Origin of the sequence: Streptomyces sp. NPDC050743, from assembly GCF_044456925.1 — a bacterium.
In the GTDB taxonomy this organism is placed as follows: Bacteria; Actinomycetota; Actinomycetes; order Streptomycetales; family Streptomycetaceae; genus Streptomyces.
Map to the genome: position 1 here is coordinate 1 of NZ_JBITGJ010000028.1, position 105669 is coordinate 105669.

The following is a 105669-nucleotide window of genomic DNA, read 5'->3' on the forward strand; positions in this document are numbered from 1 at the left end:
TGCAACGCCGACTGGAACGCGGCCCGGAACATCCTGCACCTGTACCGGATCGGCCACGTCATCGTGGAGGTCCCGGCCGCCGGAAGGCGCGGTCGTAGGGCGGGTAAAACCGTCAAGCCTGCCGCAGCGATGTAGGCAGGAATCTCCTTCCCGAGGCTTGCCGAGGGGAGGGGAGAGCTTCAAACCACCGTCGGCTCCTACGGCTGCGTGAATCTGAGGCTCGGCGACGCGCGCACCCTGTGGGGCGTGCTGAAGAAGGGCGACCGCGTCTATGTGTGGGGGCGGCGGCCGGGTACCTGAGACCCGGGAAGCCGAGACTGTGACCGGGGCCCGAACGGCCCTCTGAGACACTGGGGGCGCGATGAGTGAGACTGCGACTGTGCCGACAGCCCCCCTGCGCGCCCGCGCCGAGATCGATCTGGGCGCCCTGCGGGCCAACGTGCGTGCCCTGCGTGCCCGGACGCCGAACGCGGCCCTGATGGCCGTCGTGAAGTCCGACGGCTACGGCCACGGGGCGCTGCCGTGCGCCCGCGAGGCCCTCGCGGCGGGCGCGACCTGGCTCGGCACGGCCACGCCCGAGGAGGCCCTCGCGCTGCGCGCGGCCGGGCTGCCGGGCCGCATCCTGTGCTGGCTGTGGGTGCCGGGCGGCCCCTGGCGGCAGGCGATCGAGGCCGACATCGACGTGTCGGTGAGCGGCATGTGGGCCCTGCGGGAGGCCGTCGCGGCCGCCAAGGGGGCCGGACGCCACGCGCGCGTGCAGCTCAAGGCCGACACCGGGCTCGGCCGCAACGGCTGCCAGCCGGGGGACGACTGGGCCGAACTGGTCCGTGAGGCGCTGCGCGCCGAGGCCGACGGACTCGTCCGCGTCACCGGGCTGTGGTCCCACTTCGCCTGCGCCGACGAGCCCGGTCATCCCTCCGTCGCCGCCCAGCTCGCCCGCTTTCGGGAGATGCTGGCGTACGCCGAGGAGCAGGGCGTGCGCCCCGAGGTGCGGCACATCGCCAACTCGCCCGCCACGCTCACCCTGCCCGAGACCCACTTCGACCTGGTCCGCCCCGGCATCGCCATGTACGGCATCTCGCCCAGCCCGGAGCTGGGCACCCCGGCCGACTTCGGGCTGCGTCCGGTGATGACGCTCAGCGCCTCGCTGGCGCTGGTCAAGCACGTGCCGGGCGGGCACGGGGTCAGCTACGGCCACCATTACGTCACCTCCGGCGAGACCACCCTCGGCCTCATCCCCGTCGGCTACGGCGACGGCATCCCCCGGCACGCCTCCGGCACCGGCCCGGTGCTGGTCGACGGCAAGTGGCGCACGGTCGCCGGCCGGGTGGCCATGGACCAGTTCGTCGTGGACCTCGGCGGCGACGAGCCCGAGGTGGGCAGTGAGGCCCTGCTGTTCGGGCCCGGCGACCGCGGTGAGCCCACCGCCGAGGACTGGGCGCAGGCCTGCGGCACGATCGCGTACGAAATCGTCACGCGGATCGGAACCCGGGTTCCGCGCGTCTATGTAGACGCGTCCATCTGAACGCGCTCAGGCAACGCGTCCATGTGACCGCGTTCATGTGAACGGGAAAGGACTCCGGTAACCCGTTCGACAGACGCGACCCGGGTCACGTGTAACACCGGTCATACCTGTTCCAACGGCAGCACGGGCACCATCGGTCGCACCCACGAAGCGAACTGCAGTACGGCGAAGAGGAGCGGTACGTGAGCGAGAGCAGTGCCGAGGCCATGGCTGACGTCGTCGCCTCGGCGGCCGCCTCCGCCGCGGGGGCGGCCGGGAGCTGGCGCAGGGCGACCGGCATCGCCGGTGCCGCGATAGGCGTGCTCGCCGCGGGCGCGGCGGCCGGCGTCGCCATCGAGCGGATGACGGTGGGCCGCGGGATGCGCAGGAAGGCCCGGCTGGCGCTGGACTCCGCGGGTCCCTACGGCACCCTGCGCGGCACCCCCGGCAAGGCGCTCGCCGACGACGGCACCGAGCTGTACTACGAGGTCGACGAGGTCGAGCCCGACCCGGGTCCGAACGTCTCGCCACGCCGGCGCCGGCTGTTCGGCCGCAAGGCCCCCGCCCCGGTCAGCGTCGTCTTCTGCCACGGCTACTGCCTCAGCCAGGACTCCTGGCACTTCCAGCGCGCGGCCCTGCGCGGCGTCGTACGGACCGTGCACTGGGACCAGCGCAGCCACGGACGCTCCGGGCGGGGCGTGGCCCAGGCACGGGACCGGGTGCCGCTCACCATCGACCAGCTCGGCCGCGATCTGAAGGCCGTCCTGGACGCCGCCGTGCCGGAGGGCCCGATCGTGCTGGTCGGCCATTCGATGGGCGGGATGACGATCATGGCGCTCGCCGCCCACTTCCCCGAGCTGATCCAGGAGCGGGTCGTCGCCACCGCCTTCGTCGGCACCTCGTCCGGACGGCTCGGCGAGGTCAACTTCGGGCTGCCGGTCGCCGGCGTCAACGCGGTGCGCCGGATCCTGCCCGGAGTGCTGAAGGCGCTCGGGCAGCAGGCGGAGCTGGTGGAGAAGGGGCGCCGGGCCACCGCCGACCTGTTCGCCGGGATCATCAAGCGGTACTCGTTCGCGGGGCGGGACGTCGACCCGGCCGTCGAGCGGTTCGCGGAGCGGATGATCGAGTCCACGCCGATCGACGTGGTCGCCGAGTTCTACCCGGCCTTCACCGACCACGACAAGACAGAGGCGCTCGCCTGCTTCCGGGACATGCCGGTGCTGGTCCTGGCCGGCGTCCAGGACCTGGTCACGCCGAGCGGGCACAGCGAGGCCATAGCCGACCTGCTGCCCGAGGCGGAGTTGGTCCTCGTCCCGGACGCCGGGCACCTGGTGATGCTGGAACACCCGGAAGTGGTCACCGACCGCCTCGCCGATCTGCTCACTCGCGCGGGTGCGGTGCCCGCAGGGGCTACGGTTATGGGCTATGGAAGCACCAGCAGCAGCTCAGGACCCCACTGAGACCCGGCTGACGATCACCTCACCCGAGCAGATGCGGGAGCTGGGCCGCAGGCTGGCCAAGCTGCTGCGCGCGGGCGACCTGGTGATGCTCAGCGGTGAGCTCGGCGCGGGCAAGACCACGCTGACCCGGGGGCTCGGCGACGGGCTCGGCGTGCGCGGCGCGGTCACCTCGCCGACCTTCGTGATCGCCCGGGTGCACCCCTCCCTGGGCGACGGCCCGCCCCTCGTCCACGTGGACGCCTACCGGCTCGGCGGCGGACTGGACGAGATGGAGGACCTGGACCTCGACGTCAACCTGCCCGACTCGGTGATCGTCGTGGAATGGGGCGAGGGCAAGGTCGAGGAGCTGACCGAGGACCGGCTCCAGGTCGTCATCCACCGCGCCGTCGGCGACACCACGGACGAGGTACGGCACGTCACCCTGACGGGGCTGGGGGAGCGCTGGGCGGACGCGGGCCTGGAGACACTCACGGCCTGAGCTGCCCGTCAGTGTTCCGACAAGCCGTCGGCAACATGTTGCGCAGGACGTCCCGGGCGTGGTCACATGGTATCCAGCCCGTAGTTAGGCGTACCTAACTACGCCGCCCCCGCACCAAGGAGGCGTCCATGACCGAGCCCGGTCCCACCGTCGTGTCCATGCGCGACCTCCTGGCGTCGTGCGAGGCGGCGAAGGCGGTCTCCCGTCCACCCCGGGCCCCGGAGGATCGCCCCGAAGGGGCGCGCGGCCCGGTCGACCATGCCACCGCCGCGGGGGCGTGCCCGGCCACGACGAACCCGCAGCCGCCCGACGGCACGTCGCGGCACTCACGAGCGGCGGCCTAGCGAGAGACGCGAGCGGCGGCCTAGCGAATCACGACCACCTTCGCCCCGATCGTCGCGAAGACCCACATCGCGGACCCGTCGGCCCGCGTCTCCCGGATACCGCCCGTCCGCATGCCCGGATCGGCGGCAGCCGCCCGCGGGGCCACCGCCGCGCTGAACCCGATCGCCAGCCCGTTCACGCTGGTGAACCGGACCACATGCTTGATGGGAACACCATCCGTTCCGGTGGTCGCACTCGAGCGGGACGTGACCCAGTAGGAGCCCGTCGGAGGGTCGACCGTACCGGGGGTGACCTTGAAGCTGCGCTCCACCCGGTTCCCGGCGGTGACCAGCCAGACCCGGTCGTCGTCCACCGAGTACACGACCCGTTCGCCCCTGCCGGACCCGCTCGGCGCCGCGGTCGGGCTGTGCCGGGGTGCCTTGCCGGCGCTCGGCGAGGAGGAGGCGTTCGCTCCGGGCCTGCCGCTCAGGCTCGCCGGCGCGTTGGCCTGGGCCTGGTAGGCGAGGAAGCCGACGGCGCCGATGGCCGCCGCGGTGAGGCCGGCCACGATCGCCGAGCTGGTCCCTGCCACGTGCGCCCACCTTCGCCCCATGCGATATGTCGTACTTCGTACAGACCGTAGCAGCCGGTGACCATCCGCCCCGGACGGCCGTGTACGCGGCGCGGGCGCCGTAGGCTGTTCGCGTGCTCTTGCTCGCTCTGGATACCGCAACACCCTCCGTCACCGTCGCGCTGCACGACGGCACGGAGGTCATCGCCTCGTCGAGTCAGGTGGACGCGCGCCGGCACGGAGAGCTGCTGCTGCCGGCGGTGGACCGTGTGCTCGCCGAGGCCGGACTCAGGCTGGCCGCCGTCACCGGCATCGTCGTCGGCATCGGCCCCGGCCCCTACACCGGCCTGCGCGTCGGTCTCATGACCGCCGACACCTTCGGTCTGGCGCTCGGCGTCCCCGTCCACGGCCTGTGCACGCTGGACGGTCTCGCCTACGCCTCCGACATGGAGAAGGGCCCCTTCGTCGTGGCGACCGACGCCCGGCGCAAGGAGGTCTACTGGGCGAAGTACGCCGACTCCCGGACCCGGCTGACCGAACCGGCCGTGGACCGTCCCGGCGACATCGCCGAGCAGGTCGCCGGGCTCCCGGCGGTCGGCGCGGGCGCGCTGCTCTACCCGGACACGTTCCCGAGCGCCCACGAGCCCGAGCACGTCTCGGCCGCCGCCCTCGCCTCGCTCGCCGTGGAGAAGCTGGCCGCCGGCGAGGAGCTGCCGGCCCCGCGGCCGCTGTATCTGCGCCGCCCGGACGCCCAAGTCCCCAAGAACTACAAGGTGGTCACCCCGAAGTGACCGTACGACTGCGCGAGATGCGCTGGTGGGACATCGACCCGGTCCTGGAGCTGGAGAAGGACCTGTTCCCCGAGGACGCCTGGTCCCGGGGCATGTTCTGGTCCGAGCTGGCCCACTCCCGGGGCGCCGAGGCGACCCGGCGCTATCTCGTGGCCGAGACCGAGGGCCGTATCGTCGGCTACGCCGGACTGATCGCCGCCGGTGAGCAGGGCGACATCCAGACCATCGCCGTGGCCCGCGAGCAGCAGGGCACCGGCCTCGGCGCCCGTCTGCTGACCGAGTTGCTGCGTGCGGCGACCGCGTTCGAGTGTCACGAGGTGATGCTGGAGTGCCGGGTCGACAACGTCCGCGCGCAGAAGCTCTACGAGCGCTTCGGCTTCGAACCGATCGGCTTCCGGCGTGGCTACTACCAGCCGGGCAACGTGGACGCCCTGGTGATGCGCCTGAGCGACCCCTCCTCATCAGTACAGGAAACCGAGAGCAATGACTGACTCACGCGACGAGCCTCTCGTACTCGGCATCGAGACCTCCTGCGACGAGACCGGCGTCGGCATCGTCCGCGGCACCACCCTGCTGGCGGATGCCGTCGCCTCCAGCGTCGACGAGCACGCCCGCTTCGGCGGTGTCGTCCCCGAGGTGGCGTCCCGCGCGCACCTGGAGGCGATGATCCCGACGATCGACCGGGCGCTGAAGGAAGCGGGGGTGAGCGCCAGGGACCTGGACGGCGTCGCCGTGACCGCGGGGCCCGGTCTCGCGGGCGCCCTGCTCGTCGGAGTCTCGGCGGCCAAGGCGTACGCCTACGCCCTCGGCAAGCCCCTGTACGGCGTCAACCACCTGGCCTCGCACATCTGCGTCGACCAGCTGGAGCACGGCCCGCTGCCCGAGCCGACCATGGCGCTGCTGGTCTCCGGCGGCCACTCCTCGCTGCTGCTGTCCGAGGACATCACCTCCGACGTCCGCCCGATGGGCTCGACCATCGACGACGCGGCGGGCGAGGCCTTCGACAAGATCGCCCGGGTGCTGAACCTGGGCTTCCCCGGCGGCCCGGTCATCGACCGGTACGCGCGCGAGGGCGACCCGGAGGCGATCGCCTTCCCGCGCGGCCTGACCGGCCCCCGCGACCCGGCGTACGACTTCTCCTTCTCCGGCCTGAAGACGGCCGTGGCCCGCTGGATCGAGGCCAGGCGCGCGGCCGGCGAGGAGGTCCCGGTCCGCGACGTGGCCGCCTCCTTCCAGGAGGCCGTCGTGGACGTCTTGACCCGCAAGGCCGTCCGCGCCTGCAAGGACGAGGGCGTCGACCACCTGATGATCGGCGGCGGTGTGGCCGCCAACTCCCGGCTGCGCGCACTCGCCCAGGAGCGCTGCGAGAAGGCCGGCATCCGCCTCCGTGTGCCCCGCCCCAAGCTGTGCACGGACAACGGCGCGATGGTTGCCGCGCTCGGCGCCGAGATGGTCGCCCGGAACCGGGCCGCCTCCAGCTGGGACCTGTCGGCCGACTCCTCCCTGCCGGTCACGGACCCGCACGTCCCGGGCGACCATGACCATGTGCACGAGGTCAGCAAGGAGAACCTGTACTCGTGACCGTGGCGCTGATGTGGGAGGCCCGGGCCGCCGCGGGCCGGGGCGAGGAACTGCTGGCCTGGGTACGGGATCAGCCGCTGGCCCCCGAGCCGCTGCGCCGGGAGACCTTCCGCGCGCCCGAGGACCGGGTGCTGGTCATCACCTGGTGGGACGCGCCGTACGACGCCGGGATTCCGGAACTGCCGGAGCCCGCGCCCGAGTTGGTGACCCGGCCGGTGCACCGGTGGCGGTTCGAGTCGGTGGCCGAGGTCTGAGTTGGCCAGGCCCCCCGACCTGCGCTATGATCATCACACAGCGAACGGCCGGAAGAACGGCTCGGACGCAGTGCGTTGGTGGTCCAAGGAAAGACGCCCCGCTTCCTGCGGGGAGATGCAGGTGCAAGGCCTGCCCGGCGCTCCACGAGAACCCCGCCCCCGGATGTCCGGAGGCGGGGTTTCGCGTTACCGGCGTCCGGCCTCCTCCCGCTGGACCGCCTCCGGGCCGGGGCCCGGGAATTCCGGGGCCGTGGCCCGCCGTTCCTTCAGGTGCGCGTACGCCATCAGGCCGAACAGCACCGCGAGCAGCACCGCCGAGGAACCTGCCGTGCCCAGGTCCAGGCCGCCCTTGGCGACCGGCTTGGTCAGGAGGTCGCCGGCCGTGGCGCCGAGCGGGCGGGTCAGCACGAACGCGATCCAGAAGAGCAGGACGTTCGGCACGGCCGGGACCTTCATCAGGGCGAGCAGGACGAGCAGGACACCGGTCACCAGGGCCGCGCCGCCCAGATAGCCCAGGCCCGAACTGTCGGACAGGAAGTCGCCCATCGAGGTGCCGAGGGTGTTGGAGACCAGGATCGCCGACCAGAACAGGGCCTCGCCCCGGAAGGTGACGATCTCGGTGATCTGGAAGGTCATCCCGCTCAGCTTCCAGCCGAGGAAGATCAGCAGCAGGATCGAGACCAGGATCGCGGCGCCCTCCGGGTAGCCGAGGCCCAGTCCCTGTGGGCCCCAGCCGAGCCTGGTCGCGCCGTTCGCGAGGTACTTGGTGCTGGCGTCCCGGTTCATGAAGTCGGACATGGTGGTGCCGGCCATGGAGGTCGACAGGATCACCGTCCAGTAGAAGAACGGGTTGTAGCGCGCGGAGCGCAGCTGGATCACCAGCGTCACCACGAAGACCAGGAACAGGGCGACGGTGGTGAGGAAGTAGCCGAGCTTGAGGGTCTGGGCGAACAGGTCGCCCGCGGTCTCGCCGAGGGTCGTCGCCGCGATCTTCATGATCCAGAACGCGAGGGTGACCTCGGGCAGTTTCTTCATGACGGATTTCGTCGCCGTCGGTGACGTCGTCAAGGTTGCTCCTGTGAGGGGGTGTCAGGTGATCGACGACCCTTCCAAGCGCAACCTGAACGCATCCTGAACACGCGCCGCACAGGGCTTGCTTTTTGCCAGGATTCGCGCTGGGGGCTCAGTCCGCCTGACCCACACGCCGTACAGCTGGGACGGCCTTCTCCTGAAGGGTCGTCCGGGAGAGCCAGGTCGCTCACGCGGGCGTCGGTCCCGCGAATGTTTCGGATAAGAAGTCGAATGTTCCGGGAACCTCTGGCGTGAGCAGGCCTTCGTCAAGGGGGCCGACGGGGATACGATCGCGGGCATGAAGCCTTCGAAGCCCACAGAAACGCAGACGGCGACCCTCGCCGAGATCGCCCGTGAGGCCGGGGTGTCGGCTCCGACTGTTTCGAAGGTGCTCAACGGCCGCGCCGACGTCGCCCCGGCGACCCGCACCCGGGTGGAGGAACTGCTGCGTGCCCACGGCTACCGTCGCCGCCGCGCCGAGGCGTCCCGCTCCCCGCTGATCGACCTGGTCTTCCACGAGCTGGAGAGCGCCTGGGCGCTGGAGGTCATCCGGGGCGTGGAGAACGCGGCCCGGGACGCCGGGCTGAGCGTGGTGCTGTCCGAGTCGGCCGGCCGGCTCACCCCGGGCCGGACCTGGGCCGACCAGGTGGCCGCGCGTCGGCCGCACGGTGTGGTGCTGGTGCTGTCGGAGCTGGACGAGTCCCAGCGGGCGCTGCTGACCAGCCGTTCCATCCCGTTCGTGGTGATGGACCCGGCTGGCGACCCGGGCCCGGACGTGCCCTCCATCGGCGCCACCAACTGGCAGGGCGGGCTCGCCGCCACCCGCCATCTGGTCGAGCTCGGCCACACCCGGATCGGCGCGATCAGCGGTCCGTCGAGGATGATGTGCAGCCGGGCCCGGGTCGACGGCTACCGCGCCGCCCTGGAGACGGCCGGCCTGCCCGTCGACCCCTCGCTGATCGCGGCCGGCGACTTCCACCACGACGCGGGCTACCGCCTCGGCCTGGAACTGCTGCGCCGCCCCGACCGGCCGACGGCCGTGTTCGCGGGCAACGACCTGCAGGCGCTCGGCCTGTACGAGGCCGCCCGTGAGCTGGGCCTGCGCATCCCGGAGGACCTCAGTGTGGTCGGCTTCGACGATCTGCCGGTGGCCCGCTGGGTCGGCCCGCCGCTGACCACCGTACGGCAGCCGCTGACCGAGATGGCCGAGGCGGCGGCCCGCCTGGTGCTGGAGCTGGGGCGCGCGCCGCAGGAGCGGGCGGCGACCCGGGTGGAGCTGGCGACCAGTCTCGTCGTGCGCAGCAGCACGGCGGCGCCCGCGGCCGTGTGATGCCGCCGGCCGGAAGTTGACGTATCGACGGGTGGGGTGGGCGCGCCCACCGTCCTCCGAAGTCAATCGGTTCTTGCCGAAACTTTCGAGGCCTCCGCGGTGAGAACACTGAGACTCGCGCACCGGAACCCCGGCCCTGCACCCAGTCGGGGACGGCGCTGTTCTGCGGCGACGCCTCCTACAACAGGGCGGTGCCGGAAGGAAGTTCGGTGACGTCCTGCTTCAACGCGTCCTGGAGCGGCGGCGATCCGGTACCCACGGTGACGCTGGGATGAGAATTTCCGAAGAAAACCGATTCTCACGGCTTCCGCTAACAGTCCCCTAATAATTCGGACTTACGTTCCTGCCGTGACCGTACATGACGAGAACGGCGACGAGGGCAGACGGAGAGGCCGGCGGTCGGGTGCGCTGAAGGCCGCCGGTCTCCTCCTTGCGGGCGTCCTGGTGCTGAGCGCGGCCACCACGGCCTGGGCGTACTGGCATCTGAACCACAACATCAGAAGTGTCGACATCAACAGCGCGCTCGGCGACGACCGGCCCGCCCGGGCAGTGGTCACCCCGTCCGCGAGCGCCTCGGCCACGGCCGGCCCGCTGCCGACGGGCTCCCTGAACATCCTGGTCCTCGGCTCGGACTCGCGCAGCGGCAAGGCCAACAAGGAGCTCGGCGGCGGCGACAGCTCCGGCGCCCGCTCGGACACGGCGATGGTGGTGCACATCGACGCGGGCCGCACGAAGGCCACCGTGGTGAGCATCCCGCGCGACACTCTCGTCACCCGCCCGTCCTGCCCGCTGTCCTCCGGCGGCTCGACGGCGCAGGCGTACGGCGCGATGTTCAACACCGCCTACGCGGTGGGCGGGCCGGTGTGCGCGGTGAAGACCGTCGAGTCGATCACGAACGTCCGCATGGACCACTACATCGAGATCGACTTCTCCGGCTTCGCCAAGCTGGTCGACGCGCTCGGCGGGGTCGACGTGACCACCGCGCAGGACATCGACGACGACCAGAGCCATCTGCACCTGAAGGCCGGCCCGCACCACCTCGACGGCAAGCAGGCCCTGGCGCTCGCCCGCACCCGGCACGGCATAGGCGACGGCAGCGACCTCGGCCGCATAGGTCTGCAACAGATGCTGGTCAAGGCCTTGTTGGAGCAGATGGCCGCCACCGACCTGCTCACCGACCCCGCCAAGCTGTACCGGGTCGCCGACGCGGTCACCGCGAGCCTCACCACGGACACCGGCCTGGACTCCCTGGGCGAGCTGATGCGGCTCGGCCAGAGCCTGAAGGGGCTGACCGCCGACCATGTGAAGACCGTGATGATGCCGGTCGTCACCGCACCCTCCGACCACAACCGGGTGATCGCGAAGGAGCCGGCGGCGAGCGACCTGTGGGCGTCCCTGCGCTGACCGTACAACCCTGCCGGGGCGCCGTACACGAAGGCGGGATTCGGGTTCGAGCTGAAGTGATCAGGGGGTGCCGGAAAAGATTTCCGGTGAGTGTGTCGATCCGGGCGTCCGTCGTTCGACGCATGGGTGAGCGGCGGGGAGAGGCCCCGCCGCCCGACCGAAGGAGCCACCATGCCCCGCTACCTGTCTCTCGTGCGCATCGACGAGTCCTCCGCCCCCGCCGAGGGCCCCAGCCCCGAGCTGATGCAGCGGATGGGCGAGCTGATCGAGGAGGTCACCAAGGCCGGCGTCATGCTCGACACCGCCGGGCTCACCCCGACCGCCCAGGGCACCCGGGTGCGCTGGGAGGGCGGCAAGATCTCCGTCACCGACGGGCCGTTCACCGAGACCAAGGAGGCCGTCGGCGGCTACGCCATCATGCAGTGCAAGGACAAGGCCGAGGCCCTGGAGTGGGCCAAGCGGTTCCTGCAGGTCCACGAGGACTACTGGACCGTGACCTGCGAGGTGCGGGAGATCGCCGAGGGCTGAGTGCCTGGCGCCGTGCCGTACGGCGGTGTTGCATGGTGGGCTGTGGAACCACAGCCCACCCCGGCGCCCACCGCGGCGCACGCGATCGAGACCGTCTTCCGCCTGGAGTCGCCCCGGGTCATCGCCGGTGTCGCCCGGATCGTCCGGGACGTCGGCATCGCCGAGGAACTGGCGCAGGACGCGCTGGTCGCCGCCCTGGAGCAATGGCCCCGCGACGGCGTGCCCGACAACCCCGGCGCCTGGCTCATGGCGACCGCCCGGCACCGCGCCGTCGATCTCATCCGGCGCCGCGAGACCTACGCGCGCAAGCTGCGGGAGATCGGCCGGGACCTCTCGCTGTCGGCCCCGCCCCCGTATGACGAGCCCGCCGACCCCGACGACATCGACGACGACCTGCTCCGGCTCGTCTTCACCGCCTGCCACCCGGTGCTGTCCCCGGAGGCCCGCACCGCGCTCACCCTGCGCCTGCTCGGCGGCCTGAGCACGGCCGAGATCGCTCGCGCCTACCTCGTCCCGGAGCCGACGATCGCCCAGCGCATCGTCCGCGCCAAGCGCACCCTGGCGAAGAAGAACGTCGCCTTCGAGGTGCCCTACGGCCCCGACCGCGAGGCCCGCCTCGGCTCCGTCCTGGACGTCATCTACCTGATCTTCAACGAGGGGTACGCGGCGACCGCCGGCGACGACCTGCTCCGCCCCGGCCTGTGCGAGGACGCGCTGCGCCTGGCCCGCGTCCTGTCCGCGCTGATGCCCAAGGAGCCGGAGGTGCACGGCCTGACCGCGCTGCTGGAGTTCCAGGCGTCGCGCACGGCCGCCCGCACCGGTCCGGACGGCGAGCCGGTGCTGCTGAAGGACCAGAACCGCCGCCGCTGGAACCGCATGCTCATCGCCCGCGGCATACGCGCCCTCGACCGGGCCGGCGCCACGGCGAGCGGCGCCCCGGGCCCGTACGCCCTCCAGGCGGCCATCGCCGCGTGCCACGCGCACGCCTACCACTACGAGGAGACCGACTGGCGTGCCATCGCCACCCTGTACGGCCTGCTGGCCGCCCGCGCCCCGTCACCGGTGGTGGAGCTGAACCGCGCGGTCGCGGTGTCGATGGCCGACGGCCCGGCCGAGGGCCTGAAGCTGGTGGACGCCCTGACCGCCGAACCCGCCCTGCGCGACTACCACCTGCTGCCCAGCGTCCGCGGCGACCTGCTGGCCCGCCTCGGCCGTGCGGCGGAGGCACGGGCGGAGTTCGAGCGGGCGTCGGCGCTCACGCGCAACGAACGCGAGCGGCAGCTGTTGCTCTCGAAACTGCATTCCCTTCCTGTTCACTGAGGGTTTACAGTTGCGCGGCTGCCGCGCAACCGGCGTGACACCTTCCGCGGGCGGGGCAGCGGCATCCATCACCTGTGGGGGTACACCCTTTGCCGTATCTCAGATCCTCCGCGCGCCGAAGACTCGTCGCGCTCTGCGCCGCCACGGCCCTGGCCGCCGGCACCGGCGCGGCGCTGGCCCCGGGCGCGTCGGCCGGCACCGCCGGCTGGACCGCCGCCAACGGCATCCTGACCGCCGACATGGACGGCACCGTCTCACAGCTGTACGAGGACGGCACCGCGCCCGTGGTCCGGGTCAAGAACGCCATGAAGCCCGCCTGGTCGCCCGACGGCAGCCGCATGGCCTACGTCAACCAGTCGACCGGCCGCGTCAACGTCGTCGGCCACGACTTCACCGGGCCGGTGGAGCTTCCGGTCAGCACCACCAACTCGATTCTCGCCGACGACCCGACCTTCTGGTGGGGCGGCAGCCAGGTCGTCTTCACGCTCAGCGGGCGGCTGCGGGTCGCCCCGTCCGACGGCAGCCGCGCCCAGCAGCACCTGTTCGCCACCTCCCAGGAGGGCTGCGACAGCCAGCCCAGCGGTGCCGTCGACGGCAAGCTGGCGTTCATCCGCTCGGGCACCACGTGCAGCGGCGACACCCGCTATGGCGCCGTGTGGCTCTACGACGGCGCGGCCGGCACCTTCAAGCAGCTGGTCACCGGGAAGGCGAACGCCCCGGCCATCTCTCCGGACGGCACCAAGGTCGCCTACACCATCGGCAGCAAGCTGTACATGGTGAACGTGGCCGACGGCGCGGTCACCGCGCTGCTGCCCGACGAGACCGGCGCCATCAGCAAGCCCGCCTGGTCGCCCGACGGCACCCGGCTGGCGTACCAGCTGACGACGACCTCCGGCGAGCTGCAGGACCAGGTCCTCGACCTGGCCGCGGGCACCACCAAGGTCCTCTACGACTCGCCGAGCACCGCCAAGTGGGACCTCGCCTGGCAGCCGCTGCGCAAGAACGCCGTCGGCCGGGTCTGGGGCGCCGATGTCTACGGCACCAACATCGCCGCGTCCCGCTGGACCTGGAACACCGTCGGCAAGAGCGAGCCGGGCCTGATGAACGCCTCCTCCGCCGTCCTCGTCTCCAAGGACAGCCAGGCGTACGCGCTGACCGCGCCCGCCCTCGCGGGCAAGAAGCACGGCCCGGTCCTGATGACCTCCGGCAGCGCGCTGGACTCGTCCGCGCAGAGCGAGCTCAAGCGGATCCTCAAGCCGGGCGCGAGTGTCTACCTGATCGGCGGTACGTCGATCCTGAGCGGCGGTGTGGCCTCCAAGGTGAGCTCGCTCGGCTTCACCCCGAAGCGGCTGGCGGGCACCTCCCGCTACTCGACCTCGGTCGCCGTCGCCAAGTCGGTCACCAGCTCCCCGGACTACGTCTTCATCGCCACCGGCACCGACTACCACTCGGCGCTCGCCGCCGCGTCGGCCGCCGGGGCGGACGGCACGAGCGGCAAGGCGGTCGTCGTGCTCAACGACGGCAACTCGCTGACCTCGTCCGTGAAGTCGTACCTCAACGGCCTGGACCCGCGGGACACCCACATGGTCCCGGTCGGCGCCTCGGCGAAGTACGCGCTCACCCACACCTCGTTCTCCAACTGGCCGTCGACGTACACCTACTACCCGGTCACGGCGAGCACCCACGAGGGCACCGCCGCCGCGCTCGCCCGCTTCTGGTGGGCCGGCCCGGCCAACGTGGCCCTCGCCTCCACCGACAGCTGGCGCGGCGGCACCACGGCCGCCTCGGCGATGAACGTCTTCGGCCCGCTGCTGTGGACGTCCGTCGACTCGCTGTCCGCCGACACCAAGTCCTACCTGGTCAAGGGTGCCGCGAGCATCAACGGCCTGGCGGCCTTCGGCGGCACCGGCTCGGTGGCCACGGCGACGCTGAACTCCGCGGGCACCGCGATCAGCGCGAGCAGCGGCCAGTGGACGTACACGCCGTACTACAACGGCCTGGCGCCGGCGACGAGTTCGCCGGCCACCCCGCAGCGGGCGGCCACGGTCGCGCCCCACCTCGGCGCGCTGCGCACTACGGCAGCGCAGTAGCCGCGGGCGGTGTCGCGGGGGCCCCGATCAGCATGGTCGGCGCCCCCGCGACCCGGGTGAGGAACACCGTCGCCGCATTCGGCCCCTGCGGCTTGACCTTCCTGCGCAGTTCCTCGGGCTCGACGGCCGACCCGCGCTTCTTCACGGTCAGCGTGCCGACCCCGCGCTCCCGCAGCAGGGCCTTCAGCCTCTTGACGTTGAAGGGAAGTTGGTCGCTGATCTCGTAGGCGGAGGCGTACGGGGTGGGGCGCAGTTCGTTCGCGGTGACATAGGCGATGGTGGGGTCGATCAGGCCGCCGTCCAGGTGCTCGGCCACCTCGGCGACCAAGTGGGCGCGGATGACGGCGCCGTCGGGCTCGTACAGATAGCGCCCCACCGGCCGGACCTCCGGGTCGGGCAGCCCCTTGCCGAGGAGCGTGCGCGGGCCCGGCAGCAGGGTGGCGCGCACCAGGCCCGGCTCGGTGCCGAACCACACCACCGCCTCCTTGACGTCTCCGCCGTCCGAGATCCATTCGGCCTCGGCGTCGGCGGGCACGGCCTCGTGCGGAATGCCGGGCGCCACCTTCAGCGCCGCGCGGGGTGCCCTGCGGGCGGCCTCGATCGCCCAGGACAGGGGCGGGGAGTAGGCCTCGGGATCGAAGATCCTGCCGCGCCCGCCCCGCCGTGCGGGGTCCACGAACACGGCGTCGTAACCGCCCGTGTCCACCTCGGTGACGTCCGCCTCGCGCACCTCGACCAGCTCGCCCAGCCCCAGCGCCTCGGCGTTCGCCCGCGCCACGGCGGCGGTCACCGGATCCCGGTCCACGGCGAGCACCCGGATCCCCGCCCGGGCGAACGCGACCGCGTCCCCGCCGATCCCACAGCACAGATCGGCGACCGAGGTCACGCCGAGGTGCTTGAACCGCTCGGCCCGGTGGGCGGCGACGCCGGCCCGCGTCGACTGCTCGACCCCGTTCGGCGTGAAGAACATCCGCCCCGCGTCCGCCGCCCCGAACTTCGCCGCCGCCCGCTGCCGCAGCCGGGCCTGGCCGAGCGCGGCCGACACCAGCTCGGCGGGGTGGTCGCGGCGCAGCCGGGTGGCGACGGCGAGTTCGTCGGCCGGGGCGGTGTCGCGGACCTCGTCGAGGAGGGCACGGCCTTCGGGGGTGAGGAGGAGAGCGAGGTCGTTCACCGGGTCATTGTGGGCCAGCCGGTGGATCGTGTGCCTTCCGGCGGCGGTGTCGGCCCGGGCTCAGGGCTCTGGCCTGGGAAGATCCGGCATTATGCGAGCGGTCGTACAAAACGATAAAAATCGGGTCCGAGGTGGACGTCTGGTCCTCGGTTGCGGAGCCGCCGCCCTGGCGTGCTCCGCCGTTCTGTCCGGCTGCGCCGGGACCCAGACGACCCGCACCCCCACCAGCCAGGCCGGCCCCGATGCGACCCGCTCCCCGTCCCGCCACCCCGGCCCCGACGCGACCCGCCCCGTGTCCGGCCAGGGCGGCCCCGCACAGGCCCTGGGCCCGCAGGCCCGCCAGGCCGCCGAACACGCCCGCCTGGCCGCCGCGGCCAGACGCTGGGGGCTGGCGCAGGTCCCGCTGGCACCGCCCCCGCCGCCCGAGCGGAAACCGGAGATCACCACGCGGGCCGGCTTCGAGGTGAGCCACCAGCGGGACTGGGACCTGCCGCCGGTCTTCACCACGATCCCCACCCGGCAGAAGATCGTCTTCCTCACCGTCGACGACGGCTCGGAGAAGGACCCGAGGTTCCTGCGGATGATGGAGGAACTGAAGATCCCCTACACCGCGTTCCTCAGCGACTACCTGGTCAAGGACGACTACGGCTACTTCCGGACGATGCAGTCCTACGGCCACACCCTCGACAACCACACCCTGCACCACCCCTACCTGCCGGGCCTGTCCTACGAGGAGCAGAAGACCGAGATCTGCGAGATGCAGGACATCATGGAGAAGCAGTTCGGCAAGCGCCCGACGGTCTTCCGCCCTCCTTACGGCAACTACAACCAGGACACCCTGCGCGCCGCCAAGTCCTGCGGCATCAAGTACGCGCCGATCTGGAACGAGGAGGTCTACGTCGACCACTGGGAGTACCGCGAGGACGACCAGAGGATGCGCCGCGGCGACATCGTCCTCACCCACTTCCGCGGCCGCTCCGACTGGAACGGCACGATGGTCGACGACATGCGCCGCTTCCTGGACAAGGTCACGCGCGAGGGCTACGCCGTGGCCCGCCTGGAGGACTACCTGTGAGGCCTGGGGCGGGGTACCGGAGAGCGGGGTCCGGGCGGTGCCGCCGGGGCCGGTACTCCGTCGCGCTCCTCGCCTCGGCCCTCCTCCTCACCGGCTGCGCCCAGTCCGTCGACCCCATCGAACGCCTCGGCAGGAAGGCCGCCGAGGGGGTGCACCCGCACGGACCCGGTTCCGGCCAGACCTACCGCCGCTGGGGCCTGACCGAGCCCCTCGCCCGTCCGCCCCTGCACCCCGCCGACGCCCTCGCCCTCTCCCCGCAGACCGGCGGCCGCGGCCTGCCCCGCATCGTGGACCACGTCCCCACCCGCGACCGGGTCGTCTTCCTCACCTACGACGACGGCGCCGAGCAGGACCCCCGCTTCGTCGACATGGTCCGCGACCTCCGGCTGCCGGTCAGCATGTTCCTCACCGACAGCATCGCCGGCCCCGGCTACGGCCACTTCGCGCGCCTGCACCGGCTCGGCGCCGGCATCCAGAACCACACCCTCGACCACCGCGCGCTCGCCGGGCTGCCGTACGCCGGGCAGCGCGCCGAGATCTGCGGCCAGCAGGACCGGCTCCGCTCCCGCCTGGGCGCCCACCCCCGCCTCTTCCGCCCGCCGTATGCCTCGTTCGACACCACCACCCTGCGCGCGGCGGCCCACTGCGGCATCTCCACGGTCGTCCTCTGGCGCGCCGCGATGACCCCGACCGACCTCGTCTACACCCATGGCGAACACCACCTCCGCCCCGGCGACATCATCCTGGTCGGCCCGGACGAGACGACGGGCCCGAGCCTGCGGGAGCGCACTGTGCGGGTGCTGCGAAGGGCACAGCAGCGGGGGCTGACGGTGGGGCGGCTCGAGGACTACCTGCGGTGAACGCGGCCCGTCCGGGGGTGCCCCCTCCGGGGAGCTTGCGGACGAGGGCCGTAAGGCGCAGGCGACACCGGCCCACCGATGACCCGGCGCGCACCGGATTCGGCCGACGCGCCGCACGGCATTGGCACTCCGCTTGACCGAGTGCTAATCGCGGTCATAGTCTCGGCTCTGGCACTCACCCCTGGAGAGTGCCAACAAAGCGACGGGCAGGTCCGGCACCCGCGACGACGGATCCACCTGGTCGCCACCTCAGACAGTTAACCCCGTGAGATCTCCGAAGGGGGAGGTCGGATCGTGACGACCGCCAGCTCCAAGGTTGCCATCAAGCCGCTCGAGGACCGCATCGTGGTCCAGCCGCTGGACGCCGAGCAGACCACGGCCTCTGGCCTGGTCATCCCGGACACCGCGAAGGAGAAGCCCCAGGAGGGCGCCGTCCTCGCCGTGGGCCCGGGCCGGTTCGAGAACGGCGAGCGCCTTCCGCTCGACGTCAAGGTCGGCGACGTCGTCCTCTACAGCAAGTACGGCGGCACCGAGGTGAAGTACAACGGCGAGGAGTACCTCGTCCTCTCGGCTCGCGACGTGCTCGCGATCATCGAGAAGTAATCACCTCGAGCATTCTTTTGCTCCTGAGCTGCGCCCCTGGCCCCGCGACCGATAACGAAGCCGGGCGCCCGGGGCGCAGTTGTCTTACCACCCACATTCCGAGAGGGCTCCCGCTGTCATGGCGAAGATCCTGAAGTTCGACGAGGACGCCCGTCGCGCCCTCGAGCGCGGCGTCAACAAGCTGGCCGACACGGTGAAGGTGACGATCGGCCCCAAGGGCCGCAACGTCGTCATCGACAAGAAGTTCGGCGCCCCCACCATCACCAACGACGGTGTCACGATCGCCCGCGAGGTCGAGATCGAGGACCCGTACGAGAACCTCGGCGCGCAGCTGGTGAAGGAGGTGGCGACCAAGACCAACGACATCGCTGGTGACGGCACCACCACCGCCACCGTGCTCGCCCAGGCGCTGGTGCGCGAGGGCCTGAAGAACGTGGCCGCCGGCGCCTCCCCGGCCGCCCTGAAGAAGGGCATCGACGCGGCCGTCGCCGCCGTCTCCGAGGAGCTCCTGGCTTCGGCCCGCCCGATCGACGAGAAGTCCGACATCGCCGCCGTGGCCGCGCTGTCCGCCCAGGACCAGCAGGTCGGCGAGCTCATCGCCGAGGCGATGGACAAGGTCGGCAAGGACGGCGTCATCACCGTCGAGGAGTCCAACACCTTCGGTCTGGAGCTGGACTTCACCGAGGGCATGGCCTTCGACAAGGGCTACCTGTCGCCGTACTTCGTGACGGACCAGGAGCGCATGGAGGCCGTCCTCGACGACCCGTACATCCTCATCAACCAGGGCAAGATCAGCTCCATCCAGGACCTGCTGCCGCTGCTGGAGAAGGTCATCCAGGCCGGCGCCTCCAAGCCGCTGCTGATCATCGCCGAGGACGTCGAGGGCGAGGCCCTGTCGACCCTGGTCGTCAACAAGATCCGCGGCACCTTCAACGCCGTCGCGGTGAAGGCCCCCGGCTTCGGCGACCGCCGCAAGGCGATGCTGCAGGACATGGCGATCCTCACCGGCGCCACCGTCATCTCCGAGGAGGTCGGCCTCAAGCTCGACCAGGCCGGCCTGGACGTGCTGGGCTCCGCCCGCCGCGTGACGGTCACCAAGGACGACACCACGATCGTCGACGGCGCCGGCAAGTCCGAGGACGTCCACGGCCGCGTCGCCCAGATCAAGGCCGAGATCGAGAACACCGACTCCGACTGGGACCGTGAGAAGCTCCAGGAGCGCCTCGCGAAGCTGGCCGGCGGCGTGTGCGTGATCAAGGTCGGCGCCGCCACCGAGGTGGAGCTGAAGGAGAAGAAGCACCGTCTGGAGGACGCCATCTCCGCGACCCGCGCCGCGGTCGAGGAGGGCATCGTCTCCGGTGGTGGCTCCGCCCTGGTCCACGCCTCCAAGGTCCTCGAGGGCAACCTCGACAAGACCGGCGACGAGGCCACCGGTGTCGCGGTCGTCCGCAACGCCGTGGTCGAGCCGCTGCGCTGGATCGGCGAGAACGCCGGCCAGGAGGGCTACGTCATCGTCTCCAAGGTCAAGGACCTGGAGAAGGGTCAGGGCTACAACGCCGCCACCGGCGAGTACGGCGACCTGGTCAAGGCCGGCGTCATCGACCCGGTCAAGGTCACCCGCTCCGCCCTGGAGAACGCCGCCTCCATCGCCTCTCTGCTGCTCACGACCGAGACCCTGGTCGTCGAGAAGAAGGAAGAGGAAGAGCCGGCCGCCGCGGGCCACGGCCACGGCCACGCCCACTGAGCCCGACACACTCGCACGAAGGCCCGGTTCCCCGCGGGGGAGCCGGGCCTTCGCCCTGTGCGCGCCGGCGTCCCGCTACTGCTCCAACTCGTCCAGTGCGCCCAGCTGTTGCATCAGCCCCAACTGGTCGTGCTGCCACCACGTCTCGGCGATCTTGCCGTCGTCCGTGAGGCGGAACAGCGTCATCCCGGTCATGGTGACCCGCCTGCCGGTGGGGGGGATGCCGAGGAAGTCGCCGTTGTGCGTGGCGTTCCAGGTCCAGCGTGCGCAGGCCCGGTCGCCCTGGATGAGCACGTCCTCGACCGTGAACGTGAAGTCGAAGCCCCCGCGCCACATCCGGTACTCGCTGCGGGCGTTGTCCAGCCCGATGGTGTCCTGGGGGTTCACCGGATCGTGGCTGTGGATGTCCTCGTCCAGCAGGTCGTTGAGCGGCGGCAGTTCACCGGAGGTCTGCAACGCCGTATAGAACCGCCGGACGGTGTCCTCGGCCAGCCGCTCGTCGCGCACGACGTCCAGATCGGTGAACGTCGGGCTCTCGTCGCACAGCGCGGCCATCTCCTGGAAGATCCGGTCGGTCTCCGGGAGCTTCGAGTTCCGCATCGCCTCCTCGTACGACGGGAACTCCACCATTTCGACGATGTGCGACGCGTCCGAACGGTCCTTGCCGACCAACGCGTGCGTCGCCGTCCGCTTCCCCTTGGTCTGCGCGACCCAGTCGTCCATGAGCCGGTTCATCTCGTCCGGCCGGCTGGTCCTGCACTCGATGAGCTGTACGAAGGTCATGCCGCCGCCTCCCGGCCCCCCTGACCCGGTTGTGTCACGCTCATTTTCGCACCGGGACGGCAGCACCACCCGTTCGCTACTGCGGCCCGTACTTCCGCCCCGTCTTCGACGTGATCCCGCCCAGCAGCCCGCGCGGAGCCACCTTCACCAGGCCCATCAGCGCCTTGTAGCGGGGGTCGGGGATCGACAGGGACTTGCCGCGGGCCAGGTCGGACAGGGCTGCCGAGACCAGTTTGTCGGCGTCCAGCCACATCCAGCCGGGGATGTTGTCCGTGCCCATCCCGGCCCGCTCGTGGAACTCGGTGCGCACGAAACCGGGGCACAGGGCCATCAGGCGGACGCCGCTGCCGGCGAGGTCCTTCGCCGCGCCCTGCGTGAACTGCACGACCCACGCCTTGGAGGCGCCGTAGGTGCCCCGCGGGACGAAGGCCGCCACGGAGGCGACGTTGACGACCCCGCCCCGGCCCCGCTCGCGCATCGCCTCGGTCGCCGCCGAGGTCAGCCGGAGCACCGCCTCGCAGTGCACCTTGAGCATCTTGAGCTCGTCGGCCATGGGCACCTCCAGATAGCGGCCCTTGTTGCCGAACCCGGCGTTGTTGACCAGCAGGTCGACCGGGTTCTTCCGGTCGCCGAGGCGGTCGGCCACCGTCTCGATGCCCTTGTCCTCGGACAGGTCGGCGGTCAGCACCTCCACCACGATGCCGTGCCGGTCGTGCAGTTCGGTCGCCTGTTCGCGCAGCCGCTTGGTGTCCCGGGCCACCAGGACGAGGTCGTGCCCGTCAGCCGCCAGCCGCCGCGCGAACGCGGCACCGATACCCGCGGTCGATCCCGTAATCAGAGCCGTTGTCATGGCCCAAGGGTATTGACCCGGAGCGAGCGCGTCCGCTCCGCTCGCACACGGGAGTTGGCGGGCGCGGATCCTGGGCTATGGGCCGTGGGTGGTTTGTGCGGGTCACCCTGGCGGGGGCGGGCCGGCGCGGCGGACGCCCGCCCTGCCGCCCCGGGCCCCCCGGTCGGCGGACGCCCCGCCGTGTCCCGGCCCCCCTGTCGGCTGACTGCCGCTCAGCCCTCCTGCCCCGCCACGTACTTGCGGACCTTCTCCAGCGTCTCCGCGTGCAGCGCCTCGCCCGCCGCGAGCAGCCGCGGCAGCAGCTCCCGCTCGGTGGTGACCGCGCGGAACTGCAGCGCCGCCGTCACCCCGTGGTCCGGCCGGTGCACGATCTCGATCGGATCGCCCGCCCGTATCTCACCCGGTTCGATCACCCGGAGGTAGGCACCCGTTGCGCCCTTCTGTGTGAACCTCTTGACCCAGCCGCGTTCGCCCATATGGCCCTGGAACGTACGGCACGGGATCCGGCCCGAGGTCACCTCCAGGACCACCCCGGAACCGATCCGCCAGCGCTCGCCGATCAGCGCGCCGGAGACGTCCAGGCCGTCCGTCGTCAGGTTCTCCCCGAAGCAGCCGTTGGCCAACGACCGGCCGAGTTCACGCTCCCAGTCGTCGAGGTCCTCGCGCGCGAAGGCGTACACCGCCTGGTCGTCCCCACCGTGATGCCGCAGCTCGCACACCGCGTCCCAGGCCAGCCCGCTCCCGCCGACGCCCTTGGGGCCCGGCGCCGCCACCCGCACCGGCCCGTCGGCCGGCTTCTTGTCGATACCCGTCACGCCCTCCGCCTGGTCCGTGTACGGCACCGGCTGCGGGCGGCCCAGATTGACCGAGAGAAGCTTCATGACCGCACGGTACGGGACCGCATCTCAAAGCGTCGAGCGAATATGGCGCGCCAATCCCAAGCTGCCCTTATGCTCGAAGGGTGATCGAGGCCCGTCATCTCCGCGTCCTGCGCGCCGTCGCCACCACCGGTTCCTTCTCGGCGGCAGGGCGTGAGCTCGGCTGCACCCAGCCCGCCGTCAGCCAGCAGATGAAGGCCCTGGAGACCTCGGTCGGCACCCCGCTGCTTGTCCGCAGCGGCCGCGAGATGCGGCTGACCCAGGCCGGGGAGGCCCTGGTCAGGCACGCCTCCGGCATCCTGGCGGGGCTCACCGCGGCCGAGGAGGAGGTCGCCGCCATCGCGGGTCTGCGCGCCGGCCGGGTCCGGCTGGTCTCCTTCCCCAGCGGCAGCTCCACCCTGGTCCCCACCGCGCTGGCCGCCCTGCGCGCCGCCCACCCCGGCACCCGCGTCTCCCTGGAGGAGGCCGAGCCCCCGAGGTCCGTCGAACTGCTGCGCGAGGGCGACTGCGACCTGGCCCTGGCCTTCCGCTACGAGGGCGCGGCCGTCGCCGAGGACTGGGACGACCTGGTCGTACGACCCCTGCTGATGGACCGCCTGGTGGCGCTGGTGCCCGAGCGGCACCGGCTCGCGCGCGCGGAGAGCGTCGCCATCGGCGAGCTGGCCCAGGAGCCCTGGATCGCGGGCTGCCCGCGCTGCCGCGGCCAGCTGGTCGAGGTGTGCGAGGGGGCCGGTTTCACGCCGCGCATCGACTTCGCCACGGACGACTATCCCGCGGTCGTCGGCCTGGTCGGCGCCGGCCTGGGCGTCGCCGTACTGCCCCAGCTGGCGGTGGAGTCGGTACGGCCCAGGGGCGTGCGCACGGTACGCCTGGAACCGGCGGTACGGCGCGAGATCGTCGCCCTCACCCTGCCCGACCTGGCCCAGGTGCCGGCCGTGGCGGCGACCCTGGAACAGCTGACCCGGGCAACGGGACGTGGCCAGGCGGTCGAGCGCGGTCATACGGGGGAGCGCGGCCAGGCGGTCGAGCGCGGCCAGGCGGGGGAGCGCGGCCAGGCGGTCGAGCGCGGCCAGGCGGGGGAGCGCGGCTAGGGCGGCTACGGCGGCTGGGCGTGGCTTGTGTGGCCCTGGTGGTCGGGTGCGGCTCGGGCGGCGGGGCGCGGTCCAGGCCGGGTGGGCGCGGCTCGGGTGGTGCGGCGCGGTCAGACGGTCGGGCGCGGCTTGGGCGGCGGGGCGCGGCCAAGCGGTGCCGGCGCCAAGCGGCCGGGGTCAGGCGGTCGAGTGCGGCGAGGGCGGCTGGGTGGCCGAGGGGGTGGCCCGGTGGGTCGGGCGCGGCTTGGGCGGTGCGGCGCGGTCAGACGGTCGGGCGCGGCTTGGGCGGCGAGGCGCGGCCAACGGTGCCGGGGTCAGGCGGTCGAGCGCGGCTGGGCGGCCAAGTGGTGCCGGGGGCAGGCGGTCGAGTGCGGCGAGGGCGGCTGGGCTGCCAAGCAGTGCCGGCGCCAAGCGGTGCCGGGGTCAGGCGGTGTCGCGCCGGTGGCCGGCTGCCGGGCGTGGCCGGAGTGCGCGGACGCGACGGGCGCGGGCGTCTCGCCCGGCGGTGTGATGCGACCGGAGATACAGCCCCGGTGCGGGCGGCGCCAGAGTCAAGGGCACGTACGTGGTGACGCGACGTGCCCTGGTGGTTGGAATGAGCGCACCCTTCGGGCTGTAGGTGCTGAAACGTTCCTTCAGTGATTCGGGGCGGTCTCCGCGCCGGCGGCCGAAGCCGTCACCAGGCGGTTGCGCGCGCGCCCCATCAACTCCTCACGCTCGTCCTCGGTCAGGCCGCCCCATACGCCGTACGGCTCGCGCACCGCCAGTGCGTGCGCCGCGCACTCCGCGCGGACCGGGCACCTCATGCAGACCTCCTTGGCCGAGTTCTCGCGAGCGCTCCGAGCCGCCCCGCGCTCGCCCTCGGGGTGGAAGAAGAGCGAGCTGTCCACGCCGCGGCAGGCAGCCAGCAGCTGCCAGTCCCACAGGTCCGCGTTCGGTCCGGGAAGGCGGGAGAAATCTGCCATTACGTGACCCCTTGTAGCCGTTCTGAGCGGATACGGTGCCAACGACCGTACATCTCCGGTCTAAGGAGATGAAAATATGACTCATTGCGAATCTAGCCTCGGACACCTCAAAACGGGAAGAAAATGGGCCAAACGGGGCATAGTTGTGATGAAAACTTGTGGGTCCGTTGTTCATGTCTGCACCGTGTCGAGCCCCTCACGTAGAGTGCCGAAGACGGCACGTAGCCCCGTAACTCTTTCGAGTGACCGTCGTTGAGAGTGCGGAGGCGGTTGAAAACAGAAGCGCTCGGGCAGGCGTCCGAGACGGTCGACCGCACAGGTGACGATTCCGTACCAGCCTGGAGGCTCAAGGTGACGCGCATCAGCTGCGGAGGGCGGTCATGACATCCGTCCTCGTCTGCGACGACTCCCCGCTTGCCCGAGAAGCGCTCCGCCGCGCGGTCGCGACCGTGCCCGGTGTCGAGCGTGTGACGACGGCGGCCAACGGCGAGGAAGTCCTCCGCCGCTGGGGCGCCGACCGCTCCGACCTCATCCTGATGGACGTGCGCATGCCCGGCCTGGGCGGCGTGGAGACCGTGCGCCGCCTGCTGTCGGCCGACCCCGGCGCGCGCATCATCATGCTCACCGTCGCCGAGGACCTGGACGGCGTGGCCCTCGCGGTCGCCGCCGGCGCCCGGGGCTACCTGCACAAGGACGCCTCGCGCGCGGAGCTGCGCGCCACGGTGACGCAGGCTCTCGCCGACCCGACCTGGCGACTGGCCCCGCGCCGGCTCCGCTCGGCCGAGATGGGCGCCGCGCCCACGCTCACCGCGCGCGAGATCCAGGTCCTGGAGGGCATGAGCCACGGCCGCTCCAACGCCGAGATCGGCCGCGAGCTCTTCCTCTCCGAGGACACCGTCAAGACGCACGCGCGGCGCCTGTTCAAGAAGCTCGGCGCCTCGGACCGGGCCCACGCGGTGGCGCTCGGCTTCCGCTGGGGACTGGTCCGGTAGACGGTGCCCAGCCCTGCGGGGCAGGCGGGGCCGGCCCGGCGCCGGGCGCCAGTCCCGGAGCCGGACGGGTGTCCGCCTCCCCTGGCAGCAGCGGGATGTCTCACCGGCCCCCTCGGGAAGCCACCGGGTCGACCGCCGACCCGAACGCGACGCACGTACGGCACCGCGCCGGGCTCAGGTACGGAACCGCCGTGCCTTGGCCCTGCCCGGAGCCGGACGACCGTCCTCTCCGGCGGCGGTGCCGGCGGTCCCCAGGCCATACCGACGCGCCCTGACGGCACGCACGCGTGCGTGCGCGGACGCCCTGCGGCTCCGCTGCAGGGCGTCGGGCACGTTCCGCCCAGCCCTGCGCGCGTGGCGTGGACGACCGCCGGCGCGGTGGCTGGGCGAGAGTGCCCCTCGGTTCAGCTGCCGTACCGGCGCGTCGTGCCCCAGCCCCGCGGTGCGTTGGCGCGGACGATCGCCCATGCGGTCCGGGGCGCCATGCCCGTTCGGTCGCTCGCCCATGCGGTCCGGGGCGCCATGCCCGTTCGGTCGCTCGCCCTTGTGGGGCGCGGCGGCCATGCGCTGCGCGGTCGATCGCCCCTGCGGGGCGCGGCGGCCATGCGCTGTGTGGACGACCACCCTGCGTGGCGAGGCGCCCGTGCCCTGTGTGGACGATTCGCCCTTGCACGGGGTGTGGCGCCCATGCGCTGTGCGGAGGACAGCCCTTCCGCGGCCGCGGCGCCCGATCGCGGCGCGGCGCCCATCCCCGGCGCGGCACCCACGCGCGGTGTGGACGGGTGTGGATGACCGCGCCCCCGACTCCGCCGCCGAATCCCCACGTCCCGTTTCCGCTCCGCTCAAGGAGGTCGGTACCGGTGGAATGCCATGACCGGTGTTCCGGTTGCCCGTGGACACGGTCGTGCGGGGCGTTCGCGGGGTGGACCCCGTCACAGTCGAGGGGCCGTGCGGCAGGCCGTCGGCCGGAGGGTCGGTCGCGCGCGTGAACGGAGATCCATTCCGGCAACACCCGTGGTCGGCGCCACGCGGCGAGGTGTGGGGCGTCCCCGGCGCACGACCGCGCAGGACGGTTCGGCGGGCGAGGCGCAAGGCGGCCCGCCGGACGCGCGCTGCTCGTTTCGCCGCGGATGCCGCATCCTTGAGATGTGGAGTCTCTCGGGGACGAGTCGGTCGAGCGGAAGGGGAGGGCGCAGGAGATGAGTGCCGGCGCACCTGCTCATAACGCTTCGGTGCACAACCACGAGCACAATGCGACGGACCGGACGGCCACAAGGCACCATGGACCGATGCGCGACGACGAGGCGGGCACGGCCCATGGGGCGATCGGTGCGCTCGTCCATCGCGCCGTCGACGGTGACGAGCAGGCCACGCACGATCTGCTCGCCCATGTCCACCCACTGGCGCTGCGCTACTGCCGGACCCGGCTGTCCCGGCTGCCCGGCGACGCGCGTCACTTCGTCGAGGACCTCGCCCAGGAGGTCTGTGTCGCGGTCCTGCTCGCGCTGCCCCGCTATCGCGACACCGGCCGCCCCTTCGAGGCGTTCGTCTTCGCCATCGCCTCCCACAAGGTCGCCGACCTGCAGCGGGCCGCCATGCGCCACCCGGGATCGACCGCGGTGCCGTCCGATGAGATGCCCGAGCGGCCGGACGACTCCCTCGGCCCCGAGGAGCGCGCCCTGCTCAGCAGCGACGCCGAGTGGGCCAAGAAGCTGCTGGCCAACCTGCCCGAGAACCAGCGCGAACTGCTCCTGCTGCGCATCGCCGTAGGCTTGACCGCGGAGGAGACCGGACAGATGTTGGGAATGTCACCCGGCGCGGTCCGGGTCGCCCAGCACCGGGCGCTGAGCCGCCTCCGCGCGCTCGCCGAGCAGTAACGCCCTTGTACGGAGCCTCTGCAGCTCCCTTTGTTGAACAGGCATGCTTCAGCTTCCGTACGAACATACGAAGCCTGAAGTCACCCCGTACCGTGGAATTTGCTAGCGATGCTTCCCGTTAGCATGTAGATCCGCACCGATCAAGGCCATTTGGGGAAGGTGTCATGACTGCCAACGTCGACGGAGTGCCCGGTAAATTCGCGACACTCGGGCTGACCTACGACGACGTGCTGCTGCTGCCGGGTGCCTCTGAAGTGCTCCCCAACGCGGTCGACACCTCGTCCCGCATCTCCCGCAACGTCCGGGTGAACATCCCGCTGCTGTCGGCGGCGATGGACAAGGTGACCGAGTCGCGCATGGCGATCGCGATGGCCCGGCTGGGCGGTGTCGGTGTGCTGCACCGCAACCTCTCCATCGAGGACCAGGTCAACCAGGTCGACCTGGTGAAGCGGTCGGAGTCCGGCATGGTCACCGACCCGATCACGGTGCACCCGGAGGCCACGCTCGCCGAGGCGGACGCCCTGTGCGCCAAGTTCCGCATCAGTGGCGTGCCCGTCACCGACCCGGCCGGCAAGCTGCTCGGCATCGTGACCAACCGCGACATGGCCTTCGAGTCCGACCGCAGCCGTCAGGTGAGCGAGGTCATGACGCCGATGCCGCTGGTGACCGGCAAGGTCGGCATCTCCGGCGTGGACGCGATGGAGCTGCTGCGCAAGCACAAGATCGAGAAGCTTCCCCTCGTCGACGACGCCGGTGTCCTCAAGGGCCTGATCACGGTCAAGGACTTCGTCAAGGCCGAGAAGTATCCGAACGCCGCCAAGGACGCCGAGGGCCGCCTGCTCGTCGGTGCCGCCGTGGGCGCCAGCCCCGAGGCCCTGGAGCGCGCCCAGGCGCTCGCCGCGGCCGGCGTGGACTTCCTGGTCGTCGACACCTCGCACGGCCACAACAGCAACGCCCTCAGCTGGATGTCGAAGATCAAGTCGAGCGTGGACGTCGACGTGATCGGCGGCAACGTCGCCACCCGCGACGGCGCGCAGGCCCTGATCGACGCCGGTGTCGACGGCATCAAGGTGGGCGTGGGCCCCGGCTCCATCTGTACGACCCGTGTGGTCGCCGGCATCGGCGTCCCGCAGGTCACCGCCATCTACGAGGCCTCCCTCGCCGCCCGCCCGGCCGGCATCCCGCTGATCGGCGACGGCGGCCTGCAGTACTCGGGCGACATCGGCAAGGCGCTCGCCGCCGGCGCCGACACGGTGATGCTGGGCTCGCTGCTTGCGGGCTGCGAGGAGTCGCCCGGCGAGCTGCTCTTCATCAACGGCAAGCAGTTCAAGTCGTACCGCGGCATGGGCTCGCTCGGCGCCATGCAGTCGCGCGGCCAGGCCAAGTCGTACTCCAAGGACCGCTACTTCCAGGCCGAGGTGTCCTCCGACGACAAGCTCGTCCCCGAGGGCGTCGAGGGCCAGGTGCCCTACCGCGGCCCGCTGGCCAACGTCCTGCACCAGCTCGTCGGCGGTCTGCGTCAGACCATGGGCTACGTGGGCGCGGCCACCATCGAGGAGATGGAGTCCAAGGGCCGTTTCGTCCGGATCACCTCGGCGGGCCTCAAGGAGAGCCACCCGCACGACATCCAGATGACGGTCGAGGCGCCGAACTACAGCAGCAAGTAGTCGTCAGTCGTCCCGAGGGCGGTCCCGGAGCATCCGGGGCCGCCCTCGTCGTACCCGTCGGCGATACTGGAAGACGCTGCAACGCATCAGGGAAAGGCCACAGACGTGACTGAGATCGAGATCGGGCGCGGCAAGCGCGGCCGCCGGGCGTACGCCTTCGACGACATCGCCGTCGTCCCCAGCCGCCGTACGCGGGACCCGAAGGAGGTCTCGATCGCCTGGCAGATCGACGCCTACCGCTTCGAGCTGCCCTTCCTGGCCGCCCCCATGGACTCCGTCGTCTCCCCTGCCAGCGCGATCCGCATCGGCGAGCTGGGCGGCCTCGGCGTGCTCAACCTCGAGGGCCTGTGGACGCGGTACGAGGACCCGCAGCCGCTGCTGGACGAGATCGCCGAGCTGCCGGCCGAGCAGGCGACCCGCCGCCTGCAGGAGATCTACGCGGCGCCCATCAAGGAGGAGCTGATCGGCGCGCGCATCAAGGAGGTGCGCGACTCCGGCGTGGTCACGGCGGCCGCGCTCTCCCCGCAGCGCACCGCCCAGTTCTCCAAGGCGGTCGTGGACGCGGGCGTGGACATCTTCGTCATCCGCGGTACGACGGTCTCGGCGGAGCACGTCTCGTCCTCGCACGAGCCGCTGAACCTGAAGCAGTTCATCTACGAGCTGGACGTCCCGGTGATCGTCGGCGGCTGCGCCACCTACACCGCGGCCCTGCACCTGATGCGCACGGGTGCCGCGGGCGTGCTCGTGGGCTTCGGCGGCGGCGCCGCCCACACCACGCGCAACGTGCTGGGCATCCAGGTCCCGATGGCCACGGCCGTCGCGGACGTGGCCGCGGCCCGCCGTGACTACATGGACGAGTCCGGCGGCCGGTACGTGCACGTGATCGCGGACGGCGGTGTCGGCTGGTCCGGCGACCTGCCCAAGGCGATCGCCTGCGGCGCCGACGCGGTGATGATGGGCTCCCCGCTGGCCCGTGCCACGGACGCGCCCGGCAAGGGCCACCACTGGGGCATGGAGGCGGTCAACGAGGAGCTGCCCCGCGGCAAGAAGGTCGGCCTCGGCACGGTCGGCACCATCGAGGAGATCCTCACCGGCCCGTCCCACACGCCCGACGGCTCGATGAACTTCTTCGGCGCCCTGCGCCGCGCGATGGCCACCACCGGCTACAGCGAGCTGAAGGAGTTCCAGCGGGTCGAGGTGACGGTCGCGGACAGCCAGCACCGCCGCTGACGCGTACGACGCACAGGGCCCGGCCACCGAGAGGTGGCCGGGCCCTGCCGCTTGCGGGAAGGCGTTACGCGGCGGCCTTCTTGGTGCCGGAGAACGCGGCGAAGCCGGCGATGGCGAAGAAGAGGAAGGTCAGCGGGTCGGAGTCTTCCTTCCAGGTCTTCTGGACGATGTCGAAGTGGTCGAAGAAGACCTGGGTGAAGCTCAGGCCGCTCACCTTGGCGCCGATCATGGCCTCGCCCACCAGCTGGCCGAAGTAGACGGAGGCCAGGGACAGGACGACGGCGGCGATCGGGAGGACGGGGTTGCGGCCACCCGCCTTGCCCGCCGCGACACCGACGACGAAGCCGACGCCGACGGCCGCGTAGCCGATCTCGTGCTTGGTGGCGCCGATGATGACGCCGTAGAGCGCCGCGGCGGCCACGGCGGCGACGACCGCGGCGACCAGGCCGAGGACGAGGTTGTTCCGGGCCGGCGCGGACGGCGCCGACGGGGCGAAGGCGCCCGGCTGGCCGGCAGGGCCGGCCGGCTGCGGCGGGTACGGCGCGCCGGCCGGGGCCTGCTGCGCGTACGGGTTGCCGTCGACCGGACCGGGCTGCGGCGACTGCGGCGGTGGAGCTGACTGGGTCATGACAGAAATCCCCCCGATATGGAGCACGACTGAAGGATGGAAACGGAAAACCCCCGGCACACGCGTGTGCGGCGAGTCCGGGGGAGACTAACAGCCGGGGACGGCAACGCCCTCGGCTGTTTTCCGTTCGTGACCGGGCTCAGAGCCGGTGTGCCGCCCCCGTGGGCGCGGCCCCGCGCGTGTCCAGCAGCAACTGTGCCTTCACCGACAGCCCTTGCAGGTCATAGGTGCGGTGCTGCTGCAGCAGGATCGTCAGGTCGGCGTCGGCGGCGGTCTCGTAGAGCGCGTCCGCGCGCGGCACCGGGCGGTCCAGCACCTTCCAGGAGGCCACCAGGGGGTCGTGGAAGCTCACCGAGGCGCCCAGCTCCATCAGCCGGATCGCGATCTCCTGGGCCGGTGTGCCCTGCAGATCGGCGAGGTCGGGCTTGTAGGTGACGCCGAGCAGCAGCACGCGCGCGCCGCGGGCGGACTTGCCGTGCTCGTTGAGGAGGGTGGCCGCGCGCTGCACGACGTACCGGGGCATCCGGCTGTTGACCTGCTGGGCCAGCTCCACCATCCGCAGGGTGCGGGTGGCGTGGCCGGTCAGGTCCTGCGGTACGCCGTGGCCGCCGACGCCCGGGCCCGGCCGGAACGCCTGGAATCCGAAGGGCTTGGTCTCCGCGCACCGGATGACGTCCCACAGATCGACGCCGAGCTCATGGCACAGCACGGCCATCTCGTTGACGAGCGCGATGTTGACGTGCCGGAAGTTGGTCTCCAGCAGCTGCACGGTCTCCGCCTCGCGCAGCCCACGCGCGCGTACCACCTTGTCGGTGAGCCGGCCGTAGAAGGCGGCGGCCGACTCGGTGCAGGCGGGGGTGAGGCCGCCGATGACCTTGGGGGTGTTGGCGGGGACGTGGTCGCGGTTGCCGGGGTCCACCCGGCTGGGCGAGTAGGCGAGGTGGAAGTCGCGGCCGGCGCGCAGCCCCGAGCCCTCCTCCAGCAGGGGGCGCAGGAACTCCTCGGTGGTGCCGGGGAGCACCGGCGACTCCAGGATGACGGTGGTGTGCGGGCGGAGCTCCTTGGCGAGGGTGCGGGCGGCCGCCTCCACCTGGCCGAGGTCGAGTCCGCCGTCGGCGCCGCGCGGGGTCGGCGCGCAGATCACCGCGGTGCGCACCCGGCCGAGCTGGGCCGGGTCGGTGCCGGGCCGGAAGCCCGCGGAGTGCATCCGGCGCAGCTCGGCGGGGCTGAGCGAACTCCCCTCGGGGCCGGTGGCGTAACCGACGGTGGGGATGCGTGCGGCGACGGCGGCCTGGGCGAGCGGCAAGCCGTAGGGGCCGAGTCCGATGACGGCGAGGTCTGCGGGCATGGCGTGGGCGGTCCTTCCCGATAGCCGAAGCGGGACAGGCGCGCAACCGCTGTGGACAGGATGAGCGCGTGCAATGTCAGACTAGGTACACATATGACTGTTATGTGTGATTCTGTTCGTGTGTCTTCCGAGGGTTGTGCGTGAGTTGTCCACAGGTTGGGAACGCGTGGTGGCTGAAGTCGGGCAACCCGGTCAGAATTTGGGCATGGGGAGGGGATGAACCGGGCTTCGCCCACCGGGGTGCGGCCGACGCGAGCGAGTCTGCGACAGCGGGAGGCAGCGTGAGGACAGCGACTCTGGGGCCGACGCAGCGCGCCGAGGCACTGGCGGAGATGGCGGAGCGTGAGCTGGACGTGCTGGTGATCGGCGGCGGAGTCGTCGGCGCGGGCACCGCGCTGGACGCCGTCACGCGCGGCCTGTCCACCGGTCTGGTCGAGGCCCGCGACTGGGCGTCCGGCACCTCCAGCCGGTCCAGCAAGCTGATCCACGGCGGTCTGCGCTATCTGGAGATGCTCGACTTCGCGCTCGTCCGCGAGGCCCTGAAGGAGCGCGGACTGCTCCTGGAGCGGCTCGCCCCGCACCTGGTCAAACCGGTGCCGTTCCTGTACCCGCTGCAGCACAAGGGCTGGGAGCGCCTCTACGCCGGCTCGGGCGTCGCGCTCTACGACGCGATGTCCATGGCCCGGGGCCACGGCCGGGGCCTGCCCGTGCACCGCCACCTGACCCACCGTCAGGCCCTGCGCGTCGCGCCCTGCCTGAAGAAGGACGCCCTGGTCGGCGCCCTGCAGTACTACGACGCCCAGATGGACGACGCCCGCTTCGTGGCCACCTTGGTGCGCACGGCGGCGTCCTACGGCGCGAAGGCGGCCAACCGCGCGCGCGTGACCGGGTTCCTGCGCGAGGGCGAGCGGGTGGTCGGCGCCCGGGTGCAGGACGTGGAGGGCGGCGGGGAGTACGAGATCCGCGCCAAGCAGATCGTCAACGCGACCGGGGTGTGGACCGACGACACACAGGCCATGGTGGGGGAGCGGGGCCAGTTCCACGTCCGCGCCTCCAAGGGCATCCACCTGGTCGTGCCCAAGGACCGCATCCACTCCACCACCGGCCTGATCCTGCGCACCGAGAAGTCCGTCCTCTTCGTCATCCCCTGGGGCCGGCACTGGATCGTCGGCACCACCGACACCGACTGGAGCCTCGACAAGGCCCACCCGGCCGCGTCCAGCGCCGACATCGACTACCTGCTGGAGCACGTCAACTCGGTGCTCGCGGTGCCGCTCGGCCGCGACGACGTGCAGGGGGTGTACGCCGGTCTGCGCCCGCTGCTCGCCGGCGAGTCCGACGCCACCAGCAAGCTCTCCCGCGAGCACACGGTCGCCCATCCGGTGCCGGGACTCGTGGTCGTGGCGGGCGGCAAGTACACCACCTACCGCGTGATGGCGAAGGACGCGGTCGACGAGGCGGTGCACGGCCTGGACATGCGGGTCGCCGACAGCGTGACGGAGGAGACCCCGCTGCTGGGCGCGGAGGGCTACCAGGCGCTGTGGAACGCGCGCGCCCGGATAGCCGCCCGCACGGGGCTCCACGTGGCCCGCGTGGAACACCTGCTGAACCGGTACGGCTCTCTGGCCGAGGAAGTCCTGGACCTCGTCACCGCCGACCCCGCCCTGGGCGAGCCCCTGCAGGCGGCCGACGACTATCTGCGCGCCGAGGTGGTGTACGCCGCCTCGCACGAGGGCGCCCGGCACCTCGACGACGTCCTCACCCGCCGCACCCGCATCTCCATCGAGACCTTCGACCGGGGCACCCGCAGCGCCCGCGAGGCGGCGGAACTGATGGCACCGGTCCTCGGCTGGGACAAGGACCAGATCGAGCGCGAGGTCGAGCACTACGAGAAGCGGGTGGAGGCCGAGCGGGAGTCCCAGCGCCAGCCCGACGACCTGACGGCGGACGCGGCAAGGCTGGGAGCGCCGGACATCGTGCCGTTGGTATGAGCGAGCGCACGGCCGGAACCGGGCCCGTGAACCGGGTGCCCGGCCGCAGCCGAACACCCGTCACCCCCCGCCGAAACCAGGCGCATTTCCCCGAAACCGGCGCACTGGCCCCCGCCTGAGGCGAAGGGCACCCTGGGCGCTCGGCACTCGTCGGGTGAGAGACAATGGAGGCTCTGTCAGGGCGGGTTGTATGAGGGGACGCATGTCGGAGGCGGAGCGGGCGGGTACATCTCGTCAGGGGACTCGTCAGGACAAGAGCGAGCGTCGTCTCCTCGCCGGGCGGTACCGGCTGGGAGACGTGCTGGGCCGGGGCGGCATGGGCACGGTCTGGCGCGCCGAGGACGAGACCCTGGGCCGGACGGTCGCCGTCAAGGAGCTGCGGTTCCCGTCGAACATCGACGAGGAGGAGAAGCGGCGCCTGATCACGCGCACCCTGCGCGAGGCCAAGGCGATCGCCCGGATCCGCAACAACAGCGCGGTGACGGTCTTCGACGTGGTCGACGAGGACGACCGGCCGTGGATCGTCATGGAGTTGGTGGAGGGCAAGTCCCTCGCCGAGGTCATCCGCGAGGACGGCCTGCTGGAGCCCAAGCGCGCCGCCGAGGTGGGGCTCGCCGTCCTCCACGTGCTGCGCTCCGCGCACCGCGAGGGCATCCTGCACCGGGACGTGAAGCCGTCGAACGTGCTCATCGCCGAGGACGGCCGGGTCGTGCTCACCGACTTCGGCATCGCGCAGGTCGAGGGCGACCCGTCCATCACCTCCACCGGCATGCTCGTCGGCGCCCCCTCCTACATCTCCCCCGAGCGGGCCCGCGGCCACAAGCCGGGGCCGGCGGCCGACCTGTGGTCGCTCGGCGGCCTGCTGTACGCGGCTGTCGAGGGCGTGCCCCCGTACGACAAGGGCTCGGCGATCGCCACGCTCACCGCAGTGATGACCGAGCCGCTGGAGGAGCCCAAGAACGCGGGCCCGCTCAAGGACGTCATCTACGGCCTGCTGACCAAGGACCCGGCCCAGCGGCTCGACGACGCGGGCGCCCGGGCCATGCTCAACGCCGTGATCCACGCGCCCGAGCCGGAGCCGATGGACGCCACGCGGGTGGTTCCGCTGCCGCCGGAGCCGGGTTCGTCCCAGGGCAGGCGGAGCGAGGAGGCCGGGGAGAAGCTGCGCGGCGCGCTGCGCTCGGTCCGCAAGGCGGCCGGGGCGGCCACGGGAGCCGGGTCCGCCCGGACGAAGAGCGGCGGCGACCCGGCCGCTCCGGGTGCCGGTGAGACCGCGGGCGCGGGCGGTGCGACGGCCGGCGGGGCACGCCCTGCCGGCCAGGGCGGGGGACGAGCGGCCTCCTCCGGTGGAGCGCGCCCGGCGTCCTCCGGTGGAGCGCGGCCCGCCTCCTCGGGTGGATCCGCCGCCGGGCGTGCCGGGAGACAGTCGGGTCCTGCCGTCGGCGCCTCGGGTGGCTCGGGTGCCGCCGGTGTGCCGAACTCCAGCGCGAACAAGCCGAGTTCGGGCTGGCCCGTGGTGCCGCCGCCGGACCTGGACCTGCCGCCGCGGCCGGTGCCGCGGGCGCCGCTGACCGACGTGGTGCCCAAGCGCACGCTGGTGATCATCGCGGTGATCGTCGCCCTCGCCGTGCTCGGCACGGTCCTGACCATCGCCCTGAGCGGCGACGACAAGGACGGCAAGAACAGCGGGGCCAAGGCGGTGGCGAGCACCAGTGCGTCCACCAAGCAGGACAAGGGCGACAAGAGCACCGGCAGCGGGGCGCGGACGGACGGGACGAGCCCGTCGTCGTCCGGCACCGGAGCCGCTTCGGGCACCGCCACCGACGCGAGCGCGTCCACCGACGACTCCGGCTCGGCCGACTCCTCCGGCAAGTCCGGTGCCAAGGACGGCGGCAGCGCGCCGGTGGTGTCGACCCGCAAGGGCGGCCAGGGGTACTCGATCGGGCTGCCCAAGGGATGGTCGTTCCAGTCCACCGGCAGCGCGGGCGACCGGTACACCGGTCCGGACGGGCAGAAGCTGCTCATCGGCTGGACCAGCAGCCCCAAGAGCGACCCGGTGGCGGACTGGAGGAACCAGGAGGGCTACATGGTGCGCTCCCAGTACCACAGGATCCGCATAGAGAAGGTCGACTACCGCGACTGGAACACGGCCGACTGGGAGTTCACCTACGTCGACGGCGGCACCAAGTACCGCACCATCGACCGCGGGTTCGTGGTCAACGGCCATCTCGGTTACGGACTGATGTACACGGCGAAGGCCGCGAACTGGGACAGCGGGCTGCGCAAGGACACGTGGAAGACGCTCACCGCCTCCTTCCAGCCCAAGTCATAGGCTTCGGGCGTCGGTTCGGCGCGTGAGAATCCGTCATCCACTCCGTGCGGTTTGCCTCCGGCACGTATCGTGAATGGTTGCGGACCGTACGCAGCCGGAAGCGTGTGCGAAACGGGTCGTGAGGCGAACGGATGTGACCAACCGGGCGGCCGGGGGAGGCAACGTGGACGACTACGCGGGACGGGTGCTCGCCGACCGCTACCGCCTGCCGTTGCCGCCCTCCGACGAGTACGAACTCACCGAGACCCGCGCCTTCGACACCTACAGCGGTCAGGAAGTGCTCGTCCGGCAGGTGCCGTTGCCGGAGGTCGTCGAGGCCGAGGTGCTCGACGCGGAGGGGCTGCCCGCGGGCTTCACCGCGCGTGAGCGCGGGGCTGGGACCCGGCGGACGCCGGGCGCCCGGACCGCCACCCGGCGGCCCGCCGACCCGGCCGTACGGCGTGCCGTCGAGGCCGCGCAGGCCGCGGCCCGCATCCCCGACCATCCGCGCCTCGACCAGGTCTTCGACGTCTTCGCCGAGGGCGGTTCGCTGTGGATCGTCAGCGAGTTGGTGGCCGCGCGCCCGCTCGCCGCGCTGCTCGCCGAGCAGCCGCTCACGCCGTACCGGGCGGCCGAGGTCGCCGCCGACGTGCTCATGGCGCTGCGGGTGCTGCACGGCCATGGCTGGGTGCACCGCAACATCACCGCCCGCACGGTGCTCGTCTGCGACGACGGCCGCGTGATGCTGACCGGCCTCGCCGTCGGCGCCGCGGAGGAGGCGCTGTGCGGGTACGACCCGGTTCCGGCCCGGGAAGGACAGGACGAGGGGGCCGTCGGGGGAGCGGGGACGGAGGCCGAGCCGACCGGTCCGGGCGCCGTTCCAGGGGCCGGTCCCGGGGCGGCGGTTCGGGCTTCCGGCGGCCTGGGCGTTCCTCCGGATCCCGCCGGTTCCGGCGACCGGCCGAGGGGTGAGACCGGAGGTATGCCCTCGGCGGACGTCGACCCCGAGGCCGCGCGCCGGGCCGCGATCCAGGCCAGGGCGGCCGGAGGGCTGCCGGTGCCGGGGGCGAACGGGGTGTCCGGCGGGGCGGGTGTGCCCGGCCCGGCGGGCCAACGGCCCCTGGAGAACGGGGCGGACATCCGTGCCGCCCGCGCCGGCGCCATCGCCGCGTACCGCGCGGGTGCCCGTGCCGCCGCCCGGGTGCAGGAGGCCCGGCAGAGCGGGCGCCCCAGCCTGCCCGGGGCCCGGCCGCCCGCCGAGGGCGACGCCGGCGCCGCCCGGGCCGACGGCACGACGCAGCAGCCGTACCCCAGCGATCCGGGCACCACGACCCCGCCGGGACGCATCGCCGACCCCTATGGAGTGCAGGGCGCCCCCTGGCACGGCGCGGCACCGCGCCCCGCCGCCGGCGGCCCCTCCCCGGCCCTGCCCGGCGGCCCACAGCGCCCGGGGCTGCCCCCGGCGAACCCCCGCCCGTCAGTCCCCGGCCAGCCCCCCGCCCTCGACCCCGCCCACCAGGCCAGCGACCCGTCCCCCTCCGCCACCGGCGCCATCCTCGCCTCCCACCCCCACTGGGACGACCCCGGAGCCGCCGTTGCCCGCCGGGGCCCCGCGACCGCTCTGGCGGCCGAGCGGGCGCGGCAGGTGCGGATGACCGTCGTGGGGCCGGTGACCGAGCGGTGGGCGCCGGAGCAGGCCGGGCCCGTGCACGAGAACTGGCAGCTGGCGGCGCCGATCGGGCCCGCCACCGATCTGTGGGCGCTGGGCGCGCTGCTGTTCCGGGCCGTGCAGGGGCACGCGCCCTACCCGGAGGAGTCGACGGCCGAGCTGGTGCAGCTGGTGTGCGCCGAGCCGCCCGCCTTCGCCGAGGAGTGCGGCCCGCTCCGGCCGGTCGTGGAGTCGCTGCTGCGCCAGGACCCCACCGAGCGTCTGGACGTCGAGGAGCTGAACGGCTGGCTGCGCTCGCTGGTGCGCTCCGCGCCCGAGCCGGACGCCGGCGCCCATGTCGTACCCGTGCCGCCCGCCGACCCGAGCCGGCTGCCGATCGTCCGGCGCCGCGGCGAGCTGGTGCGGACGCGGCGGCGGCGCGCCGGGCTGCCCGAGGTCCATCCCCACGGCCGGCACAAGCGCGCCCGGGCCCGGGAGGAGGCGCGTTCGCCGCGCAGTCTGGGCCGGACCCTGCTTGTGCTGATCCTGCTCCTGCTGGCCGGCGCGATCGCGTACGCGATGCTGTTCATGCCCAAGCAGGGGGACAGCGGTGCCGCGGGGAGCACGGACCGCACGGGCAGCGCGGGGCAGGCCGGTCCCGCGCCCTCGCCCACCCGGCAGTCACCCTCCGAGCAGGGCGGCGGCCCCTCCGCGTCCGCACCCGCCACCGAGCCCCAGACCGGTGGCGACCCGTCCGTCGCCGACGGCTTCACCCTGCGCAAGGATCCGGAAGGGTTCCAGGTCGCCGTCGCCAAGGGCTGGGGCCGCACGCCGAAGAACGGCAGCGGCCAGGTGGTGTACGCGCACGGCGACTTCGAGCTGATCGTCGTACCGGGCAGGGACAGCGCGTCGACGTACGGCAGTGACCCGATGGCCTACCAGCGGGACAAGGAGAGCGAGCTGCAGCCGTACCGCGACTCCAGCTGGGCCACGGCCACCGGTCTGAGAACCATCGAGGTGGGCGGGCGGACCATGGCCGAGGGGCAGTTCACCTGGACCGACGGACAGGGCCGCGACCTGTTCGTGCGCAACATGGCGATCCTGCTGAACGGCCGGTACCACCTCGTCCAGGTCCGTGGCCCGGAAGCCGAACGGGACCAGGTGACACGGCTGTACGAGCAGGCGACGACGACGTACCGCTACACCGGTTGAGCGCCCCGTATACCGGGTGACCGGTACCGGCCGATTCCCGCCGCGACAAGCGTCACAGTGCTGTCACCTTGGAACCCCTCCGGTTCCCAGTTGGTTGACGGGTCCTTAGTCTGACCCTGTCAAGAGCATTGCGGGGCAACGTGAATCAGATGCAGGGCCTGCTCATAGCGGGCCGCTACCGGCTCGCCGATTCCATCGGCAGCGGCGGCATGGGCCGGGTGTGGCGCGCCCACGACGAGGTGCTGCACCGGACGGTCGCCGTCAAGGAACTGACCGCGGCGCTCTACGTCTCCGACAGCGACCGGTCCGTGCTGCTCGCCCGCACCCGGGCCGAGGCCCGCGCCGCCGCGCGCATCAACCACTCCGCCGTCGTCACCGTGCACGACGTCCTCGAACACGACGGCCGCCCGTGGATCGTCATGGAGCTGGTCGAGGGCAACTCGCTGGCCGACGCGGTCAAGGAGCGGGGACGGGTGGAGCCCGGCGAGGCAGCCCGCATCGGGCTGTGGGTGCTGCGGGCGCTGCGCGCCGCGCACTCCGCCGGCGTGCTGCACCGGGACGTCAAGCCCGGCAACGTCCTCCTCGGCCGGGACGGCCGGGTCCTGCTCACCGACTTCGGCATCGCGCAGATCGAGGGCGACTCCACCATCACCCGCACCGGAGAGGTCGTCGGCTCGGTCGACTACCTCGCCCCCGAGCGGGTGCGCGGCCACGACCCGGGCCCGGCCTCGGACCTGTGGGCGCTCGGCGCCACGCTGTACACGGCGGTCGAGGGCCGCTCGCCGTTCCGCCGCACCTCGCCGCTGACCACCATGCAGGCGGTCGTGGAGGAGGAGGCCACCCAACCGCAGTACGCCGGTCCGCTCGGCCCTGTCATCACCGCCCTGCTGCAGAAGGACCCGGCGCAACGGCCCGGCGCGGACGAGACGGAGCAGATGCTCGCCGAAGCGGCGGAGGGGCGGCGGCCGAACGCGGCGCAGGTGTACGTGCCCACGCAGCACGGCCGCTTCCGGCCGGAAGCGCAGACGGGCCCCACGCGCACCGGCGCGGAGGCGGCCACCGGAACGCCGTATCCGCCGGTGACCGGGCCGACGCGGCTCGGCGGTCCGTACGACGCGGGTTCCGGGCCGCACACGCCCGTCCCGCAGGGGCAGCCGGTACAGCCGCCCAAGCGCCGCAGGCTGCGCACGCTCGCCCTGGTGGTCGCCCTCGCCGCGATCGTCGGCGGAGGTGCCGCGGTCGCGCTGCAGCAGTTCGGCACGGGCGGCCGCGGTGACTCCGCCTCCGTATCGCCGCCTCCGAGTGCGAGTGCCAGTGCCACGCCGAGCCATGAGAGCGGTCAGGGGGCGGTTCCCGCCGGTTGGGAGCGGCGCCACGACCCGGTGGGCTTCAGCATCTCCCTGCCCAAGGGGTGGAAGCGGTCCGTCTCCATCGACCAGGACGGCCTCCGGCAGGTCGACTACTCGCCCGACAAGGGCAAGCACCTCGTGCGGGTCGCCGTCGACACCGCGCCGGACTTCAGCTCCTCGTACGAGCACATGAGCTACCTGGAGCAGCAGCGGGTCTCACCGCGACTGCTGGGCTACAAGCGGCTGAGCCTCAAGGAGGAGCTCTTCCGCGACCTGCCGGGCGTCCGCTGGGAGTACACGTGGGACGCGCTGGCCAAGGACCCGCCGCACTACTTCCCGGGGCCCTACCACGCGATCGACGTTGCGTACATGGAGAGTGACGGCGCCGAGTACGCCATCTACGCGGCCTCGCCGGCCGACGACTGGGCCACCACCAGAAAGCAGTTCGACTTCATTCTGCGGGGCTTCCAGGAGCGTTGATCCGAGTGGAACTGAAGATTCCACTGCGGACGACGACTTCACGAAACGCGGTCGCGTATCGGCCCATCCGGAAATCGCGTGGGCCGACACGTCAACGAGGGGCTCAGGCGTAGTCCGTGCAAGAACGGACTATCGTGCTCCCTTCTATGACCGCCACCTGCGCGCCGATGTAGTCGAGAGCATCGCCGGGGGGTGACGCGTAAGTGGTGAAGGAGGTGGTCGCTCCGTTTCCGCCGTATTCGGAATGCCAGGGCCACTCGTTCACCCATCCGGTGCTGCTGTCTATGGAAACGAGTCGAATGGCCACATGGTGACCATCGGCAGCGGTGTCCTTGACCCAACCGCTGATGTCCACATGGTGGGCTGTCCAGTTGGTGAACGTGAGGCTCCCCGAGGCGCCGGTCACCGAGCACGCGGCTCCGCCGCTCGCCGCGCTGGCATTGGTCACTGTGGTCGTGGCGAATATCGCCACCGCCGCGAGGCCCGTGACGGAAAGGCGCTTAAACGTGTTTCCCATAAGGGAAATGTAAGGGTTCCATGATTCACAAGACAGCAAGATTCAAGCCATCCGTTTTGCCCTGTATGGCGTGTGTCTCTTGGTGATTAGCCATGCTTTGTAGCTTTTTCAAGACAGGTTGTGGCCGAAAATGATCATCCGCGTTGACTTGGCCGATCGCCGCCCCGGAAGGCGTCCGTCCGATGCGGCATGATGGGGCGCATGGGGACCGAGGGGGACGTCGTCCGTGTGATCGCGGGCCGGTACCGCCTGGAGGCGAGAATCGGGCGCGGGGGCATGGGCGTCGTGTGGCGGGCCCTCGACCAGGTGCTGGGCCGACGTGTCGCGGTCAAGGAACTCCTCCCGGACGACTCGCTCTCCGAGGGCGACGCGCGACGCCGCCGGGACCGTACGTTCCGTGAGGCACGGGCGGTCGCCCAGCTGCGGCATCCGCACATCATCGTCGTGCACGACGTGGTGGAGCAGGACGAACGGCCCTATCTCGTCATGGAGTTGGTCGACGGCGGCTCGCTCGCCGACCTCGTCTCCCGGCAGGGCCCGGTCGACGCCGCCGAGGCCGCGCGGATCGGCATCGCCCTGCTCAGCGCGGTGCGCACCGCGCACGAGGCAGGGGTGCTGCACCGGGACATCAAGCCCGCGAACGTGCTGATCGAGTCCGGTACCGGCCGGGTCGTGCTGACCGACTTCGGTATCGCGCAGGTCGCGGGCGCCACCACGCTCACCGAGACCGGCTCCTTCGTCGGCTCGCCCGAATACACCGCGCCGGAGCGGATGTCCGGGGTCCGCACCGGGCCGGAGTCCGACCTGTGGTCGGTCGGCGCGCTGCTGTGCACGGTGCTCAGCGGCGAGTCGCTGTTCCGGCGCGACTCGCTCGGCGGCATCCTGCACGCCGTGGTCGCCGCCGAGATCCGGCCCCCCGTCGAGGCCGAGCCGCTGCTGCCGGTCGTACGGGGGCTGCTGGAACGCGACCCCGACCGGCGCCTCGGCGCGGCCGACGCCGAGCGGATGCTGTGGACGTTCCTCGAGACGGGCCGTACCCCGGAGGCGCCGGGCGCGCCGGGCGCGCCGGCCTCCGGGCGAGGCCACTGGATCGGCGGGGGCCGGGCACCGAGGTCGGGACTGGCGGGGGGTTGGACACATAGGTCCCGGGCGGCGCAGGGTCCTGTGCCGGGGTCCGGGGCGGCGGGGAGCCGTCCATCGGAATCCGATCCGGCGCAGGGGCGCACGCCGGGGTCCGACGGGGCCCGGGGCCGTAGCTCGGGCTCCGATGCGGCTCACGGCCGTCCATCGGGGGCCGATGGAGTGCAGGGCGGTACGCCGGGACCCGATGCGGCGCAGGGTGCTACGCCGGGGTTCGATGCGGCCCGGGGGCATACGTCGGGATCCGGTGCGACGCAGGGCCCTGTGCCGGGGTCCGGGCCGGCGGGGAGCCGGCCATCGGAATCCGATGCGGCGCAAGGGTCTGTCTCGGGGGCCGAGGCGGCCCACGGCCGTACGTCGGGGTCCGATGCGGTCCAGGAACGTACGTCGGGGTCCGATGCGGCCAAGGATCGTACGTCCGGGTCCGACGCTGCCGGGCCGCGTATACCGAGGTCGGACGCGGCCTCGGGGTCTGCGCCGTGGGCCGATGCGGCCCAGGGGCGCACGCCGGAGGCCGCCGCGGCCTACTCGCCGACCCGGCAGGACCTTCCGCACGGCGGACCCCAGTCGCCGCCCACCGCATCCGCGGCGGCGGAGCCCCCGGCCCGCACGTCCACGCGCGGAGTGCTGGTCGCGGCCCTGCTCGTCGCCGCGCTGGCGGGGGCCGGTGTGTCGGCGGCGGCACTGCTGCTGCACGGGAGCGGGGACGGCGGCGGTGGCAGCCCCGGCCGGACGGCGACCTCCCCGGCGACCGGGACCGGAACGAGCCCGTCCGCGCTGCCGTCCCCGTCGCCCGGCCGGACCCGCCCGACGGCCTCGGCCGGCTCGCACACCGCGCCCTCCGGTTACCGCACGGCCCGGGACCCGGCCGGCTTCTCCCTCGCCGTACCGGAGGACTTCACCCGCAGTCCGCAGGGCGAGCGCGTCTTCTACCTCTCTCCTGGTGAGACCTTCCGTCTCGGCGTCAAGGTCGCCGATCCCGAACCGGGCGGTCCGCAGGCCGTGATGGAGCGGTCGGCCGCCAAGGGCCCCTCCACCAACCCGGGTTACCACGACGGCCGGGTCACCTCCACCTCGCACGACGGACATCCGGCGGCGCTCTGGGAGTTCACCTGGAACGGCTTCAGCGCGGCGGAGGGGCCGCGCCACACCTACGACCTGTGCTGGGAGGAGGCCGGGCGGCTGTACGACGTGTGGGTGTCGGCGCCGGTCGGCAAGGTGCGGGAGGCGCGGGAGTACTTCGACGTGGCGGTCGACACCTTCCGGGCCGGGTCCTGAACTGCCGCTCGGTCACGGGTCTGTGACCGGTTCGCATTCCCTGTGGCTGTGGGGCGCGACGGCGCGATATGGATGACGCATGAGCAGTGACGGGGGAGTCGGTCACGGCACCGACGACACGACGAGTTTTGTTCTGCAACCGCCGCAGCCGCGCACGCACCCGATCCCGCAACCGGCTTCGGAGCCCCCTGCAACCCAGGACCCCGGCGCCGGGCGGCTCGTCGCCGGCCGGTACCGGCTGCTCGGCAAGCTGGGCCATGGCGGGATGGGGACCGTGTGGCGGGCCCAGGACGAGACGGTGGACCGGGAGGTCGCCGTCAAGGAGCCGCGCGTACCGGACAGCCTTCCCGAACGGGAACGCGCCAACGCCTTCGAGCGGATGCGCCGCGAGGCCCGCGCGGCGGCCCGCCTCGACCACCCGGCGGTGGTGAACGTCCACGACGTCGCGGTGGTCGAGGGCCGGCCCTGGATCGTGATGGAGCTGGTGCGCGGCCGCACCCTCGGCGACGCCTTGCGCGAGGGCACGCTGGACGCGCGCGAGGCCGCCCGGATCGGGCTGCAGGTGCTCGGCGCGCTGGAGGCGGCGCACGCGGCGGGCGTCCTGCACCGGGACGTCAAGCCCGACAACGTCCTGCTCGGCCGGCACGACCGGGTGGTCCTCACGGACTTCGGGATCGCCCAGATCGAGGGCGACACGCGGCTCACGGACACCGGCGGCTTCGTCGGCTCGCCCGAATACATCGCGCCGGAGCGGGTGCTGGGCCGGCGGCCCGGCCCGGCGAGCGACCTGTGGTCCCTGGGCGTGCTGCTCTACACGGCCACCGAGGGCGTCTCGCCGTTCCGCCGCAGCAACACCCCGGCCACCCTCCAGTCGGTCCTCAACTCCACCCCGGCACCGCCCGCCTCCGCTTCCGGCCCGCTGGCCGAGGTCATCAACGGGCTGCTCCACAAGGACCCCGCGCACCGGCCCCAGGCGGACCGGGTGCGGGCGCTGCTTCAGGAGGCGGCCAAGCCCCCGGCGCCGCCGGCACCCACCCAGCCCGTCCAGGTGGTCGCCCCCGCGCCGGTCAGGCGGCTCGGCCGCAAGGCGTGGCTGGGCATGGGCGCGGCGCTGGTGGCGGTTGCGGTGGCGGCGTACCTGGTCCTGGCCGATCCGTTCGCGGGCCCGCTGCCCGACGGCTGGGCGAAGCGCCCGGCCCCGAAGCTGGGCGCCACCCTCGCCGCCCCGGCGAGCTACAAGGTGGTCACGCCCGGCAAGGACGACTCCGACCGGAACTGGGTGACGTACGAGGACTGGAGCGGCGGCGTCTGGATCACGCTGGAGCTGGCGAAGAAGTCGCAGGACTCCCTGGACGAGATCAAGAACAGCGCCCGGTCCCAGATGTACGCCGACGACGAGAAGTTCCGCGGCGACGGCGACTACTCCCTCGACATGCCCAGCGGAGCGAGGACACACCCGGACGACACAGCGACGTACCACGGCAGGGAGGCCGCGAAGAACACCGTCGTCTACAAGTCCAACGACGGCGGCAGCCCCAGCCCGCGGGAACTGCAGATCTTCTACTACCGCACGAGCGGCGGCGACCTGTACAAGCTCACCGTCGGCTACCCCAACAAGGGCGACTTCACGGACCGCGGCCGGGACGTGGCCAAGGCGGCGATCGCGAACCTGGACATCGAGAAGCTGTGACCGCCGGATTTCCGAGTGTCCCGCTTCGACAAGGGCCTGGTGCTCGCGGTACTCATGTGACATGAGTGGAGACGGTGAACGCCCGCCCGACGCACGTCTGATCGGTGGCCGCTACCGACTGGCCGGACGCCTCGGGTCCGGGCCCACCGGGACCGTCTGGCGGGCCCTGGACGAACAGGAGCCTGGCCGCCGGGTCGCCGTGAAGGAGCCGCTGCTGCCCGGCGATCCGGCAGACGACGAGGACAGCCGCCGTATCGCCCACCGGCTGTACCGGGAGGCCCGCGCCGCGGCCCGGGTGCGCCACCCTTCCGCCATCACGGTGTACGACGTCGTCACCGAGGGACATGTGCCCTGGATCGTCATGGAGTTGGTGGCGGGCGAGTCGCTGCGGGAGGTCCTGCGGCGCGGCCCCCTCCCGCCCGCCGAGGCCGCCCGGATCGGGCTCGCCGTCCTCGGCGCCCTGCGCGCGGCCCACGCCGTCGGCATCGTGCACCGGGACGTCAAACCGGCCAACGTCCTGCTGGAGTCCGGCACCGGGCGGGTGGTCGTCACCGACTTCGGGACCGGTGACGGACACCCCGCGCAAGCGCCCACCGGTTTCGTCGCCCCCGAGCGGGCCGCGGGCCCCGGCGCCGGCCCGGCCTCCGATCTGTGGTCCCTCGGCGCCCTGCTCCGCGCCGCCCTCGCGGACACGGACTCCGGCCCGCTGGGTCCCCTGCTGGACCGGCTGCACGCCGGCGAGCCGCAGGCCCGCCCGGGTGCGCATGAGGTCACGGCGGCCCTGCGGGACTACCTCGGGCTCTCGCCCGTACCGGACCCGGCACCCGAAGCCGCGCCCGTGGCCCCTTCGCCGCCGCCCTCCGAGCCGCCTCGCCGCACGCCGAGGACGGCACTGGGACTCCTCCTGGCGAAAAAAGCCGGACTCGAGTGATCCTTCTGCGCGCGGCCGTGTCAACGCCCTGATCAGCACATTCGCTGCCAGTGATCACTGGCGGTATGTGTGCACTCCGTGAATCCCCGTTACCGACGGGTACACAAAGGCTGCCCCGCGACATACCCTGCGCGTCATGACGGACACGCAGGCCCCGGACAGCACCGGCACCAACCCCCTCGCGCCCGCCCCCGAGGGCGTCCGCACCGCCGCCGACGTGGTCACGCCGGAACTGGTGGCCCAGCTCACCAAGGGCGTCGCCGGCTCCGGCCGTACCGCCAACCACACCCCGTTCACCGGCGAGAAGCTGGCCGACCTGCCCGAGTCCACCCCCGAGGACGTGCTCAAGGCCTTCGAGGCCGCCCGCGCGGCACAGGCCGTGTGGGAGAGGACCCCGGTACGGCAGCGGGCCGCCGTCCTCCTGCGCTTCCACGACCTGGTGCTGGAGCGGCAGGCCGAGGTGCTCGACCTGATCCAGCTGGAGACCGGCAAGGCCAGGCTGCACGCGCACGAGGAGGTGCAGGCCGTCGCCGTCGCGGCCCGCCACTACGGCCGCAAGGCCCCCTCCTACCTGCGGCCCAAGCGGCACACCGGCGCCGTCCCCACGCTCACCAAGGTCACCGAACTCCGCCACCCGCGCGGCGTCGTGGGCCAGATCGCCCCCTGGAACTACCCCCTGGAGCTGTCCGTCGGCGACGCGCTGCCCGCCTTCGTGGCCGGCAACGCGGTCGTGATGAAGCCGGACACCGAGACGTGCCTCACCGCGCTCTGGGCGCGCGACCTGCTCATCGAGGCCGGGCTGCCCGAGGGCGTCTTCCAGGTCGTGCTCGGCGAGGGTCCGGTCGTCGGACCCGAGCTGGTCAAGCACGCCGACTACGTCTCCTTCACCGGCTCCACCCGCACCGGCCGCGAGGTCGCCCAGGGCGCCGCCGCCCGGCTGGTCGGCGTCTCCCTCGAACTCGGCGGCAAGAACGCCATGCTGGTGCTGGACGACGCCGACATCGAGAAGGCCGCCGCCGGCGCCGTCCGCGCCTGCTTCTCCTCCGCCGGGCAGCTCTGCATCTCCATCGAGCGGCTGTACGTCCACGAGTCGATCGCCGACGCCTTCCTGGAGCGCTTCGCCGCCCGCACGAAGGCCATGCGGCTCGGCAACTCCCTCGCCTACGGCGCCGACATGGGCTCGCTGGTCGGCGAGCGCCAGCTGAAGACCGTTCAGCGGCATGTCGAGGAGGCCGTGGCGAAGGGCGCGAAGCTGATCGCGGGCGGGGTCGCCCGCCCGGACATCGGCCCGTACTTCTTCGAGCCGACCATCCTCGACGGCGTGGAGGACTCCATGTCCGTGTGCGAGGAGGAGACCTTCGGCCCGGTCGTCTCCGTCTACCGGTTCACGAGCGACGACGAGGCGATCGAGCGCGCCAACGCCACGCCGTACGGCCTGAACTCCTCCGTCTGGACCAAGAGCGCCCAGCGCGGCCGGGACGTCGCCGCCCGTCTGCGCACGGGCACGGTTAACGTCAACGAGGGCTACGCACCCGCCTACGGCAGCGTCCAGTCCCCGATGGGCGGCATGAAGGACTCCGGCCTCGGCCGCCGCCACGGCTCCGAGGGCATCCTGAAGTACACCGAGGCCCAGACGGTGGCCCAGCAGCGGTTGCTGCCGATGGCTCCCTCGCTGGGGATGACCGACGAGGGCTACGCCCGACTCATGAGCACGAGTCTGCGCCTGATGAAGGCATTCCGGTTCCGCTAGAAGCACCGTTCGCCCACACCCGTTCTCGACGAGGAGAGCACGTGTCGCAGGAGAAGTCTGTCCAGACCCGGGACGAGGACGGGTACGACTACGACGTCATCGTCGTCGGATCGGGGTTCGGCGGCTCGGTGACCGCCCTCCGCCTGACCGAGAAGGGATACCGGGTCGGTGTGCTCGAAGCGGGCCGCCGCTTCACCCGGGACTCCCTGCCGAAGAACTCCTGGGACCTGAAGAACTACCTCTGGGCTCCGCGGCTCGGCATGTTCGGCATCCAGCGCATCCACCTGCTGGGCAACGTCATGGTGCTGGCCGGCGCGGGCGTCGGCGGCGGCTCGCTCAACTACGCCAACACCCTCTACGTACCGCCGAAGGCCTTCTTCGACGACCCCCAGTGGCGGGACATCACCGACTGGCAGGAGGAGCTGAAGCCGTACTACGACCAGGCCCGGCGCATGCTCGGCGTACGGCTCAACCCGACCATGACCCCCTCCGACGTGCACCTGAAGGCGGCGGCGCAGCGGATGGGCGTCGGCGACACCTTCCACCTCGCCCCGGTCGGCGTGTTCTTCGGCGACGGCAAGGACGCCGACGGGAAGTCGAAGGCCAGGCCCGGCGAGCAGGTGAACGACCCGTACTTCGGCGGCGCCGGTCCGTCCCGCACCGCCTGCACCGAGTGCGGGGAGTGCATGACCGGCTGCCGGCACGGCGCGAAGAACACCCTGAACGAGAACTACCTCTATCTCGCCGAGAAGGCGGGCGCGGTGGTCCACCCCATGACGACGGTCGTGTCCGTCACGGACGACTCACGCGGCGGGTACGCGGTGGCGACCCTGCCGACGGACCGGAAGAAGCAGGGCGAGGGCCGGCTCCTCACCGCGCGCAGGGTCGTCCTCGCGGCCGGCACCTACGGCACCCAGACCCTGCTGCACCGGATGAAGGCCGGCGGCCAGCTGCCGTATCTCTCCGCCCGGCTCGGCGACCTGACCCGCACCAACTCCGAGGCGCTGGTCGGCGCGCAGACCGACAACCGCCGCTACCGCAAGGCGACCGGCGAGCCGAAGGCCGACTTCACGCGCGGTGTCGCCATCACGTCCTCGATCCACCCCGACGAGAACACCCACATCGAGCCGGTCCGCTACGGCAAGGGCTCCAACTCCATGGGCGGCCTGTCCATCCTCCAGGTCCCCTACGCCGAGGGCTCCTCCCGCGCGCTGGCGTGGCTGGCGAACGCGGCCCGGCATCCACTGCTGGTCCTGCGCTCCCTGTCCAACCGGCGCTGGTCCGAGCGGACCATCATCGGCCTGGTGATGCAGTCGCTGGACAACTCCCTGACGACGTACCTGAAGCCGGGTGGCGTCGGCAAGGGCCTGCTCACCGCGCGGCAGGGGCACGGCACGCCGAACCCCAAGCAGATCAAGGCCGCCACCGAGGCCGCCTCCGCGCTCGCCGCCGAGATCAACGGCTTCGCCGGCAGCAACGTCGGCGAGCTGATGGGCACCCCGCTCACCGCGCACTTCCTCGGTGGCTGCCCGATCGGCGACTCCGCGGAGACCGGCGTGATCGACCCCTACCACCGCCTCTACGGCCACCCGGGCATCTCCGTCGTGGACGGCGCCGCGGTCTCGGCGAACCTGGGCGTGAACCCGTCACTGACGATCACCGCACAGGCCGAGCGCGCGATGTCCTTCTGGCCGAACAAGGGCGAGGACGATCCGCGTCCGGCGCAGGGTGCGGCGTACGAGCGGCTGAAGCCGGTCGAGCCGCAGGCCCCGGTGGTTCCCGCGGAGGCGTTCGGCGCGCTGCGCCTGCCGTTCCTGGGGATGCCGGCGGTGCCGCCGAAGCAGTAGCGCGGGCATGCCGAAGGGGCCTGCACCCCCCTCCTGGCGCAGGCCCCTTCGGTTGTGCGACCGCGCTTACGCGGCTGCGTTCGAACCGGCGCCCTTGCGGCGGCGGACGGTGAACACCGCTCCGGCGCCGACGACGACGGCCACACCGCCGACGAGACCGATGGTCGGCAGCATGGAGCTGGAACCGGTCTCGGCGAGCGAGCCGGTGACGGTCTGGGTGTTGGTCTTGCTCGGCTTCTGAGTGGGAACCGGGACCTTGCCGCCCTCCTGGGGCTTCGTCCCGCCCGTGTCGGCGCCGGCCTTGACGATCTTGATCAGGTAGCTGGCCTGGTCCGAGCCGATGCAGTTCTCGTCGTCGTCGAAGTACATGCCGCCACCGATGGTGAGGCCCTCACCGACCGGCGCGTTCGCCTTGACGTTCAGGCGGAGCTGGTAGTTCACCGTCTGGCCGGCCTTGATGTCGGCGAGGTCGAGGTAGCCGTTGGAGTGGCCGGCGCCGTCCTCGACGTCGTACCAGGCTCCGTCGTACTTCACCTGGAGCTCGACCTGGCTGGTCTTGAACGCGTACTGGGCGTTCGGGTCGCTCGGGCCGACACCCGCGTAGAAGATGACGTCCTTGAGGTTGGTCGACGTCGGGTTCTTGACGCTGAGCGTGAAGGGGTGCCAGCCGCTGCCCACGGCTATCTCGCCGGGCAGACCGCCGAGCGAGGCGTGGATCTTGGACTTGTAGTTGGCGTCGTCCTCCTCGCAGATCCCGGACGGCGTGGTCGGCTCGTCGCTGGGCTCGGCGCTCTCGCTGGGCTCGGTGGACGTGGACGCGGACGCAGACGGGGATGCCGACTCGGACGCGGAGGCGGACTCCGACGCGCTCGCGCTCGCCGAGTCGGAGGCGGACGGGCTCTCCGACGCCTGGCCGGCGGGCGAGCTGGTGTCGTCGGCCGGGCTGGTGCTCGGGTCGGCCGCGGGAGTCGTCTCAGTCGAGGTCGAGGTGCTGACCGAGGGGCTCGGGGAGTCGTCGGCGAAGGCGGCAGGGGCACAGACCAGTGCGACCGGCGCGAGGGCAGCCGTCGCGGCCGCGGTCATCATGGCGCGGCGAAGCTTCATTGAGGACCTCTTGTGGGGCTCCCGTGCTGCCGCGCGGCAGCACGTGTCTCGGAGGCCTCCGTGTGTGGGGCACGGGCATGGCCGTTGGTTGCGTAGGTGAGACCCGTGACCTGTGAGAAGGGTTGTGCACCTGCCGGGCGGAAGACTGTGTGATGCGGGTCACATTGGGTCGTGGGCCTTCGGCCGGGGTGCTCGGCCGCGCGTTCCGCCGGGCATCCGGCCGGGCATGACGAAGGGCCCCGCGGGACGGAGAGACCGCGGGGCCCTTCTTCCGGTCAGCACCGACGTCAGGGCGGCGCCGGTGCCCGGGGCGGCGCCGGGGGGTTGCGCCGCTGGTTCGTTGGTCCTGCCCCCGGGGGGCGGACGGTGTGCAGCAATGCCGTTTCGGTGCGGGGACCTGGCAGGTGACCGGCACTGGTGCGTATGTGCAGTTTTCCGCCGGTCGGCCCCGGGCGTCCCCGGGGCCGACCGTTCTCTTGGGTGACCGGGCTGCTGTCCCCTGCCGTCCGGTCACTTCCCTGGAGCGAGGTCCCACGGCGTACGGCACGACCCGTACGCCTCATCGCTCCAGCGAGCCACGCGTGGTTCTGTCGGGCCCGCCCCTGGCTGGCACGGACACCTCGATCAACGAAGTGCCGCGCGAGCCAGTCACGCGCCGTACGGGTGAGACAGCGCTCGAACTCACGTACGACATCTCGGAGTGACGCTCAGATGCGCCCCCGGCACAGCTCCAGCAGGGTCATGGCGAGGCCGGTGCCCGGCCTGCCGAGGGCCTCGCGGTAGCGGCCGAGGATCTCCATCTCGCGGGAGAGGTGCACCCGACGTCCGCCGGAGGCGATGCGGGTCTGCTGGACGACGGCGGAGACGGCCATCCGCTCCTGGATGAGACCGATGATCCGGTCGTCGAGCACGTCGATGCGCTCACGGGCGCCGGCGATGATCTCTTCCGGGGTCGAGGTGGTCTCTTCCGGGGTGGTGGTGGTCATGTCGGGGGCTCCTGGTGAAGGTCTGGGACGCCCCGGAACGGCAGGACCCGGAAAACGACAGGCGCCCCGGGCCTTGTCGGCCCGGGGCGCCTGGGAAGTCGCTCGGCGTTGCGCTCAAGCAGCTCGACCATGGCAGCCGGCGGGCCGGATGCCATAGGTAAAGACGAAGGTCGAGTGCTTGCGCATGGGGTCAGTATGCCATGGCTCGGTGCAGGGGAAGCCTCCGTGCCCACACCGTTAGACTCGTTAGCACAGACCCCGCCCGACCACCAGAAGGCACCCCGTGTCATCAGCGACTTCCACTGCCGCCACCCCGGACACCGTCCTGGTCGTCGACTTCGGCGCGCAGTACGCCCAGCTCATCGCCCGTCGCGTCCGCGAGGCCCGGGTCTACAGCGAGATCGTGCCGAGCACCATGCCGGTGAAGGAGATGCTCGCCAAGAACCCCGCGGCGATCATCCTCTCCGGCGGCCCCTCGTCGGTGTACGAGGCAGGCGCCCCCACCCTCGACCGCGAGATCTTCGAGGCCGGCGTCCCCGTCTTCGGCATGTGCTACGGCTTCCAGCTGATGGCCGAGTCCCTCGGCGGCACCGTCGACAACACCGGGGCCCGCGAGTACGGCCGTACCGACCTGCACGTCTCCCGGACGTCCTCCACCCTCTTCGAGGGCACCCCGGACGAGCAGCACGTGTGGATGTCGCACGGCGACGCCTGCTCCGCCGCTCCCGAGGGCTTCACCGTCACCGCGTCCACGGACGTCGTCCCGGTCGCCGCCTTCGAGAACGACGAGAAGAAGCTCTACGGCGTCCAGTACCACCCCGAGGTCATGCACTCCACGCACGGCCAGCAGGTGCTGGAGCACTTCCTCTACCGCGGCGCGGGTCTGCAGCCGAACTGGACGACCGGCAACGTGATCGAGGAGCAGGTCGCCGCGATCCGCGAGCAGGTCGGCGACAAGCGCGCGATCTGCGGTCTGTCCGGCGGTGTGGACTCCGCCGTCGCCGCCGCCCTCGTGGCGCGGGCCATCGGCGACCAGCTGACCTGCGTGTACGTCGACCACGGTCTGATGCGCAAGGGCGAGACCGAGCAGGTCGAGAAGGACTTCGTGGCCGCGACCGGCGTCAAGCTCGTCGTCGTGGACGCCGAGGAGCGCTTCCTGACCGCGCTCAAGGGCGTCGCGGACCCCGAGGAGAAGCGCAAGATCATCGGCCGTGAGTTCATCCGCGTCTTCGAGCAGGCGCAGGCCGACATCATCGCCGACGAGGGCCCGGCCGTGGAGTTCCTGGTCCAGGGCACCCTGTACCCGGACGTGGTCGAGTCCGGCGGCGGCACCGGCACCGCCAACATCAAGTCGCACCACAACGTCGGCGGCCTGCCCGAGGACCTCGAGTTCAAGCTGATCGAGCCGCTGCGCAAGCTGTTCAAGGACGAGGTCCGCATGGTCGGCCAGGAGCTGGGCCTGCCGGAGGAGATCGTCCAGCGCCAGCCGTTCCCGGGCCCGGGCCTCGGCATCCGCATCGTCGGCGAGGTCACCAAGGAGCGCCTGGACCTGCTCCGCGACGCCGACGCGATCGCCCGCGAGGAGCTCACCGCGGCCGGCCTCGACCGCGACATCTGGCAGTGCCCGGTGGTGCTGCTCGCCGACGTCCGCTCCGTCGGCGTCCAGGGCGACGGCCGCACCTACGGCCACCCGATCGTGCTGCGTCCGGTGTCCTCCGAGGACGCCATGACCGCCGACTGGTCCCGGCTGCCGTACGACGTCCTGGCCCGCATCTCCACTCGGATCACCAACGAGGTCCGGGACGTCAACCGGGTCGTCCTCGACGTCACCTCCAAGCCGCCGGGCACCATCGAGTGGGAGTAGGCCCTAGGCGCGCTTGAGCGTGCGCAAGGGCATACCGGGCTTCCAGACCTGGACGACGAGGTACTTCTCGTCCTCGACACAGGTCCGTACGACCTCCGTCAGCTCGGTACGGAAGAGGTGGAACGGCTCCGGCGGTTCCACCTCTTTCGCGTACCCGGACTTCCGCTCACCCTCGACCTCGTACGCCCGCCCCGAGATCCGTACGTCCCCGCCGCCCATGTCCGTGCCCTCGCCCGGGTTCGCCTGGAGCGAGAAGCGGGGGTCGCGGCGCAGGTCGCGGGCCTTCAGCGAGTCCGCCATCATGCCGAGCCACAGCTCACCGCCGCGGAAGTCGGCCTCCAGACCGGAGGTGCGCGGCGAGCCGTCCTTGCGCAGGGTGGCGAGGACGTGGTGGCGGAAGGCGCCGAAACGCTCCTCGACGAGCCGCGCGAGCCCGGGTTCGGCGGAGGCGAAGGCCGCCCAGTTCGTATGTGTCATGCACGCCAGTCTGACCGGCAAACCGGACATCCTCTGTCGTGTTTCCACCGCGTACGTCATCTTTACAAAACAGCTCTGCCCTTTTGCGCCGACCGGCGGTAACTTCCGGCGCGTACAGCAATCCCAGCGCTGGAGGACCTATGCACGGGCCCACCCCGCCGCCCCTGCCGCTGCCCACCGACCAGCTGCAGTTCGCCATGCCGCCGATGTTCGACTCGGTCGAGGACGAGCGCCGGCACCGCAAGGAGCGGCTCGCCGGGGCCTTGCGGATCTTCGGGCGGAGCGGGCTCGAGGACGGCGTCTCCGGGCACATCACCGCCCGCGACCCGGAGTTCACCGACTGCTTCTGGGTCAACCCCTTCGGGATGCCGTTCAAGCACGTCACGGTCGGCGACCTGGTCCTCGTCAACCAGGACGGGCAGGTCGTCCAGGGCCGCTACCACGTCAACCAGGCCGCGTTCACCGTGCACGCCCAGGTCCACGCCGCCCGCCCGGACGTCGTCGCCGTCGCCCACTGCCACTCCGTGCACGGCCGCGCCCTCGCCGCGCTCGGCGAGCTGATCGACCCCATCACCCAGGAGAGCTGCGCCTTCTACGAGGACGTGGCGCTCTACGACGCCTACAGCGGAGTCACCGTCGACATCGAGGAAGGCCGCCGGATCGCCGGGGCCCTCGGCTCCCGCAAGGCGCTCGTGCTGCGCAACCACGGACTGCTCACCGTCGGTGACTCGGTGGACGCCGCCGCCTGGTGGTTCCTGTCCATGGAGCGGTCCTGCCAGGTGCAGCTGATGGCGAAGGCGGCCGGCCGCCCCATCCTCATCGACCACAAGCTGGCCGTCGCCACCCGCGAACAGCTCGGCGGCGACCTGGTGGCCTGGATCAACTACCAGCCGCTGTGGCAGGACATCAGCCGCAGCGAGCCCGACCTGCTGAGCTGAACCCTCCAGGCATGCTCAGCCGAACGGGCATGCTCAGCCGAACCCCCTGAGCACCGCCGCCTTGGTCGTCGCGAACTCCTCGTCCGTGAGCACCCCGTCCCGGTGCAGCTCACCCAACTCCCGCAGCCGGCGCAGCAGTACGTCATGGTGGTCGGCCCGCTCCGGCACGGCCGCCCGCTGCCGGTCCCGGCCGTCGTACGCGGCACCCGTGCGGGTGGAGGGATGCGGCAGCCGGGCGGTGACGGCCGTCGCGACCAGCGCGGTCAGCAGATCGCGCCGCACGCTGCCCCACAGGTCCAGGGTGTAGGGGTCCCGCTCGGGCGGCAGCTTGGAGAACACCGTCTCCGGGGTCACGAACCGCAGAAAGCCGTCCTCGTACCCGGAGTTGGGCAGCCACTCCACCTGCACCAGGTCGCCGAGGGCGATGATCCGCGGGCCGGTCGCGCGCTTGACCCGATCGGAGGTGTCCGCCCAGTCGATGCGCACCTGCGTGCCGTCGAAGGAGACCGTGCCATCGGAGGACCGCACGGACACCGGCACCGGCGGGCCCGGCAGCAGATAGGCGTTCGTGGGCTCCTTGGGGACCCGGTCGAGGAGCAGGGCGTGCCGGATCTCCTCGGCGACGTACTCCGCGACCCCGCCGCGGTCCGCCTCCACCGTCAGCCGGTAGGGGTCGGCCGGGTCCGGCAGCCGGCCGCCCGTCGCCTGCAGCAGCGGGTCGGCGCCCTCGCGCAGCCGCATCCGCAGCCGGCCACGCTTGCGCTCGGGTTCCCAGACCACGTCCGAGACCGCCTCCAGCGGCACGGAGATCTCCCCGTACGTCTGCCGGAACAGCGGCACGCAGCGGTGCAGTCCGGGGGTGATCCGGATCGTGCTGCCGTCGAAGGCCCAGGTCCCGTCCCGCTGGATGATCTCGGCCATACGGAAATTCTCGCAGCCGGGTCAACACGGTGGCGCGCACTTCACCCGCCATGACACGGCCCGACGGTCCCGGGCGGCCCGGCGTAGGGCACAATTCGCTGTCGACGCAGGGCGGTTGCGCGGCGGTGAGTCCTTCCATCGAGGGACCGCCGGCCGCGCCGGAAGGTCGTGGGGAAGGCGGGCGTCGGTCGTGGCGGTGCAGGAGGCGAGACAGGGCACGGGTGCCGACGGGGTCCACGAGGGCGGCTGCACCTGCGGGGACTGCCCGCACGGCGCCCGGGAGGGACACCGGCGGGCCGTCGCCGCGTTCCTGCGCCGGCGTGACGAGTTCGCGGCCGGGCTGGGTCTGCCGGCGGCCGTGGCGCACTCCGCCTCGGCGTCCCGCCAGTGGGTCTCCGAGGAACTGACCCAGCGGGCTGAGGCCGTCGCCGAACGCGGCCGCGCCGAGGGCGAGGCCTGGCTCGCCCGGCTGTGGCTGCGGACGGTGTGCGTCGCGTGGGGCTCGGTGCTCGCCCTGCTGCTCGGCGAGGCGCTCACCGCGGTCGGCGCGGGCTGGACCGGTGCCCGCACCGCAGCCCTGACCGCCGCGCTCGTCGTCGCCGGTGTGCTCAGCGCCGCCTCCTGGCTGCACCGGGCCCGCGGCGGGGCGCTGGCCCCGTTGATCGGCGAGGACAACCGGATGTCCACCTCCCGCACGGTCGCCGCCTGCTGGGTGCTGTTCGTCGGCTACGCCGTCCTGCTGCTGGCCGTCCGGCTGGCCGCCGCCTCCGACCACGTCCAACGCGACGCGCTGATCTCGGGCCTCGACCTCGCGCGTGGCGCGGGCGTGGTGACCGTCCTCGCCGTGGTGTGCGGCATCGCCGTCGTGGCCCGCCGGGTAGTGGGCCTGCGCATCCTCGCGCAGCGGCTGCAGAAGGTGCCCGCGCACCGGCCACGCGCCGCCGACCTGCTCACCGACGACTCCGGCCGGGGCGCCTTCACCGACATCCAGTACGTCGCCATCAGCGCCGTCGCCCTGGTGTTCGCCGCCGTACGGCTGGCCCGCCGCCCCGACCAGCTGCCGGACCTCCCCTGGGGCCTGGGCGTCGTGGTGCTGATCTCGGCCGTGACCTACCTGGCCGGCAAGTACGCCGAGGGGGGCCGCCCGGTCGTCCTGTCCGTGGTCCGCGCCCGCGAACCCGGCGACCTGGACGGGCCGATCCGCACCGGCGACGACATCGAGATCCGTGGCGCCGGTTTCGTGCCGCCCGGCGCCCAGAGTGCTGACCGGCTCTCCCGCATGGTGGTCCGCATCGGCAACGTCGACGTGCACGTCCCGCTCGTCCCCGTCATCGGCGGCTTCAGCAACCCCACCGACGGCGTCCTGACCGTGCCCGTACCGGCCGAGGTCGAGCCCGGGGCGGTGGAGGTGCAGGTGGTCACCGCGGCCGGGGTGGCGACCAACCGGTGCATCGTCCAGGTCACCGAGTGAGCGGCGGGGGAGCGGTCGGCCGCTGAGCGAGAGCGTCCTGTCGGTGATACCGACCGACCCACACCGGCAGCCGGCACCGGACGCCGGGAACGCCGCGGCGCTGGTCCTGGAGCCAGATCCTTTCTCGCATCCGAGTGCGCTCCGAGGGGCCCTTTCCGGCCTCCCGTACGAGGGGCCGAAATCCGGAAAAACATCCGGGTTGGGATTGAACTGCGCGCTCTCGTCGTACGTATGGTCAAGTGAGGGGCGGGACGGCGGGCGAGAGGGCGGTTTTGCGACGATGACTCACGGCATTCGGACGGACACGCACATGAACCGGCTCGACGGACCCGGCGGCTGGCGGGACACCGCCACCCGCTACGCCCTCCTGCCGCTGCGTATCTTCCTCGGCGTCACCTTCATCTACGCCAGCCTGGACAAGCTCACCAGCAGCTCCTTCCTGAAGTCCGGCGGAGCCGGATCCATCGGTGAGACCATGCAGGCGGCCCGCTCCTCCGCCGCCATCCCGGCCCTGGTCGACCTGGCCCTGAAGTCCCCGGTCGGCTTCGGCTACGCCATCGCCCTCGGTGAACTGGCCGTCGGCATCGGCACCCTGCTCGGTCTGCTCGGCCGGCTGGCCGCGCTCGGTGGCGCGCTGATCTCGTTCAGCCTGTGGATGACGGTGAGCTGGTCGACGACCCCCTACTACTACGGCAACGACCTGGCCTACTTCATGGCCTGGATCCCCCTGGTCCTCGCCGGCGCGCCCTACCTCTCCGTGGACGCGGCCTGGCGAGCCCGCCGCCGGCAGCGACTGGGCGGCTACCGATAACCGACGGACTGTCCCATGGCCGCCGGCGGTCTGTCCGCCGGTGGCCGCGAGACACCCGCCGCCGCGCGACCACTGGCCGCCGCACGTCGGCGGGCCAGGCGTACCGGGACCGTCAGACGCGCTCGGCGTGACCCCGTCTGCGTATGCCCCGGGCCACCGTCGCCGTGGCACCGGCGAGGAACAGGCCGCCCACGATCAGCGGCACGACCGCGAACCACGGCGTCTGCCACAGTCCGCCCGCGTCTCCCGCGAAGACCACGCCGGTGGCGGTGAGGAAGAGCCCGGCGACCAGCCTCCCGGGCTGGAACTCATGACGCAGCACGATCCACCTCCACCTGTCCGGCCCCGACCTTCAGCGTGAGGTCGAGCGTGCCGGCGTCCTTGGCGCCCTTGGCCGGCGCCAGCGTCACGTTCTTGAGCCTGCGCGGCTGCACGTCCACGTCCTTCCTGCTGTCCCCGGGCAACCGGATGTCTCCGACGCCCACCTCGATGCGCATCCGCACGGCCGGGTCCGCTGGCACGATCACCTTCAGCTGTCCCGCGCCCACGTGGGCGTCCGTCGTGACCGTGCGCCCCTTGCCCGGACGCACCCGGCTCAGGTCCAGCGTGCCGCGCCCGGTGCCGAGGTCGTACGCCGGCCGCACCTGCGCCGTCGCGGCGGGCGCCCAGGAGGTGTCTCTCCAGTGGGTGGTGATGTCCTTGGGCATGGCCGACGCCCCGGCGAGCAGCGCCGCCGTGACGACCGCCAGGAAGACCGTCCCGGCTCCCGTACGGCCCAGGAACGCGCTGATCGTGATGCCCAGGCCGAAGACCGCCAGCGCGCACGCCAGACCGGTCTGCAGACTGGTGCCCAGCGGGTGCGTGTCCCAGGTCAGTCCGGTGCCCAGGCCGCCCGCCACCAGGGCGAGCAGGAACACCCAGCCGCCGATCCAGCGGGGGCCGCGCGGTCTCGGGGGCGCACTGGGCCGTGGCTGTACGGAGCTCTGGCCGCCGTGGGTCCAAGGGGTGGCGATGCCGACGTCGACCATCGAGGTGAGGTCCCGGTCGCGGGCGTCGCCGGGCCCCCACAGATAGCCGGTGCCGCCGACATGGGTGCCGTCCTTGACGATCGGGTCCCGCCACCACGACGGGAAGACGGTGACGACCGGCGGGGCCTGGGCCTCCGGCGGGGCGTCGGCGGCGGCCTGCGCGGCGAGCGGGTCGGGGTCGGGGGCGCCGCGGCGCCGCGACCAGTACCCGGCGCCCGCCAGCAGCAGGGAGAGCACCACGGCGAAGGCCAGCACCCCGCCGTTTCTCAGCATGGTCAGGAAGATCCCGCAGCCGACCAGGGCGAAGAGCACGGCGGCGAGCGCCTGGCCGTCGACCCGGCCCGTCAGCAGCTTGCGGACCTCGTTCTCCTCCTCGTCCTCGTACGGCACCAGCAGCCAGGCGAAGCCGTAGAAGAGGAGGCCGATGCCGCCGGTCGCGGACAGCACGGCCAGGGTGATCCGGAAGATCACCGGGTCCATGTCGGTGTGCCGGCCGAGGCCCGCGCACACGCCCGCGATCATCTTGTGCTCGCGGTCGCGCCGGAGCCGCTCGGGGGCTCCGGCGGCGGGCTGCTCCTGATCCCGCCGCAGTGCGTCGGTATGCGTGTCGGTGCCGGCGCCGGCCGCTCCCGTCTTCTCCGTCGCGGCGGGCGCGGCATCCGTCGGTCCGGTGCCCGGGGCCGGGCGCGGGCCGGAGCCGGGTCCCGGACCCGTCGCGGCGTGCTCGTGATCCGTCATGCGTCCATGGTGACGGCCCGGCCGCCGCCGCGGCAGTCGGGACGACCCTGGCCGAACCCTGAAATCGGCCCTGAGACAAGGCGGGGAACCGTTCGAGCCGCAGCCGGCCGGCCCCGCGAGGCGCTCCCCGACCCGGCCCCGAGGAAGATCAGGGGCGTCTCGGGGGCCGACCCTGATGCCTGGCCCCGCCGGGCATGTGACCATCGTTGGCATGCCGGAAGCCGCAAGCCTGCCAGTCGACGACCCGCGGCCGCCGCGCAAGCTCTACCGCAGCAGCGACGGACGCTGGCTCGGCGGGGTGGCGCGGGGCCTCGCCGGGCATCTCGGGCTGCCTGTCATCTGGGTGCGGCTCGCCTTCGTCGGCCTGTTCATGGCGAACGGCCTGGGCGCGCTGCTCTACGCGGCGTTCTGGTTCTTCGTCCCGCTCGGCGTCGGCGGCGTCGGCGGTCACAAGCAGCCGTTGGTCGCCACCGAGACCGCGCCGGGCGGCCGGCGCAGACTCGTGGCCCGCAAGCCGGACCGCGGGCAGATCGTCGCGCTGCTCCTCATGGTCGTCGTGTCCCTCGTGTTCGTGGGCAGCGTGAACCTGACCAGCGCGGCCAAGGCGTATCTGCTGCCCGCCGTCCTCGTCGCGGCCGGTGTCGCCCTGGTCTGGCGCCAGGCGGACAACGCCCGCCGGGCCCGCTGGGTCGAGGTCGGCCGCCGGCGCCGCACCCTCACCCTGCTGCGCGCGGCCGGCGGTGTCCTGCTCGTCACGGCCGGTGTGTCCGCGATCTTCTGGCTGCAGGGCTCGGCCGCCCATCTCGGCGCCGTCCTGCAGGCGGCCCTCGCCGTGCTCGTCGGCATCACGCTGCTCGCCGGCCCGTACCTGGTCCGCATGACCCAGGACCTGTCCGAGGAACGCCTGATGCGCATCCGCGCCCAGGAGCGTGCGGAGGTCGCCGCCCACGTCCATGACTCCGTGCTGCACACCCTCACCCTGATCCAGCGCAACGCCGACAACGCGAGCGAGGTGCGCCGCCTCGCCCGCGCCCAGGAGCGCGACCTGCGCACCTGGCTCTACAAGCCGGAGGGCACCGGCAAGGACGAGGCCGACGAGCCGGACACGGTCGCCGAGGCGGTGCGGCGCAGCGCCGCCGAGGTGGAGGACAAGCACGGTGTGCCCATCGAGGTCGTGATCGTCGGCGACTGCCCGCTGGACGAGAGGACCGGCGCGCAGATGCAGGCCGCGCGCGAGGCGATGGTGAACGCCGCCAAGTACGGTGGCGAGGGCGGCGCCGTACAGGTCTATGCCGAGGTCGAGGGGAGGTCGGTCTTCGTGTCCGTGCGCGACCGGGGACCCGGTTTCGACCTCGACTCGATACCCGCCGACCGCATGGGCGTCAGAGAATCGATCATCGGCCGCATGGAGCGCAACGGCGGCACGGCCCGGCTGCGGTCGGTGCCGGGCGGCGGCACGGAGGTCGAGCTGGAGATGGAGAGGGCGGAGAGGACGTCATGAGCGACGCGACCGAGGCGAACGGCACGGCGGGCACCCCCGAGGGGGCCGGGTCCGGGGCCGCCGACGGCGGCGCGGGCGGACGGCACGTACGGGTGGTGCTCGTGGACGACCACCGGATGTTCCGCACCGGTGTCCAGGCCGAGATTGGGCAGACCGCCGAGACCGGCGTCGAGGTGGTCGGCGAGGCCGCGGACGTGGACCAGGCGGTCACGGTGATCACCGCGACCCGGCCCGAGGTGGTCCTCCTCGACGTCCACCTGCCGGGCGGCGGCGGCGTCGAAGTGCTGCGCCGGTGCGCGGCGTTGACGGCGGACACCGAGCGGCCCGTGCGCTTCCTCGCGCTGTCCGTGTCCGACGCGGCGGAGGACGTGATCGGCGTGATCCGCGGCGGCGCCCGCGGCTATGTCACCAAGACCATCACCGGAACCGACCTCGTCGACTCCATCTTCCGCGTCCAGGAGGGCGACGCCGTCTTCTCCCCGCGCCTGGCCGGGTTCGTGCTGGACGCCTTCGCCTCCACCGACGCCCCGCCCGTGGACGAGGACCTCGACCGCCTCACCCAGCGCGAGCGCGAGGTGCTCCGCCTGATCGCCCGTGGCTACGCCTACAAGGAGATCGCCAAGCAGCTGTTCATCTCGGTGAAGACGGTCGAGTCCCATGTCTCGGCGGTCCTGCGCAAGCTCCAGCTGTCCAACCGCCACGAACTGACCCGCTGGGCGACGGCCCGCCGGCTCGTTTGACCCCTGCGGGCCTGCCCCAGGCCTTGTCTAGGACACCCGGGTCGCCCCGGCGAACGGCATCAGGTCGACCGGGGCCAGCCGGACCGGCGCCGAGGGGTTCGGGGCGTGGATGATCTGCCCGTTGCCCACGTAGATGCCGACGTGGCTGATGCCGGAGTAGAAGAACACCAGGTCCCCGGGCCGCAGTTCGAAGCGGGAGACGCGCCGGCCCGCGTTGATCTGGGCGTAGGTGGTGCGAGGCAGGGAGATGCCGGCCGAGCGGTAGGCGGCCTGGACCAGTCCCGAGCAGTCGAAGGCGTTCGGGCCGGCCGCGCCCCACACATAGGGGCTGCCGAGCTTGGCGTAGGCGTAGTCGACGGCCGCCTCGGCGCGCGCGTTCGGCGCCGTGGCCGACCCGGCCTGCTCCAGCGCGTCCCGGGCGTCCGAGGCCGAGCGGGAGGCACGTCCCGCCACGCTGCCGCCGGTGACCTCGGACAGCTGCTGCGGAGTGAGCCCCGCCAGCAGCCGCCGGGCCTGCTCCAGCTTGCCGGTGATGGTCTTCTTCTGCCGTCGCAGCTCGGCCTGCCGTGACCGCAGCGACCGCAGTTCGATGCGTGCCGCGCCCCGCAACTGCTCGATCTCCCGCAGCTGTTCGCGCACCCGGGACACGGCGGCGGCCTGCCGGTGACCGGCCCGCTCCACGAACGCGGCGTCGTCCAGATACCGGTCGGGGTCGCCGGACAGGGCCAGCTGCCAGGTCCGTGCGAAGCCGCCCTCGCGGTACTGCGCCGCCGCGAACGAGCCCAGTGCGTCCCGGGCGGTGTTGAGGTTCTGCTGCTTGCGGGCGGTCTCGTCCCGCAGCGCGTTCAGCCGCCGCTGCTCCGCGGCCGCCTTCTCCTTCACGCCGTCGTACTTCTCGGTCGCGGCCTCGGCCTCCTGGTACAGCTTGTCGACCTTGGCCTTCACCTGTGCCGGCGTCAGCTGCGGCTCGGCGTGTCCGGTTCCGTCGAACCCCGTCGCGGTGGCCGCACCCGCCAGGGCGAGCGTGGCGGCCGTCCGGGCTGTATGGCCGCCCATCGAGCGTTGCGGGGCCTTGCGGTGCGCTGCCACCTGGACCGTCACGTCCTTCCATAGGACTGGTGCGACCGAGAGGTCCGTGTGTCCGGCGGCGGCCCGCACAGGGGAAGCGGGCCACCGCCGGACCCTTCTCGGCGGTGGTGGCCGACGGCCGCCCCTGGCCCGGGCGGCGGTGGGGAGCCGGTCACCTGAGGGAGGACGCTATGCCCGACTGTGACGAGTGGGTAACGCAGTGTGCGGAACTGCCCTTGAAGGGCCGGGATGTGACCGCAAGTGACCGCGTGACCGTTGTGGAGTCGTCACCTTTACAGAGCGTGGTGACCGAACTGCGGAAAACGGGACGGACGGGAGGTGTGGGGTGCTATGGGGCGCATATATGCAAGATCGTCCGTGTGGTCGCCGACCGCGGTGACCGGGGCCGGTGGCGGGAGGCCACTGGGCCCCTGGTTAGGCTCCGGGCCCATGGACGTACTCATCCATCTCTTCGTCGGCCTGCACATCATCGGCATCGCCGCGCTGCTCGGCGGTTTCCTCACCCAGATGAAGGCGATGGGCCAGGGCACGGCCCGGTTCGTGCCCGCGATGCTGCACGGCGCGCTGACCATGCTGGTCACCGGGGTGGTCCTGGTCGGCCTCAACCAGGCCGACGACCACCACGTCAACACCATCAAGATCGGCGTCAAGCTGGCGCTGCTGATCGTGATCCTCGGGCTGGTCTATGTGAAGCGCGACGAGGAGAAGGTCGACAAGGGGATGTTCGGGCTGGCCGGACTGCTGACCATTGCGAACATCTTCATCGCCGTGCTGTGGACCTGACGGTCATCCGTCCCCGCCGCCGGCGCGGGCCGCGAGCACCGCACCGGCGGCGACCAGGAGCCACGCCGCCACCGCCGCCCACAGCAGCACCCGTCCCGGCCGGTCGAGCCACGGGACGCCGAAGACGGTCGCGGCGGACAGCGTCGCCGCCGCCGTCATCCCCATCGGGAACACCGTCGCCCACCGCAGCACGTGGTAACCGGGCCGGGGCCGCACCGCCTCGGCGGCCAGCAGTGCGACGTAGCAGACCAGATCCAGCACGAGCAGTGCGACCGTCACGGTGTGCAGCACGCCGCGGTCGTCGTCGTTCCACAGGTACATGCCCGAGTTCCCGGCGATGAGCAGGTTCGCCCCGGCCAGCGCCGAGATCGCGAGCGCGCCGCCCGCGATCCAGTGGTCGCCCGGCCCCTCCAGCACCTGCCGTGCGTCGAAGTGGACCAGCGCCAGACCGTAGAGCACCAGGCCCAGCCAGAACAGCACCAGCGCGGTGTGCGCGAGCCACGCCGTGCGCTCGGCCGTGGCCAGCGTGGCGGCCAGTACGGCGAGCCCCTCTGTGGCCACACAGCACAGGAACACCGCCCCCGGCATGCGTGGCCTCCAGCGCCGTACGACCAAGAACAGCAGCACCGGCCAGAGCAGCGCCGCGAGCGCCAGGAGCGCCTCGGCCAGGGGCTGCCGGCCCAGCGGCGAGAGCCGGGTGCCGAGCACCGTGGTCGCGGCGACGGAGGTGAGGGCGCCCGGCCTCTCCGCCTCGGTCGCCCAGCGTTGCCGCTCGCCGACCAGTCGCAGTACGAACCCCGCGGCCAGCACGGCCCAGGCGACGCACGTCAGCGCCAGCGCCACCCGGGAGACCGCCTCGTCGCCGGTCATGTGCAGCCCCACCGACAGGATGCCGGTCGCCATCACGGCGGCCCCGGCCGCGGGGGACCGCCCCGCCCACCACACGCGCAGACCTGAGATGCCGGGCATGCGCCGATGCTAGGGAGCCGCGGCGGCCCTGCCCGGAAGGGCACGCGCGCGTGAAGAGCAAAAACGCCGGTACGCGTGCATGAGCCTGAAAGAGCGGGCAGCCCGCGCTTGGACGGAGGAAGGGCTCACCCGAGTGTGGGCGGAGGGACGGCCGCACGCGCGCGTGGCGGCCCAAGACCCAGGCACGCGCCCACGCGGACGTCCAATTCGCCGGCACGCCCGCGTGGAGCGCGCAAGAGCTGAGGCGCGCCCGGCCCGGGGCAGGCCCTCAGCCCGGGCGGACCACGCTGTGGATGATCGACTCTCCGCCGTAGTAGATGGACTCCTCGCGGACGTACGCGCCCGGCTTGGGGGCGTGGATCATCATGCCGTTGCCTATGTAGACGCCGACGTGGCTGATGTCGTCGTAGAAGAAGATCAGGTCGCCCGGCCGCGCGTCGGCGAGCGAGACCGTGGTGCCCGCATCGACCTGGTCGTACGTGGTGCGCGGAAGCGTGACGCCGGCGGCCTTCCAGGCGGCCTGGGTGAGGCCCGAGCAGTCGTAGGAGTCCGGCCCGGTCGCGCCCCACACGTACGGCTTGCCGATCTGCGCGCGGGCGAAGGCGATCGCCTTCTCGGCCTTCGTGTCGTACGAGCTGGTGGTGGAGTCGGAGCCCGTCGAGCCCGATCCGGATCCGGACCCGGACCCCGTGGACGAGGACGACGACGAGTCGGCCTGCTGCTGAGCTGCCTGCTGCTGGGCCGCCTGCTGCTTCGCCAGCTCGGCCGCCTTGCGCGCCGCCTCCTGCTGCTTCTCCCGCTCGATGGCGGCCAGCCGCGCCTTCTCCTGGGCATTCAGCTGCGACAGCAGCTCGCGGGCCGACGCCAGCTTCTTCTGGACGGTGGACTTGGCGGTCTGCAGGTCGTGTTGTGAGTCGCTCAGCGTCTGCAGGCTCTGCGCGGCTTCCCGCCGCTTCTTCATGGTCGTGGCCTGCTCGCCGATGTAGTCGTCGACCGCGCGCTTCTCCCGCGAGGTCAGCCGGTTCATCAGCTGGGTCTGGTCGAAGTAGTCCTGCGGGTCGTTCGCCAGCAGGAAAGTGGCCGTGTCGGGAGCGGCGGCGCCGGTGCGGTACTGGGCCGCGGCGAACGAGCCCAGCTCCTCGCGGGCCTTGTTGAGGCGTTCGGTGCGCCGGGCGAGGTCGTCGCGCAGGGCGTCGACGCGGCCCCGCTGCTTACCGGTCCGCTCCTTGGCCGCGTTGTACTTCTCGGTCGCCGACTCCGCCTGGCGGTAGAGATCGTCGACCTTCTTCTCGACCTCCTCCAGGCTCGGCTTTGCGTGATCGGTACGGGGGGCGGCCTCTGCGGTCTGCGAGAGCACGGCCATGGAGGTGAGGGCGGCGGTGGCGAGGGCGGGGGTGCGAAGGCCCGTTCCGATGGTCCCGCCGGGGCGCGGCTTGCGGTGCGACGCCAAGGGAGGCGACTCCTTCCAATGGGCCGCCTACCGGGTTAGCTGTCGGGTTCGGGCGGTGGTTCGGAAGGGTTGCCCTACGACGGCGTCCCGGGTGGGAGCCGGCCGATTCACCCCAAGGTCGGTGGGTCCCCGGCTCCGGGCGCCCTGCGGCGCGCCGGACTCGGCGGAGGCCGCGCGGCCCGGCGAGGTTCGCCGGTAGGGGTCGTACGGCCCGGACGCACGCTAGCCAACTCGTGTGACTCCTGTGAAGGTTGGTGCGTGATATGTCCGATACATTTTCGTGACCTGAGCCGGGTTTCGCTCCTGTGTCATCGGACGGTTCCCCTGTGTGAGCAGGCCGCGGGCCACTCGGCGGTGACGATCGGCCGCGTTCCGGGCCGGCCATGTTCCGGGGACGGCGACCGGTTGTCGGTGGGGCGCCCTAGACTCGGAGAGCGATGAGCAGCCTCTTTGACGACAGCTTCCTGGCGGACCTCCAGGCCCCTCGCGGGCGCGAGGAGGAGCCCCCGCCGCCGCCCGAGGACGATCACGCTCCGGAGCCGCTTCCGGACGATCTGTTCGGCGGGAAGTTCGACGTGCCGCCGGACCGGGACGCGTACTACCGCGACGGCGCCCCCCGCCCCGCCCTCGACGCGGCGGCCCTGCTGACGGGGCTGAACGACAATCAGCGCGCCGCGGTGGTGCACGCCGGCTCCCCGCTGCTCATCGTCGCCGGCGCAGGGTCCGGCAAGACCCGTGTGCTCACCCACCGCATCGCCCACCTGCTCGCCGAGCGGCACGTGCACCCGGGCCAGATCCTCGCGATCACCTTCACCAACAAGGCCGCGGGCGAGATGAAGGAGCGCGTCGAGCAGCTCGTCGGCCCGCGCGCGAACGCGATGTGGGTGATGACCTTCCACAGCGCGTGCGTGCGCATCCTGCGCCGCGAGTCGAAGAAGCTCGGCTTCACGTCGTCGTTCTCGATCTACGACGCCGCCGACAGCAAGCGCCTGATGGCCCTGGTCTGCCGCGACCTGGACCTCGACCCCAAGCGCTTCCCGCCGAAGTCGTTCAGCGCGAAGATCAGCAACCTGAAGAACGAGCTGATCGACGAGGAGGACTTCGCCGCCCAGGCCACCGACGGCTTCGAGAAGACCCTCGCCCAGGCCTACGCGCTCTACCAGTCGCGGCTGCGCGAGGCCAACGCGCTCGACTTCGACGACCTGATCATGACGACGGTCAACCTGCTGCGCGCCTTCCCGGACGTCGCCGAGCACTACCGCCGCCGCTTCCGGCACGTCCTGGTCGACGAGTACCAGGACACCAACCACGCCCAGTACGCGCTGGTGCGGGAACTCGTCGGCACCGCGGAGCGCTCCGCCGAGGACGGCGACATCCCGCCCGGCGAGCACGACCTGCCGCCCGCCGAACTGTGCGTCGTGGGTGACGCGGACCAGTCCATCTACGCTTTCCGGGGCGCGACGATCCGCAACATCCTCCAGTTCGAGGAGGACTACCCGAACGCGACGACGATCCTCCTGGAGCAGAACTACCGCTCCACGCAGACCATCCTGTCCGCCGCCAACGCGGTCATCGAGCGCAACGAGTCCCGTCGCCCGAAGAACCTGTGGACCAACGCCGGCCAGGGCGCGCGGATCACCGGCTACGTCGCCGACACGGAGCACGACGAGGCCCAGTTCGTCTCCGACGAGATAGACCGCCTCGTCGACGCGGGCGAGGCCAAGGCGGGCGACGTCGCCGTCTTCTACCGCACCAACGCCCAGTCCCGTGTCTTCGAAGAGGTCTTCATCCGCGTCGGCCTGCCCTACAAGGTCGTCGGCGGAGTCCGCTTCTACGAGCGCAAGGAGGTCCGGGACGTCCTGGCCTACCTGCGCGTTCTCGCCAACCCCGAGGACTCGGTGCCGCTGCGGCGCATCCTCAACGTGCCCAAGCGGGGCATCGGCGAGCGCGCCGAGGCGATGATCGACGCCCTCGCCCAGCGCGAGAAGATCAGCTTCCCGCAGGCGCTCAAGCGCGTGGACGAGGCGTACGGCATGGCCGCGCGCTCCACCAACGCCGTCAAGCGGTTCAACACGCTGATGGAGGACCTGCGCACCATCGTCGAGTCCGGCGCGGGCCCCGCGACCGTCCTGGAGGCCGTGCTGGAACGCACCGGCTATCTGGCCGAGTTGCAGGCCTCCACCGACCCGCAGGACGAGACCCGCATTGAGAACCTCCAGGAACTCGCGGCGGTGGCCCTGGAGTTCGAGCAGGAGCGCGGCGAGGGAGAGGCCGGCACGCTCGCGGACTTCCTGGAGCAGGTCGCCCTGGTCGCCGACTCCGACCAGATCCCCGACGAGGACGAGGAAGGCTCCGGCGTCATCACCCTGATGACCCTGCACACCGCCAAGGGCCTGGAGTTCCCGGTCGTCTTCCTCACCGGCATGGAGGACGGCGTCTTCCCGCACATGCGCGCCCTCGGCCAGACCAAGGAGCTGGAGGAGGAGCGGCGGCTGGCGTACGTCGGCATCACGCGCGCGCGGGAGCGGCTCTACCTCACGCGGTCGGCGATGCGCAGCGCCTGGGGCCAGCCGTCGTACAACCCGCCCTCCCGCTTCCTGGAGGAGATCCCGGCCACCCATGTGGACTGGAAGCGGACGGGAGGGACGGCGTCGGCGTCCTCCGGACCCGTCGCCGGGATCGCGGCCTCGCTGTCCTCGACCCGCTCGCGTTCCGCGGCGTCGGGCGCCTCCGGGTTCGCCACGCGGCGCACCACGGAGAAGCCGGTGGTCGCCCTGGCCGTCGGGGACCGGGTCACCCACGACCAGTTCGGGCTCGGCACGGTCGTCGCCGTGAAGGGCACAGGGGCGAACGCGGAGGCGACGATCGACTTCGGCGACGCCAAGCCGAAGCGGCTGCTGCTGCGGTACGCGCCGGTGGAGAAGCTGTAAGCCGAAGGGGGCCCTCGCCGCACGGCGAGGGCCCCCTTCGGAATTCCTGCGGGGGATCCCTACGTCGGGTCGAGCCCGTGGCTCCGCAGCCACGGCAGCGGGTCTATGGCCGCCCCGCCCGCGGGCCGTACCTCGAAGTGCAGGTGCGGACCGGTGGAGTTGCCGGAGTTGCCGGAGTAGGCGATCGGCTGGCCGGCCTTGACGTATGTCCCGGCGGGGACGCGGTAGCTGGACAGATGGCAGTACCAGGTCTGCGTGCCGTCCTTCGCCGTCACGATCATCATGTTGCCGTAGGCGCTGTTCCACTTGGTGGAGACGACGCCGTCGGTCGCGGCCATCACCGTGGTGCCGTACGACACCGGGAAGTCGATGCCGGTGTGCACGGACATCCAGTTCACCCCGGCCTGGCCGAAGTAGGCGCTGAGACCCTTCTGCGTGACCGGCAGCACGAACTTGGGGCGCAGCCGTTCCTTGAGCGCGGCCGCCGCGGCGGCCTTCTTCTTCTCCAGCTCCTGCTGGTTCTTGAGGTCGATCCGCTCCTGCGTACGGCTCGCCCGGTCGGCGAAGTCGTGGGCACCGGCGGACAGGGTGTTGAGCTGGGTGTCCAGCTTGCTGTTGGCGACCGAGGCCTTGACCGTGTGCGTGTCCGGGGCGGAGGCCGTGGTGTTCTGGCCGTCGTCGGTCAGCGCGCCGACCGAGGCGGCGGCGATCCCGGCGACGCCCATCACACAGGCCGAGGGCACGGCGACGGTCAGCAGCGCGGAGCGCTTGGCGGTCGTACGACGACGGGAGCGCGCGGCGCTGCGCGAGCCGGCACGCGGCTCCGGCGCGGCCTCTTCCTGGTCGTCCAGCAACTCGGCGGCGGGCCGTTCACCCGTGGTGACCGACTCGTCGTCCCCGGCGCCCTGTTCGTCGAAGGCCGTGTCCGCGTACTGCGCGTCGTCCGCGTACAGCGTCTCGTCGGTGTACGGCGCGTTGTCCGCGTACGGTGTGTCGTCCTCGTACGGCGCCTGCTGCTGGTACGGCACCTGCGCGAAGGCCGCGGTCGCCTGCGGGTCGCCGACCTGGTCGAAGAGGGCGGTGGCCTGCTGGTCGAACGGTTCGGCGGCCTGCTCGGCCTGGCCGCCGGAGTTCCACTGCGTGGCGTCGAACGTGCCCGACTCGAAGCTCTGGGTGCCCCACGCCCACTGCTGGGTCGGTTCGGCGATGCCGGACTGGTCCGGCTGCAGCCAGGCGCTCGCGTCCCACTGGCCGCTGATGTCGTTGCCCGTCGCCTGGGCGGGGATCGTCCAGCCGGTGGAGTCGTAGACGCCGGTGTCGTACGCGGCGTGGTGCTGGGCCGCGTACGGGTCGTGGTTCAGGGCCTGGCCGGTCTGCCACTGCGTGCTGTCGTACCCGCCGGTGCTCTGCTCGCCGGGCATGCTGCCGAAGAGCGGGTCCGAGGAGAAGGTGCCGGTGCCGTCCTGAAAACCGGTGGTGTCGTAGCCGCCGTACGTGGTGAAGTCGTCGTAGGGGGCTCCGTGCGTCCCGTACGGCGCGTAGTGCGCGGCTGAGGCGTCGGAAGCCGGGGCCGGGGTGGTCATGGTCCCCGACGGGTGACGGTCGTTCACCAACTTCTCTTTCGCCTCGACAACAGGGGCTGCCAGAGCAGTGCGGCGACTGTACCCGCCGGTACCTGGGCGCGACAATCTTCGGCCGGTTTCGTGTGGGCCGGAAACGGGCATTCGGCGGTGTTTCGGGGGGCGCCGGACACGAGTTTGGCCGAGAGTTCGATTGGTGTTCGATGTGTGGTGACTGTTCGTCACCTGTGCGTCACTCCGCCGACGGAATCCTCACGCCACCGTCAGACCGCCCGTGGCCCGCTCCCCGGGCTGCGGGGCGTCGAGCGCCTCGCGTATCCCGGCCGCGACGGCGGGGTGCACGGGCAGTGCGAGATGCCCGATGCCGGTCACCCGGACGTTCTGCACGTCCAGGTCGGGGTGTTTCAGGCAGGCCGTCTCCAGCGGCACCATCACGGAGTCCAGGTCGCTCCAGAAGCTGACGAACCGGGTACGGCAGCCGGGCGCGGGCCGGGCCAGCTCCTCGATCACCCCCGAGCCGGGCCGCATCTGGCGCACGATCGGATGGGCGCTGGCCAGCGGCGCCGCGCTGGTCCCCGAGTGCGGTGTACCCAGCGTGACGAGGATGCGCACCCGCAGGTCACCACCCAGACACTGAACGTAATAACGCGCGATCAGCCCGCCGAGGCTGTGGCCCACGATGTCGACCCGGTCGCTGCCGGTGCGCTCGCAGATCTCCTCGATGTGCCGGCCGAGCAGCTCGGCGGCGGCGCGGATGTCGCAGGTCAGCGGGGAGTAGTTGAGCGACACGACGCGCTGTCCGCCGTGCTGGGCGAGGTTGCGGCGCAGCAGCAGGAACACGGAGCGGTTGTCGATGAAACCGTGCAGCAGCACCACCGGCGGGCCGGACCGGACCGGCAACGGGGCGGTGCCGTCGCGGGCGGGCGGTGCGGCGGCGCGGCGCTCCTGGACGAGGCCGGTCGGATAGAGCAGGAGATGGCCGGCCAGGATCGCGGCCTCGAGGGCGGTCGCCTTCAGCAGCGCCACGGAGATTCCGGCGAGTCTGCCGGGCCACAGGCGCCGGCAGAACGGGAGAAAGAGTGGCAGTACCCCGGTGACCTTCATGGGCCGACCTCCTGTCGGCACGCCGGAGGACGGCTCGACCCCCGTGTGCCCTGATGTCCCACCATGTGATTTCCCCCTCGCCGCGCACCGTAAAACTGCCGGTTACGGGATGCTGGAGATAACGTTCGTTCACTTCGCGACGGGTGGCGGGACGCGCCAAAAGTGCGGTACTTGTCGTTACGGACGGAAGCGATCGCTTCCGTGATCGTTTGATGGAGGCAGTGATGGGTGTGGCAGCCGGTCCGATCCGCGTGGTGGTCGCCAAGCCGGGGCTCGACGGCCACGATCGAGGGGCCAAGGTCATCGCGCGAGCCCTGCGCGACGCCGGTATGGAGGTCATTTACACCGGGCTCCACCAGACGCCGGAACAGATCGTGGACACTGCCATCCAGGAGGACGCCGACGCGATCGGCCTGTCCATCCTCTCCGGCGCGCACAACACGCTGTTCGCCGCGGTGATCGACCTGCTCAAGGAGCGCGAGGCCGAGGACATCCTCGTCTTCGGCGGCGGCATCATCCCGGAAGAGGACATCCCGCCGCTGAAGGAGAAGGGCGTCGCGGCGATCTTCACGCCGGGCGCGACGACCACGTCGATCGTGGAGTGGGTGCGGGAGAACGTCCGTCAGCCGGCCGCCTCGGGGGGCTGAACGCCTCCCTGCGTGGGCCGACCCTTCGGTGAGCGGGCGGCCGGTGTCCCTGGGCACTGCCGCCCCCAGAGCCCCGCATCGGTGTGAGCGGTCTCGCCCTCACGACCCGGACGGGTCGTGTGCGCCGACCGGGGCCAGTTCGTGCGCCATCTCCGCCCGCAGCCGCAGGGTGGTCACCAGCCGCTGGAACGCCTCCGCCCAGTAGCCTCCGGCTCCCGGCGCGGCGTCCTCCCGTTCGTCGGGTATCGCCAGCAGCGCCTCGAGCCGGGTGGCCTCCGCGGGGTCCAGGCAGCGCTCGGCGAGCCCCATCACCCCGCTGAAGCTCCACGGGTAACTGCCCGCGTCCCGCGCGATGTCCAGTGCGTCCACGACCGCCCGGCCCAGCGGCGCGGCCCAGGGCACCGCACACACCCCGAGCAGCTGGAACGCCTCCGACAACCCGTGCGTGGCGATGAACCCGGCCACCCACGCGGCCCGGTCCACCGGCTCCAGGGTGGCCAGCAGCTTCGCGCGTTCCGCCAGCGACACCGCGCCCGGCCCGCCGGCCTCCGGGGCCGACGGCGAGCCGAGCAGCGCCCTCGACCACTCGGCGTCCCGCTGCCGCACCGCCGCCCGGCACCAGGCCGCGTGCAGCTCGCCCTGCCAGCCGTCCGTCACGGGCAGCGCCACGATCTCCGCCGCCGTCCGTCCGCCGAGCCGTCCCGGCCACGTGCCGAGCGGGGCCGCCTCCACCAATTGGCCCAGCCACCACGAGCGTTCCCCTCTGCCTGCGGGAGGCGTGGGCACCACACCGTCGCGCTCCATCCCGGAGTCGCACTCGAGCGGCGCCTCCACCGCGATCGCCGGCGAGTTCCCCGTACGGTCCAGGGCCACACACGCCGCGGCCCGTACGGCCATGCGCGCGGCGAGCGCCGAAGCGGGCAGCGCCGACAGCAGCTCGGCCGCCGTCGCCCGCACATTGCGGCTGCGGTCGCCCAACGCCTGCTCCAGGAAGGGCTCGTCCGCGGCGGACAGGCCCGCGCGCAGCGAGTCGAGGAACATCAGCCGGTCCTCCGCCCGCTCCGTCGGCCAGGTCGACGCGAGCAGTTCGCGCGCCAACGCGGGCGTACCGGTGCGCAACGCGCCCAGCAGGGCCACCCGCTCGGCGAACAGCCCCTCCTGCCACAGCCTGCCCACCGCCTCGGTGTCTCCCGGGTCGGGCAGCGTGGCGCCGCCGCCGGGGGCCGCGCGCAGCGCGAAACGCCAGTCCGCGTTCAGCCGGGCCAGCCACAGCGCCCGCGGACCCGCGAACGCCAGCGCCGCCGGGCGCAGGTCCGTACGCCCCCGGGCCGCGTCCAGCAGGGCGGGAAGCGTCTGCGGGGGTGGCGCGTATCCGTGCGCGTTGGCCGCCGCGAGCCACTGTGGGAGCAGCTCCATGAGGTCCGGAGAGCTGCCCCGGCGGCCGCCTGCGCCGCCGGAACGGTCGGCCAGCAGCGTGGTGAGTCTGCGGGCCGCCGCGGGCGGCAGGGCCGGGCGGGGATCCTCGGGCGCCGGGTCCGGCCGCCGCGCCGCCTGCGCGGGCCGCAGGCCCGCCCGCCGCCGTACGGCCGCCAGGGCGGCCTCGTCGAGCAGCGCCAGCGGTGCTTCCCGGCCGGATCCTGCGTACGCCCCCGGGCGCCGGTCGGTGCCGAGAAGAGCGGTGGTGACCAGGTCTTCCCAGGAGCTTGCGGGGGCCCTGGTGGCCACGTCGGTCGGGGTCGTCGTCCCGTTCATCGCGTTCCCTTCCCTGCGAGTGTCCGAGGGGTGCCGGTGCTTTCCGCCTGGCCGGTCAGCACGGCGGTGCTCCTTCGGCGAGAGGTGCCTGAAGGCGTCGGCGGGGTCCTGGTGGCTTGGTCGGTGGTGCTGCTTCGGCCGGGTGCGGTTGGAGGGGTCGGCGGGGTTCCGGTGGGTCGGTCGGCGGCATCGGTTCGGCTCGGGGCGTTGCCTGGGCGTGCCGGCGGTTTGCCGGCAGGCGGCCGGTCAGCACAGGGGCACCGCCTCGACCTCGCCGTCGGGCCAGGCCGTGAGCGGGGTGAAGCCGCGGTGGCCGCACTCGCCGAAGACCGTGACCGGGGCGCCGCCGGACAGGGCGACCAGCCGCCACAGGCCGGGGCGGGTGTGAGCGGCCCGGGTCAGCGGCAGGGCGGAGTCCGTGTCGGCGTCGGCCAGCTGCCACTGCTCGCCGTCCGGGACCGGTATCACCCGGTCCAGCGTCGCCGGGACGGACTCCAGCCAGGGGTCGTCGCGCAGCGCCTCGCCGTACCGGGCCGCCGCCTCGGCCGTGCTGATGCCGGGCGGACGGAACGCGGCCGGTGCGGGAGGGGCGAACCGCTCGCCCAGAGCGGACCGGGACTGACCGGCCCCCGGATAGGCGCACAGCTCCGCGTCCAGGGCCAGCCCGACCGGCAGGGACAGCTCGGGAGCACGGCCGGCCGCGCCGTAGGACAGCAGCAGCCGGGTGCGGCCCGAGGCGGCGCCGTGCAGCCATGTCCGGCGAGTCGTCAGTTTCGGGTCCACGGTGTCGTACTGGGCGAGGACCAGCCAGTGGTCGCGCAGCGGTGCGCCGTCCGCCGTGGCGGGCAGGCCCAGCCGGGAGCGGACCGTGGCCGCGAGGGTGTCCGGCAGCCGATCGCGGCGCAGCCAGCCCTGGTCGAGCAGGTGCAGCAGCGCGCACTCCTCCAGCAGCCGGGCCGGCCAGCCCGCACCCGATGCCGGGATCGCCCCCAACTCCCGCACGCGGGCGGCCAGTCCGGGCGCCTGGGCGTCGACCATGCGGGCCGCCGTCTCGTCCCACAGGCCGTACCCCGCCTGCTCGGCCGTGGCCAGGCCGCCGCGCAGCAGGTCCGCGAGGCGCTGCTCCAGCTCCGTCGCACCCGCGGTGACCCGCTCGGCGCGGCGCTCGGCCCGTCGCCGAGCCGCCCCCGGATCGGCGGACCCGCTCCAGGAACTCCCCTCACTCCGGCCCTGCTTGCCCTCCGTACGACTGCGTCTGCCCGTGAGCCACTGCTCGGCCCAGTCCGGCGCCTGCGCGGACGCCGGCACCGAGCCGTCGCCGCCCGCCCACAGCAGAAGCAGCCCGAGCGCGTGCTTGCACGGGAACTTACGGCTCGGACAACTGCACTTGTACGCCGGACCGGCCGCGTCGGCGAGATCGACCACCGTCTGGTACGGCCTGCTGCCACTGCCCTTGCACAGCCCCCACACCGTCCCCTCTCCACTCCCCGCCTCGGACCACGGACCGGCCGTGCCGAGCTTGCCTCCCGCTGTGCGTGACGCCGCGTCAGGCGCCAGTGACAGCACCTGTTCCGCGGTCCAGCGCACCCCCTGCTCAGTCATGTCTCCGACGGTAGGTCCCGCCACTGACAATCGGTCCGGCGCGGGCGTTCGTGCAGGTCAGAGCGATTGTCAGTGGCGTGGTGCACGGTGGATGCCAGATCCGAACCGGCCGAGCTGGAGGGGGCCTCAGCCATGTCAGCCATGCCTGCGTCTGCCACGTCTGCCACGTCTGCGTCCGTGCGACCGACGACCGCCGAACCGACCGACGGCGAGGGCGCGTCCGAGAGCGCACAGGCGCTGCGCCCGCACGCCGAGCACGCCTTCGCCGCCGAACTCGCCGCACTCGCCGCGCAGGACGACCGCCCGCGCCCGGCCCGCTGGAAACTGTCGCCGTGGGCGGTGGCGACATACCTGCTCGGCGGAACCCTGCCGGACGGCACGGTGATCACACCCAAGTACGTGGGCCCGCGCCGGATCGTCGAGGTCGCCGTCACCACGCTGGCCACCGACCGAGCCCTGCTGCTGCTCGGCGTGCCCGGCACCGCCAAGACCTGGGTGTCGGAGCACCTGGCGGCCGCGGTCAGCGGGGACTCCACCCTGCTGGTGCAGGGCACCGCCGGCACTCCCGAGGAGGCGATCCGCTACGGCTGGAACTACGCGCAGTTGCTCGCGCACGGGCCGAGCCGCGACGCCCTCGTGCCCAGCCCCGTCATGCGCGCCATGGCCGAGGGCATGACGGCCCGCGTGGAGGAGCTGACCCGTATCCCGGCCGACGTGCAGGACACGCTGATCACGATCCTGTCCGAGAAGACCCTGCCCGTCCCGGAGCTGGGCCAGGAGGTCCAGGCGGTCCGCGGGTTCAACCTCATCGCCACCGCCAACGACCGGGACAGAGGGGTCAACGGCCTCTCCAGCGCGCTGCGCCGCCGCTTCAACACCGTGGTGCTGCCGCTGCCCGAGAGCGCCGATGCCGAGGTCGACATCGTCACGCGCCGGGTGGAGCAGATCGGCCGCTCCCTCGACCTGCCGGCCGCGCCCGACGGCATCGAGGAGATCCGCCGGGTCGTGACCGTCTTCCGCGAGCTGCGCGACGGCATCACCACCGACGGCCGCACCAAGCTCAAGTCGCCCAGCGGCACACTGTCCACGGCCGAGGCGATCTCCGTCGTCACAGGCGGCCTCGCCCTGTCCGCCCACTTCGGCGACGGCGTGCTGCGCCCGGGCGACGTCGCCGCCGGCATCCTCGGCGCCGTGGTGCGCGACCCGGCGGCCGACCGGGTCGTCTGGCAGGAGTACCTGGAGACGGTCGTCCGCGAGCGCGAGGGCTGGACGGACTTCTACCGCGCGTGCCGGGAGGTCGGTGCATGACCGACGACACCCGCTGGCCCAAGGCACACGGCTCCGGACCGCTCCTGCTGGGCGTGCGGCACCACGGTCCCGGCTCCGCCCGCGCGGTGCGCAGCGCCCTGGACGCCGCCCGGCCCGCCGCCGTCCTGATCGAGGGCCCGCCCGAGGCCGACGCGCTGATCCCGTTGGCCGCCGACCCGGACCTGCGGCCCCCGGTCGCCCTGCTCGCCCATGCCGTGGACGAGCCAGGCCGCTCGGCGTTCTGGCCGTTCGCCGAGTTCAGCCCCGAATGGGTGGCGATCCGCTGGGCGCTGGAACACGGCGTCCCGGCCCACTTCATCGACCTGCCGGCCACCCACACGCTGGCGTGGCAGGAGGAAGGGGAGGAGAAGAGGGGACTTCCCGCCGAGCCCGGCCCGTCCGCCGGACCCGGCACCGAGGGGACCGCAGCCGACGCGCAGCGTGCCGATGCCGGCGGGGACGGCGAGGGGAGCCGGGACGTCGACGCCGGCAGGGAGGACGACACCGGCCGAGACGGCCGTGAGAGCCGGAACGCCGATGACAGCCGGGGAAGCGTCGAGCAGGTCCGGGTCGACCCGCTCGCCGTGCTCGCCGAGGCCGCCGGATACGACGACCCCGAACGCTGGTGGGAGGACGTGGTCGAGCACCGTGGCCCGGGACGGCGGGACCCCTTCGCCCCCTTCGCCGCGCTGGAGGAGGCGATGGACGCACTGCGCGAGCGGTACGGCGTCGGCGGGCACTCCCGGGACCTGGTCCGCGAGGCGCAGATGCGACTCCGGCTGCGCGCCGCGCGCAAGGAGTTCGGCGACCAGGTGGCCGTGGTCTGCGGGGCTTGGCACGTGCCCGCGCTGCGCGAGAAGACCACGGTCACCGCCGACAGGTCCCTGCTGAAGGGGCTGCCCAAGGTCAAGGCGGACCTGACCTGGGTGCCCTGGACCCACCGCAGACTGGCCCGGTCCAGCGGGTACGGCGCGGGCATCGACTCGCCGGGCTGGTACGGCCATCTGTTCCACGCCCCCGACCGGCCGGTCGAGCGGTGGCTGACCAAGGTGGCCCGGCTGCTGCGCGAGGAGGACCGGATCGTGTCCTCCGCCCACGTCATCGAGGCCGTCCGGCTCGCCGAGACCCTGGCGGCACTGCGCGGGCGCCCGCTGCCGGGGCTGAGCGAGACCACCGACGCGGTGCGCGCGGTCATGGGCGACGGCTCGGACGTGCCGCTGGCGCTGGTGCACGACCGGCTGGTGGTCGGGGACGTCCTCGGAGAAGTCCCGGAGTCGGCTCCCGCGGTGCCGCTCCAGCGCGACCTGGCCCGGCAACAGCGTTCCCTGCGGCTCAAACCCGAGGCGCTGGAGCGCGAACTGGAGCTGGACCTGCGGGGTGACACCGACGCCGGCCGCAGCAGACTGCTGCACCGGCTCCGGCTGCTCGGCGTCGGCTGGGGCGAGCCGGCGCGGTCACGGGGGAGCACGGGCACGTTCCGGGAGACGTGGCGGCTGCGCTGGGAGCCGGAGCTGTCGGTGCGGGTCGCCGAGGCGGGCGTATGGGGGACGACCGTACTGGGCGCGGCGCAGGCCAAGGCCGAGGCGGACGCGTCGGCCGCGCGCACCCTCGCCGACGTGACCGCGCTCGCCGAGCAGTGCCTGCTCGCCGGGCTGCCGGACGCTCTGCCCGTCGTCATGCGGGTCCTCGCCGACCGGGCCGCGCTCGACGCCGACGTGGGCCATCTCGCCCAGGCCCTGCCCGCCCTGGTCCGCTCCCTGCGCTACGGCGACGTGCGCGGCACCGACACCGGCGCGCTGACCGACGTCGCCGCGGGCCTCGCCGAACGCGTCTTCGTCGGCCTGCCCCCGGCGTGCGCCGCGCTCGACGCGGATGCGGCGGAGGAGATGCGCGGGCACGTGGACTCCGTACATACGGCGGTGGGATTGCTGGCGGAGACGGTGACCGCAGGGGGTGGGGGGGCCGGTGCCGGAGGGCGGGCCGGTGTCGGTTCGGGTGGCGGTGCCGTCCCCCCTGCCGGACACGGTGGTCTGCGCGGCCGTTGGCGAGCGGTGCTGCGGACCTTGTCGGTGCGCGACAGCGTGCCCGGGGTGCTGCGGGGGCGGGCCGTGCGGTTGCTGTTGGACGACGGTGAGTTGGGGGCCGACGAGGCGGCGCGGCTGATGGGGCTCGCGCTGTCCCCGGGGACTCCGCCGGCCGACGCCGCCGCCTGGATCGAGGGCTTCGTCGGCGGCGGGGGCGGGCTGCTGCTGGTGCACGACGAGCGGCTGCTCGGTCTGGTGGACAGCTGGCTGAGCGGGGTCTCGGCGGAGGCGTTCACGGACGTACTGCCGCTGCTGCGCCGCACGTTCGCGGCGTACGAGCCCGGGGTGCGCAGAACGCTCGGCGAACTGGTCCGGCGCGGACCGGGAGACGGGACGGCCGGCCGGGCGGCCCACGGGGTCATGACACCCGGCTTCGCCGCCGAACCGGACACCGAGCGCGCCGACGCCGTCCTACCGGTGCTGCGATTGCTGCTCGGCCTGACCGACCCGGCTGAGTGCGATCAAGGCCAACGAGAACCGGACGAGCGGGGTGCGGCGGAGCACGATCCGGCGCAGGGGGACCCGGCCCCGGCCGAGCGCGAGACGACCGAGCGCCGTACGGCGGCGGCGCGGGGGACGGCTGGGTGGGAGAGGTCCGAGTCGGGGGCGGTCGAACCGGTCCCGGCCGGCGGGGATGCGAGCGATGACAACAGCCTTGCGGGGGTGGCGGTATGACGAGTGAGGCGATCGCGGTGGGCGGCGGCGATCCGGCGCGGGAGCGGTTGCGGCGGTGGCGGCTGGTGCTCGGCGGGGACCAGGCCGACGGCACCGGATGCGCGCTGTCGGGCCGGGACGCGGCGATGGACGGCACACTCGCCGCGCTCTACGGCAAGGGGGACAAGCCGCAGGCGGGACGGGACCGTTCGGCGGGACTGGGCGCCTCGGCGCCGTCGGTGGCGCGCTGGCTCGGGGACATCCGCACCTACTTCCCGTCCTCCGTGGTCCAGGTCATGCAGCGCGACGCCATCGACCGGCTCGGCCTCGCCGCCCTGCTGCTGGAGCCGGAGATGCTGGAAGCGGTGGAGGCGGACGTGCACCTGGTCGGCACGCTGCTCTCGCTGAACAAGGCGATGCCGGAGACCACGAAGGAGACGGCGCGCGCGGTCGTGCGCAAGGTCGTCGAGGACCTGGAGAAGCGGCTCGCGAACCGTACGCGGGCCACCCTCACCGGCGCCCTCGACCGCAGCGCGCGGATCAGCCGGCCGCGCCACCACGACATCGACTGGAACCGCACCATCGCGGCCAACCTCAAGCACTATCTGCCCGAGTACCGCACGGTCGTGCCGGAACGGCTCGTCGGATACGGGCGGGCCGCGCAGTCCGTGAAGAAGGAGGTCGTCCTCTGCATCGACCAGTCCGGGTCGATGGCCGCGTCCGTGGTCTTCGCGTCCGTGTTCGGCGCGGTCCTCGCCTCCATGCGGTCGATCAGCACCCGGCTGGTCGTCTTCGACACGGCGGTGGTCGATCTCACCGACCAGCTGGACGACCCGGTCGACGTCCTCTTCGGCACCCAGCTCGGCGGCGGCACGGACATCAACCGGGCGCTGGCCTACTGCCAGTCACAGATCACCCGGCCCGCCGAGACCGTGGTCGTGCTGATCAGCGACCTCTACGAGGGCGGCATCCGCGACGAGATGCTCAAGCGGGTGGCGGCGATGAAGGCGTCCGGGGTGCAGTTCGTGGCACTGCTCGCGCTGTCGGACGAGGGCGCGCCCGCGTACGACCGGGAGCACGCGGCGGCGCTCGCCGCGCTCGGCGCACCGGCCTTCGCCTGCACGCCCGACCTGTTCCCCGAGGTGATGGCGGCCGCACTGGAGAAGCGGCCGCTGCCGATTCCGGACACCGTGTGACGCCGGACAGGAAAGGGGCAGGAAAAGGGACATGACCACCCATCGGTAACAGGGGACTTGCGCGGCTTCGGGCGTGCCGTGCAAGGATCGGCGCAGCCCGTGTCGTGCCGAGCCGAGGATGTCCAGCTCCTTGACCTTCCCAGCAGCCCTCCTTGGTACCACCGTGCGCGTGCTGCGTACGGCGGCCGGGCGGCGTGCGCTCCAACTGGTGCTGCTGGTGGGCGGACTGTTCGCGCTGGGCTTCCTCTGCGGAGAACAGGCGCACGCGGCCGAGAGCACCCCGGTGCCGGCGCAGGCGACGGCGGTGCGGTCCGTGGGGGCCGCCGGGCACGGGGACGTCGTACGGGCGGTCCGGACGGCCACCGGCCGGATTGCCACCCAGGCCCACACCGCCGGCGAACAGGCCGTCACCCCCGCACGCGAGGTACTCACCACCGTTTCGCGGACCGTCGACACTGTCGGGACCGTCGAGGCGACGGCCGCCCGAGCCGTGGTCGACAAGCCCCGGACCTCGGCGCCCTCCCTGCCCCTGCCCGACCTCCCGCACGGCACGGACGTCCCCGCCGACCTGACACCGGAGCCGGAGTCCACGGCGCCCCGCCCGCAGCAGTCCGGCGGTACGGCGGCGTCCGTTGCGACGGAGCGTCAGAAGCAGCGGCACGCCCACGTCCAGGGCCGTACCGCCGTCGGCGCACCGGCGCGGGTCGTCGTGTACGGGCCGGCGGCCGCCCCCGTGCCGCGGCCCGCGGCGCACACCGTCGCGCGCCACGGGGCCGCCGCCCTGGGCGTGCCCGGCCGGCCCGTGCCCGCCGGTGACTCCGACGGCGTGCTCGGCAAGCAGGCCGCCGACGGCAGCGCGTCCCGCCACAGTGACGCGCACGCCGTCACCCTCGACTACCGGGCGCCCCTGCGGCTCGTGCCCGGCGCCGCCGCGCGCGTCGACGCGCCCCGCACCCGGGACCGGCACCGGGACATCCCCGTCTTCCCCGGCTAGGCAGCAGGGCCGACCTCCCCGCCACAGATCTGTCGCGCGGGGCGGAACAGGTCTGCCCGCCCGTCCGGACCCCGCCGGCGATCGTCGCTGCCGGCCGTCGAAGCGCGTTCACCGCGACCGGCGTTCAGCGGTCTCCGGACGGCCATCCCCAACCGCTTCCAGCCGTCTCCGGCCGTTTCCGAAGGACTTGACGCACGCAATGAACAAGAACATCCGCCGTTCGATCGTGATAGCCGCCGGTGTCACCGGCGCGTGGGCGCTCGGCTCGGCCGTCGCCAGCGCCGACGAACTGTCCGCCACCTCCCTCTCCACGCCGGACGCGGGCACCGAGGCCGGCGGTGCCACCGACAGCGTCGCCGGGACGGTCGACGGCGTCCTCACCGGCGTCCACGACACCGTCTCCGGCGTCCGCAACACCGTGGCGGACACCGTCTCCGACCTGACCGGCACGGCCACCGCCGCCACCGCGGCCGGCCCCGCCGCGTCCTCCACCTCGCTCACCTCGACGGCGTCCACCGGCACCGGCGCCACCGACCAGGCCCCTCGCCACGTCGACGCCAAGGTCCCGACCGCCGCGAGGATCCGCGGCGCCGAGGCCGTCCGGGGCGCCCGGGCGGCCCGCACGGCGCAGGGACAGGCCCAGGCCCAGGTCCGGACGGACGGCACGCACGTCACCGGCCACGCCGCCCACGCGGCCGCGCACGCCGTCCGGACCGCCTCCCGGGCCGTCCCGCACGTCACGCCGCAGGACGAGATCGACTACCTCTTCGGCCCGCTCTCCTCCTTCGCGCCCGAGGTGGAGGAGGCCCTGGCCGCAGCCCAGACCAGGCTCCAGGCCACGCAGGCGGCGGCCCGCATGAAGGCGCAGGGTGTCGAGGGCGCCGTACGGACGACGGCGCAGCGCACCGTCGCGGGCGCGCAGGGGCGGACCGCCGGTGCGGCGGCCGATGCGCGCGGTACGGCCGCCCGGGCGACCGGCGTGGCCGAGGCCTCCGTCGCGGGTGTGCCCGCGCAGGTCACCGGTACGGCCACGGGTGCCGAGCAGCGGGTCGTCGGCACGGTCCGGACCGTGCCCGGCGCGGTCACGCCGGTGGTGGACGAGACGACCGCCGCCGCCGTCCCGCCGGTGGCCTCCGCGGCGGTGCACGGCGCCGTGCCGGTCGCCGGCCAGACCGTGACGGGCGTCGTTTCCGCCGCGCACGGGGCCTCCGGGACGCTGGGCGTCGCCGAGGGCGCCGTGACGGGTGCGTACGGGACCGCCCAGGGCGCCCTGTCCGGGATCCACGGGGTCGTCGCAGGCGCCCTGGGCGACGTACAGCCGGTGGCGGCAGGGGCGACGGCGTACGCCGGCGGGCCGGCCGGGCAGGCCTCGCGGGACGCCACCGACGCCGTGCTGCCGCCGGTGGCCGCCGGTGCCGTGCGCGGGGTCGTGCCGGTCGCCGGGCAGGCCGTCGCGGACATGGCCACCCTCGGTCACGGCGTTACCGGTGACGTCCGGGCCTTCGCGGGCTCTGCCGTCGGCGCCGTGCCCCCGCTCGCGCACGGTGTGACCGCGCAGACCGGAGCCTTCGCAGAGGGCGTCACCGCCCAGGTGCCGCCCTTCACGGCCGGGGTCACCGGCGCGACGGCGCCGCTCACCGACGCCGCCACGGGTGCCGCGTACTGGGCAGCCGACACCGCCACCGGGACCGCGCACCAGGCGGCCGGGACCGTCACGGAGACCGTGTCGCCCGTCACCGGCCAGGCCACCGGGACCGTGCTGCCCGGCGCCGTCGGTCTGGCCCACGGCGTCACGGGCGAGGCCGGGCCCTTCGCGGCCGGGGTCGCCGGGTCCGCGGCCGCGCCGGTCGGGCGGCAGGCCGGAGGGTTCGCCCACGACGTCCACGACACGGTCCGGGTCGCCGGCGGCTCGCTCGCCGGACACGCCGTCGGCGGGGCCGGTGAGGTCGCCCGTACGGCCGTACCGACGTACCTGCGGGACTTCGAGGAGGGGTACGGCGTGCCGCACGCGACATCGGGCATCGAGTACCAGGGCTGAGTGCCCCGAACCGCTCCGCGGGGTGTCCGGACCCGGACGGCCGAATGCCGTCGGCACGTCCGGCCGGGGCCCCGCGGCCCGGGCGGGTGGTCCCCATTGGGGTGGGGATCAACCGCCCCGGCCCCGGCACCACCGGGGCCGCCCCAGAGGCCTCACCGGGTCAACCCCAGCCCGGTGAGGCCTCGCACATGCCCCGAAGCCGCGGATCCACCGCCGATCCGCCGAAGCCGCGGATCCACCGTCGATCCACCACCGACCCGCCGAAGCCACCCATCCGCGCCGCTGCATCGGCACGCCGTGCCAGGAAACCCGGCATCATGTGACAGGTATCACCGCTCGGGTGTGACCCTCGATTTAGGGAGCCCCCGCAAGCGGCGATAACCTGCGAGACGGACATGCCGCGCGCTCGGACACCGTGTGCGCCCCCCTTGTGACAAGCGGACGTCACGTTGCCCTTCGCGGCACGCCCACGCATCCAACGAACCGCGAGATCACTGATAGGGACGGAAGCGCGTGGACCTGTTCGAGTACCAGGCGAGGGACCTCTTCGCCAAGCACGATGTACCGGTGCTGGCCGGTGAAGTCATCGACACGCCTGAGGCGGCGCGCGAGATCACCGAGCGTCTGGGCGGCAAGTCCGTCGTCAAGGCGCAGGTGAAGGTCGGTGGTCGCGGCAAGGCCGGTGGCGTGAAGCTGGCCACCTCCGCGGACGAGGCCGTCGCCCGCGCGACGGACATCCTCGGCATGGACATCAAGGGCCACACGGTCCACAAGGTCATGATCGCCGAGACCGCTCCGGAGATCCTCGAGGAGTACTACGTCTCCTTCCTCCTCGACCGTGCCAACCGCACTTTCCTCTCCATCGCCTCCGTCGAGGGCGGCATGGAGATCGAGGAGGTGGCGGCCACCCGTCCGGAGGCCGTCGCCAAGACGCCGATCGACCCGATCGACGGTGTGGACGAGGCCAAGGCCCGCGAGATCGTCGCTGCCGCCAAGTTCCCGGCCGAGGTCGCCGACAAGGTGGCGAACGTCCTCGTCAAGCTGTGGGACACCTTCATCAAGGAGGACGCCCTCCTGGTCGAGGTCAACCCGCTGGCCAAGGTCGCCTCCGGCGAGGTCATCGCCCTCGACGGCAAGGTGTCGCTCGATGACAACGCCGAGTTCCGCCACCCCGACTTCGAGGAACTCCACGACAAGGCCGCGGCCAACCCGCTCGAGGCCGCCGCCAAGGAGAAGAACCTCAACTACGTCAAGCTCGACGGCGAGGTCGGCATCATCGGCAACGGCGCCGGTCTCGTCATGAGCACCCTGGACGTCGTCGCGTACGCCGGTGAGAAGCACGGCAACGTCAAGCCCGCCAACTTCCTGGACATCGGCGGTGGCGCCTCCGCCCAGGTGATGGCGAACGGCCTGGAGATCATTCTGGGCGACCCGGACGTCAAGTCCGTGTTCGTGAACGTCTTCGGTGGCATCACCGCCTGCGACGAGGTCGCCAACGGCATCGTGCAGGCCCTGAAGCTCCTGGAGGACCGCGGCGAGAAGGTCGAGAAGCCGCTCGTCGTCCGCCTCGACGGCAACAACGCCGAGCTGGGCCGGCAGATCCTCACCGACGCCAACCACCCGCTGGTGCAGCGCGTCGACACCATGGACGGCGCGGCCGACAAGGCCGCCGAGCTGGCCCACGCCGCCAAGTAAGCACTCAGGACGAGGACACCAACACACCATGGCTATCTGGCTCAACAAGGACAGCAAGGTCATCGTCCAGGGCATGACCGGCTCCACCGGCATGAAGCACACGAAGCTCATGCTCGGTGACGGCACCAACGTCGTGGGCGGCGTGAACCCGCGCAAGGCGGGTCAGACCGTGGACTTCGACGGCACCGAGGTACCCGTCTTCGGCACCGTCAAGGAGGCCATCGACAAGACCGGCGCCAACGTCTCCGTCATCTTCGTGCCGGAGAAGTTCACCAAGGACGCGGTCGTCGAGGCCATCGACGCCGAGATCCCGCTGGCCGTCGTGATCACCGAGGGCATCGCCGTGCACGACACGGCGTCCTTCTGGGCGTACGCCGGCAAGAAGGGCAACAAGACCCGCATCATCGGCCCGAACTGCCCCGGCATCATCACCCCGGGCCAGTCGAACGTCGGCATCATCCCGGGCGACATCACCAAGCCGGGCCGCATCGGCCTGGTGTCGAAGTCCGGCACGCTGACCTACCAGATGATGTACGAGCTGCGTGACATCGGCTTCTCGACCGCCGTCGGCATCGGTGGCGACCCGATCATCGGCTCCACCCACATCGACGCCCTGGCCGCGTTCCAGGACGACCCGGAGACCGAGCTCATCGTGATGATCGGTGAGATCGGCGGCGACGCCGAGGAGCGCGCGGCCGCGTTCATCAAGGAGAACGTGACCAAGCCGGTCGTCGGCTACGTCGCGGGCTTCACCGCGCCCGAGGGCAAGACCATGGGGCACGCCGGCGCCATCGTCTCCGGCTCCTCCGGCACCGCGCAGGCCAAGAAGGAGGCCCTGGAGGCCGCGGGCGTCAAGGTCGGCAAGACCCCGACCGAGACGGCCAAGCTCGCCCGCGAGATCCTGGGCGGCTGAGCTTCTCGGCTCCAGTCAAGGTCCAGCTCGGTAGGCCCGTCCCGTCGTCCGGGGCGGGCCTACCGGCGTTTGCCTCACCGCACTGCGGCTGCCCAGGGGCGCGGGGAACGCCCCCACGGCGGGCAGCCCTGTCGCGCCCACCGGGCGACAGCCCTATCGGGCCTCCGGAACCAGCCGGTACGGCCCCTTCGCGGCGGCGCTCCGCAACTTCGCCTGCAACGCCCGCTCCTCCCGCGACAGCGGCCCCATCACCCCGGCCGGCGGAACCCCCTGCACCGCCTGCGCCGGAGCGATCGGCGCCTCATAGTGCGTCGGCGCCGACCGCACCGCGAGCGCCGTCGCGCCGATGATCGTCACCGTGCACGCGACCGCCGCCCACGTCCAGAACACGTTCCGCCGTTCGGCCTTCCGTCGCACCGGCTCCGGATCGGCCGCGCGCACCTCCTCGCTCGTGGCCGGCGGCCGCAGCCGGCGACGCAGCTCGCCGGGCTCGGCCAGGGCCGGCACCTGCGCGGCCAGGGCCTCGCGGGCGTAGGCCAGCCGGTTCGCGGCGGCCGGTGTGCTCGCCTCCGTCTCCGCCGCCGTCTCCGGCAGGTCGAGGCCCACACCGTCGTACAGGACGAGCGTGCGCCGGTACACCGGCGGCAGCGTCAGCAGGGCGTCCAGCAGCGCCCGGTCGGCCGGATCGGCGGGCGGCGGCTCCGGGCGCCGGTACCGGGACCGGAAGCCGTGCCAGTGCGAGAGCGCGCAGTCGTGCGCCGCCGCCCGCACCCAGCCGCCCGGATCCCGGTCCCGGGCCACCTCGGGCCAGCGCTGCCAGGCCAGCTGAAAGGCCCGCTCCACGGCCTCGCGGGCCACCTCCGGGCGCCCGGTGAGCAGATAGTTCTGGCGCACGAGCGCGGGGGCGCAGAACGCGTACAGCTCGTCGAAGGCCTGAGCGGGCGTCAGGGGCTGGGGGACGACGGCCTGAGGGGTCTCCCGGCCCGCCTCGACCGCAGACGCCCCTTCGCCCGCTGTCGGCCCATCGACCGCAGTCACCCCTTCGGCCGCGAACGTCGTCAGCAGCCTGGTGTACGTCTCGCCCTCGCTTCCGTGCGGGACGAGGCGGCCGGACTCCCACGCGCGCAGCGTCGAGGGGCCGACGCCGACCTGGGCGGCGAGCTGTGCGTGCGTCAGTGACCGTGACTGGCGCAGGCGTCGGCGTTCCGTCGGCGGTGGCAGCGGGCCGGCGGTGTTCTGTGGCGTCACCGTACGCCCTTCCGTACGAAAAGACACATGAACGTATATTGAGCGACACTACGGAGGTTTGCCTGTTACGACGGGAAAGAGCGTGTCGTTGGGAGCATGGCGAGCGTGATCCAGATGACCGCTCGCCCACCGTCGCTCTCGCCCTTGCTGACCCGGATGCGCAACCGCGAGCCCGGCCTGGCCGCCAGCCTGCTCGGCGGCGCCGTCGCGGCCGGACTCGGATTCGGCTCGTTCGCGGTGCTGGTGATGGTCCTGTGGGTCAGCTCGCCGTATCCCGACAGCGGTCCGGGCGGCGCGCTGCACGTCGCCGGAGCCCTGTGGCTGCTGGCCCACGGCGTCGAACTGGTCCGCACCGACACGCTCTCCGGTGCGCCCATGCCGGTGGGGGTGACCCCGCTGCTGCTGCTCGTGCTGCCCGTGTGGCTGGTGTACCGGGCGGCGAGGGTCGCGGTGGACGCGCCGGCCGACGCCGAAGGCCCGCCCCCGGTTCCGGCGCAAACGGTGTGGACGGGGGTCGTCCTCGGCTACCTCGGCGTCGGCGGCGCGGTCGCGCTGTACTGCGCGGGCGCGGAACTGCGGCCCGACTGGTTCTGGGTGACGGTGTGTCTGCCGCTGGTCGCGGCGGGCTCGGCGGCGGCCGGGGTGTGGTCGGCGTACGGCTGTCCGCGCGAGCCGGTACTGAGCGCGCTGGCGGTGCTGCCGGTGCCACTGCGGCGGTTGCTGTTCGGCGCGGACGAACGGGCCCGGCTGGGTACGGCCGTACGGGCCACCGGTGCCGCCACGGCGGTGTTCTTCGGCGGCGGGGCGCTGCTGGTCGGGGTGTCGCTGGTGTGGCACGGCGGCGAGGCCCGGGCGTCCTTCGTCCAGCTGACGGAGGGATGGACGGGACGGTTCGCGGTGCTGCTGCTCGGCGTCGCGCTGATCCCCAACGCGGCGTTCTGGGCCGCGTCCTACGCCCTCGGCCCCGGCTTCCTCCTCGGCGTCGGGCATCTGGTGCAGCCCTTCGCCTCCCATCCGGCCCCTCTGCTGCCGCCCTTCCCGCTGCTGGCCGCGGTGCCGGACGCCGGTCCCGGGACGCCGCCGAACTGGGCGGCGGGACTGGTGCCGGTGGCGGCCGGGGTGACGGCGGGGTGGTTCGTGGCGCGTGGGGCCGTAAGGCGGCCGGAGCCGGGCGCGCCGGCAGCGGCGCACTGGTCGGTCGGCCGCACCGCCGGGATGGTGCTGGTGACGGCGATGTTCTGTGCGGTGGCCCTCGCCCTGCTCGCCGGCCTGGCCGGCGGCCCGCTGGGGGTGGCCGCGCTGGCCCGCTTCGGACCGGTGTGGTGGCAGACCGGGGGAGCGGCGGGGGTGTGGACGGCGCTGTTCGGGATGCCGGTGGCGCTGATCGTGCGGGTGTGGCGGCTGTGGGGCCGGCGCACGCGGGACGGGGAGATCCCGATGCAGGGGACGGGAGTGGGGACGAGGGCGGGGAGCCCCGGGAGCGGAAAGCAACAGGACAGGACCAGCGTCAAGGCCGAGAAGGCGGGCCAGGGGGAGGGGGCCACCAACGTCGAGGGCAGGCTCGCGGGCAAGGCCAAGGAACCGATCAAGGCCAAGGAGTCCGGCAAGGGCGGGACCCCCACACCCCGACCGGCGTCGCCCGTGCCCGACGACGAGGAGATGTACGACTTCCTCCCGGCCGACGACCCGTTCCCCGGGGACTGGCACGACGACCTGGCCCGCACCTCACGCTGGGCGGCCCTGCGCGAGGCGGCCGCCCCTCGCGACCTGCCCGCCCCCTGGACAAGCCCCGCGGTCACTTCAGTGCCTTCGGATGAGACGATGCCCCCGGCGGAGTCGGCACCCCGGGCGGAGTCGACGCCCCTTCCGGAGACAACGCCCCAGACGGAGCCGGCGCCCCCGGCAGAGCCGCGCCCGGACCTCACCGACTCGTCGCCGAGCGACCCCGGATCCCCGGAGTCCCCTGACACGGCAACGGGCCACTGACCCGCCGGCGTGCCCCGGGGCCCTGGGCGTCAGGGGGAGGCTCAGCCGTTCCCGACTCCCAGAACCCCGCGCAGCTCCTGCGGCAGCAGTTGGTCGCAGGACTGTTTCGCCTCGTGGGTGAGGGCGTCGTTCACGCACGTGTAGTAGTCGCGGTAGACGAACTGGACCGTGAAGGTCGAGGCCACCAGGACCAGGGCCAGGGATGCCGTGACCAGGCCGCCGATGGCCGCCGTCGCCTGGGGCCGGCCCGCCCCCGGCGGAGGCGTCGGGGTGTCCGGGTTCGCGCCGCGGGGCTTGGCGCGCAGGGCGCTGATGCCCCAGTAGAGCGCCAGCGCGCCCAGCAGCAGGGCCACGTACGTCCAGCTGAACAGGGCGAAGAAGACGGCCCACATGCCGGACAGCAGGGCGTAGCGCGCGCGGCGCTGGGCGGGGTCGGTCGGGTCCCAGCGCATGCCGCCGGGGCCGTCCGTCCCGCCCGGGCCCTGGGGGCCGCCGCCGGGCCGCTCGCCGAAGCCGCCGGGGGAGCGCCCGGGCTGGCGGTCGCTCCACTGGTCGCCCCACGGGGAGCCGCCCTTGTGGCCGCCCCCGTGACCGGAGCCCTGGGAGCCCTCGGGACGGCGGGGCTGCCAAGGCCGGTCCGGGGTGCCCTCGGGCGGCGGCGCGAAGGGGTTGTCGTCCTGCCGCCCGCCGCCGCGTCCGTCACCGCCCCGACCGCCGGGGCCCGCAGCCCCGCCGGGACCACCCGCACCGCCGCCGTGCCCACCCTGGGGAGCCTCCGGCGGCGAGGTCGGCCGCTCTCGCAGCACGGTGCCACGCTCGCCTCCCTGGGCCGGGCTCGGAGGGAACGTGAGGAGTCGCAGGCTGCGAGCGGGCATCAAAAGAGCGTCTTCCCCTAGGCGAATACGGCTGTGCATACGGCGGTGCGTACGGCTGTGAACACGGCTGGCCGATATGAGCTTCTCCCCCCGACAACGCACCGCACGACCGTCGCGTTCCCGAGGCCGCCCTCCGTGATTCCCTGCCGAACGCTACCTTCCGGCCACGCCCCCGTCCCGTGGGGGCCTTCTCGTGTGCCGGTATCGTTGCTGACGGCCGGCCGCTTCGTAGACTTCCCTGTATCGAGGGGCGTAAAGCATTCGTGCGAATGTACAAAGCTCCGGCCGGTACCGTCGCCACCCCGAGAAAGGGCCCCATCGTGGCCGCCACCCCCGCTGGCCCAGCGGTCAAGCGCCTTGTCGTGCTGGTCTCCGGATCCGGCACCAATCTGCAGGCGCTCCTGGACGAGATCGAGCGCACCGGAGCCGAGCAGTACGGCGCCCGGATCGTCGCCGTAGGGGCCGACCGCGCCGGTATCGAGGGGCTCGCCCGTGCCGAGCGGGCGGGGCTGCCGACCTTCGTGTGCAAGGTCAAGGACCACGCGAGCCGCGAGGAGTGGGATGCCGCCCTCGCCGAGGCCGTGGCCGCCTACGAGCCGGACCTCGTGGTCTCCGCCGGGTTCATGAAGATCGTGGGCAAGGAGTTCCTCGCCCGGTTCGGCGGGCGGTTCGTCAACACGCACCCCGCCCTGCTGCCCAGTTTTCCGGGGGCCCACGGCGTCCGTGACGCGCTCGCGTACGGCGCCAAGGTCACCGGCTGCACCGTCCACTTCGTCGACGACGGCGTCGACACCGGCCCGATCATCGCCCAGGGCGTGGTCGAGGTCCGGGACGAGGACGACGAGAGCGCGCTGCACGAGCGCATCAAGGAAGTCGAGCGAAGGCTGCTCGTCGAGGTCGTGGGGCGGCTCGCCCGCAACGGCTATCGCATTGAGGGACGAAAGGTAGTTATCCAGTGACCGCCACCGCCGAGAGCACCAATCGGCCCATTCGCCGGGCGCTCGTCAGCGTCTACGACAAGACCGGGCTGGAAGACCTCGCGCGCGGGCTGCACGAGGCCGGTGTCGAGCTCGTCTCCACCGGGTCCACGGCCGGCCGGATCGCCGCCGCGGGCGTCCCCGTCACCAAGGTCGAGGAGCTGACCGGCTTCCCCGAGTGCCTGGACGGCCGGGTGAAGACCCTGCACCCGAAGGTGCACGCGGGCATCCTCGCCGACCTGCGGCTGGACAGCCACCGGCAGCAGCTCGCCGAGCTCGGCGTGGAGCCGTTCGACCTCGTCGTCGTCAACCTCTACCCCTTCCGCGAGACGGTGGCCTCCGGCGCCTCGGACGACGAGTGCGTGGAGCAGATCGACATCGGCGGCCCGTCCATGGTCCGTGCCGCCGCCAAGAACCACCCCTCCGTCGCCGTGGTCACCAGCCCCGAGCGGTACGCCGACGTGCTCGCCGCCGTCAAGGACGGCGGCTTCGACCTCGCCGCCCGTAAGCGCCTCGCCGCCGAGGCGTTCCAGCACACCGCCGCCTACGACGTGGCCGTCGCCTCCTGGTTCGCCTCCTCGTACGCGCCGGTGGACGAGTCGCGGTTCCCCGACTTCCTCGGCGCCACCTACGAGCGCAAGAACACCCTGCGCTACGGCGAGAACCCGCACCAGCCGGCCGCCCTGTACGTCGACGGCAGCGGCGGGCTCGCGGACGCCGAGCAGCTGCACGGCAAGGAGATGTCGTACAACAACTACACGGACACGGACGCCGCCCGCCGTGCCGCGTACGACCACGACGAGCCGTGCGTCGCGATCATCAAGCACGCCAACCCCTGTGGTATCGCGGTCGGTTCGGACGTCGCCGAGGCGCACCGCAAGGCGCACGCCTGCGACCCGGTCTCCGCGTACGGCGGTGTCATCGCCGTCAACCGGCCGGTGAGCCGGGAGATGGCCGAGCAGGTCGCGGAGATCTTCACCGAGGTCATCGTCGCCCCGGACTACGAGGAGGGGGCCCTGGAGGCCCTCGCCAGGAAGAAGAACATCCGGGTCCTGAAGGCCCCGGGCGCGCCCTGCAACCGGGTCGAGGCCAAGCAGGTCGACGGCGGTGTCCTGCTCCAGGTCACCGACCGGCTCCAGGCCGACGGCGACGACCCGGCGAACTGGACGCTGGCCAGCGGCGAGGCGCTGACCGCCGAGGAGCTCAAGGAGCTCGCCTTCGCCTGGAAGGCGTGCCGAGCGGTGAAGTCCAACGCGATCCTGCTCGCCAAGGACGGCGCCTCGGTCGGCGTCGGCATGGGCCAGGTCAACCGGGTCGACTCCTGCAAGCTGGCCGTCGAGCGGGCCGGTGAGGAGCGGGCGCGCGGCTCCTTCGCCGCCTCGGACGCGTTCTTCCCCTTCCCCGACGGGCCGCAGATCCTCATCGACGCCGGCGTGCGGGCGATCGTCCAGCCGGGCGGTTCGATCCGTGACGAGCAGGTCGTCGAGGCCGCCAAGGAGGCGGGCGTGACGATGTACTTCACGGGCACGCGCCACTTCTTCCACTGACACGGCGCCGTGGACAGGCCGGCGGCCTCCGGCCCTCCCCTGAGGGGGCCGGAGGCCGTCGGCCTTGCCGGGTCGGGGCAGCAGGGGCGCAGGGACCAGATCGGGTCCCAGGTCGCCGTGCCGGCCTGGTAGGCGGTCGAGGTCCAGCGAACGCTGCCGTCCCGGTTGAAGAACCTGGCGACCGTTCCCGGCGTCTGGTTGTTGGTGAACGGGCCGTCCCCGGTCCAGTTGTTCACGGTCCAGGTCTGGCACTTGTAGAAGTCGAACTTGGTGCCCTTGACGATCATGCACAGATGACCGTAGGCGCAGTCCAGGTCCTTGGCGGCGGCCTTGCCCCGCGGGGCCCAGGTGAGGGTCAGACCGTCGTAGCGGACCTTGTCGGCGGAGGCCGAGAGGGGCTTCGGGTGGCCCGCGAGGACCTGGTCGGCGACCTGCTGGACGCCGGTGACCCGGGTGCCGTCCGGGGCGGCGGCGGTGGCCGCGACCGTGGAGCCGGCGAGCAGTGCGGTGGTCGCGACGAGCAGTGCGGCGGGCTTGGCGATGTTCACCGGGTTCCTCCGGGGATGCCCCGGCCTTCAGGCCGGGGAGGAATCGGACTCCTGCGGGGCAGGGCAGGGATGGCCGGATCGCCGTCGGGGCGATCCGGCGTCCACCCCGCACGGCGGTGATGCCGCCCACGATCATCGAGAGCTCTCGACTGTCAGTCCGCTCGGGTAGGTTCGGATGCATGACGACAGAAGCGGCCACGAAGGACACCGGGCATGCCCGGTACACCTTCCGTGTGCGCCTGTCGAACACGGCCAGGCGCCGGCTCGAAGCCGAGTGGGATCGCTGCCGCTGGATCTGGAATGAGTGCGTCGCGAAGTCCCAGCAGGTCCACGCGCAGGGCAAAGCGGGTGGCGAGAAGCTGACGTGTGGTCCGGCTCAGCTCGACAAGATGCTGACCGAGGCCCGCAGGGTGACGCCATGGCTGGCTGAGGGCGCGTCGGTGCCTCAGCAGCAGGTGATACGCGACTTCGCCACGTCCCGCGCGAAGGCCTTGAAGGACATCGAGAACCGGTTGCCGCAGCAGCGCCGGGCCCAGATGCCCAGGTGGAAGAAGAAGCGGGAGGCGCGGCCCAGCCTCAACTACACCAAGCGCGGTTTCCGCCTCAAGGACGGCCGCCTGCACCTTGCGGGCCAGATCGTGGTGACGGTGGTGTGGTCGCGGCCCCTTCCGGCCGACCCGTCGAGTGTGCGGGTGTACCAGGACAGCCTCGGCCACTGGTACGCGTCCTTCGTCGTCCCCGCGCGGAGCGAACCGCTCGCCCGCACGGGGCGCGTGCTCGGGGTGGACTGGGGTGTGACGGAGACCGCCACCACCACCGACGACGCCTACGATCTGCCGCATGCCGAGCACGGCAGGCGGGCCGCGCAGCGGCTGGCGAGGTACCAGCGGATGATGGCCCGGCGGCGGCGTCCGAAGGGACAGCCCGCATCCGCGGGCTACCGCAAGGCCCGGGCACAGGCGGCGAAGCTGCACAAGAAGATCGCGAGGCAGCGGGAGGACACCGCCCGCAAGTGGGCCAAGCGGGTGATGCGCGGCCACGACGGGGTTGCGGTGGAGGACTTCAGGCCGAGGTTCCTGGCGAAGACCACCATGGCCCGCAAGGCGGCCGATGCCGCCATCGCCGCGACGAAGCGTGCCCTGGTCGAGATGGGCCGCAAGCACGCACGGGACGTCCGTCTCGTGCACCCGGCGCACACCACGATGGACTGTGCCAAGTGCGAAGCGAGAACCAAGCACGCACTGCCTCTGTCGATGAGAACGTATACCTGCACCGTGTGCGGAGCCGTGTCCCCCAGGGACAAGAACTCCGCCCGCGTGATGCTGGTCCGGGCAGGTTGGAACCCGGACGGTGTCGAGGGCGTAAGACCACCCGAGCCGCCGGCTCCGGCGGCGGCCTGAGCCGTAAATCCCCGCACAGCCCTGGAGGGTGACCAATCCCCTCCCTCAGGGAGGGGAGCCTTCAATTTCCTGTACGACGTCCGGTACGCGGCGGAGAGCAGCACGCGCCTGTCGCCGGGCAGGCCGGACTTCAGGTTGGGCGCCATGAAGCAGAGGTAGCGGCCCATGGCCGGGATGGAGACGGAGGGGGTGAGGGGCGGGGTGGGTGTGGCCGACGCGGGAACGCCGTCGTCGCGCATGTACCAGCGCAGGACGGCGGGGGTCCAGCGGGCGATGCCGAACTCGTGTTTGGCCGGGTCGGAGAGGTCCGGGTCGAAATCGCTCTCGGCCTTGAGCATCGCCGTCCTGCGCGCGGGGGTCACGTCGGGTTCGGGGGAGGCGTGGGCGGAGTCGGCGATGAGCTTGCGGTAGCGCACCGGGATGCCCTTGTCGGTGCGGAGCTCGGAGGCGCCGTAGGCCGCCAGAGCCTTGTCGTCCGTGCCGTCGGCGCCGTCGCTCGCCCAGGTGCTGATGCCGTAGCTGAGGGCCGCGGCGGCGACGGTCGCGGCGGCGGCGCCCGCGATGGCCGCCCGCCGGCGCCCGCGGCGCGGGAATCGCGGGAACAGCCGGCGCGGCAGGCGCGGCGAGCGGCCGGTGCCGGCGGCCGCCTCGGCGCGGCGCAGCAGCGCCTCGGTGCCGATGGGTGCCTCGTGCGTCCGGGCCAGGCAGTCCCGCACGATCTCCCGCCAGGCGTCGGGGAGTCGGGGCGACAGGCGCAGTTCGTCGGTGCCGCGCGCATAGGCGGCGGCCGCGTCCCGGCGGGCCGTCGGGGTGGCGCCGGACAGCGGGAAGGAGTCGGTGAGCACGAGATGGGCGAGCACGCCGAAGGCCCAGACGTCGGCGGATGGCCGGATCCGCCGGCCGCGTTCGCCGATCTCCGTCCACAGCAGCTCGGGCGGGGTGTAGTCGGGGGTGGAGAAGGCCGGGGTGTAGGCGTGGGTGCCCTCCAGTTCAGCGGCCATGTTGAAGTCGGCGAGCCGGGCCGAACCGTCCGCCATCAGCAGCACGTTGGCCGGTTTCAGATCCCCGTGCACCCAGCCCGCCCGGTGCAGCTGGGCCAGCCCCTCGCAGATCTGGGCGAGCAGGGCGGGCCCGGCGGCCGGGCGCGGCGCGGCGGCGAGCAGGGCGGACAGGGAGCCCTCGGCCCGCTCCAGGACGAGGACGGTGGCGCCGTCGAGCTCGGGGCGCTCCGGGTCGTCGACGACCAGTGACTCGTACATCCGGATCAGCCGCGGCGGCCTGAGCCGCCGGTGCAGGTCGACCTCGCGCTCGATGAGGTCGCGCAGATGGGCCAGTTGGCGCGGGGTGCCGGTGCCGGTGGGCAGGAACTTCAGCGCGGCGGCAGCGGGCAGCTCCTCGGAGTCGCCGGTGCGCCGGCCCGCGTACACGCTGCCGAAGGCGCCCGTCGCGATCGGCTCGCGCACCTCCCAGGCGCCGACCCGGTAACCCCGCGGCACCGGCACGGCGTATGGCTCGGTCACCGGGCCGTACGGCTCGCGTCGGCGGCGGACAGGACGACCAGGTCGTCCTCCCGTACGAGGTCGAAGCGGAGCGTCAGGGACACCAGGGACTCCTTCTTGCCGTTGAGGCGCGGACCGGTGTCCGCGGTGTCCGGGCCGGGCTTGAGTCGCAGCTTCACCGCCAGGTAGTCGATGTTCCACTGCACCGAGGTGCGCGAGGCGGCCGGCCAGGCGGGGCGCAGCCGGTCGACGACCTGGTCGACCGTGGGCAGCGGGGCGTGCGGGTCGCCGCGCAGCCGCGGTTCGCACAGGGCGGCCAGGACGGCGAAGTAGCGCTTGGTGCGGTCGACGGAGAAGGCGGGGGCGGTGGTGTCCCCGTCCGGCTCTGCCCCCTGCGGCAGATAGTCGTGGCGCGGCGCCCACACCTCGATCGTCAGCAGGTCCCCGGCGGCGGGCAGCACGATCCGCGAGAACTCGAACGGGATGGGCGCGTCCAGCCGGCCCGGGCCGACCTTGACGTGCTCGCCGGCGCCCTCCGGGTTGTCCACGACGTACGTCTGACGCGCTGACAGGTTGCTCAGTATCCAGAACGCGCCCTGGGCGATGAGTTCGCCGGCCCGGCGGGAGACCCCGTCGTGCGGGATCGTCAGATCGTTGCCGGCCGCCCTTCCGAAGGTGAGGCGCTCACCCGGGGCGAGCCGGATCCGGGTGCTCGGCTGCCGGTCCTCCGGGGTCGGCGGAGGTACGACGATGATGCTGTACAAGGTGCGTCTCCCCGTGCCGACGGACACCCCGGCCGCAGCGGCCGACCCGGCCAGCCTAGGGGGACACACCAGGGCCGTGCCTCCCCTGGACGGGTGAGACACGGCCCTTGGTGTGGAAATGGCGCGAATCGTACTGCCGCGCGGGCGGGTTCAGTAGCGGGGGCGGTTGAACCAGGCGGTACCGCTCGGCACGACCGGGGCCGCGGTGATGACGGCCGCGAAGACCACCCAGAGCAGCGGGAAGATCACAGCCGAGGCGAGACCGGAGTCCAGGCCCGTGAAGAGCCCGATCAGGCCGAGGACACCGCCGAGCGCGCCGTAGACCACCGTCGTGATGCGCACGCCCTGACCGCCGCGGCCGAACTTCACGCCCAGCGTGATGGACAGCGCGGCCAGGCCCAGCGCGATCAGCGCGATGAACACGATCAGGCCCGCGGCCATGTGGCCGCCGTCACCGATCGTGCTGAACGGATTGTTGCTGGACGAGCTGCCCAGATCGTCCGCCTTGTTCGAGACGTCGTTGACGAAGGCCGCGAGGTACAGCCAGACAAGGCCGATGAGGATCTGCACCGCCGAGATGAGGTACAGGAACACCCGCGCCGTAACGAGCAGACCCGGCATCGTCTGAGGCATCGCGTTGCCGCCCGGGTAGCCGGGGTAGCCGGGCTGCTGCGGGTAGCCGTAGCCCTGCGGCGGGGCGGCCGGCTGCTGCGGGTAGCCGTAACCGGGAGCGGCCGGAGGCTGCTGGGGCGGCGGGCCGTAGGGGTTGTTCGGGTCGCCGAAGCTCATGGCGCTCTTCCTCCGTTGATCCAAGTGCGGGGACGACGCGGAGCACGGTTCGGAGGAGATTTCTACAGATGCGGTCCGTCCCCCCGGCACTGCCCGCGGCACTGTCTGCTCATCGTTCTTTAGGCGGGTCTTACTTGTCCAGACGGAATCGTGAGGTGTTGTGCAAGTGCAACATCGCTGATCATGCTGTGACATGGCGGGGGAGGGCCGTGGGGCACCCGGATTGGAACCGGGGGCGGGTCATCCGCGAGGATGGGGGTATGACCGCCCAGATTCTCGATGGCAAGGCCACCGCAGCCGCGATCAAGTCCGATCTGACCGCCCGCGTGGCGGCGCTGAAGGAGAAGGGCGTCACGCCCGGCCTCGGCACGATCCTTGTCGGGGACGACCCCGGCAGCCAGAAGTACGTCGCCGGCAAGCACCGCGACTGCGCGCAGGTCGGCATCGCCTCCATCCAGCGCGAGCTGCCTGCCACGGCCACCCAGGAGGAGATCGAGGCGGTCGTACGCGAGCTGAACGAGGACCCGGCCTGCACCGGCTACATCGTCCAGCTGCCGCTGCCCAAGGGCATCGGCGAGAACCGCGTCCTGGAGCTGATGGACCCGGCCAAGGACGCCGACGGTCTGCACCCGATGAACCTCGGCCGGCTGGTGCTGAACGAGCCGGCCCCGCTGCCCTGCACCCCGAACGGCATCCTGACCCTGCTGCGCCGCCACGGCGTGGAGATCAAGGGCGCCGAGGTCGTGGTCGTCGGCCGCGGTGTCACCATCGGCCGGCCCATGCCGCTGCTGCTCACCCGGCGCAGCGAGAACGCCACCGTGACCCAGTGCCACACCGGCACCCGTGATCTGTCCGCCCACCTGAAGCGGGCCGACATCGTCATCGCCGCGGCCGGCTCCCCGCACCTGATCCGCGCCGAGGACATCAAGCCGGGCGCCGCCGTTCTGGACGTCGGTGTCTCCCGCAACGCCGAGGGCAAGATCGTCGGCGACGTGCACCCGGACGTGGCCGAGGTGGCGGCCTGGATCTCCCCGAACCCCGGTGGCGTGGGCCCGATGACCCGGGCGCTGCTGCTGGTCAACGTGGTCGAGGCGGCGGAGCGCAGTGCCGGCTGAGGGCGCCCGCGCGGGGGCGGTCACCCGCGGTACGCAGAGCGCAGGGGAAGATCCCGGGCGGAAGACCACGCGGCGCTTCCCCCGCATCACCAGGGACACCGCGCGGCCGGAGGGCGGCGGCCGTGCCGCGTCCGGTGCCGCCCCGGCCCCGGCACGGCAGTGGCCCTTGCTCGTGGTGCTCGGCGGGGTCGCGCTGGGCCTGCTGCTGACCGCCCTCGACATGTTCCGTGCCGGCACCCTGCTGATCGGCGCGGCCCTGCTGGCCGGGGCGGTCATGCGCTGGATACTCCCGAGCGTCGGCATGCTCGCCGTGCGCTCCCGCTTCACCGACATCGCCACCTACGGCGTGCTCGGCCTCGTGATCGCCCTGCTGGCGATGATGGCCCAGCCCGACCCGTGGCTGCGGATCCCGTTCCTGAAGGGCATCCTGCACTTCACGCTCAACCAGTAGGGCTGTTCGTGACGCCGGTGCCCCGCGCCTCCCCCCGGGACGCGGGCCACCGGCGTACCCCGACGGCACGGCCGCCGACCCCGGCCCCGCCTCCATCGACGGCCTGAAGTCCCCTGCCATCACATCCGGTAGCCCACCGCTTCCCGCAACTTCCGCGGCACCTCTCAGGGTTGACTCCTGCCTCCCTGCCCGGGCGTGACCGGTCCGTCACCCTGCGCGGCCGATGGACCCTCACCGTCTTCGCCGTCGTGCAAGGCCGCCGCGATCGGTTACGTCGCCCTCGGCTACTGGCCGGTGGTGTGCACCTTCGGTTCCATGCTCGCGCTGCATGACCGGGTCTGGGCGTACGCGGGGGGGCAGCCACCCCCCGTCCATGACGTCCGTGCTCGGCCAGGCGCTGCCGTACTGCTCGGTGCCGGCCTGGTTCGGGCACCTGGCCCGCCGCTCCGCCGAGCTCACCGGACGGCTGCGCGCCGAGCGGGCCCGGTGCGCGGCGCGCTCTGGTGGTGCGGGAAACGGTGGCCCGCCCCCTCCCCCGATGAGGGGCGGGCCACCGTCGCAACTCAGCCTTCCCTGCGGGAACTGCCTGTTCAACGCCTGTCCGTGCGCTGTGGCACGGAAGTGACCGTTCCGCTACCGTGTCCACGTACTGCCACATGTGTCCTCACCGTGTCGATGTCTCGACAGTTCGGGATACGTTGGGGCATGACCGGCGGCAGTGGTGCTCCTGTGCGCCCCCAGTCGGGGAACTGGGATCCCGGGTCGGCGCATCCTTGTGGGTAGCCAGGACGGGGAATGCCGGGGGAAAGCAAGAGGGGGAATCGATGCCTCGCTGGAAAGATCTGCCCGAGGACCTGGACCCACAGATCAAGGAGTTCACCCAGCAGGTGCGGCGGCTCGTGGACCGCAGCGGCCTGAGCGTCGCGGCGCTCGCCGACCGCACGGGCTACAGCAAGACGTCCTGGGAGCGTTATCTGAGCGGCCGGCTGCTCGCGCCCAAGGGTGCGATCGTCGCTCTCGCCGAGGTCACCGGCACCAACCTCGGCCATCTGACCACGATGTGGGAGCTGGCCGAACGCGCCTGGAGCCGGGCCGAGATGCGGCACGATCGCACGATGGAGGCGATCCGCATCTCCCAGGCGCGCGCCGCGCTGGGGGAGTTCGGGGCGGCGGAGGCGACCGGCGGCCCGTCCGGCCGCAAGGGCGCCGACGCGGGTATGGGCATCGCCGGCCCGGCCGGCGTCTCCCCGGCGATCCCCACCCAGCCGACGGCCCCCGACGCCGACGCCCGGGAGCAGGCGGGGCGGGGACAGGGGGACGGTCGTGAGCGAGCCGACGGTTCCGGTCTCGGCCCGGACGGCGCCGGGCGTGGCGGGACCTCGGGCGGCAACTCCTGGGGCCTGGCCGGGTATCAGGGCCCGTCCAAGGCCGGCCCCCGCACGGGCGCCGCCGCCACTGCCGCGAACGGTGTGCGGCCAGACGGCCCGCCCGAGGGCCCCGGCCGGACCCCGACCACGCCGAACGCGTACGACGGCCGGCCGCGGGAGCCCCGGCCCGCCGGGGGCACCCCCTCGGGGGGCGGCGCCCCGGCTCCGGGGGACGCCGGCCGGCAGCGGCTGATCATGTTCCTGGCGGGGCTCGTCGGCGTGCTCGTCGTCATCGGCGCCGTCTTCTTCTTCACCAACCGGAGCGGCGCGAAGCACGAGAACGCCGCCAAGCCGTCCCCGAGCGCCACCACGCACACCACCCCGCCACCCGGGGTCAAGTGCACCGGCTCCGCCTGCGACGGCAAGGACGCCGAGGCCATGGGGTGCAGCGGCGACCTGGTGACCACCGCCAAGAGCGTCACCATCGGCACCACCACCCTGGAGGTCCGCTACAGCAAGGCCTGCGGCACCGCCTGGGGCCGCATCACCGGGGCCGCCCAGGGCGACGAGGTCCAGGTCTCCGCCGGGAAGGCCCGGCAGAGCGGCGAGACCTCCGGCGTCGGCGACACCATCGCCTACACCCCGATGGTCGCCGTGAAGAACGCGGCAGAGGCCAAGGCCTGCGCGACGCTGGCGTCCGGGCGGACGGGGTGCACCAAGTAGGACGGGTGGACGCACCGCGCGGAACGCGCCGTCCATGGCATCCGGCAGTCGATGTGCCGGGATGTGCCGGGTACCGCCCGCCCGATGTCCCGCGTCCTGCCTGCCCTGTTCGGGGTATCACGCCGCCCGGCACGCCCTACCTCGACCGCGCCGTCCGGTACGCCATCACAGGGGTCGCGGCGCCGGCCGTCGGCTCCTGGAGGGCGGGCGGAGAATCGGGGAGGAAATTCCGGGGACGGGCGCATGGCGGGCCGGATTCTGGGCACGTGGCCCAATACCCCCCCACGGGAGTCCGGCAATCCGGTACCCCCACCTGGGCGGCCGCCTCCGTCCTCTCCCCCTCTCCCGGACGGGCGGCCGCCCCTTCGTCGCCTTGTGTCCGACTTGTGGGGTGAGCCACACGGCCCTGTACGTCTCGCATGCCGGATGCGCGATAGCCTGACCGCTGGATCGATCTCTTGACGCCAAGAGATCGATCATCCGTCCGGGGCAGGGACGCCCCACCGCCAGCTGTCATACGGAGAACGCCATGACCCGCACTCCCGTGAACGTCACCGTCACCGGCGCGGCCGGCCAGATCGGTTACGCCCTGCTCTTCCGCATCGCCTCCGGCCAGCTGCTCGGCGCGGACGTTCCGGTCAAGCTGCGCCTCCTGGAGATCACGCCCGCGCTCAAGGCCGCCGAGGGCACGGCCATGGAGCTGGACGACTGCGCCTTCCCGCTGCTCCAGGGCATCGACATCACCGACGACCCGAACGTCGCCTTCGACGGCGCCAACGTAGCCCTCCTGGTCGGCGCCCGCCCCCGCACCAAGGGCATGGAGCGCGGTGACCTGCTCGAGGCCAACGGCGGCATCTTCAAGCCGCAGGGCAAGGCCATCAACGACCATGCCGCGGACGACATCAAGGTCCTGGTCGTCGGCAACCCGGCCAACACCAACGCGCTCATCGCGCAGGCCGCCGCTCCGGACGTCCCGGCCGAGCGCTTCACCGCGATGACCCGCCTGGACCACAACCGCGCGCTCACCCAGCTCGCGAAGAAGACGGGTTCGACGGTCGCCGACATCAAGCGCCTGACCATCTGGGGCAACCACTCCGCCACCCAGTACCCGGACATCTTCCACGCCACGGTCGCCGGCAAGAACGCCGCCGAGGTCGTGAACGACGAGAAGTGGCTGGCCGAGGACTTCATCCCGACCGTCGCCAAGCGCGGTGCCGCGATCATCGAGGCCCGCGGTGCGTCCTCCGCGGCCTCCGCCGCCAACGCCGCGATCGACCACGTGTACACCTGGGTCAACGGCACGACCGAGGGCGACTGGACCTCCATGGGCATCCCGTCGGACGGCTCCTACGGCGTCCCGGAGGGCCTGATCTCCTCCTTCCCGGTCACCTGCAAGGACGGCAAGTACGAGATCGTCCAGGGCCTGGACATCAACGAGTTCTCCCGTGCTCGCATCGACGCGTCGGTGAAGGAGCTGGAGGAGGAGCGCGACGCGGTTCGCGGCCTCGGCCTCATCTAAGAGGTTCCGGAGTTACGGCAAACGCTCGGCATCCCGCCGCAGGGGTGCCGGGCGTTCGCCGTCTGCGGGTATGCGGTGGGTTGCTCGCGCAGTTCCTCGCGCCCCTTCAGGGCGCCTTCCGTACCCGGTGATCACCAGGGCCGTCGCCGCCAGCACCACCACCCCCACCGTCCGCAGGGCCGGACCCAGCCCGTGGAGCAGGTCCGCGTGGGCCGACAGCACCGTGCCGGTGACGGCGACGCCCAGCGCGGCGCCCGTCTCGCGGGCGGTGGTGCCGAGGCCGGAGCCGAGGCCCGCCTGGTGGGCCGGGAGCGAGGTGACCACGCCGATGGTCAGGGCCGGCATGGACAGCCCGGCGCCTGCCGAGATGACCAGCAGCCAGCAGACGAACACCGCGTAGGGTGTGCCCGCGCCGGCCGTGGACGCGCCGAGCAGGCCCAGGCCGATCAGGGCGAGACCGGCGCCGACGACCGCGCGCGGGTGGCCGGCCCAGCGGGTGGCCAGCTTCTGGGCCACGGCCATCCCGAAGACCAAGGGCATGATCGCCACCCCGGTGACGGCGGCGCCGTAGCCCTTCACCGGGTTCCTCCGAGGATGCCCCGGCCTTCGGGCCGGGGAGGAATCGGACTCCTGCGGAGCGGGGCAGGGACAGCCGGATCGCCGTCAGGGCGATCCGGCGCCCCGCCCCGCACGGCGGTGATGCCGCCCGCGATGATCGAGAACTCTCGACTGTCAGTGGCCTCGGGTAGGTTCGGATGCATGACGACAGAGGTGACCACGAAGGACGCCGGGCATGCCCGGTACACCTTCCGTGTGCGCCTGTCGAACACGGCCAGGGGCCGGCTCGAAGCCGAGTGGGATCGCTGCCGCTGGATCTGGAAT

At 72.4% G+C, this 105669-nt stretch carries 83 protein-coding genes, 1 tRNA gene, 3 pseudogenes and 1 riboswitch; of the genes and pseudogenes, 58 read left to right on the forward strand and 29 right to left on the reverse strand.

The genetic code is table 11. The features are described 5' to 3' along the window. The 6 genes and pseudogenes from ACIBJF_RS25270 to ACIBJF_RS25295 form a co-directional block, all read left to right on the forward strand. A pseudogene (locus tag ACIBJF_RS25270) lies at positions 1 to 135 on the forward strand (RNA-guided endonuclease TnpB family protein); the annotation flags it as partial. A 42-nt stretch (positions 136 to 177) separates the two neighbouring features. Further along, a pseudogene (locus ACIBJF_RS25275) lies at positions 178 to 300 on the forward strand (L,D-transpeptidase); the annotation flags it as partial. Positions 301 to 361: 61 nt separating this feature from the next. Then, positions 362 to 1525: an alanine racemase gene (alr, locus tag ACIBJF_RS25280; RefSeq protein WP_399176891.1), complete on the forward strand. Its 1164-nt coding sequence runs from the start codon at positions 362 to 364 to the stop codon at positions 1523 to 1525. A 182-nt stretch (positions 1526 to 1707) separates the two neighbouring features. Then, positions 1708 to 2964 carry an alpha/beta fold hydrolase gene (locus tag ACIBJF_RS25285; RefSeq protein ID WP_399176893.1) on the forward strand — a complete coding sequence of 419 codons (1257 nt, stop codon included), beginning with the start codon at positions 1708 to 1710 and terminating at the stop codon, positions 2962 to 2964. Then, the gene (tsaE, locus tag ACIBJF_RS25290; RefSeq protein ID WP_399176895.1) at positions 2930 to 3442 is read left to right on the forward strand and encodes a tRNA (adenosine(37)-N6)-threonylcarbamoyltransferase complex ATPase subunit type 1 TsaE; all 513 of its coding nucleotides are present in this window, start codon (positions 2930 to 2932) and stop codon (positions 3440 to 3442) included. Before ACIBJF_RS25285 ends, tsaE begins: the two co-directional genes overlap by 35 nt. A gap of 128 nt (positions 3443 to 3570) precedes the next feature. Beyond that, positions 3571 to 3786 (forward strand): hypothetical protein, encoded by a 216-nt coding sequence (locus tag ACIBJF_RS25295; protein ID WP_399176897.1) that lies wholly within the window; start codon positions 3571 to 3573, stop codon positions 3784 to 3786. A 20-nt stretch (positions 3787 to 3806) separates the two neighbouring features. Here ACIBJF_RS25295 and ACIBJF_RS25300 read toward each other — a convergent pair whose 3' ends face one another. Then, positions 3807 to 4358: a hypothetical protein gene (locus tag ACIBJF_RS25300; RefSeq protein WP_399176898.1), complete on the reverse strand. Its 552-nt coding sequence runs from the start codon at positions 4356 to 4358 to the stop codon at positions 3807 to 3809. Between the two features lie 113 nt (positions 4359 to 4471). On the opposite strand from ACIBJF_RS25300, the gene tsaB reads away from it, so the two are divergent. The 5 genes from tsaB to ACIBJF_RS25325 all read left to right on the forward strand — a co-directional run bounded on the left by tsaB (position 4472) and on the right by ACIBJF_RS25325 (position 7108). Further along, a complete protein-coding gene (gene tsaB, locus ACIBJF_RS25305) occupies positions 4472 to 5128 on the forward strand; it encodes a tRNA (adenosine(37)-N6)-threonylcarbamoyltransferase complex dimerization subunit type 1 TsaB (protein WP_399176900.1) in 657 nt (218 codons plus the stop codon). 17 nt (positions 5129 to 5145) lie between these two features. Continuing rightward, on the forward strand, positions 5146 to 5619 hold the full coding sequence (gene rimI / locus ACIBJF_RS25310; protein ID WP_399177014.1) for a ribosomal protein S18-alanine N-acetyltransferase: 474 nt from the start codon (positions 5146 to 5148) through the stop codon (positions 5617 to 5619). Continuing rightward, on the forward strand, positions 5612 to 6709 hold the full coding sequence (tsaD, locus tag ACIBJF_RS25315) for a tRNA (adenosine(37)-N6)-threonylcarbamoyltransferase complex transferase subunit TsaD (protein WP_399176901.1): 1098 nt from the start codon (positions 5612 to 5614) through the stop codon (positions 6707 to 6709). The genes rimI and tsaD overlap by 8 nt, the downstream gene beginning before the upstream one ends. Beyond that, positions 6706 to 6963, forward strand: coding sequence for a hypothetical protein (locus ACIBJF_RS25320; protein ID WP_351802127.1), 258 nt, complete (start codon positions 6706 to 6708; stop codon positions 6961 to 6963). The genes tsaD and ACIBJF_RS25320 overlap by 4 nt, the downstream gene beginning before the upstream one ends. A 72-nt stretch (positions 6964 to 7035) precedes the next feature. After that, a tRNA-Gly gene (locus ACIBJF_RS25325) sits at positions 7036 to 7108 on the forward strand. Positions 7109 to 7149: 41 nt separating this feature from the next. Here the strand turns inward: ACIBJF_RS25325 and ACIBJF_RS25330 are convergent. Next, the gene (locus ACIBJF_RS25330) at positions 7150 to 8031 is read right to left on the reverse strand and encodes a hypothetical protein (RefSeq protein WP_399176903.1); all 882 of its coding nucleotides are present in this window, start codon (positions 8029 to 8031) and stop codon (positions 7150 to 7152) included. Positions 8032 to 8332: 301 nt separating this feature from the next. Here ACIBJF_RS25330 and ACIBJF_RS25335 point away from each other — a divergent pair, with 301 nt between their 5' ends. The 5 genes from ACIBJF_RS25335 to ACIBJF_RS25355 all read left to right on the forward strand — a co-directional run bounded on the left by ACIBJF_RS25335 (position 8333) and on the right by ACIBJF_RS25355 (position 14706). Further along, positions 8333 to 9364: a LacI family DNA-binding transcriptional regulator gene (locus tag ACIBJF_RS25335; protein ID WP_399176904.1), complete on the forward strand. Its 1032-nt coding sequence runs from the start codon at positions 8333 to 8335 to the stop codon at positions 9362 to 9364. 348 nt (positions 9365 to 9712) lie between these two features. Beyond that, on the forward strand, positions 9713 to 10768 hold the full coding sequence (locus ACIBJF_RS25340; protein ID WP_399176906.1) for an LCP family protein: 1056 nt from the start codon (positions 9713 to 9715) through the stop codon (positions 10766 to 10768). A gap of 171 nt (positions 10769 to 10939) precedes the next feature. Then, complete coding sequence (locus ACIBJF_RS25345) at positions 10940 to 11296, forward strand: YciI family protein (protein ID WP_356302178.1); 357 nt, start codon at positions 10940 to 10942, stop codon at positions 11294 to 11296. 42 nt (positions 11297 to 11338) lie between these two features. Beyond that, on the forward strand, positions 11339 to 12616 hold the full coding sequence (locus ACIBJF_RS25350) for an RNA polymerase sigma factor (RefSeq protein ID WP_399176908.1): 1278 nt from the start codon (positions 11339 to 11341) through the stop codon (positions 12614 to 12616). Positions 12617 to 12705: 89 nt separating this feature from the next. Then, entirely contained in the window at positions 12706 to 14706 is a 2001-nt protein-coding gene (locus tag ACIBJF_RS25355) for a cell wall-binding repeat-containing protein (RefSeq protein WP_399176910.1), read from the forward strand. On the opposite strand, the gene ACIBJF_RS25360 is transcribed toward ACIBJF_RS25355, so the two are convergent. Then, positions 14690 to 15877, reverse strand: coding sequence for a methyltransferase domain-containing protein (locus ACIBJF_RS25360; RefSeq protein WP_399176912.1), 1188 nt, complete (start codon positions 15875 to 15877; stop codon positions 14690 to 14692). The genes ACIBJF_RS25355 and ACIBJF_RS25360 overlap by 17 nt on opposite strands. A 91-nt stretch (positions 15878 to 15968) precedes the next feature. On the opposite strand from ACIBJF_RS25360, the gene ACIBJF_RS25365 reads away from it, so the two are divergent. From ACIBJF_RS25365 to groL, 4 genes are all read left to right on the forward strand, one after another. Next, positions 15969 to 16952: a polysaccharide deacetylase family protein gene (locus ACIBJF_RS25365; protein ID WP_399176914.1), complete on the forward strand. Its 984-nt coding sequence runs from the start codon at positions 15969 to 15971 to the stop codon at positions 16950 to 16952. Then, positions 16949 to 17812, forward strand: coding sequence for a polysaccharide deacetylase family protein (locus ACIBJF_RS25370; RefSeq protein ID WP_399176916.1), 864 nt, complete (start codon positions 16949 to 16951; stop codon positions 17810 to 17812). Before ACIBJF_RS25365 ends, ACIBJF_RS25370 begins: the two co-directional genes overlap by 4 nt. 294 nt (positions 17813 to 18106) lie before the next feature. Further along, a complete protein-coding gene (gene groES, locus ACIBJF_RS25375) occupies positions 18107 to 18415 on the forward strand; it encodes a co-chaperone GroES (protein WP_039652762.1) in 309 nt (102 codons plus the stop codon). A gap of 118 nt (positions 18416 to 18533) precedes the next feature. Next, positions 18534 to 20159, forward strand: coding sequence for a chaperonin GroEL (groL, locus tag ACIBJF_RS25380; protein WP_399176917.1), 1626 nt, complete (start codon positions 18534 to 18536; stop codon positions 20157 to 20159). A gap of 75 nt (positions 20160 to 20234) precedes the next feature. Here groL and ACIBJF_RS25385 read toward each other — a convergent pair whose 3' ends face one another. From ACIBJF_RS25385 to ACIBJF_RS25395, 3 genes are all read right to left on the reverse strand, one after another. Further along, positions 20235 to 20942 (reverse strand): ester cyclase, encoded by a 708-nt coding sequence (locus tag ACIBJF_RS25385; protein WP_399176918.1) that lies wholly within the window; start codon positions 20940 to 20942, stop codon positions 20235 to 20237. Positions 20943 to 21018: 76 nt separating this feature from the next. Further along, complete coding sequence (locus tag ACIBJF_RS25390) at positions 21019 to 21792, reverse strand: SDR family NAD(P)-dependent oxidoreductase (RefSeq protein ID WP_399176921.1); 774 nt, start codon at positions 21790 to 21792, stop codon at positions 21019 to 21021. A gap of 212 nt (positions 21793 to 22004) precedes the next feature. Then, on the reverse strand, positions 22005 to 22673 hold the full coding sequence (locus ACIBJF_RS25395; RefSeq protein ID WP_399176923.1) for an MOSC domain-containing protein: 669 nt from the start codon (positions 22671 to 22673) through the stop codon (positions 22005 to 22007). A gap of 80 nt (positions 22674 to 22753) precedes the next feature. Here ACIBJF_RS25395 and ACIBJF_RS25400 point away from each other — a divergent pair, with 80 nt between their 5' ends. Further along, positions 22754 to 23761, forward strand: coding sequence for a LysR family transcriptional regulator (locus tag ACIBJF_RS25400; RefSeq protein WP_399176925.1), 1008 nt, complete (start codon positions 22754 to 22756; stop codon positions 23759 to 23761). Between the two features lie 635 nt (positions 23762 to 24396). On the opposite strand, the gene ACIBJF_RS25405 is transcribed toward ACIBJF_RS25400, so the two are convergent. Further along, complete coding sequence (locus ACIBJF_RS25405) at positions 24397 to 24726, reverse strand: WhiB family transcriptional regulator (protein WP_399176927.1); 330 nt, start codon at positions 24724 to 24726, stop codon at positions 24397 to 24399. 380 nt (positions 24727 to 25106) lie between these two features. Between ACIBJF_RS25405 and ACIBJF_RS25410 the strand changes: the two genes are divergently transcribed. The 4 genes from ACIBJF_RS25410 (at position 25107) to ACIBJF_RS25425 (ending at position 30492) form a co-directional block, all read left to right on the forward strand. Next, on the forward strand, positions 25107 to 25718 hold the full coding sequence (locus tag ACIBJF_RS25410; RefSeq protein WP_003948568.1) for a response regulator transcription factor: 612 nt from the start codon (positions 25107 to 25109) through the stop codon (positions 25716 to 25718). A gap of 1289 nt (positions 25719 to 27007) precedes the next feature. Further along, a complete protein-coding gene (locus tag ACIBJF_RS25415) occupies positions 27008 to 27595 on the forward strand; it encodes a sigma-70 family RNA polymerase sigma factor (RefSeq protein ID WP_030641278.1) in 588 nt (195 codons plus the stop codon). A gap of 164 nt (positions 27596 to 27759) precedes the next feature. Further along, complete coding sequence (gene guaB / locus ACIBJF_RS25420) at positions 27760 to 29262, forward strand: IMP dehydrogenase (protein ID WP_399176929.1); 1503 nt, start codon at positions 27760 to 27762, stop codon at positions 29260 to 29262. Between the two features lie 105 nt (positions 29263 to 29367). Then, a complete protein-coding gene (locus tag ACIBJF_RS25425; RefSeq protein WP_399176930.1) occupies positions 29368 to 30492 on the forward strand; it encodes a GuaB3 family IMP dehydrogenase-related protein in 1125 nt (374 codons plus the stop codon). Between the two features lie 64 nt (positions 30493 to 30556). On the opposite strand, the gene ACIBJF_RS25430 is transcribed toward ACIBJF_RS25425, so the two are convergent. Continuing rightward, the gene (locus ACIBJF_RS25430) at positions 30557 to 31120 is read right to left on the reverse strand and encodes a hypothetical protein (protein WP_399176932.1); all 564 of its coding nucleotides are present in this window, start codon (positions 31118 to 31120) and stop codon (positions 30557 to 30559) included. 139 nt (positions 31121 to 31259) lie between these two features. Further along, positions 31260 to 32468, reverse strand: coding sequence for a nucleotide sugar dehydrogenase (locus tag ACIBJF_RS25435; protein ID WP_399176933.1), 1209 nt, complete (start codon positions 32466 to 32468; stop codon positions 31260 to 31262). A 281-nt stretch (positions 32469 to 32749) separates the two neighbouring features. Here ACIBJF_RS25435 and ACIBJF_RS25440 point away from each other — a divergent pair, with 281 nt between their 5' ends. From ACIBJF_RS25440 to ACIBJF_RS25455, 4 genes are all read left to right on the forward strand, one after another. After that, entirely contained in the window at positions 32750 to 34459 is a 1710-nt protein-coding gene (locus ACIBJF_RS25440) for a glycerol-3-phosphate dehydrogenase/oxidase (RefSeq protein WP_399176935.1), read from the forward strand. A gap of 202 nt (positions 34460 to 34661) precedes the next feature. Further along, positions 34662 to 36791: a serine/threonine-protein kinase gene (locus ACIBJF_RS25445; protein WP_399176936.1), complete on the forward strand. Its 2130-nt coding sequence runs from the start codon at positions 34662 to 34664 to the stop codon at positions 36789 to 36791. A 163-nt stretch (positions 36792 to 36954) separates the two neighbouring features. Then, a complete protein-coding gene (locus ACIBJF_RS25450) occupies positions 36955 to 39630 on the forward strand; it encodes a protein kinase (RefSeq protein WP_399176938.1) in 2676 nt (891 codons plus the stop codon). A 149-nt stretch (positions 39631 to 39779) separates the two neighbouring features. Next, complete coding sequence (locus tag ACIBJF_RS25455) at positions 39780 to 41459, forward strand: serine/threonine-protein kinase (RefSeq protein ID WP_399176940.1); 1680 nt, start codon at positions 39780 to 39782, stop codon at positions 41457 to 41459. A gap of 103 nt (positions 41460 to 41562) precedes the next feature. On the opposite strand, the gene ACIBJF_RS25460 is transcribed toward ACIBJF_RS25455, so the two are convergent. Further along, on the reverse strand, positions 41563 to 41976 hold the full coding sequence (locus tag ACIBJF_RS25460) for a hypothetical protein (RefSeq protein ID WP_399176943.1): 414 nt from the start codon (positions 41974 to 41976) through the stop codon (positions 41563 to 41565). Positions 41977 to 42177: 201 nt separating this feature from the next. Here ACIBJF_RS25460 and ACIBJF_RS25465 point away from each other — a divergent pair, with 201 nt between their 5' ends. The 5 genes from ACIBJF_RS25465 to ACIBJF_RS25485 all read left to right on the forward strand — a co-directional run bounded on the left by ACIBJF_RS25465 (position 42178) and on the right by ACIBJF_RS25485 (position 50612). Beyond that, positions 42178 to 44394, forward strand: a complete 2217-nt coding sequence (locus ACIBJF_RS25465) for a protein kinase (RefSeq protein WP_399176944.1) — start codon at positions 42178 to 42180, stop codon at positions 44392 to 44394. A 79-nt stretch (positions 44395 to 44473) separates the two neighbouring features. Continuing rightward, a complete protein-coding gene (locus tag ACIBJF_RS25470) occupies positions 44474 to 46084 on the forward strand; it encodes a serine/threonine-protein kinase (protein WP_399176946.1) in 1611 nt (536 codons plus the stop codon). 61 nt (positions 46085 to 46145) lie between these two features. Then, positions 46146 to 47015 carry a serine/threonine-protein kinase gene (locus ACIBJF_RS25475; protein ID WP_399176948.1) on the forward strand — a complete coding sequence of 290 codons (870 nt, stop codon included), beginning with the start codon at positions 46146 to 46148 and terminating at the stop codon, positions 47013 to 47015. A gap of 136 nt (positions 47016 to 47151) precedes the next feature. Then, positions 47152 to 48765 carry a succinic semialdehyde dehydrogenase gene (locus tag ACIBJF_RS25480; RefSeq protein WP_399176950.1) on the forward strand — a complete coding sequence of 538 codons (1614 nt, stop codon included), beginning with the start codon at positions 47152 to 47154 and terminating at the stop codon, positions 48763 to 48765. 41 nt (positions 48766 to 48806) lie between these two features. Continuing rightward, positions 48807 to 50612, forward strand: a complete 1806-nt coding sequence (locus ACIBJF_RS25485) for a GMC family oxidoreductase N-terminal domain-containing protein (protein WP_399176952.1) — start codon at positions 48807 to 48809, stop codon at positions 50610 to 50612. A 66-nt stretch (positions 50613 to 50678) separates the two neighbouring features. Here the strand turns inward: ACIBJF_RS25485 and ACIBJF_RS25490 are convergent, their stop codons facing one another. Next, positions 50679 to 51716, reverse strand: a complete 1038-nt coding sequence (locus tag ACIBJF_RS25490) for an LAETG motif-containing sortase-dependent surface protein (RefSeq protein ID WP_399176953.1) — start codon at positions 51714 to 51716, stop codon at positions 50679 to 50681. Positions 51717 to 52423: 707 nt separating this feature from the next. Further along, on the reverse strand, positions 52424 to 52702 hold the full coding sequence (locus ACIBJF_RS25495; RefSeq protein WP_351802079.1) for a chorismate mutase: 279 nt from the start codon (positions 52700 to 52702) through the stop codon (positions 52424 to 52426). Between the two features lie 283 nt (positions 52703 to 52985). On the opposite strand from ACIBJF_RS25495, the gene guaA reads away from it, so the two are divergent. Continuing rightward, positions 52986 to 54566, forward strand: a complete 1581-nt coding sequence (gene guaA / locus ACIBJF_RS25500) for a glutamine-hydrolyzing GMP synthase (protein ID WP_399176955.1) — start codon at positions 52986 to 52988, stop codon at positions 54564 to 54566. Between the two features lie 3 nt (positions 54567 to 54569). Here the strand turns inward: guaA and ACIBJF_RS25505 are convergent, their stop codons facing one another. Next, entirely contained in the window at positions 54570 to 55043 is a 474-nt protein-coding gene (locus ACIBJF_RS25505; protein ID WP_399176958.1) for a pyridoxamine 5'-phosphate oxidase family protein, read from the reverse strand. 140 nt (positions 55044 to 55183) lie between these two features. Between ACIBJF_RS25505 and ACIBJF_RS25510 the strand changes: the two genes are divergently transcribed. Continuing rightward, entirely contained in the window at positions 55184 to 55981 is a 798-nt protein-coding gene (locus ACIBJF_RS25510; protein WP_356302100.1) for a class II aldolase/adducin family protein, read from the forward strand. A gap of 33 nt (positions 55982 to 56014) precedes the next feature. On the opposite strand, the gene ACIBJF_RS25515 is transcribed toward ACIBJF_RS25510, so the two are convergent. Next, positions 56015 to 56902, reverse strand: coding sequence for a DUF4429 domain-containing protein (locus tag ACIBJF_RS25515; RefSeq protein ID WP_399176959.1), 888 nt, complete (start codon positions 56900 to 56902; stop codon positions 56015 to 56017). Positions 56903 to 57092: 190 nt separating this feature from the next. On the opposite strand from ACIBJF_RS25515, the gene ACIBJF_RS25520 reads away from it, so the two are divergent. Together ACIBJF_RS25520 and ACIBJF_RS25525 are read left to right on the forward strand one after the other, a co-directional pair. Next, positions 57093 to 58373 carry a hypothetical protein gene (locus tag ACIBJF_RS25520; RefSeq protein ID WP_399176960.1) on the forward strand — a complete coding sequence of 427 codons (1281 nt, stop codon included), beginning with the start codon at positions 57093 to 57095 and terminating at the stop codon, positions 58371 to 58373. A gap of 280 nt (positions 58374 to 58653) precedes the next feature. Further along, positions 58654 to 59184, forward strand: coding sequence for a DoxX family membrane protein (locus ACIBJF_RS25525; RefSeq protein ID WP_399176962.1), 531 nt, complete (start codon positions 58654 to 58656; stop codon positions 59182 to 59184). Positions 59185 to 59296: 112 nt separating this feature from the next. Here the strand turns inward: ACIBJF_RS25525 and ACIBJF_RS25530 are convergent, their stop codons facing one another. Then, positions 59297 to 59506: a hypothetical protein gene (locus ACIBJF_RS25530; protein WP_399176964.1), complete on the reverse strand. Its 210-nt coding sequence runs from the start codon at positions 59504 to 59506 to the stop codon at positions 59297 to 59299. Then, entirely contained in the window at positions 59493 to 60950 is a 1458-nt protein-coding gene (locus ACIBJF_RS25535; protein WP_399176965.1) for a PspC domain-containing protein, read from the reverse strand. Before ACIBJF_RS25535 ends, ACIBJF_RS25530 begins: the two co-directional genes overlap by 14 nt. 175 nt (positions 60951 to 61125) lie before the next feature. Here ACIBJF_RS25535 and ACIBJF_RS25540 point away from each other — a divergent pair, with 175 nt between their 5' ends. Together ACIBJF_RS25540 and ACIBJF_RS25545 are read left to right on the forward strand one after the other, a co-directional pair. After that, positions 61126 to 62451, forward strand: coding sequence for a PspC domain-containing protein (locus ACIBJF_RS25540; RefSeq protein WP_399176966.1), 1326 nt, complete (start codon positions 61126 to 61128; stop codon positions 62449 to 62451). Continuing rightward, positions 62448 to 63191, forward strand: a complete 744-nt coding sequence (locus tag ACIBJF_RS25545) for a LuxR C-terminal-related transcriptional regulator (RefSeq protein WP_399176968.1) — start codon at positions 62448 to 62450, stop codon at positions 63189 to 63191. Before ACIBJF_RS25540 ends, ACIBJF_RS25545 begins: the two co-directional genes overlap by 4 nt. A gap of 27 nt (positions 63192 to 63218) precedes the next feature. Here the strand turns inward: ACIBJF_RS25545 and ACIBJF_RS25550 are convergent, their stop codons facing one another. After that, a complete protein-coding gene (locus ACIBJF_RS25550; protein WP_399177016.1) occupies positions 63219 to 64280 on the reverse strand; it encodes an NlpC/P60 family protein in 1062 nt (353 codons plus the stop codon). A gap of 429 nt (positions 64281 to 64709) precedes the next feature. On the opposite strand from ACIBJF_RS25550, the gene ACIBJF_RS25555 reads away from it, so the two are divergent. Beyond that, a complete protein-coding gene (locus ACIBJF_RS25555) occupies positions 64710 to 65063 on the forward strand; it encodes a hypothetical protein (protein ID WP_399176969.1) in 354 nt (117 codons plus the stop codon). A gap of 3 nt (positions 65064 to 65066) precedes the next feature. Here ACIBJF_RS25555 and ACIBJF_RS25560 read toward each other — a convergent pair whose 3' ends face one another. Continuing rightward, positions 65067 to 66032 (reverse strand): tellurite resistance/C4-dicarboxylate transporter family protein, encoded by a 966-nt coding sequence (locus ACIBJF_RS25560; protein ID WP_399176971.1) that lies wholly within the window; start codon positions 66030 to 66032, stop codon positions 65067 to 65069. A 268-nt stretch (positions 66033 to 66300) separates the two neighbouring features. Continuing rightward, positions 66301 to 67482 (reverse strand): NlpC/P60 family protein, encoded by a 1182-nt coding sequence (locus ACIBJF_RS25565; RefSeq protein WP_399176972.1) that lies wholly within the window; start codon positions 67480 to 67482, stop codon positions 66301 to 66303. Positions 67483 to 67489: 7 nt separating this feature from the next. Continuing rightward, positions 67490 to 67658, reverse strand: a riboswitch (cyclic di-AMP (ydaO/yuaA leader). 261 nt (positions 67659 to 67919) lie between these two features. Between ACIBJF_RS25565 and pcrA the strand changes: the two genes are divergently transcribed. Then, positions 67920 to 70412, forward strand: a complete 2493-nt coding sequence (pcrA, locus tag ACIBJF_RS25570; protein ID WP_399176974.1) for a DNA helicase PcrA — start codon at positions 67920 to 67922, stop codon at positions 70410 to 70412. A gap of 59 nt (positions 70413 to 70471) precedes the next feature. On the opposite strand, the gene ACIBJF_RS25575 is transcribed toward pcrA, so the two are convergent. Next, a complete protein-coding gene (locus ACIBJF_RS25575; protein WP_399176976.1) occupies positions 70472 to 72022 on the reverse strand; it encodes a peptidoglycan DD-metalloendopeptidase family protein in 1551 nt (516 codons plus the stop codon). Between the two features lie 222 nt (positions 72023 to 72244). Beyond that, positions 72245 to 73096: an esterase/lipase family protein gene (locus tag ACIBJF_RS25580; protein WP_399176978.1), complete on the reverse strand. Its 852-nt coding sequence runs from the start codon at positions 73094 to 73096 to the stop codon at positions 72245 to 72247. Positions 73097 to 73320: 224 nt separating this feature from the next. Between ACIBJF_RS25580 and ACIBJF_RS25585 the strand changes: the two genes are divergently transcribed. Next, entirely contained in the window at positions 73321 to 73743 is a 423-nt protein-coding gene (locus tag ACIBJF_RS25585) for a cobalamin B12-binding domain-containing protein (protein WP_351802048.1), read from the forward strand. A gap of 99 nt (positions 73744 to 73842) precedes the next feature. On the opposite strand, the gene ACIBJF_RS25590 is transcribed toward ACIBJF_RS25585, so the two are convergent. Then, entirely contained in the window at positions 73843 to 75495 is a 1653-nt protein-coding gene (locus tag ACIBJF_RS25590; RefSeq protein ID WP_399176980.1) for a DUF5691 domain-containing protein, read from the reverse strand. A 246-nt stretch (positions 75496 to 75741) separates the two neighbouring features. Further along, positions 75742 to 77097 carry an SWIM zinc finger family protein gene (locus tag ACIBJF_RS25595; protein WP_399176982.1) on the reverse strand — a complete coding sequence of 452 codons (1356 nt, stop codon included), beginning with the start codon at positions 77095 to 77097 and terminating at the stop codon, positions 75742 to 75744. Between the two features lie 141 nt (positions 77098 to 77238). On the opposite strand from ACIBJF_RS25595, the gene ACIBJF_RS25600 reads away from it, so the two are divergent. The 7 genes from ACIBJF_RS25600 (at position 77239) to sucD (ending at position 87979) form a co-directional block, all read left to right on the forward strand. Then, positions 77239 to 78405 (forward strand): AAA family ATPase, encoded by a 1167-nt coding sequence (locus ACIBJF_RS25600; RefSeq protein ID WP_399176984.1) that lies wholly within the window; start codon positions 77239 to 77241, stop codon positions 78403 to 78405. Beyond that, entirely contained in the window at positions 78402 to 81164 is a 2763-nt protein-coding gene (locus ACIBJF_RS25605; protein WP_399176986.1) for a DUF5682 family protein, read from the forward strand. The genes ACIBJF_RS25600 and ACIBJF_RS25605 overlap by 4 nt, the downstream gene beginning before the upstream one ends. Next, on the forward strand, positions 81161 to 82339 hold the full coding sequence (locus ACIBJF_RS25610; RefSeq protein WP_399176987.1) for a VWA domain-containing protein: 1179 nt from the start codon (positions 81161 to 81163) through the stop codon (positions 82337 to 82339). The genes ACIBJF_RS25605 and ACIBJF_RS25610 overlap by 4 nt, the downstream gene beginning before the upstream one ends. Before the next feature lie 130 nt (positions 82340 to 82469). Continuing rightward, the gene (locus ACIBJF_RS25615; protein ID WP_399176989.1) at positions 82470 to 83333 is read left to right on the forward strand and encodes a hypothetical protein; all 864 of its coding nucleotides are present in this window, start codon (positions 82470 to 82472) and stop codon (positions 83331 to 83333) included. A 199-nt stretch (positions 83334 to 83532) separates the two neighbouring features. Next, positions 83533 to 85371 (forward strand): hypothetical protein, encoded by a 1839-nt coding sequence (locus ACIBJF_RS25620; protein WP_399176991.1) that lies wholly within the window; start codon positions 83533 to 83535, stop codon positions 85369 to 85371. Between the two features lie 513 nt (positions 85372 to 85884). Beyond that, positions 85885 to 87066 carry an ADP-forming succinate--CoA ligase subunit beta gene (gene sucC / locus ACIBJF_RS25625; protein ID WP_399176993.1) on the forward strand — a complete coding sequence of 394 codons (1182 nt, stop codon included), beginning with the start codon at positions 85885 to 85887 and terminating at the stop codon, positions 87064 to 87066. Positions 87067 to 87094: 28 nt separating this feature from the next. Next, positions 87095 to 87979 carry a succinate--CoA ligase subunit alpha gene (gene sucD, locus ACIBJF_RS25630; RefSeq protein WP_356302048.1) on the forward strand — a complete coding sequence of 295 codons (885 nt, stop codon included), beginning with the start codon at positions 87095 to 87097 and terminating at the stop codon, positions 87977 to 87979. A 153-nt stretch (positions 87980 to 88132) separates the two neighbouring features. On the opposite strand, the gene ACIBJF_RS25635 is transcribed toward sucD, so the two are convergent. Then, positions 88133 to 89227, reverse strand: coding sequence for a helix-turn-helix domain-containing protein (locus ACIBJF_RS25635; RefSeq protein WP_399176994.1), 1095 nt, complete (start codon positions 89225 to 89227; stop codon positions 88133 to 88135). Between the two features lie 96 nt (positions 89228 to 89323). On the opposite strand from ACIBJF_RS25635, the gene ACIBJF_RS25640 reads away from it, so the two are divergent. Further along, a complete protein-coding gene (locus tag ACIBJF_RS25640; protein ID WP_399176997.1) occupies positions 89324 to 91213 on the forward strand; it encodes a DUF6350 family protein in 1890 nt (629 codons plus the stop codon). Positions 91214 to 91254: 41 nt separating this feature from the next. On the opposite strand, the gene ACIBJF_RS25645 is transcribed toward ACIBJF_RS25640, so the two are convergent. Then, positions 91255 to 92088, reverse strand: a complete 834-nt coding sequence (locus tag ACIBJF_RS25645; RefSeq protein ID WP_399176999.1) for a hypothetical protein — start codon at positions 92086 to 92088, stop codon at positions 91255 to 91257. A 269-nt stretch (positions 92089 to 92357) separates the two neighbouring features. Here ACIBJF_RS25645 and purN point away from each other — a divergent pair, with 269 nt between their 5' ends. The 3 genes from purN (at position 92358) to ACIBJF_RS25660 (ending at position 96560) form a co-directional block, all read left to right on the forward strand. After that, positions 92358 to 93047, forward strand: coding sequence for a phosphoribosylglycinamide formyltransferase (gene purN / locus ACIBJF_RS25650; protein ID WP_399177000.1), 690 nt, complete (start codon positions 92358 to 92360; stop codon positions 93045 to 93047). Beyond that, positions 93044 to 94612 carry a bifunctional phosphoribosylaminoimidazolecarboxamide formyltransferase/IMP cyclohydrolase gene (gene purH, locus ACIBJF_RS25655; RefSeq protein WP_399177001.1) on the forward strand — a complete coding sequence of 523 codons (1569 nt, stop codon included), beginning with the start codon at positions 93044 to 93046 and terminating at the stop codon, positions 94610 to 94612. The genes purN and purH overlap by 4 nt, the downstream gene beginning before the upstream one ends. A gap of 727 nt (positions 94613 to 95339) precedes the next feature. After that, positions 95340 to 96560, forward strand: a complete 1221-nt coding sequence (locus tag ACIBJF_RS25660; RefSeq protein WP_399177002.1) for an RNA-guided endonuclease InsQ/TnpB family protein — start codon at positions 95340 to 95342, stop codon at positions 96558 to 96560. A gap of 62 nt (positions 96561 to 96622) precedes the next feature. Here ACIBJF_RS25660 and ACIBJF_RS25665 read toward each other — a convergent pair. From ACIBJF_RS25665 to ACIBJF_RS25675, 3 genes and pseudogenes are all read right to left on the reverse strand, one after another. Continuing rightward, positions 96623 to 98080: pseudogene (locus ACIBJF_RS25665) on the reverse strand (protein kinase); the annotation flags it as partial. Further along, positions 98077 to 98823, reverse strand: coding sequence for an FHA domain-containing protein (locus ACIBJF_RS25670; protein ID WP_399177003.1), 747 nt, complete (start codon positions 98821 to 98823; stop codon positions 98077 to 98079). The pseudogene ACIBJF_RS25665 and the gene ACIBJF_RS25670, both read right to left, overlap by 4 nt. 150 nt (positions 98824 to 98973) lie before the next feature. Then, positions 98974 to 99612, reverse strand: a complete 639-nt coding sequence (locus ACIBJF_RS25675; protein WP_399177004.1) for a hypothetical protein — start codon at positions 99610 to 99612, stop codon at positions 98974 to 98976. Positions 99613 to 99872: 260 nt separating this feature from the next. Here ACIBJF_RS25675 and ACIBJF_RS25680 point away from each other — a divergent pair, with 260 nt between their 5' ends. From ACIBJF_RS25680 to ACIBJF_RS25695, 4 genes are all read left to right on the forward strand, one after another. Further along, positions 99873 to 100727, forward strand: a complete 855-nt coding sequence (locus tag ACIBJF_RS25680) for a bifunctional methylenetetrahydrofolate dehydrogenase/methenyltetrahydrofolate cyclohydrolase (protein WP_399177005.1) — start codon at positions 99873 to 99875, stop codon at positions 100725 to 100727. Beyond that, entirely contained in the window at positions 100717 to 101178 is a 462-nt protein-coding gene (locus ACIBJF_RS25685; protein ID WP_399177006.1) for a DUF3017 domain-containing protein, read from the forward strand. Before ACIBJF_RS25680 ends, ACIBJF_RS25685 begins: the two co-directional genes overlap by 11 nt. Before the next feature lie 824 nt (positions 101179 to 102002). Then, positions 102003 to 103268 (forward strand): DUF2690 domain-containing protein, encoded by a 1266-nt coding sequence (locus ACIBJF_RS25690; RefSeq protein WP_399177008.1) that lies wholly within the window; start codon positions 102003 to 102005, stop codon positions 103266 to 103268. 529 nt (positions 103269 to 103797) lie between these two features. Then, positions 103798 to 104787 (forward strand): malate dehydrogenase, encoded by a 990-nt coding sequence (locus ACIBJF_RS25695; RefSeq protein WP_399177010.1) that lies wholly within the window; start codon positions 103798 to 103800, stop codon positions 104785 to 104787. A gap of 12 nt (positions 104788 to 104799) precedes the next feature. Here ACIBJF_RS25695 and ACIBJF_RS25700 read toward each other — a convergent pair whose 3' ends face one another. Further along, the gene (locus ACIBJF_RS25700; protein ID WP_399177012.1) at positions 104800 to 105366 is read right to left on the reverse strand and encodes a hypothetical protein; all 567 of its coding nucleotides are present in this window, start codon (positions 105364 to 105366) and stop codon (positions 104800 to 104802) included. Positions 105367 to 105669: the final 303 nt, after the last annotated feature.

Coding starts and splice junctions, on each gene's coding strand:
- ACIBJF_RS25640 (WP_399176997.1), top strand. CDS start 89,324: ATGGCGAGCGTGATCCAGATGACCGCTCGCCCACCGTCGCTCTCGCCC.
- ACIBJF_RS25345 (WP_356302178.1), top strand. CDS start 10,940: ATGCCCCGCTACCTGTCTCTCGTGCGCATCGACGAGTCCTCCGCCCCC.
- ACIBJF_RS25675 (WP_399177004.1), bottom strand. CDS start 99,612: ATGAGCTTCGGCGACCCGAACAACCCCTACGGCCCGCCGCCCCAGCAG.
- ACIBJF_RS25560 (WP_399176971.1), bottom strand. CDS start 66,032: ATGCCCGGCATCTCAGGTCTGCGCGTGTGGTGGGCGGGGCGGTCCCCC.
- guaB (WP_399176929.1), top strand. CDS start 27,760: ATGACTGCCAACGTCGACGGAGTGCCCGGTAAATTCGCGACACTCGGG.
- ACIBJF_RS25555 (WP_399176969.1), top strand. CDS start 64,710: ATGGACGTACTCATCCATCTCTTCGTCGGCCTGCACATCATCGGCATC.
- ACIBJF_RS25680 (WP_399177005.1), top strand. CDS start 99,873: ATGACCGCCCAGATTCTCGATGGCAAGGCCACCGCAGCCGCGATCAAG.
- ACIBJF_RS25505 (WP_399176958.1), bottom strand. CDS start 55,043: ATGACACATACGAACTGGGCGGCCTTCGCCTCCGCCGAACCCGGGCTC.
- ACIBJF_RS25600 (WP_399176984.1), top strand. CDS start 77,239: ATGCCTGCGTCTGCCACGTCTGCCACGTCTGCGTCCGTGCGACCGACG.
- ACIBJF_RS25690 (WP_399177008.1), top strand. CDS start 102,003: ATGCCTCGCTGGAAAGATCTGCCCGAGGACCTGGACCCACAGATCAAG.
- ACIBJF_RS25335 (WP_399176904.1), top strand. CDS start 8,333: ATGAAGCCTTCGAAGCCCACAGAAACGCAGACGGCGACCCTCGCCGAG.
- ACIBJF_RS25590 (WP_399176980.1), bottom strand. CDS start 75,495: ATGAACGGGACGACGACCCCGACCGACGTGGCCACCAGGGCCCCCGCA.
- ACIBJF_RS25495 (WP_351802079.1), bottom strand. CDS start 52,702: ATGACCACCACCACCCCGGAAGAGACCACCTCGACCCCGGAAGAGATC.
- ACIBJF_RS25395 (WP_399176923.1), bottom strand. CDS start 22,673: ATGAAGCTTCTCTCGGTCAATCTGGGCCGCCCGCAGCCGGTGCCGTAC.
- ACIBJF_RS25415 (WP_030641278.1), top strand. CDS start 27,008: ATGCGCGACGACGAGGCGGGCACGGCCCATGGGGCGATCGGTGCGCTC.
- ACIBJF_RS25410 (WP_003948568.1), top strand. CDS start 25,107: ATGACATCCGTCCTCGTCTGCGACGACTCCCCGCTTGCCCGAGAAGCG.
- ACIBJF_RS25535 (WP_399176965.1), bottom strand. CDS start 60,950: ATGACGGATCACGAGCACGCCGCGACGGGTCCGGGACCCGGCTCCGGC.
- ACIBJF_RS25645 (WP_399176999.1), bottom strand. CDS start 92,088: ATGCCCGCTCGCAGCCTGCGACTCCTCACGTTCCCTCCGAGCCCGGCC.
- ACIBJF_RS25435 (WP_399176933.1), bottom strand. CDS start 32,468: ATGCCCGCAGACCTCGCCGTCATCGGACTCGGCCCCTACGGCTTGCCG.
- ACIBJF_RS25545 (WP_399176968.1), top strand. CDS start 62,448: ATGAGCGACGCGACCGAGGCGAACGGCACGGCGGGCACCCCCGAGGGG.
- rimI (WP_399177014.1), top strand. CDS start 5,146: ATGCGCTGGTGGGACATCGACCCGGTCCTGGAGCTGGAGAAGGACCTG.
- alr (WP_399176891.1), top strand. CDS start 362: ATGAGTGAGACTGCGACTGTGCCGACAGCCCCCCTGCGCGCCCGCGCC.
- ACIBJF_RS25430 (WP_399176932.1), bottom strand. CDS start 31,120: ATGACCCAGTCAGCTCCACCGCCGCAGTCGCCGCAGCCCGGTCCGGTC.
- ACIBJF_RS25445 (WP_399176936.1), top strand. CDS start 34,662: ATGTCGGAGGCGGAGCGGGCGGGTACATCTCGTCAGGGGACTCGTCAG.
- tsaD (WP_399176901.1), top strand. CDS start 5,612: ATGACTGACTCACGCGACGAGCCTCTCGTACTCGGCATCGAGACCTCC.
- ACIBJF_RS25605 (WP_399176986.1), top strand. CDS start 78,402: ATGACCGACGACACCCGCTGGCCCAAGGCACACGGCTCCGGACCGCTC.
- ACIBJF_RS25385 (WP_399176918.1), bottom strand. CDS start 20,942: ATGACCTTCGTACAGCTCATCGAGTGCAGGACCAGCCGGCCGGACGAG.
- pcrA (WP_399176974.1), top strand. CDS start 67,920: ATGAGCAGCCTCTTTGACGACAGCTTCCTGGCGGACCTCCAGGCCCCT.
- ACIBJF_RS25475 (WP_399176948.1), top strand. CDS start 46,146: ATGAGTGGAGACGGTGAACGCCCGCCCGACGCACGTCTGATCGGTGGC.
- ACIBJF_RS25580 (WP_399176978.1), bottom strand. CDS start 73,096: ATGAAGGTCACCGGGGTACTGCCACTCTTTCTCCCGTTCTGCCGGCGC.
- ACIBJF_RS25610 (WP_399176987.1), top strand. CDS start 81,161: ATGACGAGTGAGGCGATCGCGGTGGGCGGCGGCGATCCGGCGCGGGAG.
- ACIBJF_RS25525 (WP_399176962.1), top strand. CDS start 58,654: ATGACTCACGGCATTCGGACGGACACGCACATGAACCGGCTCGACGGA.
- ACIBJF_RS25595 (WP_399176982.1), bottom strand. CDS start 77,097: ATGACTGAGCAGGGGGTGCGCTGGACCGCGGAACAGGTGCTGTCACTG.
- ACIBJF_RS25480 (WP_399176950.1), top strand. CDS start 47,152: ATGACGGACACGCAGGCCCCGGACAGCACCGGCACCAACCCCCTCGCG.
- ACIBJF_RS25585 (WP_351802048.1), top strand. CDS start 73,321: ATGGGTGTGGCAGCCGGTCCGATCCGCGTGGTGGTCGCCAAGCCGGGG.
- ACIBJF_RS25455 (WP_399176940.1), top strand. CDS start 39,780: ATGCAGGGCCTGCTCATAGCGGGCCGCTACCGGCTCGCCGATTCCATC.
- ACIBJF_RS25695 (WP_399177010.1), top strand. CDS start 103,798: ATGACCCGCACTCCCGTGAACGTCACCGTCACCGGCGCGGCCGGCCAG.
- sucD (WP_356302048.1), top strand. CDS start 87,095: ATGGCTATCTGGCTCAACAAGGACAGCAAGGTCATCGTCCAGGGCATG.
- ACIBJF_RS25515 (WP_399176959.1), bottom strand. CDS start 56,902: ATGGCCGAGATCATCCAGCGGGACGGGACCTGGGCCTTCGACGGCAGC.
- ACIBJF_RS25620 (WP_399176991.1), top strand. CDS start 83,533: ATGAACAAGAACATCCGCCGTTCGATCGTGATAGCCGCCGGTGTCACC.
- ACIBJF_RS25390 (WP_399176921.1), bottom strand. CDS start 21,792: ATGACAACGGCTCTGATTACGGGATCGACCGCGGGTATCGGTGCCGCG.
- purN (WP_399177000.1), top strand. CDS start 92,358: ATGTACAAAGCTCCGGCCGGTACCGTCGCCACCCCGAGAAAGGGCCCC.
- ACIBJF_RS25660 (WP_399177002.1), top strand. CDS start 95,340: ATGACGACAGAAGCGGCCACGAAGGACACCGGGCATGCCCGGTACACC.
- ACIBJF_RS25295 (WP_399176897.1), top strand. CDS start 3,571: ATGACCGAGCCCGGTCCCACCGTCGTGTCCATGCGCGACCTCCTGGCG.
- ACIBJF_RS25540 (WP_399176966.1), top strand. CDS start 61,126: ATGCCTGGCCCCGCCGGGCATGTGACCATCGTTGGCATGCCGGAAGCC.
- ACIBJF_RS25510 (WP_356302100.1), top strand. CDS start 55,184: ATGCACGGGCCCACCCCGCCGCCCCTGCCGCTGCCCACCGACCAGCTG.
- ACIBJF_RS25465 (WP_399176944.1), top strand. CDS start 42,178: ATGGGGACCGAGGGGGACGTCGTCCGTGTGATCGCGGGCCGGTACCGC.
- ACIBJF_RS25405 (WP_399176927.1), bottom strand. CDS start 24,726: ATGGCAGATTTCTCCCGCCTTCCCGGACCGAACGCGGACCTGTGGGAC.
- ACIBJF_RS25470 (WP_399176946.1), top strand. CDS start 44,474: ATGAGCAGTGACGGGGGAGTCGGTCACGGCACCGACGACACGACGAGT.
- ACIBJF_RS25365 (WP_399176914.1), top strand. CDS start 15,969: ATGCGAGCGGTCGTACAAAACGATAAAAATCGGGTCCGAGGTGGACGT.
- ACIBJF_RS25460 (WP_399176943.1), bottom strand. CDS start 41,976: ATGGGAAACACGTTTAAGCGCCTTTCCGTCACGGGCCTCGCGGCGGTG.
- ACIBJF_RS25490 (WP_399176953.1), bottom strand. CDS start 51,716: ATGAAGCTTCGCCGCGCCATGATGACCGCGGCCGCGACGGCTGCCCTC.
- groL (WP_399176917.1), top strand. CDS start 18,534: ATGGCGAAGATCCTGAAGTTCGACGAGGACGCCCGTCGCGCCCTCGAG.
- tsaE (WP_399176895.1), top strand. CDS start 2,930: ATGGAAGCACCAGCAGCAGCTCAGGACCCCACTGAGACCCGGCTGACG.